This is a genomic window from Tenacibaculum profundicola, from assembly GCF_057220795.1.
This window is the reverse complement of record NZ_CM170137.1, coordinates 3,644,289-3,759,631: the sequence shown is the minus strand read 5'-3', so window position 1 is coordinate 3,759,631 and position 115,343 is coordinate 3,644,289. Positions and strand designations below refer to the sequence as shown.

General features: G+C 32.6%; 95 protein-coding genes (2 of these 95 cut by a window edge). 51 read left to right on the top strand and 44 right to left on the bottom strand.

Annotation, left to right across the window (positions count from 1 at the left end; genetic code table 11):
* Both AC2TDS_RS15395 and bglX read left to right on the top strand, forming a co-directional pair.
* On the top strand, nt 1–1,858 hold the 3' portion of the coding sequence (locus AC2TDS_RS15395) for a VCBS repeat-containing protein (protein ID WP_484736469.1). 1,463 nt of this gene lie to the left of the window's left edge; only the last 1,858 of its 3,321 coding nucleotides appear in the window; its start codon lies off the left edge, out of view; its stop codon occupies nt 1,856–1,858.
* Between the two features lie 457 nt (nt 1,859–2,315).
* A complete protein-coding gene (gene bglX / locus AC2TDS_RS15390) occupies nt 2,316–4,592 on the top strand; it encodes a beta-glucosidase BglX (protein ID WP_484736468.1) in 2,277 nt (758 codons plus the stop codon).
* 162 nt (nt 4,593–4,754) lie between these two features.
* Here the strand turns inward: bglX and AC2TDS_RS15385 are convergent, their stop codons facing one another.
* Together AC2TDS_RS15385 and AC2TDS_RS15380 are read right to left on the bottom strand one after the other, a co-directional pair.
* A complete protein-coding gene (locus AC2TDS_RS15385) occupies nt 4,755–5,714 on the bottom strand; it encodes an SMP-30/gluconolactonase/LRE family protein (protein ID WP_484736467.1) in 960 nt (319 codons plus the stop codon).
* Nucleotides 5,715–5,897: 183 nt separating this feature from the next.
* The gene (locus tag AC2TDS_RS15380) at nt 5,898–8,117 is read right to left on the bottom strand and encodes a beta-glucosidase (protein ID WP_484736466.1); all 2,220 of its coding nucleotides are present in this window, start codon (nt 8,115–8,117) and stop codon (nt 5,898–5,900) included.
* Nucleotides 8,118–8,589: 472 nt separating this feature from the next.
* Here AC2TDS_RS15380 and AC2TDS_RS15375 point away from each other — a divergent pair, with 472 nt between their 5' ends.
* The 5 genes from AC2TDS_RS15375 (at nt 8,590) to AC2TDS_RS15355 (ending at nt 15,018) form a co-directional block, all read left to right on the top strand.
* Nucleotides 8,590–10,647, top strand: coding sequence for a thioredoxin domain-containing protein (locus AC2TDS_RS15375; protein WP_484736465.1), 2,058 nt, complete (start codon nt 8,590–8,592; stop codon nt 10,645–10,647).
* A 450-nt stretch (nt 10,648–11,097) separates the two neighbouring features.
* Nucleotides 11,098–11,922, top strand: coding sequence for a prephenate dehydratase (locus AC2TDS_RS15370; RefSeq protein ID WP_484736464.1), 825 nt, complete (start codon nt 11,098–11,100; stop codon nt 11,920–11,922).
* Nucleotides 11,919–13,061, top strand: coding sequence for a pyridoxal phosphate-dependent aminotransferase (locus AC2TDS_RS15365; protein ID WP_484736463.1), 1,143 nt, complete (start codon nt 11,919–11,921; stop codon nt 13,059–13,061). Before AC2TDS_RS15370 ends, AC2TDS_RS15365 begins: the two co-directional genes overlap by 4 nt.
* Nucleotides 13,062–13,922, top strand: coding sequence for a prephenate dehydrogenase (locus tag AC2TDS_RS15360; RefSeq protein ID WP_484736462.1), 861 nt, complete (start codon nt 13,062–13,064; stop codon nt 13,920–13,922).
* A gap of 13 nt (nt 13,923–13,935) precedes the next feature.
* Nucleotides 13,936–15,018, top strand: coding sequence for a chorismate mutase (locus tag AC2TDS_RS15355; RefSeq protein ID WP_484736461.1), 1,083 nt, complete (start codon nt 13,936–13,938; stop codon nt 15,016–15,018).
* A gap of 136 nt (nt 15,019–15,154) precedes the next feature.
* On the opposite strand, the gene AC2TDS_RS15350 is transcribed toward AC2TDS_RS15355, so the two are convergent.
* The gene (locus AC2TDS_RS15350; RefSeq protein WP_484736460.1) at nt 15,155–15,610 is read right to left on the bottom strand and encodes a hypothetical protein; all 456 of its coding nucleotides are present in this window, start codon (nt 15,608–15,610) and stop codon (nt 15,155–15,157) included.
* A gap of 425 nt (nt 15,611–16,035) precedes the next feature.
* Here AC2TDS_RS15350 and rsgA point away from each other — a divergent pair, with 425 nt between their 5' ends.
* From rsgA to AC2TDS_RS15325, 5 genes are all read left to right on the top strand, one after another.
* Nucleotides 16,036–16,977, top strand: coding sequence for a ribosome small subunit-dependent GTPase A (gene rsgA / locus AC2TDS_RS15345; RefSeq protein WP_484736459.1), 942 nt, complete (start codon nt 16,036–16,038; stop codon nt 16,975–16,977).
* A gap of 26 nt (nt 16,978–17,003) precedes the next feature.
* Nucleotides 17,004–17,456: a D-aminoacyl-tRNA deacylase gene (gene dtd / locus AC2TDS_RS15340; RefSeq protein WP_484736458.1), complete on the top strand. Its 453-nt coding sequence runs from the start codon at nt 17,004–17,006 to the stop codon at nt 17,454–17,456.
* An 18-nt stretch (nt 17,457–17,474) separates the two neighbouring features.
* Entirely contained in the window at nt 17,475–18,119 is a 645-nt protein-coding gene (locus tag AC2TDS_RS15335; RefSeq protein WP_484736457.1) for a TatD family hydrolase, read from the top strand.
* Nucleotides 18,116–18,832, top strand: a complete 717-nt coding sequence (locus AC2TDS_RS15330) for a tRNA threonylcarbamoyladenosine dehydratase (RefSeq protein WP_484736456.1) — start codon at nt 18,116–18,118, stop codon at nt 18,830–18,832. The genes AC2TDS_RS15335 and AC2TDS_RS15330 overlap by 4 nt, the downstream gene beginning before the upstream one ends.
* Nucleotides 18,833–18,909: 77 nt before the next feature.
* Nucleotides 18,910–19,551, top strand: a complete 642-nt coding sequence (locus tag AC2TDS_RS15325; RefSeq protein ID WP_484736455.1) for a YceI family protein — start codon at nt 18,910–18,912, stop codon at nt 19,549–19,551.
* Nucleotides 19,552–19,602: 51 nt separating this feature from the next.
* Here the strand turns inward: AC2TDS_RS15325 and lipB are convergent, their stop codons facing one another.
* Nucleotides 19,603–20,304, bottom strand: a complete 702-nt coding sequence (lipB, locus tag AC2TDS_RS15320) for a lipoyl(octanoyl) transferase LipB (protein ID WP_484736454.1) — start codon at nt 20,302–20,304, stop codon at nt 19,603–19,605.
* A gap of 78 nt (nt 20,305–20,382) precedes the next feature.
* Between lipB and AC2TDS_RS15315 the strand changes: the two genes are divergently transcribed.
* Nucleotides 20,383–23,349, top strand: a complete 2,967-nt coding sequence (locus tag AC2TDS_RS15315; protein WP_484736453.1) for a reprolysin-like metallopeptidase — start codon at nt 20,383–20,385, stop codon at nt 23,347–23,349.
* Nucleotides 23,350–23,412: 63 nt separating this feature from the next.
* Here the strand turns inward: AC2TDS_RS15315 and AC2TDS_RS15310 are convergent, their stop codons facing one another.
* Entirely contained in the window at nt 23,413–26,163 is a 2,751-nt protein-coding gene (locus AC2TDS_RS15310) for a carboxypeptidase-like regulatory domain-containing protein (RefSeq protein ID WP_484736452.1), read from the bottom strand.
* Between the two features lie 368 nt (nt 26,164–26,531).
* Nucleotides 26,532–27,350 carry a GLPGLI family protein gene (locus tag AC2TDS_RS15305; RefSeq protein ID WP_484736451.1) on the bottom strand — a complete coding sequence of 273 codons (819 nt, stop codon included), beginning with the start codon at nt 27,348–27,350 and terminating at the stop codon, nt 26,532–26,534.
* 415 nt (nt 27,351–27,765) lie between these two features.
* Here AC2TDS_RS15305 and AC2TDS_RS15300 point away from each other — a divergent pair, with 415 nt between their 5' ends.
* The 9 genes from AC2TDS_RS15300 to AC2TDS_RS15260 all read left to right on the top strand — a co-directional run bounded on the left by AC2TDS_RS15300 (nt 27,766) and on the right by AC2TDS_RS15260 (nt 37,865).
* Nucleotides 27,766–29,370 carry a sensor histidine kinase gene (locus AC2TDS_RS15300; protein WP_484736450.1) on the top strand — a complete coding sequence of 535 codons (1,605 nt, stop codon included), beginning with the start codon at nt 27,766–27,768 and terminating at the stop codon, nt 29,368–29,370.
* Nucleotides 29,339–30,019, top strand: coding sequence for a response regulator transcription factor (locus tag AC2TDS_RS15295; protein ID WP_484736449.1), 681 nt, complete (start codon nt 29,339–29,341; stop codon nt 30,017–30,019). The genes AC2TDS_RS15300 and AC2TDS_RS15295 overlap by 32 nt, the downstream gene beginning before the upstream one ends.
* A gap of 53 nt (nt 30,020–30,072) precedes the next feature.
* Nucleotides 30,073–30,687 (top strand): deoxynucleoside kinase, encoded by a 615-nt coding sequence (locus tag AC2TDS_RS15290; RefSeq protein ID WP_484736448.1) that lies wholly within the window; start codon nt 30,073–30,075, stop codon nt 30,685–30,687.
* Nucleotides 30,688–31,758: 1,071 nt separating this feature from the next.
* Entirely contained in the window at nt 31,759–31,944 is a 186-nt protein-coding gene (locus AC2TDS_RS15285) for a hypothetical protein (protein ID WP_484736447.1), read from the top strand.
* A gap of 239 nt (nt 31,945–32,183) precedes the next feature.
* Nucleotides 32,184–33,152 (top strand): ATP-grasp domain-containing protein, encoded by a 969-nt coding sequence (locus AC2TDS_RS15280; protein WP_484736446.1) that lies wholly within the window; start codon nt 32,184–32,186, stop codon nt 33,150–33,152.
* Nucleotides 33,149–33,328 carry a hypothetical protein gene (locus AC2TDS_RS15275; RefSeq protein ID WP_484736445.1) on the top strand — a complete coding sequence of 60 codons (180 nt, stop codon included), beginning with the start codon at nt 33,149–33,151 and terminating at the stop codon, nt 33,326–33,328. The genes AC2TDS_RS15280 and AC2TDS_RS15275 overlap by 4 nt, the downstream gene beginning before the upstream one ends.
* 2 nt (nt 33,329–33,330) lie before the next feature.
* Nucleotides 33,331–34,263: a hypothetical protein gene (locus AC2TDS_RS15270; protein WP_484736444.1), complete on the top strand. Its 933-nt coding sequence runs from the start codon at nt 33,331–33,333 to the stop codon at nt 34,261–34,263.
* A 40-nt stretch (nt 34,264–34,303) separates the two neighbouring features.
* On the top strand, nt 34,304–36,508 hold the full coding sequence (locus AC2TDS_RS15265) for a peptidase domain-containing ABC transporter (protein ID WP_484736443.1): 2,205 nt from the start codon (nt 34,304–34,306) through the stop codon (nt 36,506–36,508).
* The gene (locus AC2TDS_RS15260) at nt 36,501–37,865 is read left to right on the top strand and encodes an HlyD family secretion protein (RefSeq protein WP_484736442.1); all 1,365 of its coding nucleotides are present in this window, start codon (nt 36,501–36,503) and stop codon (nt 37,863–37,865) included. Before AC2TDS_RS15265 ends, AC2TDS_RS15260 begins: the two co-directional genes overlap by 8 nt.
* Nucleotides 37,866–38,129: 264 nt before the next feature.
* Here the strand turns inward: AC2TDS_RS15260 and AC2TDS_RS15255 are convergent, their stop codons facing one another.
* Entirely contained in the window at nt 38,130–38,870 is a 741-nt protein-coding gene (locus AC2TDS_RS15255) for a TrmH family RNA methyltransferase (protein ID WP_484736441.1), read from the bottom strand.
* Nucleotides 38,871–38,941: 71 nt separating this feature from the next.
* Between AC2TDS_RS15255 and tamL the strand changes: the two genes are divergently transcribed.
* The 3 genes from tamL (at nt 38,942) to accD (ending at nt 43,535) form a co-directional block, all read left to right on the top strand.
* Nucleotides 38,942–41,422, top strand: coding sequence for a translocation and assembly module lipoprotein TamL (tamL, locus tag AC2TDS_RS15250; protein WP_484736440.1), 2,481 nt, complete (start codon nt 38,942–38,944; stop codon nt 41,420–41,422).
* Between the two features lie 89 nt (nt 41,423–41,511).
* Entirely contained in the window at nt 41,512–42,570 is a 1,059-nt protein-coding gene (gene fbaA / locus AC2TDS_RS15245) for a class II fructose-bisphosphate aldolase (protein ID WP_484736439.1), read from the top strand.
* A gap of 107 nt (nt 42,571–42,677) precedes the next feature.
* Complete coding sequence (gene accD, locus AC2TDS_RS15240; protein ID WP_484736438.1) at nt 42,678–43,535, top strand: acetyl-CoA carboxylase, carboxyltransferase subunit beta; 858 nt, start codon at nt 42,678–42,680, stop codon at nt 43,533–43,535.
* Nucleotides 43,536–43,637: 102 nt separating this feature from the next.
* Here accD and AC2TDS_RS15235 read toward each other — a convergent pair whose 3' ends face one another.
* From AC2TDS_RS15235 to AC2TDS_RS15160, 16 genes are all read right to left on the bottom strand, one after another.
* Nucleotides 43,638–44,186: a 3'-5' exonuclease gene (locus AC2TDS_RS15235; protein ID WP_484736437.1), complete on the bottom strand. Its 549-nt coding sequence runs from the start codon at nt 44,184–44,186 to the stop codon at nt 43,638–43,640.
* 117 nt (nt 44,187–44,303) lie between these two features.
* The gene (locus AC2TDS_RS15230) at nt 44,304–44,885 is read right to left on the bottom strand and encodes an REP-associated tyrosine transposase (RefSeq protein ID WP_484736436.1); all 582 of its coding nucleotides are present in this window, start codon (nt 44,883–44,885) and stop codon (nt 44,304–44,306) included.
* A 542-nt stretch (nt 44,886–45,427) separates the two neighbouring features.
* Entirely contained in the window at nt 45,428–45,862 is a 435-nt protein-coding gene (locus tag AC2TDS_RS15225) for an SMI1/KNR4 family protein (protein WP_484736435.1), read from the bottom strand.
* Between the two features lie 10 nt (nt 45,863–45,872).
* On the bottom strand, nt 45,873–46,007 hold the full coding sequence (locus AC2TDS_RS15220) for a hypothetical protein (protein ID WP_484736434.1): 135 nt from the start codon (nt 46,005–46,007) through the stop codon (nt 45,873–45,875).
* Between the two features lie 99 nt (nt 46,008–46,106).
* Nucleotides 46,107–46,391: a hypothetical protein gene (locus tag AC2TDS_RS15215; RefSeq protein ID WP_484736433.1), complete on the bottom strand. Its 285-nt coding sequence runs from the start codon at nt 46,389–46,391 to the stop codon at nt 46,107–46,109.
* A gap of 215 nt (nt 46,392–46,606) precedes the next feature.
* The gene (locus AC2TDS_RS15210) at nt 46,607–47,188 is read right to left on the bottom strand and encodes an REP-associated tyrosine transposase (RefSeq protein WP_484736432.1); all 582 of its coding nucleotides are present in this window, start codon (nt 47,186–47,188) and stop codon (nt 46,607–46,609) included.
* Nucleotides 47,189–47,286: 98 nt separating this feature from the next.
* Nucleotides 47,287–47,421, bottom strand: a complete 135-nt coding sequence (locus tag AC2TDS_RS15205) for a hypothetical protein (protein ID WP_484736431.1) — start codon at nt 47,419–47,421, stop codon at nt 47,287–47,289.
* Nucleotides 47,422–47,450: 29 nt separating this feature from the next.
* Complete coding sequence (locus tag AC2TDS_RS15200) at nt 47,451–48,188, bottom strand: hypothetical protein (RefSeq protein WP_484736430.1); 738 nt, start codon at nt 48,186–48,188, stop codon at nt 47,451–47,453.
* 127 nt (nt 48,189–48,315) lie between these two features.
* Nucleotides 48,316–48,678 carry a transposase gene (locus AC2TDS_RS15195; protein WP_484736429.1) on the bottom strand — a complete coding sequence of 121 codons (363 nt, stop codon included), beginning with the start codon at nt 48,676–48,678 and terminating at the stop codon, nt 48,316–48,318.
* A gap of 170 nt (nt 48,679–48,848) precedes the next feature.
* A complete protein-coding gene (locus AC2TDS_RS15190) occupies nt 48,849–49,631 on the bottom strand; it encodes a hypothetical protein (protein ID WP_484736428.1) in 783 nt (260 codons plus the stop codon).
* Nucleotides 49,632–49,652: 21 nt separating this feature from the next.
* Nucleotides 49,653–50,810: a hypothetical protein gene (locus AC2TDS_RS15185; RefSeq protein WP_484736427.1), complete on the bottom strand. Its 1,158-nt coding sequence runs from the start codon at nt 50,808–50,810 to the stop codon at nt 49,653–49,655.
* A gap of 41 nt (nt 50,811–50,851) precedes the next feature.
* Nucleotides 50,852–50,995, bottom strand: a complete 144-nt coding sequence (locus AC2TDS_RS15180; RefSeq protein WP_484736426.1) for a hypothetical protein — start codon at nt 50,993–50,995, stop codon at nt 50,852–50,854.
* A gap of 47 nt (nt 50,996–51,042) precedes the next feature.
* A complete protein-coding gene (locus tag AC2TDS_RS15175; RefSeq protein WP_484736425.1) occupies nt 51,043–51,624 on the bottom strand; it encodes an REP-associated tyrosine transposase in 582 nt (193 codons plus the stop codon).
* A gap of 235 nt (nt 51,625–51,859) precedes the next feature.
* The gene (locus AC2TDS_RS15170) at nt 51,860–52,015 is read right to left on the bottom strand and encodes a hypothetical protein (protein WP_484736424.1); all 156 of its coding nucleotides are present in this window, start codon (nt 52,013–52,015) and stop codon (nt 51,860–51,862) included.
* Between the two features lie 40 nt (nt 52,016–52,055).
* Complete coding sequence (locus AC2TDS_RS15165; protein WP_484736423.1) at nt 52,056–53,528, bottom strand: hypothetical protein; 1,473 nt, start codon at nt 53,526–53,528, stop codon at nt 52,056–52,058.
* Nucleotides 53,529–53,549: 21 nt separating this feature from the next.
* Nucleotides 53,550–54,104 carry a hypothetical protein gene (locus AC2TDS_RS15160; RefSeq protein WP_484736422.1) on the bottom strand — a complete coding sequence of 185 codons (555 nt, stop codon included), beginning with the start codon at nt 54,102–54,104 and terminating at the stop codon, nt 53,550–53,552.
* A 1,024-nt stretch (nt 54,105–55,128) separates the two neighbouring features.
* Between AC2TDS_RS15160 and AC2TDS_RS15155 the strand changes: the two genes are divergently transcribed.
* The 4 genes from AC2TDS_RS15155 (at nt 55,129) to folK (ending at nt 59,485) form a co-directional block, all read left to right on the top strand.
* Nucleotides 55,129–55,326: a hypothetical protein gene (locus AC2TDS_RS15155; protein WP_484736421.1), complete on the top strand. Its 198-nt coding sequence runs from the start codon at nt 55,129–55,131 to the stop codon at nt 55,324–55,326.
* A 119-nt stretch (nt 55,327–55,445) separates the two neighbouring features.
* Complete coding sequence (gene rpsO / locus AC2TDS_RS15150) at nt 55,446–55,715, top strand: 30S ribosomal protein S15 (RefSeq protein WP_484736420.1); 270 nt, start codon at nt 55,446–55,448, stop codon at nt 55,713–55,715.
* 181 nt (nt 55,716–55,896) lie between these two features.
* Nucleotides 55,897–58,122 (top strand): polyribonucleotide nucleotidyltransferase, encoded by a 2,226-nt coding sequence (locus AC2TDS_RS15145; protein ID WP_484736419.1) that lies wholly within the window; start codon nt 55,897–55,899, stop codon nt 58,120–58,122.
* A 235-nt stretch (nt 58,123–58,357) separates the two neighbouring features.
* The gene (gene folK / locus AC2TDS_RS15140) at nt 58,358–59,485 is read left to right on the top strand and encodes a 2-amino-4-hydroxy-6-hydroxymethyldihydropteridine diphosphokinase (RefSeq protein WP_484736418.1); all 1,128 of its coding nucleotides are present in this window, start codon (nt 58,358–58,360) and stop codon (nt 59,483–59,485) included.
* A 148-nt stretch (nt 59,486–59,633) separates the two neighbouring features.
* Here the strand turns inward: folK and gldC are convergent, their stop codons facing one another.
* Both gldC and gldB read right to left on the bottom strand, forming a co-directional pair.
* On the bottom strand, nt 59,634–59,972 hold the full coding sequence (gene gldC / locus AC2TDS_RS15135; protein ID WP_484736417.1) for a gliding motility protein GldC: 339 nt from the start codon (nt 59,970–59,972) through the stop codon (nt 59,634–59,636).
* Nucleotides 59,972–60,931, bottom strand: coding sequence for a gliding motility lipoprotein GldB (gene gldB, locus AC2TDS_RS15130; protein WP_484736416.1), 960 nt, complete (start codon nt 60,929–60,931; stop codon nt 59,972–59,974). Before gldB ends, gldC begins: the two co-directional genes overlap by 1 nt.
* A 211-nt stretch (nt 60,932–61,142) precedes the next feature.
* Here gldB and nadE point away from each other — a divergent pair, with 211 nt between their 5' ends.
* Complete coding sequence (nadE, locus tag AC2TDS_RS15125; protein WP_484736415.1) at nt 61,143–61,931, top strand: NAD(+) synthase; 789 nt, start codon at nt 61,143–61,145, stop codon at nt 61,929–61,931.
* Nucleotides 61,932–62,158: 227 nt separating this feature from the next.
* Here the strand turns inward: nadE and dnaG are convergent, their stop codons facing one another.
* Nucleotides 62,159–64,162: a DNA primase gene (dnaG, locus tag AC2TDS_RS15120; RefSeq protein ID WP_484736414.1), complete on the bottom strand. Its 2,004-nt coding sequence runs from the start codon at nt 64,160–64,162 to the stop codon at nt 62,159–62,161.
* 125 nt (nt 64,163–64,287) lie between these two features.
* Between dnaG and AC2TDS_RS15115 the strand changes: the two genes are divergently transcribed.
* Nucleotides 64,288–65,217 carry a leucine-rich repeat domain-containing protein gene (locus AC2TDS_RS15115; RefSeq protein WP_484736413.1) on the top strand — a complete coding sequence of 310 codons (930 nt, stop codon included), beginning with the start codon at nt 64,288–64,290 and terminating at the stop codon, nt 65,215–65,217.
* Nucleotides 65,218–65,535: 318 nt separating this feature from the next.
* Here the strand turns inward: AC2TDS_RS15115 and clpX are convergent, their stop codons facing one another.
* From clpX to AC2TDS_RS15090, 5 genes are all read right to left on the bottom strand, one after another.
* Nucleotides 65,536–66,774 carry an ATP-dependent Clp protease ATP-binding subunit ClpX gene (clpX, locus tag AC2TDS_RS15110; protein WP_484736412.1) on the bottom strand — a complete coding sequence of 413 codons (1,239 nt, stop codon included), beginning with the start codon at nt 66,772–66,774 and terminating at the stop codon, nt 65,536–65,538.
* Nucleotides 66,775–66,817: 43 nt separating this feature from the next.
* On the bottom strand, nt 66,818–67,477 hold the full coding sequence (gene clpP, locus AC2TDS_RS15105; RefSeq protein ID WP_484736411.1) for an ATP-dependent Clp endopeptidase proteolytic subunit ClpP: 660 nt from the start codon (nt 67,475–67,477) through the stop codon (nt 66,818–66,820).
* A gap of 119 nt (nt 67,478–67,596) precedes the next feature.
* A complete protein-coding gene (tig, locus tag AC2TDS_RS15100; protein ID WP_484736410.1) occupies nt 67,597–68,928 on the bottom strand; it encodes a trigger factor in 1,332 nt (443 codons plus the stop codon).
* Between the two features lie 145 nt (nt 68,929–69,073).
* The gene (locus tag AC2TDS_RS15095) at nt 69,074–69,421 is read right to left on the bottom strand and encodes a phage holin family protein (RefSeq protein ID WP_484736409.1); all 348 of its coding nucleotides are present in this window, start codon (nt 69,419–69,421) and stop codon (nt 69,074–69,076) included.
* Between the two features lie 452 nt (nt 69,422–69,873).
* Nucleotides 69,874–70,260 (bottom strand): hypothetical protein, encoded by a 387-nt coding sequence (locus AC2TDS_RS15090; RefSeq protein WP_484736408.1) that lies wholly within the window; start codon nt 70,258–70,260, stop codon nt 69,874–69,876.
* Between the two features lie 143 nt (nt 70,261–70,403).
* Between AC2TDS_RS15090 and AC2TDS_RS15085 the strand changes: the two genes are divergently transcribed.
* On the top strand, nt 70,404–70,664 hold the full coding sequence (locus tag AC2TDS_RS15085) for a hypothetical protein (RefSeq protein WP_484736407.1): 261 nt from the start codon (nt 70,404–70,406) through the stop codon (nt 70,662–70,664).
* Nucleotides 70,665–70,939: 275 nt separating this feature from the next.
* On the opposite strand, the gene AC2TDS_RS15080 is transcribed toward AC2TDS_RS15085, so the two are convergent.
* Both AC2TDS_RS15080 and AC2TDS_RS15075 read right to left on the bottom strand, forming a co-directional pair.
* Nucleotides 70,940–71,716, bottom strand: a complete 777-nt coding sequence (locus AC2TDS_RS15080; RefSeq protein WP_484736406.1) for an alpha/beta fold hydrolase — start codon at nt 71,714–71,716, stop codon at nt 70,940–70,942.
* Between the two features lie 46 nt (nt 71,717–71,762).
* On the bottom strand, nt 71,763–72,476 hold the full coding sequence (locus AC2TDS_RS15075) for a pyridoxine 5'-phosphate synthase (RefSeq protein ID WP_484736405.1): 714 nt from the start codon (nt 72,474–72,476) through the stop codon (nt 71,763–71,765).
* Between the two features lie 90 nt (nt 72,477–72,566).
* On the opposite strand from AC2TDS_RS15075, the gene AC2TDS_RS15070 reads away from it, so the two are divergent.
* The 8 genes from AC2TDS_RS15070 to murI all read left to right on the top strand — a co-directional run bounded on the left by AC2TDS_RS15070 (nt 72,567) and on the right by murI (nt 80,545).
* The gene (locus AC2TDS_RS15070; protein WP_484736404.1) at nt 72,567–73,226 is read left to right on the top strand and encodes a CBS domain-containing protein; all 660 of its coding nucleotides are present in this window, start codon (nt 72,567–72,569) and stop codon (nt 73,224–73,226) included.
* A gap of 39 nt (nt 73,227–73,265) precedes the next feature.
* Nucleotides 73,266–74,162: an NAD kinase gene (locus AC2TDS_RS15065; RefSeq protein WP_484736403.1), complete on the top strand. Its 897-nt coding sequence runs from the start codon at nt 73,266–73,268 to the stop codon at nt 74,160–74,162.
* A gap of 106 nt (nt 74,163–74,268) precedes the next feature.
* Nucleotides 74,269–74,949, top strand: a complete 681-nt coding sequence (gene porG, locus AC2TDS_RS15060; RefSeq protein ID WP_484736402.1) for a type IX secretion system protein PorG — start codon at nt 74,269–74,271, stop codon at nt 74,947–74,949.
* Nucleotides 74,950–74,953: 4 nt separating this feature from the next.
* The gene (gene uppS / locus AC2TDS_RS15055; protein WP_484736401.1) at nt 74,954–75,706 is read left to right on the top strand and encodes an undecaprenyl pyrophosphate synthase; all 753 of its coding nucleotides are present in this window, start codon (nt 74,954–74,956) and stop codon (nt 75,704–75,706) included.
* Nucleotides 75,699–78,272 (top strand): outer membrane protein assembly factor BamA, encoded by a 2,574-nt coding sequence (gene bamA, locus AC2TDS_RS15050; protein ID WP_484736400.1) that lies wholly within the window; start codon nt 75,699–75,701, stop codon nt 78,270–78,272. Before uppS ends, bamA begins: the two co-directional genes overlap by 8 nt.
* 62 nt (nt 78,273–78,334) lie before the next feature.
* Complete coding sequence (locus AC2TDS_RS15045) at nt 78,335–79,123, top strand: OmpH/Skp family outer membrane protein (RefSeq protein ID WP_484736399.1); 789 nt, start codon at nt 78,335–78,337, stop codon at nt 79,121–79,123.
* Between the two features lie 45 nt (nt 79,124–79,168).
* A complete protein-coding gene (locus AC2TDS_RS15040) occupies nt 79,169–79,678 on the top strand; it encodes an OmpH/Skp family outer membrane protein (RefSeq protein WP_484736398.1) in 510 nt (169 codons plus the stop codon).
* 69 nt (nt 79,679–79,747) lie between these two features.
* Nucleotides 79,748–80,545 (top strand): glutamate racemase, encoded by a 798-nt coding sequence (gene murI / locus AC2TDS_RS15035; RefSeq protein ID WP_484736397.1) that lies wholly within the window; start codon nt 79,748–79,750, stop codon nt 80,543–80,545.
* Here the strand turns inward: murI and AC2TDS_RS15030 are convergent.
* Both AC2TDS_RS15030 and AC2TDS_RS15025 read right to left on the bottom strand, forming a co-directional pair.
* Complete coding sequence (locus tag AC2TDS_RS15030; RefSeq protein ID WP_484736396.1) at nt 80,542–81,519, bottom strand: PorP/SprF family type IX secretion system membrane protein; 978 nt, start codon at nt 81,517–81,519, stop codon at nt 80,542–80,544. The genes murI and AC2TDS_RS15030 overlap by 4 nt on opposite strands.
* A 79-nt stretch (nt 81,520–81,598) precedes the next feature.
* Nucleotides 81,599–82,447, bottom strand: a complete 849-nt coding sequence (locus AC2TDS_RS15025) for an AraC family transcriptional regulator (RefSeq protein WP_484736395.1) — start codon at nt 82,445–82,447, stop codon at nt 81,599–81,601.
* A gap of 139 nt (nt 82,448–82,586) precedes the next feature.
* On the opposite strand from AC2TDS_RS15025, the gene AC2TDS_RS15020 reads away from it, so the two are divergent.
* The 11 genes from AC2TDS_RS15020 (at nt 82,587) to AC2TDS_RS14970 (ending at nt 95,638) form a co-directional block, all read left to right on the top strand.
* On the top strand, nt 82,587–83,516 hold the full coding sequence (locus AC2TDS_RS15020; RefSeq protein ID WP_484736394.1) for a dihydrodipicolinate synthase family protein: 930 nt from the start codon (nt 82,587–82,589) through the stop codon (nt 83,514–83,516).
* A gap of 78 nt (nt 83,517–83,594) precedes the next feature.
* Nucleotides 83,595–85,199: an aldehyde dehydrogenase (NADP(+)) gene (locus AC2TDS_RS15015; RefSeq protein WP_484736393.1), complete on the top strand. Its 1,605-nt coding sequence runs from the start codon at nt 83,595–83,597 to the stop codon at nt 85,197–85,199.
* 85 nt (nt 85,200–85,284) lie between these two features.
* Nucleotides 85,285–86,292 (top strand): 4-hydroxyproline epimerase, encoded by a 1,008-nt coding sequence (locus AC2TDS_RS15010; protein ID WP_484736392.1) that lies wholly within the window; start codon nt 85,285–85,287, stop codon nt 86,290–86,292.
* Nucleotides 86,293–86,295: 3 nt separating this feature from the next.
* Nucleotides 86,296–87,543, top strand: a complete 1,248-nt coding sequence (locus tag AC2TDS_RS15005) for an NAD(P)/FAD-dependent oxidoreductase (protein WP_484736391.1) — start codon at nt 86,296–86,298, stop codon at nt 87,541–87,543.
* 502 nt (nt 87,544–88,045) lie between these two features.
* Nucleotides 88,046–88,333 (top strand): hypothetical protein, encoded by a 288-nt coding sequence (locus tag AC2TDS_RS15000; protein ID WP_484736390.1) that lies wholly within the window; start codon nt 88,046–88,048, stop codon nt 88,331–88,333.
* Between the two features lie 131 nt (nt 88,334–88,464).
* Entirely contained in the window at nt 88,465–90,690 is a 2,226-nt protein-coding gene (locus AC2TDS_RS14995; RefSeq protein WP_484736389.1) for a peptidase domain-containing ABC transporter, read from the top strand.
* A gap of 1 nt (nt 90,691) precedes the next feature.
* Entirely contained in the window at nt 90,692–91,984 is a 1,293-nt protein-coding gene (locus tag AC2TDS_RS14990) for an HlyD family secretion protein (RefSeq protein ID WP_484736388.1), read from the top strand.
* A gap of 576 nt (nt 91,985–92,560) precedes the next feature.
* Nucleotides 92,561–93,148 (top strand): alpha-ketoglutarate-dependent dioxygenase AlkB, encoded by a 588-nt coding sequence (locus tag AC2TDS_RS14985; protein ID WP_484736387.1) that lies wholly within the window; start codon nt 92,561–92,563, stop codon nt 93,146–93,148.
* A 493-nt stretch (nt 93,149–93,641) separates the two neighbouring features.
* Nucleotides 93,642–94,109, top strand: coding sequence for a hypothetical protein (locus AC2TDS_RS14980; protein WP_484736386.1), 468 nt, complete (start codon nt 93,642–93,644; stop codon nt 94,107–94,109).
* A gap of 169 nt (nt 94,110–94,278) precedes the next feature.
* On the top strand, nt 94,279–94,812 hold the full coding sequence (locus AC2TDS_RS14975; protein ID WP_484736385.1) for a contractile injection system tape measure protein: 534 nt from the start codon (nt 94,279–94,281) through the stop codon (nt 94,810–94,812).
* Between the two features lie 565 nt (nt 94,813–95,377).
* On the top strand, nt 95,378–95,638 hold the full coding sequence (locus AC2TDS_RS14970) for a DinB family protein (protein ID WP_484736384.1): 261 nt from the start codon (nt 95,378–95,380) through the stop codon (nt 95,636–95,638).
* Between the two features lie 429 nt (nt 95,639–96,067).
* On the opposite strand, the gene AC2TDS_RS14965 is transcribed toward AC2TDS_RS14970, so the two are convergent.
* The 9 genes from AC2TDS_RS14965 to AC2TDS_RS14925 form a co-directional block, all read right to left on the bottom strand.
* Complete coding sequence (locus AC2TDS_RS14965; RefSeq protein WP_484736383.1) at nt 96,068–96,772, bottom strand: 4'-phosphopantetheinyl transferase family protein; 705 nt, start codon at nt 96,770–96,772, stop codon at nt 96,068–96,070.
* A gap of 10 nt (nt 96,773–96,782) precedes the next feature.
* The gene (locus tag AC2TDS_RS14960; protein ID WP_484736382.1) at nt 96,783–99,551 is read right to left on the bottom strand and encodes an ATP-grasp domain-containing protein; all 2,769 of its coding nucleotides are present in this window, start codon (nt 99,549–99,551) and stop codon (nt 96,783–96,785) included.
* Nucleotides 99,552–99,617: 66 nt separating this feature from the next.
* Nucleotides 99,618–101,555 (bottom strand): alpha/beta fold hydrolase, encoded by a 1,938-nt coding sequence (locus tag AC2TDS_RS14955; RefSeq protein WP_484736381.1) that lies wholly within the window; start codon nt 101,553–101,555, stop codon nt 99,618–99,620.
* 11 nt (nt 101,556–101,566) lie between these two features.
* Nucleotides 101,567–105,988, bottom strand: coding sequence for a non-ribosomal peptide synthetase (locus tag AC2TDS_RS14950; protein WP_484736380.1), 4,422 nt, complete (start codon nt 105,986–105,988; stop codon nt 101,567–101,569).
* 372 nt (nt 105,989–106,360) lie between these two features.
* Nucleotides 106,361–108,004: an ATP-binding cassette domain-containing protein gene (locus AC2TDS_RS14945; protein ID WP_484736379.1), complete on the bottom strand. Its 1,644-nt coding sequence runs from the start codon at nt 108,002–108,004 to the stop codon at nt 106,361–106,363.
* Between the two features lie 10 nt (nt 108,005–108,014).
* Nucleotides 108,015–108,734 (bottom strand): thioesterase II family protein, encoded by a 720-nt coding sequence (locus AC2TDS_RS14940; protein ID WP_484736378.1) that lies wholly within the window; start codon nt 108,732–108,734, stop codon nt 108,015–108,017.
* A 57-nt stretch (nt 108,735–108,791) separates the two neighbouring features.
* Entirely contained in the window at nt 108,792–112,478 is a 3,687-nt protein-coding gene (locus AC2TDS_RS14935) for a beta-ketoacyl synthase N-terminal-like domain-containing protein (protein WP_484736377.1), read from the bottom strand.
* Nucleotides 112,478–114,382, bottom strand: a complete 1,905-nt coding sequence (locus AC2TDS_RS14930; protein WP_484736376.1) for a CocE/NonD family hydrolase — start codon at nt 114,380–114,382, stop codon at nt 112,478–112,480. The genes AC2TDS_RS14935 and AC2TDS_RS14930 overlap by 1 nt, the downstream gene beginning before the upstream one ends.
* Before the next feature lie 21 nt (nt 114,383–114,403).
* Nucleotides 114,404–115,343, bottom strand: the end of a protein-coding gene (locus tag AC2TDS_RS14925; RefSeq protein ID WP_484736375.1) for an SDR family NAD(P)-dependent oxidoreductase. It continues 3,578 nt past the right edge of the window; the window shows 940 of its 4,518 coding nt (coding positions 3,579–4,518); its start codon lies beyond the right edge, outside the window; its stop codon occupies nt 114,404–114,406.

Genomic DNA, 115,343 nt, shown 5'->3' with positions numbered 1-115,343 from the left:
AAACAACATCAACGACCCTGCATTTATCTACAGGAACAATGCTGAAAAAAACAACAATAATTACCTTAAAATAAAACTCCACGGCCCTAAAAAAAACACGCTTGGCTTAGGAGCCAAAATAACACTATACCACAAAGATCATATCCAATATCATGAAATGAAAAATGTTAGAGGGTATTTATCTTCTGTTGACCCAGTTGCACATTTTGGTTTAAAAAACAAAATTAACTTAGATTCTATAAAAGTGATTTGGCCCGATGGGAAAAAGAATCTTCTGACAAAGGTAAAATCCAATACAACCATACAGATTAATTACACCAATGCTTTTAACTCAAACTCTAAAAGTACTAAAAAACATAAAGAATCTATTTTTACGGATATCACCAAAAAAGCCTTTCCAAAGCAGACGGCAAACCATATCGAAAATTCGTTTAATGATTATAAAGATCAAATACTACTCCCACATAAATTATCAGCAGAAGGCCCAACAATTGCTGTTGCAGATGTAAACAACGATGGTTTAGAAGATTTTTATTTAGGAGCTTCCACAAGTTTTTCAGGCAAACTATTTATTCAACAAGAAAACAACTCTTTTATCGAATCTCGTCAAGAAAGCTTTTTAAATGATACCGCATTCGAAGATACAGCATCTTTATTTTTTGATGCCAATAGTGACGGGTTTATAGACTTGTACGTAGTAAGTGGGAGTAACGAATATCCAGAAAATTCCGCAATGCATCAAGACAGACTCTATTTAAATAATGGAGAGGGTGAATTTAAAAAATCCAACAACTTACCTGTTATCCGTTCTAGTGGTGGTACTATTGTTCCTTTAGATTATGACAATGATGGTGATCTTGATTTATTTGTTGGAGGAAGAGTTGTTCCTGGAAAATATCTAAAATCTCCACGAAGTTTACTACTAAACAATTCCAATGGCATATTCTCTGATGTTACTTCAACAGTAGCTTCAGATATAGCGTATTTAGGAATGATTACGGATGCTACATGGAATGACATTGATGGAGACCATCAAAAAGAGTTACTTATTGTTGGTGATTGGATGCCAATTACGATGGCATCCTTTGAAAATGGTATTTTTAAAACAAGGGTTCCTCCGTCTCTAAAAAACACCAGTGGTTGGTGGAACACTATCACAGCAAAAGACATAGACAACGACGGGGATATAGATTTCTTAGCGGGAAATTTGGGAGAGAATTATAAATTTAAAGCCTCCGAAGAAAATCCATTCTACGCATATGTTTCTGACTATGATAATAACGGTACCAATGACGTATTTTTGGCTAAAACCTACAAAAATAAAATCGTCCCTATACGCGGTAAAGAGTGCTCTACCCAACAGCTTCCAGTGCTATCTGAAAAATTTAAAACCTATACAGCATTTGCTAAGGCAGACATCGGAACCATTTTAAGTAATTCAAATAACGATTCTCAAAAACATGAAGCACAAATGTTTCAAAGTGTCTTGTTAAAAAATAATAATGGCGTATTATCTGTTGAACCACTCCCCTACCAATCACAGTTTTCTACAATTCAAGACATTTTAGTTCAGGATTTTAATAAAGATGGAATTGAAGATATACTGCTAGCAGGAAATAAATTCAATGTAGAGATTGAAACGACAAGAGCAGACGCTTCTATCGGTTTACTGTTAAACGGACAACCTGATTTTAGTTATAAAGTTTGCCCAACCAATAAAAGTGGCGTCTTTTTACCTTGGAATGTAAAAGAATTAAAAACCATTCAACTAGGTAAAACTGGAAAAAATGAAACCAACGGAATTTTAGTCGGAATAAATAATGAGCATGTACGTCTTCTTTCAGAAATCCGAAAATAATGAACCCTTAAAACAATGACAAATATCATAACAGTAATAGAGAAATTCAACGTTAAACTAGTATAAGTTATATCGCTACCAGAATACTCGGAAACACAAGGTACAAATGTAATGTCTACCCCATAATTTTTATTAAAAAACGATCAAGTAGATACGATTTCACAAAATCAATTACGAGTACCAACAAATGATACCAGTTATTGTTTGAATTTACTGTAAAAGAAAATAAGTGTTTTTTTCTTTATATAAGATAGAAAAATCAATAACAGCAATAGCTATGATTTGTTTTTATATTGAAGCAGAAAGGGAAAAAGAACGTTTTATTACGGTAGATTCAAATGGTAAATGGTATGAGTATCTAAAAACCTCCCTGATTTATTAGGAATGGACATCTGTTGGTCGTTCTAATGACCAATACTAAAATAAACACTAACTACAATATAAATAATTCATTCAAATGAACATCAGTCTAAGTAAATTAAGTATCCTTATTACCGTCATTTCGTTAATAACTAATTGCACGTCACCTGTTAAAAACGATTCTAAATCGATTGTTGATAAAAAGGTAGATTCATTATTAACTATAATGACATTAGAAGAAAAAGTAGGGCAAATGAACCAATATAATGGATTTTGGGATGTTACTGGACCAATCCCAAAGACTGGAGATGCCGCAAAGAAATATGATCATCTTCGAAAAGGCTGGGTAGGCTCCATGCTTAATGTCAAAGGGGTAAAAAACGTAATTGAAGTTCAGAAAATAGCTACTGAAGAAACGCGTTTAGGCATTCCATTAATTATAGGTTTTGACGTCATCCACGGTTACAAAACTATCAGTCCAATTCCCTTAGCCGAATCTGCTAGTTGGGATTTAAAAGCGATACAAAAATCAGCGGCAGTAGCGGCAGATGAAGCTGCTGCTGCTGGTATTAACTGGACTTTTGCCCCTATGGTTGATATATCAAGAGATCCTCGTTGGGGTCGCGTTATGGAAGGCGCAGGTGAAGACCCTTTTTTAGCTGCTAAAATCGCAGAAGCCAGAGTTAATGGTTTTCAGGGAGAAGATCTTTCAGCGAATAACACTATTGCTGCTTGTGCAAAACATTTTGCGGCATACGGTTTCGCAGAAGCCGGCAGAGATTATAATACGGTTGATATTGGAACATCTACCCTATACAACCATGTATTACCACCATTTAAAGCAGCTTCTGATGCCGGTGTAAAAACATTTATGAATGCTTTCAATATTTTAAATGGGATTCCTGCTACAGGAAACACATTCTTACAACGTGCCATTTTAAAAGACAAATGGAACTTTAAAGGGTTTGTGGTTTCTGACTGGGGCTCTCTGAAAGAAATGATTCCTCATGGCTACGCAAAAAATTTAAAAGAGGCAGCAGCCATAGCCGTTAACGCAGGTTCTGATATGGATATGGAATCTTATGCGTATGTTAAAGAATTAGTGAAATTGGTGAAAGATGGAGTCGTTAAGGAATCAGTAGTAGATGATGCCGTAAAACGAATATTAAAAGTAAAATTTGAACTCGGGCTATTTGAAGACCCCTATAAATATTGCTCTTTAGAGCGTGAAAAAAGTATTGGAAAACCAGAACATCAACAAGCAGCATTAGATATAGCTAAAAAATCTATTGTTTTACTAAAAAACGAACAGCAATTACTTCCTCTAAAAAAAGAAGGTCTTAAAATTGCCTTGATAGGTAGCTTAGCCGCGGATAAAGATAGCCCGATAGGAAGTTGGCGAGGTGCGGCAGAAGCCAACTCTGCTATTTCTGTTTTAGAAGGGCTACAGGAATATTCGAATAATATAATCATGTATAAAAAAGGAACTCCGGTACTTAAACAAAACCCTGGATTTCTCAATGAAGCTGAAGTAAGCTATGATAAGCGTGAATTCAAAGAAGCTATTTCAACAGCTAAACATGCAGATGTTGTAGTGATTGTTCTTGGAGAACATGGGTTTCAAAGTGGAGAAGGGAGAAGCAGAACACAATTAGGACTGCCCGGAGTACAGCAGGAGTTACTAGAAGAAATTTATAAGGTTAATAAAAAAGTGGTGTTGGTTCTTAATAACGGTAGACCTTTGGCTATTCCATGGGCGGCGCAAAATATACCGTCAATAGTTGAAGCCTGGCAACTAGGAACACAAAGCGGTAACGCTATTGCAGAGGTGCTATTTGGAGATTATAACCCAAGCGGAAAATTAACCATGTCTTTTCCTAGATCAGTAGGTCAAATACCTATTATGTATAACAGATACAATACTGGAAGACCTGTTAATGTAGAAGGAAATGTATTTTGGTCACATTACTCCGACGAGAAAAATGAACCATTATTTCCTTTTGGTCATGGTCTTAGTTATTCAAAATTCAACTATGAAAACATAGAAGTATCCATAAATCCAAATCAAGAAATAGCTGTTTTGGTTGATGTTACAAACACCAGTAATACAAAAGGCAAAGAAATTGTACAGCTGTATATTCGTGACATGGTTGCCAGTGTTGTTCGACCAATAAAAGAACTGAAAGGATTTGAACTGATTGAATTAAAACCCAATGAAACTAAAAAAGTAACTTTCACTATTGGAGAAAAAGAACTCGGTTTTTATGATACTAAAGGGGAATGGCAATATGAATATGGGGACTTTAAAATATTTGTAGGAGGGAGTTCTAAAACAACGCTAGAAGCGAATTACTCATACACGAAACAACCGTAATAACAATTTAACTATCTACAATTACGGTATAAGAATCACAAAATATAAGTTCTATTTTACACCATAAAATCACTAAAAATATTACTATACAAAGCACCCCCTTTTCCGAACAAAAAAGTCTAAAAAGGGGGTGTAAAATACTCTTTGTAAAATTGGGTAAAATTACTCTTTCAATTTAAAGAAACTCGTATTTACTCCTTTTACACCTGGAGTAACTTTAAAAACAGACCCTGCTAAAGGGTATTTTTCCAGTTCTTTTTGAGTCATATCAATTCTTGCTGTGGTGATATAAAGAGTGTCTAAATTTTCACCCCCAAACGCACATGAAGTGACATTATGAGCAGGAACTGGTAGTTTTGTGATTATCTTCCCTGTTTTAGGGTTGAATCGTATAACAGCATTTCCATTCCACATACCTACCCAAACCATATCTTCACTATCAATTGCCATACCGTCAGGAAATCCAAGCTCTTTCGGAATCTGAACAGCAACAGTAGGGTTAGAAATAGCTCCAGTCATATTATCATAATCATATCTTAAAATACGTAAGGTTGGCGTATCTATATAATACATTGTTTTTTTATCAGATGTCCAAACAATTCCATTAGAAATAGTGACACCCTCAACTTTTTTGGTTAAATTTTCTTGATCGCTTAAGCAATATAAATTGGCCTTACCCTTTAATTGCTGCAAGTGCATAGACCCTACCCAAAAACGACCGGCAGGATCACATTTACCATCGTTTAACCTACTATCAACAAGGATATCTTTCATACCATAAAATAAAGAGCTATCCTCCGTATTAATATTTAGCCTATACACGCCATCTTCAAGAGCAACTAACACTTCAAAATTATTAATAGGTACAACGGTACCTATTCTAGACGTGGTACTAATTGTTTTATTTTGTTTGGTTCTTGGATTGTATACATGGAGTTCCTTCTTTTCAATGTCTATCCAGTATAACAAACCCAGCTTGTGATTCCATATTGCGCCTTCTCCAAGCATAGCATTAGCCTTATAGGCTAATGACACTTTTGAAATAGAATTCTTCTCAGGATGGAAACCACATTTTCCAAATAAAACAATAAGAAGCAAAAGACCTACGATTTTTTTAAACATATGTAAAAGTAAAACAAACAGTAAAGTAACTTTACTGTTTATTTATAAATTATTGATTTATAAAATTTTGATATTAATTTATCAATTATAATTATGTAGCATGAATGCCGATCTATAGGTAAAATAGAAGTATGAACCCAAGAAAATGATTGAATAATTTCACCTACGGATCGGTATTAGCACTTATTCTATTTCAATTTTTAATTCTTTTGAAATGTTGTTTGATGCATTTCCAACATAAATTATATAGGTTCCTTTTTCTACTGTCCAATCAGAAATCTCTTCATTATAGTACGCTAATCTTGAAACATCAATAGCTATGTTCGTTGTTTTTTTGTCTCCTTTATTAAGATGAATTTTAGAAAACCCTTTAAGTTCTTTTGTGGCTCTTTTTACTTTTGAATCCTCTTTGCCAATATACACCTGAACCACTTCCGCTCCTTCACGACTTCCTGTATTTACTACTTCACAGCTAACCTCTATTTTATCTTTTAAAGTGTATGTTTCTTTATTTGTTTCTATACCCGACAATTCAAAATTTGTATATGAAATCCCATAACCAAAAGCATATTGAGGCTGAATATTTTTAGTGTCATGCCAACGATAACCAACTAAAATGTCTTCTTTATACTCTTGTGAAAAATTTACCCCAGGATACGAAGTTTTCCCAAAAGAAATAGCTCCATTATCTTCTAGCTTCTTTGGAAAGGAGAAAGGCAATTTTCCGGAAGGATTAACATCTCCGCTAACGATATCAGCAATAGCAGCTCCTGCCATGCTACCCAAATACCAAGTTTGCAACAAACCTTTTACTTGTGGTAGCCAATTCATTTCAACCGCATTACCCGTAAGCAACAACATACCTAGGTTTGAATTTACTTTTTTAAGATCGTTAATAAGACGCTCTTGATGGTATGGCAGTTCATACGATTGTCTATCATCTCCTTCACAATCCTGTAAATGACTCTTATTTAAACCTCCAACATATAAAACTATATCTGCTCTTTTAGCTGTCTGAATTGCCGCGACTCTTAAAGAATCTTGATTCAATTTTGCAGGCATGATGACATCATATACAGAGGGTCCTGTTTCATATCCCATAGAATAAATAATAGTTGCATTTTTATATCTTTTTTTGATTCCTTCTAACGGCGAAATTTCAAATTTGGGTTTCAATTCTGATGATCCTCCTCCAGCAGTCATTGAACGTTTTGCATTTTCACCAATCACAGCAATCGTTATGCCTTTTTTATCTTTAATAGGGAAAAAATTATTCTCATTCTTAAGCAATACAATTCCTTCAGTAGCCACTTTTCTTGCTACGTTATGATGCGCTTTGGTATTTATATTACCTAAAGGTCTATTTTTTTTCATGTTTGTTCTAAACATTAATCGCAAAATTCTTCGCACTTTATCATCAAGTAAACCTTCACTAAGTTCCCCTTTCTTTATAGCTTCTAAAAACGGATTTGCTAAAAAATACTTATCATAATGATTCGACGTTGTCGTTCCAAGACCATCCGTACCAGTACCCATTTCTATATCTAATCCATATAAAGCCGCTTCTTTGGTACTATGAGCAGAACTCCAGTCACTAATAACAACACCGTCATAATTCCAATCTTGCTTTAGTATTTTTGTTGTTAGTAATTCATGATGGGTAGTGTATTGTCCACGAAATTTATTATAAGCTCCCATCATAGACCAAACACCTGCCTCTTCAACAGAAGCTTTAAAAGCTGGTAAATAAATCTCATGTAAAGCTCTATCACTAACTTCAACATTAATTTCACTTCTCCACTTTTCTTGATTATTTAAGGCATAATGCTTTACACAGGCTGCAACTCCATTTTCCTGAACTCCTTTTATATAAGGCACCACCATGGTAGACGCTAAAAACGGGTCTTCTCCTAGGTACTCAAAATTCCTTCCATTTAGTGGCATTCTATAGATATTTACACCGGGTCCTAATAGTACATCTTTCTTTCTATAGCGCGCTTCTTCACCAATGCTAAAACCCAATTCTCCTGCCAAGTTTGGACTAAAAGATGCCGCTAAACAAGTTAGCGCAGGAAAAGCGGTAATAGAATCATTTGTCCAGCCTGCATAATCCCACGAATCCCAACTAATCTCTGCTCTCACTCCATGAGGCCCATCAGCCATCCATATTTCTGGAATCCCCAATCTGCCAACACCTTTTGTGCTAAATTTAGACTGCGCATGTGTCATTGCAACTTTCTCTTCAAGTGTTAACATCCCTAATATGCTATCTATTTTATGCTCCATTTCAGATGAAGATAACGGATTTTCGTTTTGATGTTTTTTAGGTGAACATGAGCCAAACACGAACAATGTTAGGATAAATGCAAAAATTAATATACTATTGGTAAAACTTGTTTTCATGTATTACGTTTATTATAGATTTAATTGTTATAATTTTAGTTGAACATAAAAGTACTTTTTGGGGAGCTATCTTAATAAAACGATTGTGTCGAAGGCTAAAACAATTGTTGCAATACATACGAAAAGCCCAGAAACACTGTAAAAAAGTATCCTACGGCAGCATCTTTCAAGACAAAAACCATAACAATAAGTAACTAATACCAGTTATTGTTTGAATTTACTATAAAAGAAAATGAGTATTTTTTTCTTTATAAAAGATAGAAAAATCAATAATAACAGTAGCTATGATTTCTTTTTAAATTAAAATAGAAAGGGAAAAAGGACGTTTTATTACGGTAAATTCTAATGGTAAATGGTATAATGATCTTTCACTAATAATTGCTACTTTTACAAACATCATATACTTTAATTAAAGCCTAATACGTTGAATTCATTTTTCAAAATAATAGTTTTCATTTTTTTTCTTTCTTTTTTGTTTAGCTGTAGCGTAACAAATTCAAAAAAATCCAACGACTTAATCAAGGAAACAAGTCCGTATTTATTACAACATGCATACAACCCAGTGAACTGGAGAGCTTGGAATGATAACACCCTAGAGTTGGCAAAAAAACAAAACAAACTAATGATTATCTCCATCGGATATTCTGCCTGTCATTGGTGTCATGTCATGGAAGAAGAGAGTTTTGAAAATGATTCCATAGCGCAAATCATGAATGATCATTTTATCAATATTAAAGTCGATCGAGAAGAACGCCCTGATGTTGACAAGACCTATATGACTGCAGTTCAATTAATGACTGGACGCGGAGGATGGCCATTGAACTGCATTACACTTCCAGATGGTAGACCCATTTTTGGAGGCACTTATTTTCCTAAAAAACAATGGAAAAAAATCCTGTTAGATATCGTAAAACTCTATAAAGATGATCCAGAAAAAGTTATTGGTTTTGCCGAACGACTCACGAAAGGAATGAAAGATACCGATTTGATTACGGTAAACAGAGAAACTACTAATTTTAAGGAAAACATGGTAAAAGCAGCTGTAGACTCGTTAAAAATGCAACTAGACTTTAAAAATGGTGGTTTTTTACGAACACAAAAATTCCCACTTCCCAATGTATTAGATCTTTTACTACGCTATGACTATCAATTTAAAAATGACACTATCAATACCTATGTGAACACTACGCTTACTAAAATGGCTTATGGAGGTATTTACGATCATATCGGTGGTGGCTTTTCACGATATTCCGTTGATCCACAATGGCACGTTCCTCATTTCGAAAAAATGTTGTACGACAATGGTCAACTCGTTAGTTTATATTCCAAAGCCTATCAAAAAGAGAAAAACGAGCTTTATAAAAAAGTGGTGGTTGAAACCTTAAACTTTATAAGTCAAGAAATGACTACAGAAAACGGTGCTTTCTACTCTTCGTTAGACGCCGATAGTAAAAACATTCATGGCGAGATGGAAGAAGGTGCTTTTTACGGCTGGCAACAAAAAGAATTAAAAACCTTGTTAGGAAAAGATTTTAATCTTTTCCAAAAATATTACAACATTAACGAGAAGGGATTATGGGAAAACAACACCTATGTTCTAATTCGAAACGAATCAGATACCCAATTTGCTAAAAAACATGGATTGACCATCGAAACATTAACGTCCAAAGTTGCTGATTGGAAATCGATACTACATAAAGCTAGATCACAACGAGTTCCACCTAATACAGATGATAAAATACTTACTTCTTGGAATGCATTAATGTTACAAGGTTATGCAGACGCCTACCGTGCTTTTGGAGATGAGGCTTACCTAAAAATCGCCATCAAAAATGCAAGGTTTTTACTCAAACATCAAGTACAAAAAGACGGGCGTTTGTTCCGAAATCACAAGAATGGAAAGAGCTCCATTAATGGTTATGCCCAAGATTACGCCACCGTAATAGAAGCCTTTATCTCTTTGTATGAAGTAAGTCTTGATGAAAAATGGTTACTCAAAGCCAAGGAGATTTTAGACTATGCCCTAGATCATTTCTTTGACAAACAAACAGGGATGTTCTTTTTTACTTCCGACGAAGACACTAGTTTAATTTCTAGAAAGAGGGAAGTAACTGATGGCGTGATATCTTCATCAAACTCTATCTTGGCAAAAAGCCTTTTTAAACTAGGGCACTATTTTTCAGACTCTACCATGAACCAACTAGCAGAGCAAATGCTGAAAAACATGCAGCATAATATGTCGAAAACACCCTCCAGTTTTTCCAATTGGTTTCATCTACTAACAAACTATACCAGACCCTATTATGAAGTGGCAATTGCTGGAGAAAATGCCAACGCTGTAAACAAAGAGCTTTTACAACAATATATTCCGAACATCATCATTGCTGGAACAACACAAAACACGAGTCAACTACCTTTATTGGCAAATAAGTTCGTTGAGAAAGTAACCTTTGTTTATGTTTGCACCAATGGTACCTGTAAAATGCCACAAACAGAAATAACCAAGGCTCTTAAATTGATTGAGAAGTAATTTTTATTGGAGAGGCAATATGGATTGTTTCAAAAAAAATAATATTACACATACGTTATTTTACAAGTTGTCGATAGCTTTTTATCACTGCTATCATAATTGCATACAATTCAGTTATAATTTTGATATTGTTTAATTAATGATTATACAACCCTATTTAAAATCAACACTTTAACATAAACTCAACATCTTCAAGAGCTCAAAAAAAACATCGGGTTTTAAAGATTTATTTTTTTTTCACAAAAGTTTGGTTATATCAAATTAATTTCTAAGATTTGTCAGGAATAAACAAAACAAGATAACGGATGTTACAAAACGTATGGCAAGGTTTCTATTTTTACTTTTACTTTTTTAGTAAGAGAAGAGACTTTATACCATATTGTTAACTAACGTAAAAAATAATATAAATGTAAAGTCTCGATAACATCGAGGCTTTTTTTTTACACTAAAATGAAGAAAATAGCCATCCAAGGAATTCAAGGAAGTAATCATCATATTGTTGCACAAAATTATTATGGTAAAAACATTACCATTAATGAGTGTTTATCTTTTGACATTTTAACCGATAGTTTATTAGCTAATAAATCTGATGAAGCTATCATGGCAATAGAAAACACTATTGCTGGGTCGATTATTCCTAATTACGCACTAATAGACAAGAACAACCTACATATAGCTGGAGAGTACTATTTGCCTATTCACCATCATTTAATGGCTTTGCCCAATCAAAGTATTGAAGATATCACAGAAGTTTGTTCGCACCCTATGGCACTATTGCAATGTAAAGATTTTTTAAAAAAGCATCCGTTCATTAAAGTAGTGGAAGACGTTGATACTTCAGCCGTTGCAAAAACAATTTCGGAACAAAAGATAAAAGGTGTGGCTGCTATAGCTCCTAAAATAGCCGCTGAAATTTTTGGTTTAGAAGTACTTGAAGATGAAATTCAAACGATAAAAAATAACGAAACTCGTTTTGTAATTCTTCAAACCGAAAAACCTGAAAATGGTATCGACAATATAAACAAAGCTTCGTTGCGATTTGAACTAGATCATAAAAGAGGTAGTTTAGCAACAATGCTCAATGTAATGAGCGACTGCAAGCTGAATCTTACTAAAATTCAATCATTACCTATCGTCGAAACTCCATGGAAGTATGCTTTTTTTGTCGATGTCACTTTCGATGCTTACAAAGACTATAAAAAAGTGAAATCTATTATAGAAATTATGGCCAATGACTTTAAAATACTTGGTGAATATAAAAACGGAAGATCATGATAACGTTTGCAAATCGTTTACAAACCATACAAGAATACTACTTCTCTAAAAAATTAAAGGAAGTACGGCAATTAGCTGCTTCAGGAAAGCCCATTATTAACATGGGTATCGGAAGTCCAGATTTGCCCCCGCCTAAATCAGTTATAGAAGCCATTCAAAATAGCTTAACAGATGTAGGCGCTCATAGATATCAAAGTTATCAAGGGTTACCTGAGTTCAGAAATGCCATAGCTAATTTTTACAACGAGAAATACAACGTCGTTATAGATCCTGATAACGAAATTCTCCCTTTAATGGGAAGTAAAGAAGGGATTATGCATATTTCTTTGGCTTTTTTAAATGAAGGTGATGAAGTTTTAATTCCAAATCCTGGATATCCAACCTATAGTTCGGTTACTAATTTAATAGGAGCTCAATCTGTTTTCTACAATCTCGATGCTAGTCACAATTGGCAACCAAATTTTGACGAGCTAGAAAAGCTCGACTTAACCAAAGTAAAGTTAATGTGGGTAAATTATCCGCATATGCCAACAGGAACAAGAGCTTTGAACGAAACATATGAACGATTGATTCAATTTGGAAAAAAACACCACATCGTTATCGTAAATGATAATCCGTATAGTTTTATATTGAATGATCAACCGAAAAGTATTTTGCAAATTGACGGAGCAAAAGAAGTAGCTCTAGAACTCAATTCTCTAAGCAAATCTTTCAACATGGCAGGATGGCGTGTTGGTAAATTAATAGGAAATCAATATTTTATAAAGGAGGTTTTAAAAGTAAAAACACAGATGGATTCAGGAATGTTTTATGCGATTCAAAAAGGAGCCATTAAAGCACTAGAAATGGGTAATGACTGGTTTGCTGAACAAAACAAAATATACCAATCTAGACAAAAATTACTATTTAAGTTAGCTGATATTTTAGATTGCTCATACAGCAAAGATGCCACTGGTATGTTTATTTGGGCAAAATTAGCAAAGGGGCTAGCGTCGGAAAAAGTAGTTGACGACTTGTTATACAACAAACACATATTTGTAGCACCAGGAACTATTTTTGGCAGTCAGGGTGAAGGTTATATCAGGTTTTCGTTATGTGTTCCAGAAGACAAAATTAAAGAAGCAATAACACGATTTTAAATGAATGTATTTGTAATAGGTTTAGGATTGATAGGCGGAAGTTTAGCGCTCGATATCCAACGAGAATTTGACAATAGTACCCTATACGGTATCGATTCGAATGAAGATCACTTGAAAGAAGGTCTATCGATGGGGATAATTCAACACAGCGCTACTTTTAACGATTTAATACATGCTGATGTAGTTATCATCTCAGTTCCGGTAGATACTTCTTTAAAACTAACCATCAAGGTATTAGATATCATTTCTGAAAACACCTTAGTATTTGATGTAGGATCGACAAAAGAAGATATTTGTAAAGCCATCGAAAGCCACCCCAACAGAAGAAATTTTTTAGCAACACATCCGATTGCTGGAACCGAATTTTCAGGACCAAAAGCAGCACTCGCAAATTTATACAGAGGCAAAACAAATATACTCTGTGAAGTAGAAAAAACGGCCTTTAAACTTCAAGAAAAAGCTTTAGAAATTTTTTCAAAAATTGGAATGCGCATTCGCTATATGGATCCTAAATCTCACGACAAACATATTGCATATGTTTCACATTTATCTCATATCAGTTCTTTTATGCTAGGAAAAACAGTTATTGAAAAAGAAAAAAATGAACGCGATATTTTTGATATGGCCGGCAGTGGCTTTGCTTCCACTGTTCGTTTAGCAAAGAGTTCACCAGCCATGTGGACTCCAATTTTCAAACAAAACAAAGAAAATGTAGTGGAAATTTTAGAAGAATACATTACTAATTTACAACGATTCAGAGAACTAATGCTTGACAATAATTTCGAGGAAATTTATCAAGAAATGGAAAACACAAACTATATAAAACAAATTTTAAACGGCATTCTTGTAGAAGAGGCCTAATTTCAGAAACAACATGGAGAATTCTAAAGAACTCAGAACGTGGTTAAATGATATGAACTTATCACACCCACTAGTAATCGCAGGGCCTTGCAGCGCAGAAACTGAAGATCAGGTTTTAAAAATAGCGCATGAATTAAAAGATTCGGATGTGAATTATTACCGTGCAGGCATATGGAAACCAAGAACTAGACCTGGTAATTTCGAAGGCGTTGGTGCACTAGGATTAAAATGGTTGCAAAAAGTCAAGGAAGAAACAGGTTTAAAAACCTGTACGGAAGTAGCCAATGCTACTCATGTAAAATTAGCAATAGAACATGATGTTGATCTGTTATGGATCGGAGCACGCTCAACCGTTAGTCCATTTATTATGCAAGAAATTGCAGATGCATTAGAAGGTACAGACAAAATTGTATTAGTTAAAAATCCTGTAAACCCAGATTTAGCTTTATGGCTAGGAGGTATTGAAAGATTATATTCAAAAGGCATCAAAAAACTGGGCGCAATTCATAGAGGTTTTTCTACCTATGAAAAATCAAAGTACAGAAACATTCCTGAATGGCAATTGGCTATTGAATTTCAAAACAAGTTTCCAGACCTACCATTAATCTGTGATCCCTCTCATATTACTGGTAAAAGAGATATGGTATTTGATGTTTCTCAAACTGCTTTAGATTTAAATTATGACGGACTTATGATTGAAACACATATAGACCCAGACAATGCATGGAGTGACGCTGCTCAGCAAGTAACTCCAAATGCGTTAAAACAAATGATGACTGACCTTAAAGTAAGAAAAGAGACAACATCGGATCAGAAATATAGAGAATCTCTTGATAACTTGAGAGCTCAGATTAACATTACCGATAACCTACTGATTGAAACATTAGGGAAAAGAATGAAAATAGCCGATAAAATTGGTGTGCTTAAAAAAGATAAAAATGTTGCTGTACTTCAATCTAAACGATGGAATGAAATTTTAGGAAATATGATTTTGGAAGGTGAACGAAAAGGCCTGAGTGAAGAATTTGTTCTAAAGATGTTTAAAGCTATTCACCAAGAAAGTATAAATCATCAAGAGAAAATTATCAATAATTAAAGTACCACCCATAGTTGTAAATTCGATTTACAAAACACTTTTGACCAAGAAAAAACCTCATTTTATAGTTATAAAATGAGGTTTTTTCTGGCTTAAAATAGGTGCAAAATTTCGTTTTTTACTTCCTGTTTTTAATTTATTGTTTTGCTCTTCTAAAAATAAATCGAGTAACAAAAATTCCATTCTTATCGCCTTTACCACCATAACTTTCAGTTCCACTATTAACAAAAGCTAAATCCCATCCTTCTTCAACCATAGTATTGATTTTCGAAGTAATAATGGCATCATTTGCAACAATGTTCTGAAACCTAATACCTCCTATATTAAAAAAGTTTAACAATTTTGTTTCATCAAAATTTTTAACTCTAATCTCTGATCTACTAGATTTATTTCTTTTATCTTTTTCTTCAGATCGAGTTGAGGTATAATCCTTGTAGTTTCTTGATTCATTCGTTGACATTAACCTTGATCTACCAAGTCCGTTAGGTACAATTGACTCTACGCTTGTTATAATCTTATACTCATACTTTTGAGCTTTTAAAGAAAACACCACAAATAAAACGAAAACTAAGGCTACTAGATTTTTTTTCATAATATAATTTTTTTAATATGAGAAGCGAATGTATAAAAATAATTTAAGTATAATTATTTTTTAACATTTTATGTTGTTATCACAGTAAACATAGCGTCATTCACTATCAAGTCAATAAATCTAGTGAAACCCTTGATCAATAACAATAATAGACAGGATCCCTTCATTATTCATATGATGTATCACTAAAAACAGCATTATACGATACAGTTGTAAAATGATTTATAACTTGAAATTTTAACCATTGAGAACCAATGATGTATTCTATGTCATTTTAGCACTCAACAATTCCATTCTATCAACAATAAACCATACTTATTGTTTTCATTTACAATACCACAAAAAAGGCTATCTCATCAATACAATTAGGGATTTACGTGAAAAATATGATCTTAACATTCAAATTTTATTCTCATCTTTGTTATATGATTGGAACGGTATATAAATCAACAGGAAGCTGGTATTGGGTAAAATCAGAAAACAATTTCTACAAGTGTAGAATCAAAGGAAAATTCAGAATGCAAGGTATTAAAAGTACCAACCCTATTACTGTAGGAGATATTGTTGAATTTGAAATAGAAACAAAAACTGATGATGAAACAGGAGTGATTACAGAAATTCAAGAACGTAAAAACTTTATCGTACGTAAGTCGGTTAACCTTTCAAAACAGACTCATATTATTGCTGCCAATATAGATCAAGTTTTTCTGCTAATTACCATTAATAACCCTCCTACGTTTACCACTTTTATAGATCGTTTTTTGGTAACCGCAAAAGCTTATTCTGTTGATGTTGTATTAGTTTTTAATAAAATTGACTCTTACGAAATTGATCAAAAGGCTGAAATTTTATACCTTAAAGACATTTACGAAGCAATAGGTTATTCATGCATAGAAGTATCTGCTATTGAAAACAAAAATATTAACATTATCAAAGAATTAATGGTTAATAAAGTAAGTATGTTTGCTGGTCATTCAGGAGTAGGAAAAACAACTTTAGTGAATGCGATTGAACCACACTTAAACTTAAAAACAAAAGAAATTTCTGAGCAACATAAACAAGGCCAACATACCACAACTTTTGCAGAAATGTTTGATCTTAGTTTTAATGCAAAAATCATCGACACTCCAGGAATCAAAGGTTTTGGTGTTGTTGATATGGACAAAGACGAGCTAGGAGATTATTTTCCTGAGTTTTTTGCCCTTAAACAACACTGTAAATTTAACAACTGTATCCATATAAATGAACCCAACTGCGCTGTAAAAGAAGCTCTAGAAAATGATGAGGTTTCTTGGTCACGATATAAAAGTTATCTGCAGATTTTAGAAGGAGAAGAAGAAAATTACAGAACGGATATTTGGAAGTAATTAATCTAAACATTCACTATTAAACTATGAAAGCTGTAATACAAAGAGTCAGTGAAGCTAGCGTAACAATTAATCATCAAAAAGTAGCACACATAAAAAAGGGGTTACTTATTTTACTGGGTATTGTCGATGAAGATACCACTGAAGATATTAGTTGGCTATCTAAGAAAATCACAAATCTTAGAATATTTAACGATGAAAACGGAATAATGAACAAATCTGTTCTTGATATTCAAGGAGAGATAATAGTAGTTAGTCAGTTTACATTACATGCGTCAACCAAAAAAGGGAATCGCCCTAGTTATATAAAAGCTGCTAAACCAGAAATAGCTATTCCTATCTACGAGCAATTCATACAGCAAATCGAAACTGATTTGAATACAAAAATACAAACTGGTGAGTTTGGTGCCGACATGAAGATAGCACTGCTAAATGATGGCCCTGTAACTATCATCATTGATTCTAAAAACAAAGAGTAAAAACGCATATGTTATACCATGATGTTTACTGATGCTCATACCCATTACAAGCAAGAACGTCCGAATATTATTGCTATAACCAATACATTTCCTGATTCAGAAGAAATCAATACCCCGTTCTCCATTGGAATCCATCCTTGGTATATTTTAGAAGAAAAAATAACTGTAGCCATTGAAAAATTAGAACAAAAATTAAATTTAAAAAATTGTGTTGCGGTTGGAGAATGTGGTTTAGATAAACTTTCAAACGTCAATTATAACGTACAAATTGACGTATTTAAAAAACAGATACAGCTATCAGAAAACTATAAGAAACCCTTAATTATACATTGTGTAAAAGGCTTTAATGACCTTATTAATTTAAAGAAAGAATTAAATCCAACACAATCATGGGTATTGCATGGTTTTACTAAAAACCTTCAGATTGCAAAAGATTTAATCAAGCATAATATTACACTATCTATAGGAGCTAATATACTAACAAACGATAAACTTCAAAATCTTATTAAAGAAATACCCTTAGAGAATTTTTTATTGGAAACTGATAATTCTAATGAAGGTATTAAAGACATTTACAATAAATTTGCTACAATTAAACAAACAGACATTACATTAATCCAAGAAAAAATAAATCAAAACTTTAATAGAATATTTACGTTATGAGTTGGTTAGAACGCACCGAACTACTAGTGCAAAAAGAAGGTATTGAAAAAATTAAAAACGCAAACATTTTAATTGTTGGTTTAGGAGGTGTTGGTTCCTATGCTGCAGAATTTATTGCCAGAGCAGGCATACAAAAGATGACCATCGTTGATGGAGACGCTTTTGATATAACCAATAAAAATCGTCAATTACCTGCACTAGACAGTACTATAGGTAAATCAAAAGCTCAGGTGATGGCAGATAGAATACGGGATATTAATTCAGAAATAGAGCTCACCGTCTTTGAAGAGTTCCTTTCCCCTGAACGCGCTTTTGAAATCATAAACCCTAAATTTGATTATATATTAGATTGTATTGATAGTATTACACCTAAACTAAATTTAATCGTAGCGGCTAGACGAAAAAAAGTTAAAATAGTAAGCTCAATGGGCGCTGGAGGAAAACTCGATGCCTCAAAGGTGAAAGTAAAAGATATCAGTAAAACCAAAAACTGTAAAATGGCTAGAACCCTTCGCAAGCGTCTGAAAGAATTAAAAGTTGATAAAGGTGTTCGAGCAGTATATTCTGAAGAAATTCAAAGATCTAATAGTTTAAAACTAACAGATGGAACCAACTATAAAAAATCATATTACGGAACCATTAGTTATATGCCAGCTGCTTTTGGATTGCAAGCAGCTTCCTATGTTATCAATCAGTTATTAAAAAGAAAATAATTTCCAAGGAAACTATTTTTTATTTACATTTGTTGAAACTAGAAATACGTATTCAATTATTAAAAATCATACATATTATGAAAAAATCAATTATAGCAATTGCCTTTATAGCATTAACTGCTGTTTCTTGTAAAAATGATAAAAACAAGGTTGCAGTAAAAGAGGAAGTTAAAGACGTAAAAAAGGTAGAGAATGTAATTAATTCTTATAAAGCAAACGTAGCTGAATCTTCACTTACTTGGAAAGGTTCAAAACCAACTGGATCACATAACGGAATTATGACCCTAGAAAATGGTGCACTAGAAATAGAAAATGGAATCATTACAGCTGGTGAATTTACCGTAAACATGAATTCTATCGTTTGTACTGACTTAGAAGGTAAAGGCAAAGATAATTTAGAGAAACACTTAAAATCTGCTGACTTTTTTGATGTTGAAAAATTTCCAACCACCAAGTTTATGGTTGCGAGTTCTGAAATTAAGGAAGGAAAGCTATACGTTACAGGGAACTTAACTATTAGAGATATCACTAAAAGTGTTACCATTCCAGCAACCGTTACTGAAGATAATGAAGCTGTTACTTTCAAAAGTGATAACTTTAGTATTGATCGTACCGAATTCGGTGTTGAATACAAATCAAAGAAAATTTTTGAGAATTTAAAAGATAAATTTATCAATGATTTAGTTGAATTGTCTTTTGAAGTAAAAGCAAAGAGATAATAACCAGTATAGCTAATCACATAAAAAGAGGTTGATTGTCAACCTCTTTTTTTATACAATAAATTCTTTTACTTCGAATAAGATTTTAAAATGCTTTAAAATTTTCTCTTTTACTTCTTCTTCAGAAATCTTTTTACCTAATTCAACTTCCATCGAGGTAACTGCTTTTCCTCTAATTCCACAAGGAATAATATGATCAAAATAACCAAGATCAGCGTTTACATTTAAAGCAAATCCATGCATGGTAACCCATCTACTCGCTCTTATGCCCATAGCGCAAATTTTTCTAGCAAACGGAGTTCCTGCATCTAACCAAACTCCTGTTTCACCTTCACTCCTTCCTGCCTTTATGCCATAATCACTTAAGGTTAAAATAATGGTTTCTTCTAACAATCTCAAATATTTATGAATATCCGTGAAGAAATTCTCTAAGTCTAAAATTGGGTATCCTACTATTTGCCCAGGCCCGTGATACGTTATATCACCACCTCTATTAATTTTATAAAAAGAAGCTCCTTTTTCTTTTAATTGTTCCTCATTAATTAGAAGATTACTTAGATCACCCGATTTCCCCAAGGTATATACATGTGGGTGTTCGACAAATAAAAAATAATTAGGAGTCTGTTTATCAACACCTTCCAGCCTATTCGCTCTTTTTAATTTCACGATTTTTTCCAACAATTCAGTTTGCAAGTCCCATGTCTCTTTGAAATCTTTTTGAGACAAATTTTTAAGTTTTATATTTTTATTCATACTTTTATACCCTAGAATCCCCAACTTCTATTGAGAATTCAGTTTTTAAAATACTATTAACTATTATACATTTTACAAATGAAGAAAACAACCCTTCTCCTATTTTTGGTATTTACCACCTTGGTTAATGCACAAAATTACTGGAAAAAATTAGAATCAGCCAACCAAAAAATTAAAACTGTAACTTATCAAAGAAATAACGTTCCTGCTAAGTATGAACTTTTTTCTTTAGACATCCAAAGTTTCTCGTCTCATCTAATTTCTCAATCAAAAACAGCTTCGAGCATTATTGAACTTCCAACTATCGATGGTAAATTGGCCAAATTTAACGTACAGGAAACCTCTGTATTTGAAGAACAATTAGCTCAAAAATTTCAGAGTATCAAATCTTTCTCTGCACAAGGCATAGAAGACCCTTCTGCCGTAGCTAAAATAAGTATTGGTGGTGATGGAGTTCATGTTATGATAACCTCTGGACACCATAAAACATTATATCTAGATCCATATACGAAAGATAATAAAACGTATATGTTGTACAAAAAATCTGATTTATCTAAAAAGGAAAATGATTTTGAATGCAAAGTAGATGAGCTAAAAAACAATCTTTCTTTTTCAAATAAAGTATCGGCAAGAAATGCTAATGATGGAAAATTAAGAACTTTTAGAATTGCTATTGCTTGTACTGGTGAGTATTCTCAGTTTCAGATTCAAAATCAAGGTGTGGCTTCTACAGCTACTGATGAAACCAAAAAAGCAGCAATTTTGTCGGCAATGAACACTACTATGACTCGAGTAAATGGTGTTTATGAAAGAGATCTAGCGGCAACCATGGTTATTGTAAATGACAATGATCAAATTATTTTCTTAGACCCTACCACTGATAACCTTTCAAATAGTAATGCAGGTTCTTTGATTAACGAAAGTCAAACTGTTTGTGATAACATCATTAGAACAGAGAACTATGATATTGGACATACCTTCAGTACTGGTGGAGGTGGTTTAGCTGGATTAGGCGTTGTTTGCGTTAATGGTTCAAAAGCAAGAGGAATTACAGGTAGATCACAACCTATTGGAGATGCTTATGATATCGATTACGTTGCTCATGAAATCGGTCATCAATTTGGAGCAACACATACATTTAATAATTCTTGTAGTGGTAATAGAACCAACAGTACTGCAGTAGAACCAGGAAGTGGATCTACAATTATGGCATACGCTGGTATTTGCTCACCAAACGTTCAAAGTAACAGTGATGATCATTTTCACGCTGTGAGTATAGCGCAAATGTGGGACAAAATACAATCAACCGCGAACTGTGCGGCTGAAACCAATACAAATAATAACGCACCTACTGCCAATGCTGGTGACCAGGTGAGTATTCCTAAATCTACGCCTTTTGTTCTGCGAGGAGAAGCTACTGATGCAGATGGTACGTCATCATTAACCTATAACTGGGAGCAAATAGATAACGAAATAGCAGCTAATCCACCGGTTAGTACGAACACAGGAGGTCCTTTATTTAGATCTTTAGCTTCTAAAACTTCTCCTAATAGATATTTTCCTGATTTTAATACTATTCTTGCAGGTAATACCTCAACTACTTGGGAAGTTTTACCATCAGTTGCCAGAGAGATGAACTTTTCATTTACGGTTAGAGATAATCATGCTGGAGGTGGCTCTAGCGCGCGAGACGATATAAAAGTAACCGTTACTGACAGCCCTGCTTTTACTGTTAATAATCAAGCTACTTGGGCTCAGGACACAACTAGAGACATTACATGGAATGTAGCACAAACCAATGTAGCTCCGATCAATTGTCAAAAAGTTACTATTACATTATCTACTGACGGTGGTGCTACTTTTGCATATACTTTAGCTACCGATACGGATAATGATGGATCAGAATCTATCACCCTACCAGCCAGTATTGCAGATACGGAGAATGCGATACTAATGATTGAAGCTACCGATAATATTTTTTATAATATAACTGAAAAATTCACCATTAGCTCTTCTCCTGATTTTGCCATCGTAAATGAAACTGGTGATGCTTCTGTGTGTAGTTCTAAAGCTGATGAGTATTCTTTTGATCTTAAGTATATAACTTCTAATGGATTTTCTGAAAATGTAACATTTTCTGTTAGTGGTGTTCCAAGTGGAGCTTCTAGTTCATTTGATCCAAGCACAATCAGTTCAGACGGAAATACTACCTTAAAAATAAGCAACTTAAACACAGTTGCTATAGGAGAATATACATTAACAGTAACCGCTGAAAGCAACTCTCTTACTAAAACCCTAACTCTGAAGTTGAACATAACTACTCATTGTGAATCATCAGGAAACACCCAATATCAAACAAGTACTACCTTCGTTAGTTTTAATACTATAAACAAATCAACACCTAGTAAAATAGAAGGTTACAGCGATTATAGATCAATCTCAACCACGGTAGATAGAGGTGAAACGTACCCATTAACCGTTAATACCAACACTGATGGCAATTATATGACTAAAACCTTTGGATGGATAGACTGGAATCAAAATTGTCAGTTTGATAGTAACGAAAAATTTGATTTGGGTACCGTGAGTAACAATTCTAACGGACAAACGAGTCTTAGTCCATTAGATATCACTATCCCTTCAGATGCTGAATTAGGTTCTACAATTATGCGAATTTCAACAAAATATGCAGACGATGGTGATCCTTTAAATTGTGAAACTGATTTTGATGGAGAGGTTGAAGATTACACCATTGTTATAAACGACACAACTGCATCTACGGAAGATTTTACATTTGATAACTTTAACTTGCATCCTAATCCTTCAAACGGAACATTTAGACTGACTTTTGAAACAAAAAACACTAGCAATATTTCATTAATGTTATTTGATATCAGAGGTCGATTAATTGACTCTAAAAAGTTTTCTGGAGCCTCATCAATGTTTTCAGAAGACATAACCTTCGATCGTGTAAAAACGGGTCTGTATTTATTACAAATTAGAAATGGTGGCTTACAAACAACTAAGAAGTTAATGATCCATTAAAGAGTATACAATAATACTAGTAAAAAGGTGAGCAAATATGCTCACCTTTTTTTATTCAAATAATTATAAATTATACTTAATACTTAGTACTGCTATTCTTGGTTGAATTACATAAGTGCTAGTGCTCACATAAATATCGTTACTGCTATTTCGATTGAGTCCAGCTGAGTTTAATATATTGGTTACACGAAGTATATACTCCCATTGACTATCTTTTTTTTGATATGATAAATCCGCTCTTAAAAACCCATAACTATCAATTGTTTCTCCATCATTAACAACCTGATTATATGTATATTTAGACGTAAAACTAAATTGTTTTAAGAAAAAAATATCCAAATCTATATATGGGCTATGTGTAGTGAATGTGTTCTTTACTCCAGCAATATTAGAGGCGTTTATATTTACGTTATACCCCACATCAAAATTTGGTGCATCTCTGAAGTTAGAACTGAATTTAGATCGATAGTTTTGAGAAAAGCTCTTAGCTAAACGATTTGTAACCTCATTGGCAAGCCCATCCAAGATTAAAGTATTAGATTTGGTATAAGTTACCTCTCCTCCCAAGCTTACTTTAAACTTCCTATACTTCTTCTCAAAATTAAGCCTTGCAAATGCAGTCTCATCTGGGAATAATGAATTAATCGAACTTCTTAGCTGATTTATTCCTAAAAACTGAGTACTTGAATTAATATCTTTAATCGTTTTACTATAATTCAAAACACCAAAAACATTGGTATAGTCAAACATATTAAAACTATGGTAATTCAGATTAATATTGTGAGACAATGAATTTTCTAATTCTCTATTCCCTGAATACAAGCTATTGTAATTGTTAAATACATACCCCTTAGCTAACTGATTAACGTCTGTAAAATTAGTTTCCATACTATATCGAATATCCAATGCTTCTGACTCCTTTAACTTAACCTTTATGGAGACATCTGGTAAAAATTTTGTAAAACTATTTTTAATTTCGGATCCCAACTGAGTATTCTCAGCAATATACTTATGTAAGGTAAACCCCTGGTTGAATGTAAAAACACCGGTAATAAACTTGTAATGTATCCCTCCATATACGTCGCTAAATAAAAAACCAACATCATTAATTGTGCTGCTATCGGTTATCTGGTGTCTATCTCCATTTAGGATTTCAAAAATCCCCGAATTAAATTGTTGTGTGCTGAAAATCGTTCCGAAACTAACCTTTATATTACGTTTAGGATTTAGCAAATAATAGTAATCTAAATTTGCATTAAATTTATTCGTTTTAATTCTTTTATCCTGTTCTACGTTAAAAGGGCTAGCCGATGGATTTAACCCTATTACATTTGAAAAGGCCAATTTTTCTAATTCCGCATTGTAAAAAGGATCTTCATCTTGCCACAAGTGCCTTGCGTCAAGTGATATAATATTTTTATCATTTAACGTATGATAATAACTCAGATTTTGATTGATAGAATATGGACTCTGTTTTGATAATTGATTAATAGGCACAATTTCTTCATCCGCATTAAGATAAGTTCTTTTCGATATCGTAAAATCCCTTTGTTCTTGGCTTGAAACTTTGGCAAAAATATCATAATCTAATTGATGGTCACTATCTGGTTTGTAACGAGAACTCAACTTAAACAACCCTAAATCACTATATTGATTTGTGCTATTTTCCGTAGTTTCTGCATCAATTATCTCCAGAGAAGAAGGTGACAAATTATTTCTATCAACATCGAGGTTAGCGTATATTCTTTCAGTAAACTGTTCCATTTCTATATCATTTCCTGAATAAATGGCAAAACCACTAATATTCCAGGTTTTTTTTACAGAATAACTAAAATTTATCGCTCCGAATCTTGCCTCTATCTCTTTGGCTCTATTATTTCTTAGTGTTAAAAATGACATATCATTCGAACCAACATTAAAATTTGTACCATAATTACCTCCTGTACTTCTGAATCCTCCAGTAAATTTGAAATAATCTCTCCATGTAAAAGGCACACTTCCTATGTTATTGGCATCCGTAATAATGTTTATACTATATTTTGGACTGTAATAAAATAATTTTGGATGCACTATATAACGTTCTTGATTCGCAGCAACACCAGCGCCTGCCCCTACTTCACCAAACCAAAAACTCTTTTTCCCTTCTTTAAGCTTTAAATTAATCACGACATTATCTTCATTATCTGTAACTCCACTAAGCTGATCTACTTCACTATGATTCTTTAATACCTCAACCTTATCAATAGCATCCGCAGGTATGTTTTTTGTAGCTAATTTACTATCTCCATCAAAAAAATCTTTTCCTTCAACCATGACCTTTCTAACATCTTTTCCTTGAACTTTTATTTCGCCATCCTCATTCACTTCTATTCCCGGTAGTTTTTTAAGGATATCCCCCAGTTTTTTTTCTCTTCCGGTAGTAAAACTATCCGCATCATACACAATGGTATCTCCTTTTATTGAAACTGGCATTTTATAAGTTATATTAACCTCATCTAAGCTATCATCCGTTAACAATCGTATCTCTTTAACGACATCTCTATCTTTGGTTGTCAAGGCTATATCTGAGCTTTTCTTTCCGATATAACTAGCTTTAATACTATACACACTATTCTTTTTTAGATACAATTTATAATTCCCGTTACTATCGGTAAAACCATAAGAATCTAGTTTCTTTGTTTCTTTGTTAATAGCTATAATATTTGCCATTTCTAGTGGACTCCCAATACTATCTTTAACAACTCCTTTAAGTGTAATTTGGGCCATAGATGCCCAGGCAGTCAAAAAAATGACCACCATTAATATTTTTCTCATCTTAGTTTATTGTATTTGCGAACTTAAAAAGACGCTGTTTTTTAGCTCTTAACTCTTTGTTTAGTTATTTAAAATAACATCATCTGTCTGAAATGAAAAGCTAAGAATACTCAATCATTACCTTACACTCATTCTTGTGTTTTATACCGATTGAAATTTGAAGTTAGCTTTTGACTTTGCTTCACTTATTAAATAGTTTCAAATAATCACTGGTATGACACCAGTGAAATAATAGAAAAAATTCAGGGTTAAAGTTGTAACACCTATTGATAGCCATTTACTATAAACAATTATGATCGGTAAATTAACGTCAACCATGTTATAAACTGTACCATTTTAGAGGTAGTACACAATTCATGCTTCTAAAATCACTTAGAACGAAAATCATTCGAACCTTTTCTTTGATTCTTAAAGCGTTCGTTACTTTCCTTCACGTGCTCTTTCATAATATTTTGAAACTTTTCTTGTGTCACTTTTTTGCCCTTAGTCGGTTCTTTAATTTCAATCTTCTCTGATGGGTTTAACACTATTTCCGAGCAAACAACAGTATAATCGTCCTTTTGAATTTCAAGAATTAGCCCTGGTAATCCCCAGTAAAGATCTGGGCCAATACTTACAGGAATCTGTGGTGTATACCAAGCTACTATTTCCACCTCAACTGTTTCCGTTTTTGTTTCCAATTTACCATCTGTCATATTAGTGGTAGTTCGTGTTTCTTCTTTCGTTCTAGTTGCTTTATAACAGGTGTAATTACCTATTTTTTTTGTCTCTCCTGACATTTCCCAATCAAACTTCTCTAGTTCATCTTTAATTAAAAACCGTTTACCACTAATTTCAGTTTTTTTAACGAATCTCTCCTCTGCGATATTTTTGTATAAAATATCTGTTCCACTGCCACCCCCACCTATAAGCATTATTTGAACTCCTTCATTATTTTGTTCAGGACCTGATAATTCTTCATTTTGTGTATATACAGATTCCTTTTTAGTGAAATTTAACGTATATGTTTTTTGAAACTTCTTTTTCATCTGTGCATATACCGCATCTTTAATGGCTGAATTTTCAATTTGACTCAAAATCTTTTTGTCTACCTTCCTATGCGTTTTATAGGTTGCTTTTCCTTGAAATTCTTGAGCTTTTAAAAAAAAATTACTTAATAATAACGCGATAAATAATATTGTTTTCATTGTTTTATACATTTATGTTTTATATTTTTATTTTGAGCCAATTTGACATAACTATTTTAGTATGTAAATACTGTTTTCAATAGTCTTCTCTTTGTCTTAGTTTCTTTTGGTTGAAACGAAGAATTCTTATATCCCTATTCTATCTCAATAAATTTCCAACCTATCCAATCTGTGCATTATAGTCATCGATCTTTTAAAAAAATATTCGTTGTTTACTCGTGGTTAACCTACCACCTCTAACATGGTAGTTCTTGTATTCCTAGCTGCTTTATTATGACACATTAATAATAGATTATGATTGGTATTTATACTTTGATTTTACAAATATGATTGATTTGCACATTGAAATCAGTTAACTTGTGTTAACTTGTGTTAACGGAAAAGATTTGTTCTATTTACTCATTATCTTTGGAGTATGAACAATAAAAAACAGCGTTGGATACTCTATTTAATTACGATAACGATTGTAACTACAATTGCTGTCCAACTATACTGGAATTATCAAAATTACGAACGCAACAAACAATATGTAATTAATGAAATTCAAGAAAGTTTAGATAGTTCAATTGAAGAATACTTTTTCAAACTTACGAAAGAAAATGTATTTACTATTATTGACCCAAACAACCCTGACAAAAGTGGGCACAGGACAAAAGAGAAGATTTTGGACTCTATACTATATCCTTATCGAAAGGCGCAATCTAACAATAAAGATGGTTCTGCACCAGCAGCATTAAAAATGGCAATTAAGAGCATAACAAAAACAACAGATTCCATTTTTTCTGATTTTATTACTAAAAGCTATTCTCATTCTAAGGATAATAAAACATCAAAAACTCAAAATTTAACACAGGTTTCTATCAATAGAAATCATCACTATAAATCCAAAGACCACTCTAAAGATTGTACGACACCTAAATTTTCAGGTAAAAAAATAACCGATAGTTTAAATTTAGCCAAATCTTTACAAACTATTTTTGTTTCTATAATACAAGATACCATTAATCATCACGATGTTGATTCTATTATGGCTAATACCCTACATAACAAAGGTATTAATAGCTCATTTTATTTACGCCATACTAAAAATGATTCGTTAATATTCACTAATAAACAGAGTTCACAATCATCTTATCACCTTTCTGCACAGGCAAAATCAACTTATTTAGGCTTGGGTGAAAAACTAACACTCTTTTATAACAGCCCTACATACGAAGCTTTAAAAAGAAGTTTTACAGGAATTTTATTATCTTTTATCTTATCCATGGCGGTCATTGCTAGCCTTTTTCTTCTTTTAAGAATTATCAATAAACAAAAAGAATTGGCAGCAATAAAAAATGATTTGATCAGTAATATTACACACGAATTCAAAACTCCGATTACCACCGTTTCTGCTGCCATAGAAGCCATTCGTGATTTTAATATCATTGATGACAAGCAAAAAACGAAAAACTACCTTTCAATTTCATCTATCCAAATAAAAAAACTACATCTAATGGTTGAAAAGCTATTGGAAACAGCGACACTAGATAGCGAGAATTTATTATTAAAAAAAGAAGGTGTTAATATTATCGAATTAATTGCGAAAACAACCGACAAACATCAAGAAATAGCAAGTAAGAAAACTATTTCTTTTTCTTCGAGTATCCCTAAACACACCCTTGAACTTGATATTTTTCATTTTGAAAATGCTATTTCAAACCTTATAGACAACGCCATTAAATATGGTGGAGATCTTATTGAGGTTACTATCCACAATGTTTTAAATACTTTTGAAATTTCTGTAACTGACAACGGAAAAGGAATCGATAAAGACCAACAGGAACGCATTTTTGAGAAATTTTATAGAGTTCCGAAAGGAAACACTCATGATGTAAAAGGGTTTGGCATAGGGTTGTATTACACCAAAGAAATTATCGAAAAACACGGTGGAAACATGCTGTTAATTTCTAATGCAAAACACACCATATTTAAAATTAGTTTGCCTTATGACAACACCAATAAAACTTCTATTAGCTGAAGACGAACCTAGTTTAGGACAAATAATTAAAGAGAGCTTAGAAACCCGAAACTTCGAAGTTCATCATGTTCATAATGGGCAGGAAGCTCTTACTCTCTATTACGAGATACAACCCGATGTTTTAGTTTTAGATGTTATGATGCCCCTAAAAGATGGTTTTACAGTAGCGAAAGAAATACGACAGCAAAATAAACAAGTACCCATTATCTTTTTAACCGCAAAATCACAGACTAAAGATGTAATAGAAGGCTTTAATCACGGAGGTAATGATTACCTTAAAAAACCCTTTTCTATGGAAGAGCTAATCGTAAGGGTTAACGGTTTACTTGATAGAATCGTTTTAAAAATCGATCATGAAAACATCAATATCGGCAATTATAAATTCAACTATATTAAACAAACTCTAGATTTACAGAATACTTCAATCCAATTAACACATCGAGAGGCTGAATTACTCTTTCATTTATCTCAAAAAAGAAATGAAGTTCTTGATCGATCTTTTATCTTAAAAAAGCTTTGGGGCGGCGATGATTTTTTTAATGCAAGAAGTATGGATGTGTTTATTTCTAAACTCAGAAAAAAACTAGAGAAAGACACGGATATACAAATTATAAACATTAGAGGGTATGGTTATAAATTGATTTGTTAAATTGCTTTCAAAATCTTTTTTTTATGTAAGTTTACATATTGAAACTTTAAATTATGCATGTAGCTATTGCTGGCAACATTGGTGCTGGAAAAACAACTCTAACTAAATTATTAGCAAAACATTATAACTGGGATCCTCATTTTGAATCAGTAGACGAGAATCCGTATTTAGATGATTTTTATGCTGAAATGGAACGCTGGTCTTTCAATTTACAAGTATATTTCCTTAATAGTCGCTTTCGTCAGATTTTAGAATTACGTAAAACAGGAAAGAATATCATTCAAGATAGAACCATTTATGAAGATGCTCATATTTTTGCACCGAACCTTCATGCTATGGGATTAATGACTAATAGAGATTATAGCAATTACAGCTCTTTATTTGAGTTGATGGAAAATTTAGTAACACCTCCCGATTTACTCATTTATTTACGTGCAGATATTTCTACCCTAGTTGGACAAATTCATAAGAGAGGCCGAGAGTATGAAAACTCAATAAGTATAGACTATTTGAGTAGGTTAAATGAACGCTATGAAGCTTGGATAAGCACCTATAATAAAGGAAAACTTTTAGTGATTGATGTTGACAACCTAGACTTTGTTGAAAATCAGGAAGATTTAGGTTTTATTATTGACAAAATTGACGCACAAATAAACGGTTTATTTTAACTTATAACCGTAAAGCCTCACATTTTTAGTGTTTATTGCTCTTCTTCGAGCTTTTACTTCTGATAAAGAGACTTGTACACTCTTAATACGATTTACAGATACATATTTCGTATATAGGTATTGAATTATTTTAAGTTAGTTTAAGGCATATAACATTAGCATAGCCAAGCTATGGTTAAGTTTTATAACGCAAAAACAGCTACAAAAGAAATAATAGATATGCGAAATAGTTATTTGTAAATTGTATAAAACATCTTTATACCTGTTCTTAGGTAAAATTATACCGTTTTACCTAAGTGTTTTATTCTATTATACCTATTCTTAGATAAAGCTATACAACCATATACCTGTAACCTATGTACTAACTATAGGTCGACATGTACCATAACAACTATAGTTGGTAAATTAACATCCTGATGTTAATTTACCATAATAAAACGTCCTTTTTCCTTTCTATTTCAATATAAAGAAAAAAACACTCATTTTCTTTTACAGTAAATTCAAACAATAATTGGTATAAGGCCTACTTTCCTTAAGCTTTCTCCGATAACATTTGAAAATCAAAAGCGTCTAAGACAACATCATTGATAAAGTTTTATATGCCAGTAGGTATAATTCTATGATTTCTTCAAAAAAAGATATACTGATGGGTAACAAAAATAGCTAGTAGACACTTCACTATAACATCGATAACATAGAAAAATTTAAAATCATGATAAAAGTAACCTTATTTGAAACCCTAAACAACCATGTGATGGAACTCATAAAATGAGGTACAGCTACCTCTAACGTAAAAAAAAGGAATGCCTGATGTTATTAATCTTGACGATAAAGATAATGAGAATATTACTCTCCCTAAAGGAACAACCATTTCAAATAGTAATATAGCAAGTACTATGAGACCATAACCGTTAAAATTATGTGCTGGTACACATAAACTACAAATCGTAGGATGACTAATTACCAGATTAGCTATACTACGTTATCATAGATCTGTAGGTAACCGAAAATGCAGATAATATCGATACAATAAGACTATAAAAGAGTAGGTAACGAATAAATCAAATATTCATGAAATCTTTTAAAAAATTTACAAACGAAAAAACAACCTTAAACAATGTTCAAGGAGGGATACCAAATTATGAAGTAACTCAAGGCCAAAATCCAGATGGTACTATTACATCAGATTTAGCTGGTAGATGTTTTGGAAACAACCCCAATAATGGTACTTATTATGATGTATACAGAAGTAGATAACTGAACATCGTGATTAACTTGTTAACCACCGTTTTCAACAACGGTGGTTTTCCATCTATATAAAACTTATACCATTTACAGATTAAAATTACCGTAATAAAACGCCTTTTTTGCTTTTTTATTCAGTAGAAAAAGAAACCATAAACTACGGGTACATATAATTTTTATAAAGAAAAAAACATCATTGTCTTTTACCCTAATTTCAAACCATAAATGGTATTACTAACAATTATTACGTAATGAAAACACCAGAGATTCTTATCATTTCATCTGAAAAAGATAGTAATTATAAAGCTATTACTGAATGGCTTTCCTTTTTTAATGCGAACTTTTTTTGTATCAATAATTACAGAGATGTTATAAGTATCGATGATTATGATATGCAATCAAAAAAACTTGTGCTGACCGTTAGCAGTAATATTGAACAACATACAATATCTCTTGAAAATTTAAAAACAGTTTTTATCAGAAATGGAGCCTTAAAATTTAAAGTTAACCCCATCTCCAAATACGCACAACATCAAGAAGCTATACAAGATTACGTGTATCATTACGAAAAAACATTAGATGGTTTTCTAGAATATTTTCTCCTACAGAACTTCAATGTTATTGGTTTATGGCGTCATGCTTTTATAAACAAACTCATTGTTTTAGAAGAAGCCATTAAAGTGGGATTTAAAATTCCTGACACTTATTTAAAAACAACTGTAAATACGCTAGACACAGACAACTCTTACATCTCTAAAACGCTTGGAGCGCCTTTAATCATTGAATCTGAAACACAAAAATTCATGACTTATACAGATAGAGTGAACGCTACCCTGTACGAAAACAATATAATGACATCACTTGTTCAAAAAGAAATCAAAAAATTATTTGAAGTACGTGTATTTGTGTTTTTAAAAAAAGTGTATGCAATGGCTATTTTTTCTCAGATGAATAAAGAGTCTGCTGTTGATTATCGTGTTTATAACAATGAAAATCCATATTTAGACGAACCTTATAACATCCCAGAATTTTTAAAGACTAAAATTTTTGAATTAATGAATGTTTTAAAACTAAACACAGGATCTTTTGACTTTATGTATACAAACGAGGGAGAATATTATTTTCTAGAAGTCAATCCTATTGGTCAATTTGGATATTTAGGAAGCGTTTGTGGTGTTAATCTGGATAAAGTCATCGCCAAAGAAATCATCAACTTATGAAAAACATTGAAGACTATAAAAAAACGATGCGTGAAAGCGAATTTCCTGCTGACGTTCTTAATGTAAAATCATTTCCAAAAAAGAATTTTAAAAAAAGAGAGAACAAGCTATTTTACTCAAAAATTAGCAGAGCTCATTGGAGTTATTTTATTGTTCCTAATAAAAAAATCATTTAATTATGTATGGAATCTCGAGCACTATTACATTCACTGAAGGACATCTAAAAAGTATTCTGGCTAATCTCAAAAGCGGAGATATATTTCACATTGACAATTCAGAAACGCACGAAATCAATCAACTGATTAGACAACGATTTTTCCATAAAAACGAGGTGTCTACATCGCTATTTCAATTTTTGTTTGAACATCGGATGATCTATAAAATTCATTCGAATATTACTGAGTTTTTCCCTCCTCAAAAACGACGCTATGAATCTAGGCACCGTATAGAGTATTTAATTTTAGACTATTCTACCTCTTCCAGTTTACAAAAAGCACTCGAAATTTGTTCGTACTTTAAAATCCCGAACCTAGTACTGCTATTACAAGTAGATATCATCAATCACTTAAACACCCAATTAGAAAGCACTTCATATCCAGAATCTGTTACCATAATAACAGACAACGAAGCACTTCTTAAAAAAAAGAATAACTTCCGTGTTCTGGTATCTAAAAAAGACCATAGACCCTTTGTAAATAGAGATGCCATGGAACTAAACCATCATTTATTTATTGAATCGCACTTTTATCACAACTACTTTCACAAAAAACTATGTATCACAATAAATGGTAATATTAAAAATACGCCCGAATCACAAGAATCGTTTGGTAACATCAATGATTCCCATTTAATAAAAACGGTTGAAAAAGCAATTACTAATCCAAAATTTCAAAAATACTGGAATATACATAAAGACGTATGTGAAGTTTGTAAAAGCTGTGAATTTAGATATATGTGTGTGGACAATCGAATTCCTTATAAACGAACGAATGATGAATGGTATCATAAAGCCACATGTGATTACAATCCTTTCATTGCGAAATGGAAAGACGAAAAAGGGTATGCTGCTTATGAAAGATTACTAAAACCAGAAAAAACACCTCTTTTATAATCTCATTTTACCAAATAACCCAAAAACCAATAGCCAATCAATGAGTAAATTCCCATTTTATAAACAACCTGATCAAATGGACTGCGGTCCAACTTGTTTACGTATGCTAGCCAAGTTTTACGGAAGAAATATCTCTTTAACCAAACTTCGCACGCTATCAGAAACAACCAGACAAGGTAGTAGTTTGCGAAATATTGCTGATTCTGCTGAAAAAATTGGGTTTAGAACACTGGGTGTTAAAATTGACTTTCAAAAACTAGAAAAAGAAGCCCCTCTACCTTGTATTGTACATTGGGATCAAACGCATTTCGTAATTGTATATGCCATAAAGAAGGACATTGTTTTTGTGGCAGATCCGGGTCATGGGTTATTAAAGTTCAATTCTAAGGATTTTCTTGGGCATTGGATTGACCTCAGTGCAACTAAAACAACCAAAGAAGGAATTGCATTGCTTATAGAACCTACACCGAAGCTACGTCAAACTGAAGAGGATGATACTCTTGAGTCCAGTAAAGGCTTCGCTTTTTTGTACCGCTATTTATTTCGGTATAAAAGCTATTTATTTCAACTCATCATAGGTTTATTAGCTGGTAGTTTATTACAATTGATATTCCCTTTTTTAACCCAAAGCATTGTCGATGTCGGAATTCAAAATCAAGACATCAATTTTATTTACCTTGTTTTAATTGCACAATTATTCTTATTTATCGGTAAAATTGGCATCGAATTCATAAGAAGCTGGATATTGCTGCATCTCAGTACTCGTATCAATATTTCGCTAGTATCTGACTTTTTTATCAAACTTATGAATCTCCCGATTGCTTTCTTCGATTCGAAGATGACAGGTGATATTATGCAACGCATCAATGATCATCAACGTATTGAGAGGTTGCTCACCAGTACATCATTGAGCGTTTTATTTTCAATGTTTAACCTGATCATATTTGGTGGGGTGTTGGCTTGGTACAACATAAATATATTTATAATTTTCTTTATAGGAAGTATTGTTTACTTTACCTGGATACTACTTTTCTTAAAAAAACGAAAAGATCTAGATTATAAGCGTTTTTCACAAATGGGTGATGAACAAAGTAAAATTATGGAACTCATTAACGGGATGCAAGAAATAAAACTTTGCAATGCCGAACGTCAAAAAAGATGGAGCTGGGAATATTTACAAGCACGATTGTTTAAGATAGAAATAAAAAGTTTAACCCTTGAGCAAACTCAAAATATAGGGTCCAATTTTATTAATGAATTTAAAAATATTTTAATCACCATTTTTTCGGCTAAACTCGTTATTGACGGTCAACTTACCCTTGGAATGATGTTATCAATTTCATATATTATTGGTCAACTTAACAGTCCTATATTAAAAATTATAGGCTTTATACACTCAGCACAAGATGCCAAGATTGCACTAGAGAGGTTATCAGAAATTCATAATAAAGACAACGAAGAAGACCCAAATGAACCTAGAGTTTATGAAATACCCAACAACGGTGCCCTTACTTTAAAAAATGTTCACTTTAAATACAAAGGGAGCTTTGAAGAAGTACTAAAAGGAATAAACCTAGTTATCCCTGCCAATAAAGTCACCGCCATTGTTGGTGCTAGTGGAAGTGGTAAAACTACTTTGATGAAATTACTCTTAAAATTTTATCCTCCATGCCAAGGAGAACTGACTATTGGTCAACATCAACTCCATACACTTTCACACGAAACCTGGAGAGCTTGCAGTGGTGTTGTTATGCAAGATGGATATATATTTAATGACACTATTGCTAACAACATTGCCGTTGGAGAAGATTTTGTTGATCAACAAAAATTAAAAAAAGCAGTAGAAATAGCCAATATAAAAGATTATATAGACACGTTACCTTTAGGTTTCAATACTAAAATTGGTATGGAAGGACTTGGTTTAAGTGGTGGACAAAAACAACGGTTATTTATTGCTAGAGCGATTTACAAAAACCCTCAGTATATATTTTTCGATGAAGCTACTAGCGCATTAGATGCTAACAACGAAAAGATTATCATGGGTAACCTCAACAATTTTTTTAAAGAACGAACCGCTATTGTCATTGCACATCGATTAAGTACCGTTAAAAATGCTGATCAAATTGTGGTACTTAACGATGGGAAAATTATTGAAATAGGAAACCATTATCAGCTCATAGAAGCAAAAGGTAGTTATTACAATTTAGTGAAAAATCAACTAGAATTAGAACGATTACATGCATAACAACCATAAAACATCATCAGACATTAAACAACACGAATCTCCCATAAAAGAAACTTCTTCTCAAAAGAGTCACACAAAAAGACACGAAGTTCAAATTCGGAGTGAAGAAGTTCAAGAAATACTATCACGTACCCCTCAATGGATGGTACGCTGGGGAATAACTTTAATTTTTGGCATCATTTTGATGTTATTATTATTATCATGGTTCATAAAATACCCAGACATTATTTCTTCTGAAGCGCTTATTACTACGAAAATTCCACCCCAAAAAGAGTTCGCTAAAGTACACGGGAAGTTTGACACCATTTTTGTAAAAAACAATCAAAAAGTAACTAAAAACCAGCCTTTAGCTATCATAGAGAATACCGCCAATTATAGTGATATGTTCTTTTTAAAATCTATCATAGATACGATACACATAAGCAAAACTTCATTTCAATTTCCAATAAATACAATTCCTATGTTGTTTTTAGGTGATGTAGAATCAAGTTTTTCTTCATTTGAAACCCATTACCTTCAATATATTCTAAATAAAGAACTCCAACCTTTTTCAAACGAAACCCTCACCAACAAAATTTCTATTGCCGAAATGCATAGAAGACTAAACAACTTACAAACGCAAAAAGAATTAAATACCAAAGAATTAGAATTCAAACAAAAAGATCTAGAAAGAAGTAAAACACTTTTTAACAAAGGTGTGATTTCCGAAAAAAATTACGAAACCAAGCAGTTGGAATATTTACAATCAACAAGAAATTTTCAAAACATCAACGCATCCATCTCTCAACTGAGAGGAGCTATTCATACTAGTAACAAAACATTAAAAAGCACCGAAATTTCTCGAATACGAGAAGAAATGAAACTACTTAAAAATGTACTTCAATCATTCAATCAATTAAAAAAAAGTATTAAAAATTGGGAAATGAATTATGTTCTTTCGTCAAAAATAAATGGTACTGTATCATTCTTAAATTATTGGAATAAAAACCAAACAGTGAATCAAGGAGACCTATTGTTTACCATTATCCCCAGTAAAACCTCTTCTTTAATAGCTAAACTCAAAACTCCAGCTCAAAATTTAGGTAAAATTGAAATTGGTCAAAAAGTAAATATTCGATTACAAAATTACCCAAGTCATGAATTTGGTGTCATTAAAGGAAACGTAACCAATATTTCAGAAATATCAAATAAAGATGGATTTTATATTATCAATGCCTCACTGCCTAAAAAACTAATAACCTCCTATCAAAAGAAAATAGCCTTCAAACAAGAAATGCGTGGAACCGCTGATATCGTTACAGAAGATCTGCGTCTTATGCAACGCTTTTTTTATCAGTTTAATAAAATTCTAAATTAACTACTGCTACTGTTATAATGCTCCATTTTAACATAATACTACTCTATCCTTTCTTTTTCTAATCAAAAGGAAAGGTGTTTTATTACATAATTTTAAGTTGTCAATGGTTATGACCTTGAGTTCTATTTATATGACTTGTTCAAAAACTTTATCAATAGTGAGATTTCATTTAACCCCGAATTATAAATAGCCCTTCAACCCCAAGTCTAACCACAGAAAATCAAAATTAACCGAACGTATAAACACATAGGTATCAAGTTATAATTACTGCACCCCTCTTTTAAACTCACTCAATAAAATAGCGGTAGCCGTAGCAACGTTTAAACTTTCCGTTTCTTGAATTTTTCCAAAACGAGGAATCGCTAGTGTATTTTTAATACTATTTTTAATTTCTTCTGATATTCCGTTAGCTTCATTTCCCATAACAATTATGGCTTTTTCTGGCAACGAGCTTTTGTAAACATTTTCTCCATCCATATCGGCGGTAAACACGGGTAAATCAGTATCCTTTAAAAACTCAGGCAAATCCGTGTATGTTATTTGCACTCTTCCTAAGGACCCCATGGTCGCTTGAACTACCTTTTGGTTATAACAATCAACAGTGTTTTTCGAGCACACCAATTGCGCCACACCAAACCAATCGCATAAACGAATAATAGTACCGAGGTTTCCAGGATCGTTAACACCATCTAAGGCCACTATAAAATGGTTCATAGAAACAAGTGCGTCTTCCGCTATTTTAAAAAGCGCCAAAACCTTATTAGGTGCTTTTAGCGTACTTATTTTTTTTAATTCAAATTCAGAGACAACAACAACATCATCAGTCGACATGGTTTTAAAACGCAATGATTCATCGGAACAAAATATCCGATATACCTCTAAATTAGAAGCTAATAATTCATTTACCACTTTAATTCCTTCCGCAACAAATAATTTATGCTTCTGCCTATACTTTTTTTGTTGTAAACTAGTTATTAGTTTTATATTGTTTTTAGATAAGCTCATTAAATTATATTTAACGCTTTAAACCACCAAAAAAATAGTATTTTTGATAATTAATATGCGGCGTAAAGTTAATGAAAAAACTTTCTTTTTATTTCTTATTGTTGGTTCTATTCAATTCTTGTAGTACGATAAAATACGTTAAAGAAAACGAACTACTCCTCACAAAAAACACGCTCTATGTTGATAGTGTAAAAACATCGAATGAAAAATTAAATGAACTCTTAATACAACGTCCAAACGTTAAAACCTTAGGCTTGCCTTTGGCCCTATCTTTTTACAACATAGGAAATCCTGACGGCCCAAAAACGCCCAGTGAATGGGGAGAGAAGCACCCTAAAACCTATTCTTTTTTTAAAAAAACGTTTTCAGAAAAACAAAGTATCTCTGTTGCCAAGTCTGCTATTAAATTTAACAATTGGTTTCTCCAAAGCGGGCAAGCTCCCATTATTATCGATGATAAAAAAACAAAAAACACTTTAAAAAACTTAAAAACATACTATCAAAACCAAGGCTACTTTAAAACGAAAATCACTTCTCAAAAAGATACCATAGCCTTTAAAAAAGGAAAAATTACCTATCATATAAATAAAGGAGCTCCTTTATTTTTAGACACCATCTATCGAGAAATTAAATCTCCGGTTTTAGATTCTATTTACAAACTAAACAAGCACCAACGCTTTCTAGAAACCAAACAACGATATCAAGATCAGAATTTTATTAACGAAGCAAATAGACTTACTAAATTATTCAGGAATAGTGGTATTTTCCATTTTGTTAAAAATGAGAGTATTGCTTTTTATGTAGTGGATACGACACGTCTTAAAACCAATGTTGAGCTTGTCATTTCAGATCGCATCGTCGAGAAAAACGGAAAATATGTATCAAAACCATACAAAGTTCAAAAAATAAAAAAAATCAATATTCTTACTGATTACTCCTATAACTTAAAAGATACCCCATACAAAGATTCAACGACTTATAAAGGTGTTCAGTTTTTTGCTCATAAAAAATTAAGGTACAATCCAAAATTCCTGTCACAATCATTATTTATCAAACCGAACAGTATTTACAGTGACACCTTACGAAACTTAACAAGAACGCACCTTAGAGGTTTAAAAAACTTTAAATCAACTTCTATTCGTTTTCAAGAGCTAAACGATCACGAATTAGAGGCAAACATTTTTTTAACCCCCATTGAAAAATATACCTTAGGATTTGATACCGAACTATCACGCTCTAACATTCGAAATTTCGATATCTCTGGGAAATTTTCTCTTATCAATAGAAACACATTCAAAGGTGCTGAAATTTTTAAAATATCTGCCCTTGGTTCTTATTTTAACTCTAACAACGGCCCTGGTTGGGAAATTGGAGCAGATGTTTCGCTTGAAGTACCACGTTTTATGGCACCATTTGGTTTCCATAAACTGGTTCCCAAAAGAATGTTTCCTAAAACAAAATTCTACGCTGGAACCAATATTCAAAAAAACATAGGGTTAGACAAACAAAATATCACGGTAGGAATCGATTATAAATGGAAGTTTGATTCTCAAAAAACAATTCAATTAGAATTGTTAAACGCACAATATATACGTAACTTGAATGTACAGAATTATTTTTCTATTTACAATTCTGAGTACAACAAACTTAAAGGCATTTACAACCTATTCAACCCCAGCGGTGATTTTCCAGAAAACACAATTGACAATTTTTATTCCATAGCAAATAGCGTAGCAGAAATACTTGAAAGTGAATCATTTCCGAACTCAAACCCTTCGGCATATTTACAAACGTTTAACAGTTATAATAGATATTTAATTATCACCTCTGATTTCTTAATTCCTGAAATAGCCTATAGCTTCACTTTTAATAATCAACAAAACAGTAAAGATCAAAGTTTTTCTTATTTTAAAATTCGTATTGCTAACTCAGGCAATATCATGGGTGTTTTATCTAGGCAAACTAATAGTTTAGATCAAAAAACCGTTTTTAAAATTCCGGTCGCTCAATATTTTAAAACGGATATTGAATATAAAAAATATTGGAGTTTAGGAGGGAACTCTGTACTGGCTCATCGAACGTTTTTAGGAGCTATTATTACCTACAACGACTCAGGTATTCCTTTTTCTAGAAGTTATTTTGCTGGTGGGTCAAATGATATCAGAGCATGGAGAACCTATGATCTTGGACCAGGAACAAGATCTCCTGGATTAGAGTATAATATTGGAAGTTTAAAGTTTTTAACTAGTTTTGAGTACAGGTTTGATGTATTAGCTTCTTTAAAAGGAGCGTTGTTTGTTGATGCTGGAAATATTTGGGATATTAACAATACAAACTTTGCTGATTCTTCTGAAAAACTTAATAGTTTTGAGTCACTAAAAGATATGGCTGTGGGCGGTGGTTTTGGCCTAAGGTATGACCTCAAGTTTTTAGTCGCTCGCCTTGATTTAGGATTCAAAATGCGTGAGCCATACCGGGTAAACAATCCGTGGTTTAAGAACTTTAATTTCTCTAGTTCAGTACTAAACATAGGTATCAATTATCCTTTTTAACAAAAACGTTATCGTAAAAAAATTCATCATACTTGGTTAAAAAAGTGTAGATTTGTCAATCAAAACAACCAAAAATAAAAAACAAAACAATGATAAAAGCTGGAGTTGCCACTGGTAAAGAAGTTCAAGAAATTTTTAAATTAGCAAAAGAAAAAAGCTTTGCATTACCCGCAGTAAATGTTGTAGGATCTAACACTATCAACACTGTTTTAGAAGCTGCAAAAGAACTAAACTCACCTGTAATTATTCAATTTTCAAATGGGGGTGCGCAATTCAATGCTGGTAAAGGATTATCGAATGAAAACCAAAAAGCAGCAATAGCAGGGGCAGTTGCTGGGGCAAAACACATACATTTATTAGCGGAAGCTTATGGCATTCCTGTAATATTACACACTGATCATGCTGCTAAAAAATTATTGCCTTGGATTGATGGTTTATTAGATGCTAGTGAGCAATTTTTTGCAGAAACAGGAAAGTCTCTATACAGTTCTCATATGATTGATTTAAGTGAAGAACCCATAGAAGAAAATATTGAAATTTGTAAAAAATACCTCTCTCGTATGAGTAAGATGGGTATGACCTTAGAAATTGAATTAGGAATTACTGGTGGTGAAGAAGATGGTGTTGACAATACTGATATTGATAGTTCAAAATTATATACACAACCAGAAGAAGTTGCCTATGCCTATGAAGAGCTAATGAAAATAAGCGACCAGTTTACCATAGCTGCTGCTTTCGGTAACGTTCATGGGGTGTATAAACCTGGAAATGTAAAATTGACTCCAAAAATATTAAAAAACTCTCAAGAGTATATTTCTAAAAAATACGAGGTACCACATAACACTATTGACTTTGTATTTCACGGAGGATCAGGCTCTACGCTAGAAGAAATTCGTGAAGCTATAAGTTATGGAGTTATCAAAATGAATATAGATACTGACCTTCAATATGCATTTACTGAAGGTATTCGTGATTATATCACAGAAAAATCCGCATATTTGCAATCTCAAATAGGTAACCCTGAAGGAAATGATATTCCTAACAAAAAATATTATGATCCTAGAAAGTGGTTACGTGAAGGAGAACAAACATTTAAAGCAAGATTAAAAAAGGCTTTTGAAGATTTAAATAATGTAAACACATTATAATCAAGTGCCCTTTTTAATAGTGATTAAGAGAAACTATTTACCCGATTACAAAAAATTACTGAAGAAGAAAACCAAATACTAATAACAATTACAAAAGGCAAATTATTATGGCTTGGTTTAAACGTAAAGACAAAGGAATTCAAACTCCTACAGAAGAAAAAAAAGACACACCTAAAGGCTTGTGGTATAAAACCCCTAGCGGAAAGGTAATCGATACGGAAGAATTAAAAAAGAACCTGTATGTGAGTCCGGAAGATGGATATCACGTACGTATTGGTAGCAAGGAATACTTTGAGTTATTCTTTGACAACAATGAATTTGAAGAATTGAACCCGAAATTAACGGCTAAGGATCCTTTAAAATTTGAAGACACAAAAAAGTACCCTGAGCGTTTAAAAGAAGCTCAAAAGAAAACAGGCTTGAAAGATGCTGTTCGAACAGCTATCGGAAAGTCTATGGGTAAAGACCTGGTTGTGGCGTCAATGGATTTTGCCTTTATTGGTGGTTCTATGGGAAGTGTTGTTGGAGAAAAAATAGCACGAGCTATTGATTACTCTATCAGTAATAACATTCCTTTCTTAATGGTCTCAAAATCGGGAGGAGCCCGTATGATGGAAGCATCCTTATCATTAATGCAATTGGTTAAAACTTCGGCTAAACTAGCTCAACTAGCAGATGCAAAAATACCGTACATCTCATTATGTACGGATCCTACTACAGGAGGAACTACGGCTTCATTTGCTATGTTAGGTGACATTAATATTGCAGAACCAAATGCTTTAATTGCTTTTGCAGGCCCTCGTGTTGTAAAAGATACTACTGGTAAAGAATTGCCAGAAGGCTTCCAACGCTCTGAGTTTGTTTTAGAACACGGGTTCTTGGATGCGATTTACGAAAGAAAAAATTTAAAAAAACAGATTAATTTGTATATAGACTTGATACAAAACCAACCTATAAGAGCATAAATGAAAAGCCAGCCTATAACCGCTGGCTTTTTTTATTTTTATTTTGCAATTGGCAATACAACTGCTTTTACAATTTTTACTTTCTACCTTACTAATAGTAGTTTAGCTATTTAAAATCCATTGAAGAATTTTTGCAATATTTTTTGCGTCATCCACTCCTCGGTGGTGGGTTCCTTCTAATGTCAGGTTCAGTATTTCTAAAGCTCCTGCCATTCCTTGTTCACGTGCTAGTTTTTTTTTCAATGCAAATACCGATTTCACATTGATATGAGATGGTCCAAAAGGGTATCCTCTGTTCAGTGCCACACACTGACGCTGAAACATTTTTAAATCATAGGCTCCGTAACTGGCCCATACCCTGCTTTGGCTGTCATATTCCTTTTTTAATATGCGAAGGGCTTCCTGAAAGGGAATTCCTTCTTTTGCCACCATTTCTGGTGTTAGTGTGGTTAGTTCTGTACAAAAGTTACTTACTTCTGAACGTTCTGGACTTACAATTATACCTCGGTTATCTGTTATTTCACCTGTGTTTACATCTAATAAGCATACCCCTATTTCAATAATATCACTTTCCATACCTGCCGGAGGAGCACCCTCCCAACAAGTGGCTTCAATATCTACTACTACTATTTTATCTAGTTTCTTCGCCATTTTTTATACTTTTTACTTTTTCTTGTGTTTCTTTTTATAGCTCCGAAAAGCCTCCTGACTTAACGACAATTCCCCCTCTGTTACCCTCTGCTAGCCCCCGCTACCGCTAGTCTGTGACTAGTGGCGTACTTGATTAATAAGTCCATATAAAAGCCCATCATTATCTATTTCCAATACTGTTTGATCTTCCGCATAATTTCTAGCACTACTATATTTCCAATCTACGGGGTTGGTTACAAAACCACTCGATACTGGATTATTATGTATATAATCTATCTTTTGTTGTATTACTTCATTTGTCCATAATTCTATTGGTTTATTATGTTGTTGCCAAAATTGTCTATTGGTTACTGTTGCATTCTTCTTACCTGCTTTTTCAAACATCCAAAGCATCCATTCTTTTCTGCTTTCTTGAGGGTTTTCTTCTATAGCCTTTATTACTTTTTTTGCTGTAAACTTTTTAAAATCTCTTAGCAATCCCGACGGATTATCACTCCCTGATCGAAAAATAAAATGAATATGACTAGGCATAAAACAATAGGCATATACTTCCATTTGTTTGTTTGCTCTGCAATAAGAAACACTCTCTGAAAGAATGGTATAATACGCTTCCCTAACAAAAACATCTATCCAATATACTGTGGCAAAACTCACAAAATACAATCCCGAACTGTTATGAAATTTATAGTTTCTACTCATTTTCTGTTTTCTTAATCCATCTCTTTTTATTAATCTTTTCTTTTATTGTTTATACTTTATCTTATATCCTCTAAATGCTAAAACTAACTATCCCTGAGCTACGTTGATGCCACTAGTCACAGACTAGCGGGAGCGGGGGTGATCTTTTCTTTTATTGTTTATGCTTTATCTTACATCCTCTAAATGCTAAAACTAACTATCCCTGAGCTACGTTGATGCCACTAGTCGCAGACTAGCGGTAGCGGGGGCTTTTTATTCATCTTTTCTTTTCTTGTTTATGCTTTATTTTATATCCTCTAAATTCTAAACTTAACTATCCCTGAGCTACGTTGATGCCACTAGTCACAGACTAGCGGGAGCGGGGGCTTTTTATTCATCTTTTCTTTTATTGTTTATGCTTTATTTTATATCCTCTAAATTCTAAACTTAACTAACCCTGAGCTACGTTGATGCCACTAGTCACAGACTAGCGGGAGCGGGGGTATCGTCTGTGCTACCTTCATTACTAGCTCTAAGCTTAAATTCAAATACCATTGTTTTTATTAATCATCTACTTCGATAAAATCTTCTAAGAATTGACTAAAGTTAGGAGACATGTTTATAATGTCTCCTTCGGAAAACATTACTTCAATATTTCCATAAGTTTCATTATTTTCAAGAGACATTAATATTGTACCACCTCCTCTCGTTCTGCCTATTGGTATATAATTACTAGGCAAAGCAGAACTTAAAGCATTCATTTTGTTTAAAATCGTACTTTTACTATGACTAATAGGGTATAAACCTAGTAAGCCATAATCAGAATGTTCTGGAAAATTGACATGTTCCAAATTATATTGATGTACTCCTCCCCCATTCCAATTAAGCATGTGTTGCTTATAATCGTCTGGTAATACCTTTCCTATTTGTGTTTCAAAATCACTTATATCAGCTGGCGATGGTTTTTGATTTGTTTTTAAATAAAATTCAATAATCATGTTTTACTTTTTAATTATTAATAATATAATCTAAAAATTTATTATATAAATTATGATTCCCTGTATGTGTTTTCGTTACTAAATGGATATCGTCAGCTGCTAACTGCAATCTTCCTTCAATAAAACCATCAGGATTAAAAGTCATATCAGTTCTCCACTTTTTCTTATCTGTAATTCATTTAAATCTCTCATATTTTAAAAGTTCAAAAAAATTATTCTTCATCAGGTATTTCCTCCAAACCATCTATAAAAGCCTCAAAAGATGGAGCAAGATAAGTCGGTTCATCATCACTTTGATAAATGTAATAAATCTTAAAATCGTTTTTACCAATACAATAAAATCCCCCCCCCACTCAGCAAAAGGATATAAATTAGATGTAATATTATCTACAAGCTCAGGATGTTCCAATATTGAGCGAACACTTGGTACTTTACCATCTCTTACGCCTAGAGGTGTGATTTCTCCAATTCGATAAAAATCTTCAATGGAGTGTCCAAAGTTTAAAGCTCCACCGTCATAACTATCCACACGAGCCCCCCCCATTTTTAAATAGTATAAATTCTTTATAGGACTGTGGTAAAGTAAGATTATACTCTATTAAAAAGGCTTCATACTGCTCTTCAGTAAGCTGTTCCCCATTTCTCCTCAATTGTAATTCATTTAAATCTCTCATATCTTAACTATAATAATTAATTTATAACTTCAATAATTCGTTGAGTCCCCCCGCTACCGCTAGTCTGTGACTAGTGGCGTACTTGATTAATAAGTCCATATAAAAGTCCATCATTATCTATTTCCAATACTGTTTGATCTTCCGCATAATTTCTAGCACTACTATATTTCCAATCTACGGGGTTGGTTACAAAACCACTCGATACTGGATTATTATGTATATAATCTATCTTTTGTTGTATTACTTCATTTGTCCATAATTCTATTGGTTTATTATGTTGTTGCCAAAATTGTCTATTGGTTACTGTTGCATTCTTCTTACCTGCTTTTTCAAACATCCAAAGCATCCATTCTTTTCGGCTTTCTTGAGGGTTTTCTTCTATAGCCTCTATTACTTTTTTTGCTGTAAACTTTTTAAAATCTCTTAGCAGTCCCGACGGATTATCAATCCCTGATCGAAAAATAAAATGAATATGACTAGGCATAAAACAATAGGCATATACTTCCATTTGTTTGTTTGCTCTGCAATAAGAAACACTCTCTGAAAGAATGGTATAATACGCTTCCCTAACAAAAACATCTATCCAATATACTGTGGCAAAACTCACAAAATACAATCCCGAACTGTTATGAAATTTATAGTTTCTACTCATTTTCTGTTTTCTTAATCCATCTCTTTTTGTTAATCTTTTATTTTATTGTTTATACTTTATCTTATATTCTCTAAATGCTAAGCCTAACTTTCCCTGAGCTACTTTGATGCCACTAGTCGCAGACTAGCGGTAGCGGGGGTATTTGGTTGCAATTCCTTTTCATCACCTGAACTACATGATAATAAACTGGTTATAATAATAAAACTTGCTAGTATTCTTTTTACTTTTTTCATTCTTAATTAGTTTGATTTATTATTTATTTCTATAATTTTTTGTTCGTTTTTTTAACCAGTTTTGGTAAACGTTTGTTTAAATCTTTTAGTAAACGCTCCATAGCACTTTCGCACATAGGCAATAGTTTTTTTGGCTCTATCACTGGAATTCCTGCAACCATAGCTCCTGTTTTTTTAGATTGTGCACTTTCATTGATCGCTAAAATTTGTTTTCCTTCATTATTCAAAAGTGCTATTCTAGCATATACTCTCATTTTTACACTACCTGTTCCGCCAATTCCAAAACCTTTTACCAAATCAAAATGAATTCTAACGTACATAGTTCCGTTGGCTTTATCTTTGAAAATAGCTGTCATCGCTTTTTCACCATCAGTTTTAAACCAAGATTCACTGATATATTTATAACCATCGTAAATCTCATAATTGTCAAGCATTACAGCTCGTTCTTCAATCTTACTCAAGTCATAGTTTTTATAGGCTTCATTTTCTAAAACTTCTTGTTCTCTCAACAATTCGAATGGAAATTTTTTCGAGTATTCATTAAAAAATTTGTGATGAAATTTTTCTAAAATAGGTTTAAGATTAAAGTCTGGACTGTTTTTTAAATCGGCAATTTTGGTGGCTAGTATTTCGTTTCCTTTTCCTACAAGGTCACTAAATCCAATCATTTTATCAGAATAAAAGGTAACTACGGCTACTTTTTTTTCTTGTGCTATTAATATTACACTAAACAATAATGCAATTAGAAATGTTAGTTGTTTTTTCATAATTTTTAGTTGTCTTTTTGTTTTTTATAGTTGATTTAAATTTTTCTAATTAGTTGTTGCCCCCTCTGTTACAACACTCTGGTGCTCGTTTGTAACGAGTACCCCCTATTACTGCAGCCCAACAAGCCTACCATAAAGCATTTACATTAACATGACTCATTTCTTTGTTATCTTCTTCATAAACTGCATAACTACTATTTACCCAATCGCTTTCATGGTAGATAAATCCTGCTGTTTTTGGATTATTATGTATGTAGTTTACTCGCTGTTCTATTTTCGTAATAGTATCTAAAAGTACTGGATGGAAACCGTCTTGCCATACTTTATAATTCTTTGCTCTTTGGGTTCTTTTTGCCTCATATCTAAACTTGTTTAATAACCATTCTCTTCTGCTTTCACGGTGTTCTTTTATTATTTTTATTAATTCTTTTGCCGTAAATTTTTTAAAATCTCTTACTATATTTTGTAACTCTTCCGTTACTGAGGACACAATTTTAAGGTTATAAAAGTGGGCTTGGAACTATCTATTATTTTGTATTTCTCTGACATTGCTTTTCTTTTAATTTTTATTGGCGTTGCAAACGCTATCTAGGTTAGTCACTCGTTATAAACGAGCGCCAGTGGGGTATACTATTATCCCTTAATATTTCTGGTAATTTTTTACCCTATTTTTATTTTTATCAGGACTATTAACCCTATAATATTTAAAGGCAATAACCACCAAATCCATTTGGTATTATTGTTGCCAAATACGGTTTCGGTGATAAAACCATCCATTTTAGTATAAAGCTTAGTACTTGCCTCGGCTTTATTTCCTGTAACAATATCTTCTTTTAACTCTGTAAGCATTCCTACCAGCGGAATTTTATTAAGAATTAACACAATGCCCTTTCTTAAAAAACTAGGCAGTCCGCTATAAGTTTGGTGTACTGTTTTTCCTAAATCTATCGCTTTTGAAAATTGTTGGGAGTTTAGGTTTACTTTTCCATCAAAAACAGCTTCGGTTTTGTCTACTAGTAAATCCGTTAATTTTTTAAACAAGTTGGCTAGGTTTTCATAAATTACACGAATGGTATCTATAACAACGTACTGGTAGGTTTTATAACTTGCAAAAACAGTCAGTGCTACACCAATTATAAATACTAAAAACACAAATGCTAATTTTCCAAAAGCAAAACCCGAGCTAAAAAGTGTGGCTAAAGCATAAAAAAACAGTATTGTATTGCAAGCCCCAAATAAAAACAACACGGTAAAAAAGCGCTTTACACTGTTTACACCAAACTTACCGCCGTTTTTGATTAATTGCCATGGGCTATTGAGTAACTTTAAAAGCTGTGCTGTGTTTTCTTCTTTTTCAGGAGAATTGTTATATGTTATCTCAAAATCTTTTTCTGAGTTATCTCCTACTTGATAGGTACCTGAAAAGGTTTGTTTTTCTTTCATAATTTTTTATTAATTGGTGCCTTATTCTTTCTCTTCTTTATAATATTCAAGTATTCTTTTTCCTGTACCGAAAGGTTTTTTACTATCTTTTAAATACACGAAAAACCCCGTCCAATTATCGTATTCATCATATCCAAAGTATTCAAAACGATACCAAAGGTGTACCGTTTTGCCATCGTTTTCAAAGGTGGTTACTTTAGCTACTTCTCCTTTTTTATTGAATTCTAAATCATTAATCAATTTAAAATGATTTCCATATACAAAAGTTGCCCATTTTCTTTTCCATATTAAATTGTTTTGCTCGTTGTATTTATATTCTTCTTTTGCAACTATTCTTCTTTTACTTTTATCTTCATCGGTATATAAGCGAAATGACGTTAAATTACCTCTCTCATCATAAGTATATGCTTCAAAAGGAGTTTTATACCCTGTATCATAAAATTCAGCATCATGGTCAGGAAAATATGGCACATGAGCCAGCTCACTATAGTTTTTACTGATTAATTGGTTCTTTTCATTATAATTATAAGTTGCCTTAAAGTTTAGAGTTTCTTTTTCAGCAATACCATCTAAGTTTCTATCCCACAAAGTTACCCCAATCTCTTGCGTTATCACTCCTTCACTATTTAGATTATAGCTATACGCTCTAGCTTGCATTTTTGCCGTACTATCTTTTTTTACATAAAAATGATAGGGTTGGTATGAATAATTGTTTAAATACACTCTATAAGGGTTAAATACATGTTTTTTTAAAGGAAACTGTTGCCTGTATTCTACCTTTTTCGTTACATCTTCTCTAAAATATTTTTCTATATATACATATATATTTCCGTCTTTATGTTTTACTACAGCAGAATCATAAGGAATAGAAAGATTCAATTGTCCTCTTAAAGGATGAAATTTAGTTGTAATACCGTATTTATCATATTCACGATAACCAAAATCCCCCACGGGTAACACACTAAAACCTGCCTTAAACATTTGTAAGCTATCTTTTGGTATTGTTTCCCAAGGTTTATAAAAATTACATACTTGGCGTTGCATGTTAATAGGTCCATTTAAATATTGCTCTTGCCAAGTATTTTTAAGATAACTAGCATACTTGCCTTTTTGTTGCTGGGAAGTACAAGAAGAAAATATGAGTAATGATAATAAACTAAAGGCCACCGTATGTTTCATATGTTTAGTTTTATAATAATGATACGTTATTTATCTGTTCATTAGCTAGGTAGGGTAATCATAGATTGACGAATACCTCTCGGTTTCGTATCCTCTCCATCAAAATCAATTAATGTTCCTAATTGCTCAAATAGGCTCTTTTCAGGATCAAGATCCTCCAAAGCTATGATGTTGTTTTTCTCCATAATTATGGGTCTAAATACCACCGCCCCCCGCTACCGCTAGTCTGTGACTAGTGGCGTACTTGATTAATAAGTCCATATAAAAGTCCATCATTATCTATTTCCAATACTGTTTGATCTTCCGCATAATTTCTAGCACTACTATATTTCCAATCTACGGGGTTGGTTACAAAACCACTCGATACTGGATTATTATGTATATAATCTATCTTTTGTTGTATTACTTCATTTCTCCATAATTCTATTGGTTTATTATGTTGTTGCCAAAATTGTCTATTGGTTACTGTTGCATTCTTCTTACCTGCTTTTTCAAACATCCAAAGCATCCATTCTTTTCTGCTTTCTTGAGGGTTTTCTTCTATAGCCTCTATTACTTTTTTTGCTGTAAACTTTTTAAAATCTCTTAGCAATCCCGACGGATTATCAATCCCTGATCGAAAAATAAAATGAATATGACTAGGCATAAAACAATAGGCATATACTTCCATTTGTTTGTTTGCTCTGCAATAAGAAACACTCTCTGAAAGAATGGTATAATACGCTTCCCTAACAAAAACATCTATCCAATATACTGTGGCAAAACTCACAAAATACAATCCCGAACTGTTATGAAATTTATAGTTTCTACTCATTTCTGTTTTCTTAATCCATCTCTTTTTGTTAATCTTTTATTTTATTGTTTATACTTTATCTTATATCCTCTAAATGCTAAACCTAACTAACCCTGAGCTACTTTGATGCCACTAGTCGCAGACTAGCGGGAGCGGGGGCTCTTTTTGTGGTTGTACAAAAACGGTTTCTTTGCATATAGCGTATACTGTTTTTTCACCAGTGAACGATATGGTACTTGTGGTTCTAAACTCACTTTCAGAAATAACTCCAAAAACGCTGATTTTCTGTTTGAGTAAAATTGGCATCTTCCACGAAAAAATGTGATTTGGGTTGTAATAAAGGCATTACATTTTTGCCTTCTTGTGAACTCGTAAGTTCCTGGTATTGGTTGTTTTCAATTAATGTAGCCATAACTATTTTTTCTTTTTTACTTTCTTATTTTCTGCAATTTTTACTTACATGCAGCATATTCATCTACAATTTGAATTAAATTATTCTCTTTTTTCACGTCGAATGCGCCTTTTTGAATTTCTTTAGAAAGTTCAAGACATTCTTGTAAGTATACTGCCAATTTCTCCGCTAATTTTTCTTCCGATCGTTCGTCTAACATTTGACCTTTTTTGGCATGATCAATTTTTATAACATACTTTTCTTTCTCTACTGGGTCTTGTAACAACATGATGTTTTTCTTTTCTTTTACTAATTGATAATAGTAAGCGTTGTTAAACTTAAAAGAACCTATGTTTTGCATTTTTTTTCCCATTTCTCCTTTGGTTCTTATACCGTAGAAGCACTTTTCTTTTTTAGAGCTATCCACACAGAAATAATTATTGTTTTTTGCATCAAAGCTTTTTTGTCGCGGTCTTCCTTTTGCATTTTTGTAGTATACATATACTTTTTGTCCGTAACTATCTGGTCCGTATACTGGAAAATTATTACCTGTTTGATGAATATCTAATTTTTCAAATAGCACGGTAATGTCTCCTAGGTATTTTTGTCCCGATTTATCGATTACATAGCCTGATTGCTTGTATATATTTATACTATTTTCTTTTGCCAATGTCACCTTTGCCTTATACAGTTTGTTTTGTTTTATAGCTATTTGATGTTCTAATTTATATCCTTTGAGTAGTAGGCTAATAATGAGTTCTTGAAAAAAAGCATAATTGTCTTTGCTATAATAGCGTTTCGCTGAAAACTCAAAATTATTCCCATCCCATGTTTGTACTGGATAGTTTTTCGAGGCTATCTTTGCATGGGTCGTATTTAATAGAGCTACTTCATTACCATCTAAATCTACCACCTGTATTTTTGCTTCGAGTCTTGAAATAGGGTATACTCGAACCTGCCCTACGATACGCATTTTACCCCTTTGCGTAAACGTGATCGTTTTATTGCTTTGTACTTGTGGGTAATATTGATTTCGTATTTGTATTTCTCGTTGGGCATTCTCTGTGTCTTGTTGCTTGGATTTTACTACTATTGCTTGGTATTTTCCTTGCAAATCTTCTTGATTTTCTTTAAAAAGTTTGGCTATGGCTTCTTCTTTGATCCCTTTTTCTGTTAACACGTTATATTTTACAGCCAATAAATGAGAAATTATACGGCTTACCTTAAAGGAGGTTATCAACACTTCATATTCTAATTGTGCCTTTTGACTTCCGTCTGGCAACTTCACCTCTAAAAAGTGATATATTTCTTGCGTACCGTTAGAGGTACCTTTTAAACTAACTTCTAGCTTTCCTTCTCCTGCAAGTGTTGACAATAGATAATGATCTTGATAGGGTTCAGAAATTAAAGCTACTGGTTGTTTATTATACAGTACTTTTCCTTTTTTTACCTTAATGGTTTGTGCATAAACGGAGGACACCTCGCCTAGCCACAACCCTAAAAAAACAAGTGAACAAATGGTTTTACTTTTCATAATATGGTATCATAATCATTGTTAAAAATCGCATAATTCTAAGGTGAAATTCCCATTGATAGTGCTTCCTTTTTGCCCTGTTGCAATAATTCTGCCGCTAATTGTATCATTATTAAATTCTGTTATTTCCAATGTCCCGCAGGTAGCTAATTCTGCATCTGTATAATTGCTATTTGCGCTACTATCATAATGAATGGCATTAAAATTTAAGGTATTCTCTATAGTTCCTCCAGCGTCAGCGATGTCTGAAAAAGTAATGGTTTGTGGCTTTAGTTCCTTTAACCCAAACAAAATTTTAACTTCTCGAAGCTCTTCGCTAAAGGGATCAAGTTCAGGAAAAAGACAAGAGCCCCCAGTTGCTTGTTTTGTTCGAATAGCACAATGGTATTCTCCATTTGACAGTAAGGTATAGACACCTCCTTGGTTGGTAAAATCAAAGCCTTTTACGGTTCCTTTAGCTTCCTGATTTATAAAATCACCACAATTTTCTGAAGGGTTATTATCATCACCTGAACTACATGATAATAAACTGGTTATAATAATAAAACTTGCTAGTATTCTTTTTATCTTTTTCATTTTTAATTAGTTTATAGTGTTTCTACAATTTTTTCTATATTCCTTTTTATGTGATATTTCTCTTATTTTTTCGTTGTTATCATTCGTTTAGCTAGCCCCAACAGCCATGTACTATACCAACTGATAAACAACTCCTTAACCTCCGTAACCCCAAACCACCACCAAAAAACTATATTGATGATCCTACGTATTACTTTCACTAAACCCTACACCTATCTAGGCAGGAATTTAACACCTCTATACCAATACTGAAACCAAGTTAATCAACCACTAATTAGAACCTCTAAGGAGCCTTCGTGAAATCAACGTTGTTAGCCACTTTGCAAACACGTAAGTGTTATTATTCTATAAAAAATAAAATTTCATAATAGCAATATTTACTATACGCTTCGCAGACCAACATATATCTGGTAACCGTAACTATTCATAAACTTGTTTCGTAAAAAAAAGAAAAATTCCGATAGCAACATCAAAAGCATTCCTCCTTTTCCCTCTTAGCACCAGTAAGTTACAAATAAGTTTTATTTTTTTTGGGCTATTTTTATTTTTTTAAATAACTTTAACAGTATTCAACTAATTTTAACTATTTCCTGTTTTTTTTGTAAATATTAGGCTTAGAAAGCATGTACTACCATAAAATCTTGACTCCGCTGTATTGAAAATGGGTTTGATAATTTTTGTGATACACTATAAATATATAGCTAGGTTGTTTTACATACTGCTCTAGTAAAATCACATCATTTATGATGTTAATTTATAGATCGTACTTGTTAATGACAGATGCCGATCTACAAGTGATGCAATTTTAACGTTATATGGCCTCTACTACTTCGCTGTTATACTGCCGAGGATTATTTGAAACCTTTTAATCAGTGAAGCGAAATAAAAAAGTTACATCAAATTCCAATCCATATAAACAACAAGCATCACTGTAAGCAAATGGCTACGTCACTTTTTATACTACCATTTACCATTTGAAGATACGGCACCAATAGCATGATCATTGCATATATTCTCTATGGAAATGGGAAAAGAAGTAAAAGAAACAATGCCTAAAAATCAAAAGCCAGCGAATACGCTGGCTTTCTTTAGCCCCAAAAGACATCACCTCGATCGAAAAACCAAGGTAATTTTGTCAATATTGATAGTAGTAGTAGCTAGTATCTATAGTATTATCCTTTGGATCCTTTTAGTAAGACTGTTGTTTTTCAAAAAGGTTTAATCCGTTTCAAAAAAAATATTATTTTACAGTTCTAAGCTTCCTTAAAAAAAATCATTGTATATTTGCAGCTTCAATGTAAAAAACATTGAATACATAATAATCATTTAAATAATATTGGCATGTATTTAACAAAAGAAGTAAAACAAGAAATTTTTTCTAAACACGGAAAAGCGAACAATGACACTGGAACAGCAGAAGGACAGATCGCTTTATTCACATTTAGAATTAACCATCTAACTGGACACTTAAAAACAAATCGTAAAGATTATAACACCGAGCGTTCATTGGTTAAAATGGTAGGTAAACGTAGAAGTTTATTAGACTATTTAAAAAAGAAAGATATTAGCAGATATCGTGCAATTATCAAAGAATTAGGTATTAGAAAATAATCCTTTTAAGAGGCAGGAATTTCCTGCCTCTTTTTTATTGCTTTAAATTCAATAAATTTCACTACTTTTAACTACGTCTTAATTCAATAAGATATAAAAAGTATTTATTATACTTCCATTGAAACAACAAACACAACACAACAACACAAAAACGAATTAAAGAATTTTAGAAAAACATTTTATGATTCCAAAAGTATTTAACCAAGTAATAGAACTTGGAGATGGGAGAACCATTACATTAGAAACCGGAAAATTAGCAAAACAAGCAGACGGTTCCGTTGTTGTTAGAATGGGAGACACTATGTTGCTTGCTACAGTTGTATCAGCAAGAAGTGCAAGTCCTGGTATTGATTTTTTACCGTTAACAGTAGATTATAGAGAAAAATTTGCTGCCTCTGGTCGTTATCCAGGAGGGTTTATGAAACGAGAAGCAAGACCTAGCAATGATGAAATTTTAACAATGCGTTTAGTTGACCGTGTTCTACGTCCGCTATTCCCAAAAGATTATCATGCAGAAACCCAAATAATGATTCAATTAATGTCTCATGATGAGAATGTAATGCCTGATGCGTTAGCTGGTTTAGCTGCTTCAACAGCCTTACAATTATCAGACATTCCTTTTGAAACAGCCATTTCAGAAGTGCGTGTTGCGAGAATTAATGGCAGTTTTGTCATTAACCCAAGCTATGCACAATTAAAAGAAGCCGACATTGACATGATGATTGGAGCTTCTGCTGATTCGGTTGCTATGGTAGAAGGAGAAATGGACGAGGTTTCTGAAGAAGAAATGGCTGAAGCTATTAAATTTGCTCACGAAGCTATTAAAGTACAATGTGCTGCTCAGGTTGCCTTAGCAGAAGCTGTTGGTAAAAAAGAAGTACGTGACTATGACGGTGAAAGAGAAGATGAAGAAGTCGCTGTAAAAATACACGATGCTGCTTACCAGAAGTGTTACGATATTGCTAAACAAGGAACTTCAAAACAAGAAAGAGGCTTAGCTTTCTCTGAGGTAAAAGATGAAGTTATCGCTATGTTTAGTGAAGAAGAATTAGAAGAGTATGATGATCTAATAGGTAAATATTTTGCTAAAGCGCATAAAGCAGCCGTTAGAGATTTAGTTTTAAGTGAAGGATTACGTTTAGATGGACGTACTACTACTGATATCAGACCTATTTGGTGTGAGGTAGATTATTTACCAAGAACACATGGTTCATCAATCTTTACTCGTGGAGAAACACAAGCCTTAGCTACGGTAACTCTAGGAACGTCAAGAGATGCTAATATGATAGATTCTCCTACGGTTCAAGGTGAAGAGCGTTTTTATTTACATTATAACTTCCCTCCATTTTCAACAGGAGAAGCGCGCCCATTAAGAGGTACTTCTCGTCGTGAAATTGGTCATGGAAACTTAGCGCAACGTGCGTTAAAAGGAATGATTCCTGAAGATTGCCCATATACACTACGTGTGGTATCAGAAGTATTAGAATCAAATGGTTCTTCTTCTATGGCTACGGTTTGTTCTGGTACTATGGCGCTAATGGATGCTGGTGTTCAACTGAAAAAACCTGTTTCTGGTATTGCCATGGGATTGATTTCTGATGGAGACCGTTTCGCTGTATTATCTGATATTTTAGGAGATGAAGATCACTTAGGTGATATGGACTTCAAAGTAACGGGTACTGCTGATGGTATCACCGCTTGCCAAATGGATATTAAGATCAAAGGTTTATCATATGAAATATTAGTAAAAGCGTTGAAACAAGCACGTGATGGCCGCTTACATATATTAGAGAAGTTGACAGATACCATTGCAACGCCTAATATGGATGTTAAAACGCATGCACCTAAAATGGTGAATAGAGTAATTCCTAATGATTTAATCGGGGCATTTATTGGACCTGGTGGAAAACATATACAAGAACTTCAAAAAGAAACTGAAACTACTATTGTTATCAATGAAGATCCAGTTACCGAAGAAGGTATTGTTGAAATTTTAGGAACCAACCAAGAAGGTATTGACAAGGTTCTTGCTCGTATCGAATCTATGATGTTTAAACCTGAAAGAGGTTCTGTATACGAAGTTAAGGTTGTTAAATTACTAGATTTCGGTGCTGTTGTAGAGTATATTGAAGCACCTGGTAATGAAGTTTTACTGCATGTAAGTGAATTGGCTTGGGAACGTACCAACAATGTAACTGACGTAGTTAATTTAGGAGATGTTTTAGATATCAAATATTTTGGAATAGATCCAAAAACTCGTAAGGAAAAAGTTTCTAGAAAAGCATTGTTACCGAAACCTGAAGGTTATGTTTCAAAACCAAGAAACAACGATAATAAAGGTAGAGATAATCGCCGTGATAGTCGTCGTGATGATAGAAAACCTAGACAAGAGAAAAAAGAAGCTTAAAAACTTCTTTACCATATAAAAGTGAAAAGGCTACCAATTTGGTAGCCTTTTCTAGTTAAGAGATTTTGTGTGTAATTAAGATCATAATTCCCCAATTATGATCTTGCAAAAACCTTACTCTATTAAGAAATTCGATTATAGAACATTTCAAAAATAAAATACCCTACTTTTAAAATAAAAAAAATGACTTTTATGCTCAAAATGCCGCTGTTTTATTTTTCTTTGCATTCTATAAATGAAAATACAACGAATCACATACCTTTCACTAGGAACGAACCAAGGGAATAAGTTAAAAAACCTTCAAGATGCAATTAATTTAATTGCCTCTAAAGTAGGTTCCGTACTTAAAGTTGCTTCCGTTTATGAAACTTCTTCTTGGGGCTTTAACAGCCATAATTTTTTCAATACTTGTATAAAAGTATCTACCTATTTACCGCCTGAAACTCTTATTAGCTCCTTGCTATCGATTGAGAAGGAATTAGGGAGGGTTAGAAATGAATCAGCAAATTACGTGGATAGAATTATTGATATTGACATTATGCTGTTTGACGATGAAATTATCTTTTCAAAAGATTTAATCGTTCCACACCCAAGGATGTTAGCTCGTAAATTTACTTTAGTTCCCTTGGTAGAAATAGCCAGTGATATCATTCATCCTATTGAAAAAACTAAACTAGCAACTTGCTTAGAAAACTGTGATGATGATTCGACACTCAACGTTATCAACGACTCTTTATCTCGACCGATTCCTATTACTGAAAAGTATAATTATATTGCCATTGAAGGAAATATCGGTGCAGGAAAAACTTCGTTAACAAAAATGATGGAAGATGAGTTTAATGCAAAAATAGTGTTAGAGCGTTTTGCAGATAATCCGTTTTTACCTAAATTCTACCATGATAAAGAACGATATGCTTTTCCGTTAGAAATGAGTTTTCTCGCAGATAGATATCAACAACTTTCCGATGATTTAGCACAATTTGATCTGTTTAAAAACTTCTTAGTTTCTGATTACTACATTTTTAAATCACTCATTTTTGCTCAAATTACCTTGCAAAAAGATGAGTATATCATCTATAGAAAGATGTTCGATTTAATGTATAAAGAGATCACAAAACCTGATTTATATGTTTATTTGTACCAAAACACAGATCGTTTATTGCAAAATATAAAAAAGAGAGGCCGTGATTACGAACAAAATATTGAAGCTGGTTACTTACAACAAATACATGATGGTTATAGTAACTTTATAAAAACACAGCAACAGAATTTAAATGTGCTAATTATAGACATTTCTGATCTTGATTTTGTACATCGTACGGAAGATTATGATCATGTTATGAACTTGATTAAAACGCATTAAAAAAGCTATCATAAATGATAGCTTTTATTTTTTATACCAATTCTTAGATAAAATCATCCAATCATGGTTTGTGCTTATGTTTGTTTTACCTAAAAAATTGACATGATGCAATAGTCGTTATAATAGATATTTCAAAGTTATACATATATTACTTCTTAATTAGTTCTAATTTTTCTGCAAAATAATCACAAAAGTCACGCATTGTTGCACTCATTTTTTCATCATCAGTGGCTCTTTCAAAGGTATTCGCCATTGACACAAGTGTTTGATGAAAAAATTGTTTCATATCATCAACAGGCATATCTTTGGTCCACAAATCCATACGTAACGTATCTTTTTTCTTATGATCCCAAACAGATAGCATTATGGCTTTAGATGCTTCATTTTTGATGCCACCATCTTCAGCATTCCAATAAATTTCTTCTGGAATTCTGTTTTCATCCAACTCAACGGTAAATGTAATTTCCGATTTATGTGCTACACTCATTATCTTCTTGGTTTGTATTTAGATTTCTTGAAAATTGTTTCTTCGTTCGTTTTTATTAAGTCGTGCAAAGATACGTCATTATTTTTCATATATGATCTTACTATTTGCCAACCAACCCACTCTCCTATTCTTCCCGGAGTTAAATTATCTTCTCCTATATAAAATTTAGAAAAAGGAGCTATATCTAAAAATCTTCTGTCTAAACTCTTCTCAGTACTAAACAACAAATTCTTTTCAATGAAATACTTCCATATTGGTTCTTCATTGCTTAGTGCCCAATTGTATTTTTTTTCTGAATATCCAATTTTTTCACGATCCGCAACCGTTGGCAAATAGCAATCTAACAGGTATAATTTCTTACCTCTAACAATCATTTTATCAATAAAAGTTCTAGGCGTACCTACTTGTATTTGTTTGTTTATAATCGCATTTGCCACATCAACCACTATATGTTCCTTTTTGTTGTTTTGCTTAACATAAGCAGGATAATCTCCATAAAACGGATGTGTAGGCCCTAAATACGCATCTAACGAAATAAACAACAAACTATCAGCGTACATTACTCGACTATCATAATCTATATTGGTGAGCATTGTTATTACTCGAGGGCTTTTATAACGACTGTTATAGTGTTTTATGTGTTTAAACAAAGACGTGAGTTCTGATGTCAATTCATCTAAATTTGAGTACACCTTTTGGGTTTCTTCAAACAGCTCTAATTCATCTGGATCTTTCCTTTTCTGTATCCAAATACTATCAGGTTCATTTTTAGGAAATAACAGTGGGTACTGCCCCTTTAAGTGTTCTAAACTTTTAGTTTTAGAATCATAAAAATCAACATCAAATCTATCCAAATTTACATCAACCATGATATCAGATACATCTATCTGCGTTGCTTTTTGATTTTTACATGAAAAAAACAAGGTGACTACTAAAAAAAGGAGTGGAATTTTTTGCATTAACTTTAGTATATTTACATTCAAATTTTACAACGTCGAAATTACTAAAATAGTTTTATCATACCGACTGGAATTTGAAATTACCTTTAATTTCGTTTGACTCATTAAAAAATTTCAAATAACCATCGTATTATACCATAAAAGTACTAACGAAACTTCCACGTTAACATAGTATCAAATAAATAAGTTATACCTAATAAATAGTGACATAATGAATACACCTAAAGTAGCTGAACATATTATAAAATGGTTAAAAGATTACGCTGTTAATGCAAAAGTTAACGGTTTTGTTGTGGGAATTTCAGGGGGGATAGATAGTGCAGTAACCTCTACATTATGTGCTGAAACGGGTTTACCAACTTTATGTGTTGAACTGCCAATACATCAGGCAAAAAGCCAAGTTAACAGAGCTAATGAACATATAAAACAATTGAAGGAACGCTTTGATAATGTAAGTGAAGCTGAAGTAAACTTAACCAGTACTTTTGAGAATTTTAAGCAAGTCGTTCCTGAAACAGAAGTTTCGCCAAAATTAGATTTAGCCTTAGCAAACACACGTGCTCGCCTACGAATGACTACTTTGTATTATTTTGCTGGACTACGCGGTTTGTTGGTTGCTGGAACGGGTAATAAAGTTGAAGATTTTGGAGTAGGCTTTTTTACTAAATACGGTGATGGAGGTGTTGATTTAAGCCCTATTGCTGACTTGGTTAAATCTGAAGTATATATGCTAGCGAAATACTTAAGCGTTCCTGAATCTATACAACAGGCACAACCAACTGACGGTCTGTTCGGAGATAGTCGAACCGACGAAGATCAAATAGGTGCTTCTTATGATGAATTAGAATGGGCTATGGACATGCAACACCAAGGAAAAGTAATTACTGATTTTTCTGGAAGAGCGCTTGAGGTATATAAAATATACACCAGACTTAACGGTATTAATCAGCATAAAATGATAGCGATTCCTGTTTGCGAGATACCAAAAGAGCTAAAGTAAATTAACAGATATCATCTGTTGTTTAATTCTCTTATACGCCCTTTTCTTTTGGCCATTCGAAATTTTGAATGGTAGCAATATGATCAACCTAATTAGCTCAAAAATTTGGAGTAATTTTAACATCACAAATATTTTCTTGTTCTTTTACGTCGAGCAAAATACAAAAAAATAAAAACACTTTATTTTTTCAGTAAGGAGAAAATCACCCTTTTTTGATAGGTAAATAACTAAACCACTCTGTTGAGTTTCTCAAATAATAGCTTTTTTAACTCGGTATAATTACCAATTTCCTCTAAATCAGGTACAATTTGATTGGTTTGCATATCATGCATAATACCTTGTATTTTTTTCTCTATTAAAACACGTCGAAGATTTAAAATAGCATCCGTTACTAATTTGGGTAATATTTTCACCGTTTCGGTTACGAATACCTCTTTTCTCTCCCAGCTACTCAATGTATATTTCTCTTCATCCATTAAAATATTGGTCACTAAATTCGAAATCTCCGTATTTTCATGCATCACCAATTGATCTATGACTATTTTTTCTCTTTGATTTAATTGATTCACTAATTCATAATAGGTAAGACGAAATAATTCATTTGTAAACTCAATTTCATCTTCTTGAAGGTTTAAATACAATTCATTTGACACTGTATTTTGATACTCTTCTTTCTCTAAAATTGGCCGTCCGTGCTTATCAAAAACGTCTACCCAATTTACAAAATTGACGATCTCATTTCCATAGAGTAATAATATTCTTAAAATTTCTTTTTCAAGAATACTTAGCTGATCTATCTTAGGGCTAGTTTTTCCAGTAAGCTTTCCTTTTACCAACTCCATCGATCGTTGCTCTTTACCATGCAAATTATCAGATGAAGAATTCGTAGCCCCGGTATTTTGCCTATTCCTGGCAGTACCCTTATTTATAAGTTGTGCTAATTCACTGAACAGTACCCGTTCTGAGATATCCATAATTCTGGCACATTCTTGAACATATACTTCACGTTGAATTCCGTCAGGTATTTTGGAAATACTAGTTACAATATCACGAATTAATCCTGCTTTCTTTATAGGATCATTCTGAGCATCTTGCATCAACAATGACACTTTAAACTCAATAAAATCTTGTGCTTTTTCTTCTAAGTATTTCTTTAGCTCGGCATTAGAATGTGCTTTGGCAAAGCTATCTGGATCTTCTCCTTCCGGAAAAGAAACCACTTTTACGTTCAATCCTTGTTCAAGTATCAAATCTATACCACGAATAGATGCTCTTATACCTGCTGCATCTCCGTCAAAAAGAACAGTAATATTTTTCGTTAATCTATTGATCAATCGTATTTGATCAGGTGTTAACGCCGTACCAGATGAGGCTACTACATTTTCTATTCCAGATTGATGAAATGATATAACATCGGTATACCCTTCTACTAAAAAGCAATTATCTTGTTTGGCAATTTCCTTTTTAGCATGATAAAGACCGTAAAGAATTTTACTTTTATAATAAATTTCACTCTCTGGAGAGTTTAAATATTTAGCGGCTTTTTTGTCATTGGTTAAAATCCGTCCTCCGAATCCTAAAATCCTCCCAGACATACTGTGAATAGGAAACATGACACGCCCCTTAAAACGATCAAATTTCTTAGCTTCACCAGTTCCTTCTTTTACAATGGTTAACCCAGTGCCTTTCAGATACTTTAAATCGTATCCTTTTGCTAACGCCGCCTTTGTAAAATTATCCCATTCATCTTTACAATATCCTAAATCGAACTTTTCAATAGTATCTTCTCTAAAACCTCTTTCTTTAAAATAAGACAGACCAATAGCTCTTCCTTTTTGTGTATTCATCAATACATCATGAAAGTAATCTTTAGCAAACTTAGAGACCAAAAACATACTTTCTCTTTCGTTTATCTGTTCCTTTTGCTGATCAGTTTGCTCTGTTTCTTCAATTTCAATATTGTATTTTTTCGCTAGCCAGCGCAAGGCTTCTGGATAGGTATAATGTTCGTGTTCCATTAAAAATGAAATCGAATTCCCTCCTTTTCCAGTACTAAAATCTTTCCATATTTGTTTTACAGGTGATACTACAAATGATGGTGTTTTTTCATCTGTAAACGGACTCAATCCTTTAAAATTACTTCCTGCTTTTTTAAGCTGAACAAACTCACCTATTACCTCTTCTACGCGAGCTGCTTCAAAAACTTTGTCTATGGTTTGTTGGGTTATCATATGGTATAAAATACAGTTTGCAAAGATACGAGATTTAATTATCCTTCTATTTTAAAATACCTCTCCTTTGTTTTTAATTGGCTAAGTGCATATAAATATATAAATTTGGGATAAACTCCCCAATTATGAAACTAGCCAATACTCTTTATGTTATTCTACTATTTACAACGAATATTTTTTCTCAAGAAACAATTGCCATCCCTGATATTGGCCTTGAAGAGGCGCTAATTGATTTGAACATTGACTCCAATGGGCTTAATGGAAACATCCTTGTAAGTGATGCTAAATATGTGGTAAACCTTAACATTAACGACCCCTTGAACAACAAACTTTTACCTAATGTCTATTCCAAAATAAAAGACTTAACGGGTATAGAGCATTTCATCAACTTAAAAAGACTCGATTGTTACGGGAATGACATAACCAAAATAGACTTATCTTTAAATCGGAATATCACCTTTTTAAACTGTGCCTACAACAAAATAGAACAATTAGACTTGCGTAATAATGATCATTTAGTCTCTGTAAGCTGTGATAATAATAACATAAAAGAGTTACTTATTGGCAATAAACCTCAACTCAGAGATTTATATTGTAACAACAACAACATAACAGAGCTAACCATAAACAATTGCAATGTTTTAGAGAATTTTGATGCTAGTGAAAACACTATTAAACATATTTATATCAACCAAAAGCTGTACGACAAAAATGGTGAAGGTTGGTACAAAGATGATCATACAATCTACAAACATGGCATGATCAGTACTTCTTCTGAAGTAATTGATTCCCAAGGGAACTTGAGTAAAATTAAGAACAAACAAATCTTACATAAAGAAGACGCAGTTAAAAATTACAACGAAAACTTTAAACGATTGATAGTTGCTGAATACGAAAACATTGTTTTAAATGAAGCCTACCTTCAAACTAAAAAAGAAGAAGTTCAATACAAATATAACTTAAATGATACACTATTGACAAACTGGATTAAAACCTACAGTAAACTTAACACCATCAAAAATAACGATCATAACAAGGGCCTATCGAAAAAATAGTTTAACCCAAAATTATCATGTACCATTTGAATTTACCGTAAATTCAAACAATAACTGGTATTATACGATTTATAGATAAATATTTCGTGTATAGGTATTGAATTATTTTAAGTTAGTTTAAGGCATAAAACTTTAGCATAGCCAAGCTATGGTTAAGTTTTATAACGCAAAAATAGCTACAAAAGAAATAATAGATATGCGAAATATTTATTTGTAAATCGTATTATATACTATTAAGTAACTAGTAGTATTTATATAAAAAAGCCTCATTTAATCAAAAATGAGGCTTTTTTATAATTACTTAATATGTTATTTTCATTATGAAGCTGCTCTAAGTTTAGTCAACGCATTTTTAGTGAGCTTACTTTCCGCATAATCTCTATCCACCTCAAATTCCTTATCATCTCCACTTGGTAGCTCAAACATAGCATCCGTTAAAATCGCTTCACATAAAGAACGTAATCCACGCGCTCCTAACTTGTATTCTACGGCTTTTCCTACAATAAATTGCAAGGCCTCTTCTGTCATTGTAAACTCAACATCATCCATTGCAAACAATTTCACATATTGTTTAATAATAGAATTCTTAGGCTCCGTTAGAATAGCTCTTAATGTTTTGGCATCTAATGGATTCATATAACTTAGCACAGGTAAACGACCAATAATTTCAGGAATCAACCCAAAGTTTTTTAAATCTGAAGGGATGATATATTGTAACAAATTATTTTCGTCAATTTTATCTTCATCAATCGATGCACTGTAGCCTACTGCTTGCATATTCAAACGCCTGCTAATGATTCGATCAATACCTGAAAAAGCTCCTCCTGCGATAAACAGAATATCTTTTGTGTTTACCTCGATAAATTTTTGCTCTGGGTGCTTTCTACCACCTTTAGGAGCTACATTAACTACGGCTCCTTCTAGTAGTTTTAGCAAGGCTTGTTGAACACCTTCTCCTGATACATCTCTGGTAATTGATGGATTGTCTCCTTTACGGGCGATTTTATCTATTTCATCAATAAAAACGATCCCTCTTTCTGCTTTATCAACATCGTAATCAGCTGCCTGTAATAACCTACTTAGAATACTTTCAACATCTTCACCGACATAACCTGCCTGAGTTAATACCGTTGCATCAACTATAGAGAAAGGAACATTTAACATTTTTGCAATGGTACGCGCTACTAAGGTTTTACCTGTTCCTGTTTCTCCTACAAGAATTATGTTTGACTTTTCTATTTCTACTTCATTTTCATCATCTTTCGTTTGCAACAATCTTTTGTAATGATTGTACACTGCTACTGACATTGCCTTTTTAGTTTGATCTTGCCCAATAATATAATCATCTAAAAAACCTTTTATTTCTTTCGGCTTCTTTAATGTTAAATCACTCGATAAACTACTTGTTTTTGCCTCTGCAATTTCCTCCTCTACAATTCCGTAAGCTTGTTCAATACATTTGTCACAAATATGAGCATCTAAACCAGCAATTAATAAATCGGTTTCCGGTTTTTTTCGCCCACAAAATGAACATTGCAAATTTTCTTCTTTCGACATGTTATCCACTTTTAACTAATGATGTAAGTCATCAGTTGTTAATTTATTTTCTACTTAAAATTTCATCAACCATTCCGTAAGCTTTTGCTTCTTCTGCCTTCATCCAATAATCTCTATCAGAATCTTCATGTACCTTGTCGTAAGACTGGCCAGAATGATTTGCAATAATATTATATAATTCTGTTTTGAGCTTCCCTATCTCTTTTACCGTTATTTCCATATCAGAAGCTTGCCCTTGCGCACCTCCTAAAGGTTGGTGAATCATAATACGAGAATGTGGTAATGCCGATCTCTTTCCTTTTTCACCAGCACACATTAACACGGCTCCCATAGAGGCTGCCATACCAGTACATATAGTAGCTACATCAGGTTTTATAAACTGCATTGTATCATAAATTCCTAAGCCGGCATATACACCACCTCCTGGTGAATTTATATATATTGAGATATCTTTACTAGCGTCTACACTCTCTAAAAACAATAATTGCGCTTGAATTATATTCGCCACTTGATCATTGATTCCAGTACCTAAAAATATAATTCTATCCATCATTAAACGTGAAAAAACATCCATTTGCGTGATATTTAATTGACGTTCTTCCATTATGTATGGCGTTAGACTGCTGGTTATTTCCCCAAAATAAGTACTACTTATTCCATGATGTTTCGTTGCGTATTTTTCAAACTCTTTTCCGTAATCCATTGTTTAAGTTATTTCTTAATTATGATGTAAATATAAGAACAATTACATAAATATGATCGATGCCCTTGTAGCAAAAAAAACCTGAACTATAGTTCAGGTTCTTCTTAAAAATATTTTTATTACTTTCCGTCTACTTTGTAAACCTCTTTGATAAAGTCTTCGTACGAAACTTCTTTTACATCAAACTTCATGTTTTCCTTAAAGAAGCCTATCAGTTTTTGCGACATTAATTGATCTTGCAAACGACGAGCTTCCTCTTCGTTAGATAAGATTCTACCGGCAATTTCGTCTAACTCTTTTTCTTCAGGATTCAAATTTCCAAATTGAGCCATTTGAGATTTGATAAAGCCTTTAGCGTATTCCGTTAACTCTTTATAATCTAACTGAATATCGTTATCTTTCATGATTCTTCCCTCAATTAATTGATAACGCAATCCTTTTTCAGATTTTTCGTATTCTGCCGCTGCTTCTTCAGCTGTTAATTCTTTCTCTCCCGCAGTTTGCAACCATTTTTCTAAAAAATCTCTTGGTAAATCAAATTTCGTATTTTCAACCAATGATTCAGTAACTGCATTTAACAATTGTTGATCTGCTTGTTGTTGAAATTGTTTTTCTGCATCTTCTTTGATCTTATCTTTCAATTCAGTTACCGTTGTAACACTACCATCGGTAAATAATTTATCAAACAGTTCTTGATCTAAGGTTGCCTTTTCAGTTTTATTAACTTCTTCAATTGTTAAAGTAACTTTCACCTCTAAATCTTGTGCCTCATCATGCGAAAGACCTAAAAGATTTTGTAGCTTGTGATCGTCTTCAAAAAGTTTTTTTGTATCTAGTTCAACCACATCTCCTACTTTGGCTCCTAGTAACTTCTTTTCGTTTTTCTTTCCTTTCAATTCGTTTAAAGAAAAGGTTGATTTCTTATTGATTTCCTTTTCTTCGTTGCTAAAAGTTCCAGTAATACTGGCATCTTCTTCCGCTTCTTCTAAGGTAATTAATTTCCCATAACGGTTCTGAATATTCTCAAGTTCTTTGTCGATTAACTCATCAGTAGCAACAATATTATATTGCTTTACTTTGTTCGACTTTAAGTCTACATCAAATTCTGGAGCTAATCCTAATTCAAATTCGAAAGATAATTTTTCAGTATCCCAAGAAAAATTTTCACTTACTTTTGGTAATGGATTCCCAAGAATATCTAACTTCTCCTCTACTAAGAACTTATTTAACGACTCTTGTAAAAGCTTATTTACCTCATCAATCATTACTGCTTTACCATATTGCTTTTTCACCATTCCCATTGGTACGTGCCCTTTTCTAAATCCAGGAATATTGGCAGTTTTACGGTAATCATTTAATACTTTTGTTACTTTCTCTTTATAATCATCTGCAACAATATCGACTTTCACAATTGCATTTAATGCATCTACGTTTTCTTTTGTTATGTTCATCTTAAAATCTGTTTCTTTAAAACCGGGGGCAAAATTACTACTTTTCTTATTGAGAACCAAGACTTTTAGGTAGAAGTAGTAATATAGGCCTCTTTTGTTTTATCTTTTTAATTGTTAAACACTTATATAAGTGTTTTATTTATGTTTAATTTTTATCTTCTTTTAGTAGAGACAACAAAACCCCTCTAAATATTGACAACAACACACTAAAAACAAGTGCGGTAAAAAATCCACTAACAGCAAATCCTGCTACTAATTTCCCAGCAAGTAGTATTATTACGGCATTGATAACAAACAAAAATAACCCGAGTGTTACAATTGTGGCGGGTAACGTAAAAAAAATGAGTAACGGTCTTACAAATAGATTTAGTAAGGATATCGTCACCGCTACTATAATTGCTGTTACGTAATTTGTAACCGCGACTCCAGGTAATATGTTCGCCAGTATAATTACAGCCAAGGCTGTTAGTAATAATTTTAAAAATATTTTCATCTTCTTTGTTTTTAATTCTAAAAACACCTCTTACAAAGGATGCATTCATATAATCTACAACTGTACCAAATTAAAAAAACTGCTGTTTTGTCAGATAGTACATTTTTTATAGTGTGTATATATATGATACCAGAAATAATGCCTTAAGCCATTTTAGAAATTCGCCAGATGATTTACTTTATACCGATTCTTAGGTAAAATCTCACCATCAATTCCTTATGGTAGTGTTCGTGTTTTATATCCATGAAGTAATAGAGAAAATTCAGCACTAAAAATGCATCACCTATAGATCGGCATGTATCATAAACAGTTATGGTCGGTAAATTAACATTAGAAATGGCACCACCTATTTCCTCCTTATCTACAGGCGCTTACGATTTAAACAACTAAAAAAAGGTAGCAATGATTTAAAAGGATGAATGTATTGGTTAGCGATAGATGTTTTAAATCTTTTAACTTTTTATTATCCTATCTATTTGTAATGATAAAGCTGTTTTAACCTCATTGTCATCTAAAAGCAACTCTATAAGGTTTGCTTTTATTTGACTGCTTAATTTTATGGCTTGGTATTTTGAGTTAGGTTCGTTCAGGGTCTGTTTTATTTCATTAGCTTCGAACATTTCTCCCTTTCCTGTTAACAGCCATGTAGGATTTATTTCTGGGAAAGAATTTAGAATTTTGTTTAATACATTACTTTTAAATGATGCTTTTCTTCTAATTGCAGTACCAATGGAATTATTAGAAACAGCGATCCTTTCTTCAAAAGACCTAATATTAAGGTTGTTATATTTAATTATTTGGTCTACTCTTTTATATGTTTCGTCGATATAATCGCTCATTAAAAATAACTATTTTCTAAAATTATTTCAATTTTGTTTTCTTATTTATAAATTTGTTTGTATTTTTGTAGTGTCATAAGTACAAAACACGTACAAATATAAATTAAAAGTGCTATCTTTTACTAAAAACAAGTATAGTTTTTATGATAACAATAATGCAACGAAAAGAATTAGAAAAAATTAAGCCTCCTAAGTATAGAGAGAAAGTTCAGGAATATTTAACACAAAATGGTCATAGCTTCTCGTTAGAAACCATTCAAAAGGTATATTCTGGAAAAAGAAACAACATAACTGTTGCTCAAGCGATTATAACAGTTTTCAACGATTACTATCTGGAAAAAAAATTGATCAACTCAAAAATATCCAACATCATTAATAAAATTAGCAGAGACCCTCTTGAATAAAATGATAGTGATATTCCTTTTATTTTCACCGACGGCGAGGAGAGGGGGCCGTCAACGGGGTAGGGAAATTTTAATTTCCTGCCTCGTTTTTAGTTAAAACTAACAAAATCCTAAAAAAACATCGATATCTCTAATCGAATTGTATCTATAGACAATTATCACGACCTAAAAGCACCAGAAATAACTCCATACTAAACTAGTATTTCACTTGACTACTGTAGGGGTTAAAACCATATACCTCCTTCTTACAAAGGAAAATAATTAAGCAACGTTAATCACAAATCAACAGTAATAAAGCGTATTACTTTTTCATAAAATTCTTCTGGTTTTTCGGCATGCAACCAGTGCCCTGCTTTCTGCACTGTTCTTAGTATAGAATTTGGGAAGTGTTTTTGCATTAAAGGCCTGTCTTCTTCCGTAATATATCCAGATTTCCCACCTGACAGAAATATGGTTTCTCCTTTAAAAACAGCTAAAGAAGGTAGCGCTACTCCTACTTCTTTGTTATTCTGTGTCAAAGACTTTAAGTTAAACCTAAAATCTAAGATTCCCTTTTCTCTCCAATATACACTTTTTAACAAAAACTGCCTAACTCCAACTTCAGGTATCCATTCAGCTAACTTTTTATCTACTAGTTTCCTCGAGTTCTGTACCGTAAAATCAACCGCGTTCAATGCTGCCAAAATATCATGATGGTGTGGAGCGTACATTCTAGGTGAAATATCGGCTATCACCAACTTACGTATCCATCCAGGATACTTCGTTGCAAATAACATAGCTACCTTACCCCCCATAGAATGCCCTAAAAGATGTGCTTTTTCAATTGTATGATACTTCATATACTCATGTAAATCACCAACCATTAATTCATAATTAAAAGCATCAGCATGAAAACTTCTTCCATGATTTCGTAAATCTATCAAATGCACTTCAAAACCGTCATCAACAAATGAATTAGCATGACTCCTCCAATTATCACCCATGCCAAAATATCCGTGAAGAATTAACAAGGGCTCCCCTTCACCTACAATTCTAGAATGTAACACTTTCATATACTTATTTCTTTATTATTTTTTAATTATGCCGCACCCTTTATAATCACTTTAATCGATGAAGATACATATTAACAACGTTTTGAATACCCAAATAAATACTCTCTGAGATTAAGGCATGCCCTATTGATACCTCAGCTAAGTTTGGAATGTTTTGTTTAAAAAACTCAATATTTTCGAGATTTAAATCATGACCTGCATTGATACCTAAACCTAATTCATGCGCCAAAACTGCCGCTGCTGCATAGGGTTTAATTGCTTCTTTGTTACCTTTTTCAAACTCACTAGCAAAGTTCTCTGTATATAATTCAATTCTATCAGCTCCTGTTTTCGCTGCTGCCTCTATCAAGGCTAAATCAGTATCAATAAATATAGAGGTTCTAATTCCAGCATTTTTAAACTCTGTTATTACTTCCTGCAAATACGACTGATGAACAAGGGTATTCCAACCAGCGTTTGATGTAAGCACATCATCACCATCAGGCACTAAAGTTACTTGTGTTGGCTTAATAGCTAGCACCAAATCCATAAATTTTTTAATTGGATTTCCCTCGATATTATACTCAGTAGTTACAATGGGTTTTAAATCATAAGCATCTTGATAACGTATATGGCGTTCATCTGGTCTAGGATGAATAGTAACACCTTCTGCACCAAACTCTTGAATATCTTCCGCTACTTTCAATAAATTTGGAACATTTCCGCCTCTTGAGTTTCGTAGCGTTGCTATTTTATTTATATTTACACTTAACTTTGTCATCAATATATGTTTACTTTTTAGTGAGTTTTAAAGCTATTATAATAACGACAAAAGTAATTCATTAAATCATTTTAACCTATATTCGTACAAATGAATATTAACGATTTTATACTCAACGATATTGACGAACTAAGTTTAGAGCATAGCATTGCTTCAGCTCAAGAACTTTGTGAAAACTTACCAATTACCCATATACCCGTTGTTAAAAATAGAAAGCTTGTTGGCTGCTTACCTGAAAGAGATATTCAAACTATTGATGATAAAGATGGTGTCATAAAAGATTATGATTATTTATTAGATCATTTTTACACATCAGTAAAAGCTACTTTGCTGGATTTGGTAGCGCTATTTGCCGATAACGATTGTAATTTAATCCCTGTTTTAGATGAAGAGTTAAATTATATTGGGTATTATGAATTAGGAGATATTTTAGATGCATTTGCAGACAGCCCTTTTTTACATATCGAAAGTGAAACCTTAATTATTCAAAAAAACAAAAATGACCACTCAATGAGTCAAATTTCTCAGATAGTGGAGAGTAACAAAGCAAAGTTGTTAGGAATGTATATTTCACATGAAGGACAAGATGACATCCAAGTTACTTTAAAGGTATCAACAGAAACCATAAATGAAATAATTCAAACTTTTAGAAGATACGATTACACAGTTATAACGCAGCATCATGATGATGATTATTTAGAAGAACTTAAAGATAGAGCTAGGTATCTAAGAAAATACCTAGGTATGTAAAAAACTATTTTTCTTAACCTTTTAACAATACAATTTAAAGTGAAAAAAGTAGCCATATACGGACAAGCTTACACGATTTATGCTGAGAAAGAGATCAAAATATTACTCACTGTTCTAAAAAAGTACAACATCGTAGTTTTTTTTGAAAAAGAATTCTATGATTTACTAACTAACAAAGAGGTTCTTGACAAAAAGTACCCTACATTCTCTCACTTTAACGACTTGTCCAATTCATTTGATCTATTGTTTACAATGGGAGGAGATGGCACCATACTTCGAGCCATTACTTTCGTGCGTAATTTAGATATTCCGATAATGGGAATTAATACAGGTAGACTGGGGTTTCTTGCAACCGTTCAAAAAGACCAAATAGAAGAAGCCATTGAACTATTACTAAAAAAAGAATATGCTATTCAAGAAAGAACACTACTTCAAATTGAATCAGAACCCACCATTAAAGAGTTTTCGGAAGTAAATTTTGCACTTAACGAAATAACCATTGCTCGTCGCAACACAACCTCTATGATTGGTATTAAAACTTTTTTAAACAATGAATATTTGACCAACTATTGGGCGGATGGACTCATTATTGCCACTCCTACTGGTTCTACGGGCTATTCCTTAAGCTGCGATGGCCCTGTTATTTTACCCAACTCAAAAAGCTTCGTGATAACTCCTATCGCACCCCATAACCTGAGTGCTCGTCCGATGGTAATACCTGATGATACCTCAATACAATTAGAAGTGAGCGCGCGAGAAAAAAAATTCTTAATCACCTTAGATTCTCGAATTGCTACTGTAAATAAGCAAACAAAAATACGTATTCGTAAAGCTCCTTTTACCATTAAAAGTATTTTACCCAAAAACCAATCTTACTTAAAAACACTTAGAAGTAAACTACTGTGGGGAGAAGACACAAGGAATGAATCATTATAAAAGGTATCAACTACAATAAATTAGTAAAAATAAAGTTAATCAAAAAAGACAGATTATTAACTTTTTAAAGCAAATCCAAATCGCTATATTTGCACGCTATTTTATAATGGGAAAATATTTTATATTCATATTGTTTTTAATTACTTCAATCCTTTCAAAGGCTCAAAGCCACGAAATCGGTTTAATGTTAGGTGGCTCAAACTATATAGGAGATATCGGCAGAACAAATTATATTTACCCAAATAAAGTAGCTGGTGGATTAATTTACAAATTCAATATAAACCCGAGAATTGCCTTAAGAGGATCTTATTTGTACATCCCTGTGTCAGGAAGTGATTCTGATTCGGGTAATGAATTTAGACAATTACAAGGTAGAACCTTTAATAATACAATACATGAATTTGCCGCTGGGGTTGAATTCAATTTTTATGATTACAATATAAGTAGTTACAAAACTACTTACACTCCCTACATATTTTCAGAATTAGCAGTTTTTAATTATAAAAGCCCATCTGATTTAATTTCAAACAATCTAATTCGACTAGAAAGCAAATTCTCCCTATCTCTTCCAGTAGGAATTGGTATAAAAGGATTATTATTTGATAATTTAGCTATTGCTTTTGAAGTTGGTGCTAGATACACTTTAGTTGATGACATCGATTATAGTACTCCAAAAATAAACACTCTTGACTTTGGCGGAAACGGGAATGATTGGTATACCTTTACAGGTTTATCAATTGTTTACACCTTTGGCAGACCACAGTGTTTTAGCGGATTAACAAACTAAAAATATGGAAGAAAAACTACGAAGCATTAATTTATACAAAAAGCCAAATCATATTGCCATAATAATGGATGGTAACGGTAGATGGGCAAAAGGTAAAGGAATGCAACGAGTTTATGGGCATAGAAACGCCTTAAAAGCGATTAGAGAAACTACCGATGCTGCAGGTAAATTGGATATAAAATTCTTAACTCTTTACGCGTTTTCTACAGAAAATTGGAATAGGCCCAAACTAGAAGTAGATGCATTAATGAGTTTATTAGTAACTACCTTAAAAAAAGAGCTTCCTGAATTTCTTAAAAAGGGTGTTAAAATAAATGCTATTGGTAATTTAAATAGTTTACCTAAAAATGCTCAGAAAGTTTTAGCCCATGTAATTGAAAAAACTAAAAACAACGAAAAAATCACCCTGACTTTTGCCTTAAGTTATGGTTCAAGAGAGGAAATTGTTAACGCTATTAGAAACATATCTAAAAAAGTTGTTAATAATGAAATCGAAATTGAAAAAATTAACGATAAAATTATAAATAGTCATTTATATACATTTAATTTGCCTGACGTTGATTTGATGATACGTACAAGTGGAGAACAAAGAATTAGTAATTTTTTACTATGGCAAATGGCGTATGCAGAACTTTATTTCACCAAAGTTCTCTGGCCAGATTTCAGAAAAGAGCATCTTTTTGATGCCATATTAGATTATCAAAACAGGGAAAGACGATTTGGAAAAACAAGTGAACAGATTGATACCAATGAATAAATATTCATATTTAGCAGTACTACTTATTACGGCTCTTATTACAGTTAATACGCAAGCTCAGGATGTAGTTAAAGACAGTATTAAAACCAATAACAGCAAAATCATTCCTTATGAAAAAGGTAAAGAATATGTTCTAGGAGGCATCACCGTAACAGGGCTTCAAAAATTTAGCGAAGAAACGGTTAAGGTTTACACAGGTTTAATTAGCGGGCAACCCATCAAATTACCAGGAGATAAGCTCACGAGTGCGATAAAAAAATTATATGAGAGTAAGCAATTTAGTGAGGTTGATGTATATCTGTCTAAACTAGATGGCAATACAGCCTATCTTCGGTTTAATGTAACTGAGCTACCCCGATTACTAAACATTACCATTACTGGGGTAAGTAAATCAAAGGCAAAAGACTTACAAAAAGAGACCGAATTAAAGAAAGGTTCAATGGTTACCGACAACCTCATTGTAACCACTCGTAATTATATTAAGAAAAAATATACCGATAAAGGATTCTTAAAAACAAAGGTTTCTCTTGACACTAAAAAGGATTCATCAGATATCAATGCAGTTAGTATGAGCATTTTTATTGACAAAGGAAATCGTATAAAGATCAAAGAAATAAACTTTGTTGGAAACAAAGCTATGTCTGATGGTGCTCTAAGAGGTGCTATGAAAAACACGAAACGTAAATTTTTCGGACGTTTTTGGAAATCGTCTAAATACATCTTAGAAGACTATAAAGAGGATCTTGAAAATATTCTTGAAAAATACAGTGAAAAAGGATATCGAGATGCAAGAATACTTTCTGATAAAGTTACTTGGAACGATGACGATACTATAAACCTTGAAATCGAATTAGAAGAAGGTCGTCAATATCGTTTTGGTGATATTTTATTTGTAGGAAATAAAAATTACACTGACGCACAACTCCAGATTTTACTAGGAATTGGCAAAGGAGATATCTACAACGGTAAAATTTTAAAAGAACGTATTTCTGGAGATGGAACTCCAAATTCTCAAGATATTCAAACCCTTTATCACAATAATGGGTATTTATTTTCACAAGTTAATGCCGTCGAAACTAGAGTAAAAAATGATTCTATTACTGTAGAAGTTCGTATTCGAGAAGATGAGCAGGCAACGATAAAAAAAGTTACCGTTGTCGGGAATGATAAAACAAATGATCATGTTATTTTTAGAGAACTTCGCGTAAAGCCAGGTGATTTATTTAGTCGTCAAAATATTATACGATCTATACGTGAAATAGGTCAATTAGGATTTTTCGATGCCAACGTAACACCAGATGTTAGACCAAATTACCAAGATAAAACCGCTGATATTGAATTTTCAGTCGTAGAAAAAGGTGGTAGCCAAATAGAATTGCAAGGTGGTTATGGTGGAGGTTCTTTCATTGGTACACTGGGTTTATCTTTTAATAATTTTTCTATTGGAAATATTTTTAATAAAGAAGCCTATAGACCATTGCCAATGGGTGATGGCCAGGCATTATCATTGCGTTTACAAGCGAGTAGAACCTATAATACCTATAGCTTCTCTTTTACAGAACCTTGGTTAGGAGGTAAAACACCGCAATCATTATCGTTTTCAGTATACTATTCAAATCAATATCGTTTCGACTTTTTAACGAATACAGTTAACAAAGATCAAAACTTAGGCATTATTGGTGCTCAAATTGGTTTAGGAAAACGCTTGAGATGGCCAGATGATTATTTTACACTTTCTCAATCTATCAGTTACCAACGTATAGAGTTAGAAAACTATGGTTATAATGTTGGATCGTCTAGAGATGTTTTAAGTCAAGGAGATTTAAATAACCTATCGTATTCTATAGCATTAAAACGAAATTCAGCAGGGCCAAGTTTAATATTTCCAACCTATGGGTCGGAGTTTACCATAAATGCGAAGGCTACTTTCCCGTACTCTTTATTTAATGGTAGAGATTATAAAAGACCTTCTGATTTACTCCCTGGTTCTCCGGAAGAACAAGAGTATTTTGCCGAAAAATACAAATGGTTAGAATATTATAAAATTTCCGCTAAAGGAAAATGGTATACAGAATTAGCCAAAAAACTTGTGTTAATGTCTAATTTTGAACTAGGATATTTAGGATTTTATAATGACGATTTAGGCTTAACACCCGTTGAACGTTATTTCGTTGGTGGAGATGGTATTGCTCAGGGTCAATTAGATGGACGAGAAACCATTGGTCTTAGAGGTTATGAAAACAATCGAATCTCTTCCATTGATGGTGGTTCTATATATAATAAATTTCAGTTAGAATTACGTTATTCTATAACCGATAAACCTTCAGCATCTATATATACTTTAGGATTTTTAGAAGCGGGAAATTCTTATAACAATTTTAACAGTTTTAATCCGTTTAGGTTAAAGCGTTCAGCTGGTTTGGGTGTGCGTATATTTATGCCTGCCTTCGGTTTATTAGGAATAGATTTCGCTCATGGTTTTGATCCATTACCAGGATTAGAAGACTCTATTAACCCAGAAAAATCTGGCTGGCAAACACATTTTATCATTGGAAGACAGTTCTAAAACCTTACATTTGTAATGTGTCTGGTTTTTTGGCACGGTTTTTTCTAAACACATTATACAAAATGAAAAAAAGCATTCTATCAGTCGTTCTTTTATTTACAGTAACCGCATTCTTTTCGCAAAAAAGTCAACGTATTGGTTATATTGATATGGAGTACATTCTTCAAAGCATTCCAGAGTATATTGAAGCTCAAAACTCTTTGGGAGCAAAAGTTGAAAAATGGAAAGCCAATTTAGATAAAGAGGCTCGTAACATTGAAGTTTTAAAAACTGATTTAGTTAATGAAAAGGCCATTTTAACCAAAGATTTGATTGAAGAACGCGAAGAAGATATCAAGATAAAGCAAGAATCGTTACGACGTTTGGAATCGTTGTATTTTGGACCTAGAGGTGACATGTTTAATCTACGAATGCAATTAGTGAAACCTGTGCAAGATCAAGTTTACAATGCAGTTCAGACTATCGCTTCAAGAAAGAAATATGATTTTGTTTTTGACAAATCGTCTGATTTAGTAATGTTATATTCTAACAAAAAACACGATATTAGCGATCTCGTTGTAAAAATGATTAATATTGATCAAAAGCAACAAGCGAAAAAAGACAAAATAGCCGCCAAGAAGGCATTACTTAAAAACGGTGATTTAAGTGATAAGCAAAAAGAAACCTTAGCTAAAAAAGAAGCGCTGAGACTAAAAAAATTAGCAGAAAGAGAAGCTAAATTAAAAAAACTTGAAGAGAAAAGACAAGCACGTCTAAAAGCACAAGCTGATAGAAAAAAGCTCTTACAGGAAAAAAGAGACGCTTTAAAAAAGACTAAAGAAGAAAAAAAGAAAGTAGAAGATAAAGAATAATAAGAATCAAGAATAAAGACTATAATTAAAATCAAAACAACAAAGATGAAACATTTAAAAACGTTATTATTAGTTGCACTTTTTACAGTTGGATTAGGAGGGGTTGCTAACGCTCAAAAAACTGCACATATTAATACTGATAAATTGTTAGCTGAAATGCCTGATACTAAAACAATGAGGGCTGAACTAGATAAGTTAAAGAAAACTTATTTTGATGATATTGAGGCTATGTACAAGCAATTAGAAGCAAAAATTAAAAAGTACGAAGCTGAAGGAAAAACCCAAACGCAAGAGATTAACCAAAAAAGAGCGGTAGAAGTTCAGCAAGATCGTTTAAAAATTAGTCAAGCAGAACAAGCTGCTTCACAAGATATGCAAAAGAAATATCAAGAAAAAACACTTCCTATTCTTAAGAAAGCTGAAGAAGCTATTAAGGCTGTAGCTTCAGAGAAAGGAATTACTTACGTTTTTGACGCTGCACCAGGTAAAGGTTTAATCGTTTACGATAAAGGAGTAGATATTTACAACGAGGTAAAAACTAAATTAGGCTTCTAAACTAAATTTAAGAAAAGATAAACTCATAAAAACCTGCTTTACTAAAGCGGGTTTTTTACTTTTGTCCATATGATAGCAAAAACTACAAAACCTATCGGTATTTTTGACTCTGGAATTGGCGGTACTTCTATTTGGAAAGAAATTCAACAATTATTACCTAATGAGAATACCTTATATCTATCTGATAGTAAAAATGCTCCATACGGACGCAAATCACGAGAACAAATAATTCAGTTATCAATTAAAAATACTGAATTTCTACTAGAGCAAGGCTGTAAAATCATCGTTGTTGCGTGTAATACCGCTACTGCCAATGCTATAAAAACATTAAGAAAGTTGTATCCTAATGTCCCGTTAGTTGGTATTGAACCAGCCATAAAACCCGCATCCATACAAACCAAAACAAATGTTATAGGTGTATTGGCAACCAAGGGTACTTTAAACAGTGAATTATTTGAAAAGACATCGTCCAATTTAGAGAACAATCCTGCTATTATTGAACAAATAGGCGAGGGTTTAGTTGACCTTATAGAAAGGGGTGATATACATTCTTTAAAAATGAAAGAGTTGTTAAAACAATATTTAACGCCAATGATTAAAGCTAATGCGGACTGTATTGTGTTGGGATGCACTCACTACCCATACTTAAAAGATCAAATAATAGATATTGTTGGTGATTCGGTAAAAATTATTGATTCGGGACATGCCGTAGCCATTCAAACCAAGTATGTTCTAAACCAACACCATCTATTATCTACAGACCATAGTACTCCTATACATACGTTCTTATCAAACAAAGATAAAACAGTTTTAACAGATATACTAAAAGAGTATCCCGCTTGTATTATCAAAGAAATTAACTTTTAGAAGAAACTACCATTTATATTTGGACAAGCCGCCGCTCTTCTCTTTCTACACAACACATTAATTCCAAGAGAAATTTGATGAAAATTACCATTTGAAAAAACAAGATCTCCTGTTTGTTTGGTAAAAGTATAGGCTATCATGTACTGTTTATAGTTAATTCCTAGTATAGGCGATACATATGCAGCGTCTCCAAAAGTACGACCATCAAAACTTCTTCTATATGAAATAGCAGCCCATAACTGTGTATTAGACATCTTCTTATACGCTTTCAAATTTATATCTGAAATTTTTTCACCTGTCTGCTCCTTATATTGAAACATGACAGAAGGTTCAAACTGGAATTTGTCTTCATCACCAAAGAAATAACTTCCTCCAAAGACGTAATTTCTGAGGTTTAGCGATTCAAAAGATGAGTTTAAGCTATTCTTTGCTGATAATAATATGTTTTTTATGGTGAAATATGACGCAAATCCTTTATAATGGTAGGCCATTCCAAAATCTGCATTAAAATAAAGTGTACTTTCAATAACTTGACTCACTTGAGGATCGTTAAAAAAACCCGTTTGATCTACTTGATTCTGTACCGCAGACATTGACAGCCCGAAAGACAATTGATTAAAAAGATTTTCATTTCCTAAATCCAAATGATACGCATAGCTTCCTTGTAACGCCTTTTGTGAGTGGTAACCATTTTTATCATTGAACAACACGATACCATAACCAGCTTTAGACTCCTCACTTGTTTTTGAATGGAAACTTAAAGTTTGCAATTCTGGTGCGTTCTGAATTCCGACCCATTGTTGACGTGCAGTTAATCTAACTTTTGCGCACTCTCCTATACCAGCTGCCGCTGGATGGATTAAAAATATGTTATCAGACAAGTAGTCAAAATATATAGGTAATGTCTCTTGTGCCGTAGCTTTATTATCTATTAAAAGTATAGATAATAAGATAAATATAGTATATTTTTTCATAAAATCTGCAATAGAAACCCCAAATATAAACAACAGTGAGTTAATTTGTGTTAATTTTTGTTAAAATCGATTACTCTTTCTATGTATCTTCATGTGTTGACCTATATTCAGAAGGTGTCATACCTTTGATTTCCTTAAACTTTCGATTAAAATTAGAAATATTTTTAAATCCTGATTTTTCAGATATCTCCGTTATTAAACTTTCTTCTTTTAGCAACAATTTACATGCTCTTTCAATCCTAATCTCACTTAAAAATGTAAAGTAGGTTTTATTGGTTCTTTGTTTAAAGTATCTACAAAAAGCATTCGGTGTCATGTTTGCAGCTTCTGACACCTCTTCCAAGCCAATTTTTCGATCAAAATTAGTCAAGGTATAATCCATTATTTTCCCCATTCTTCTTCCTTCATTATCGGTATACCTTTTAGTATATAAAAAGGTAGATAACCTCTTAATATCCGACTGTATAAGAAGTCTTAATATGTTAAAAAAACTAATAAACCTTTCCAAATCACTTTGTTCTGATAATCCATTTAAATACGTTATTAACCTCTCCTTATTATTTACTACTTTAAAACTTGTTTTTGCGTTTTGAAAAAATAAACTCAATCCTTTAACATCATCCAACTTAAAAAACTCCTCTCCAAATGATTCTTTGGTAAAAAATAACGAAATCATAAACGAGTCTTTAATTCTTGTTGCATTACTTTTAAAAACATGGGGCTGGTTACCTCCGATAACTAAAATATCATCCGATGTGTACTCATTCACTAAATCTCCCACAATAACCGTCCCTTCACCTCTTACTATATACGATATTTGAATTTCATCATGTTGATGTAATTTATCGTAAAAAAAAGCACCTCTGTCTTCTTGGTAGATCAAACCTAAGTTTTTAGATTTTGGTATTTTGAAGGGTAATACTCTCATGTTTTTTTATCAAAGCTATCAAATATACACCAAAAATAAGCATAATTAATATTTATAAGGTAATATAGTATCAATATAAGGTAATAGGGCAGATAATCAATCTTGTATTTAAACCTAACTTTGTAAAAAAACAATTATCATGAACATCCAATGGAAAGGCGTTATGCCAGCAGTTACCACAAAATTCACTCATGAAGATGCATTAGACCTAGCAATGTTTGAAGTCAATATCAAAGCCCAATTAGAGGCCGGGGTACATGGAATAATTTTAGGTGGAACTTTAGGAGAAGCTTCTACTTTGTCAGAGAACGAAAAAAGTATCTTGTTAAAAGAAACTGTCCGGATTGTTAATGGAGCTGTTCCCGTTATAATGAATGTTGCAGAACAAACTACTAAAAACGCAATAAAAGCTGCTAATAACGCCCAAGATGATGGCGCATCCGCTTTAATGATGTTACCTCCCATGCGTTACAAAGCCGATGCAAGAGAAACGATGGAATATTTTAAACAAACAGCCAGTTCTACGGATTTACCTATCATGGTTTATAATAACCCTATAGACTATGGTATTGAGGTAACCTTAGCTATGTTTGAAGAACTTTTAGACTGTTGTCCAAATATTCAAGCGGTTAAAGAATCAACAAGGGATATTTCAAATGTTACCAGACTAAAAAATCGTTTTGGAGATAGATTGGCCATTTTAAGTGGTGTAGATACACTAGCATTGGAAAGCTTAGTACTTGGCGCAGAAGGTTGGGTAGCTGGACTCGTTTGTGCATTTCCCGCTGAAACAGTAGCAATATACACGTTAATAAAAGCCGGTAGAATTACTGAAGCCTTAGCAATATATCGTTGGTTTTTACCTTTGCTAGAATTAGATATTAATACTAAATTAGTACAAAACATTAAATTAGCAGAAGTAGCTACCGGAATAGGCACTGAAAACGTAAGAGCTCCTAGACTTTCGTTAATAGGAGAAGAACGTGAGTTAGTTTTACAAATCATCGAAACAGGGGTGAAAAACCGCCCTGCCCTACCCGATTATAAAAAACTACAACTCGCTCTATAAATTATAAAGGCATTACAAAACCAAGGTCGGTAATACCTTCATTTCTTAACAAATAGTATTACTAAAAACAACTGAATTATGATTGCTACCAACACCCATGAAATAACAGGAAAAAATTATATAGGTACAAACACCTCAGCAAGCGGGACTATAACCTATAAAACATTCAATCCTGAAACAAACAAAGATAATCTACCTGTTTTTTTTGAAGCATCAGATGAAGAAATACAGGCAGCCGTTTCATTGGCTTCCAATGCTTTTGAGGCATACAAAACAATTTCAGGTAAAAGAAAAGCCGAGTTTTTACATTGTATAGCAGATGAAATAGAAAACCTAGGTGATGTTCTCATTAAAACATATTGTTCTGAAACCGGGCTGCCAGAAGGCCGTGCTAATGGTGAAAAAGGTAGAACCGTATTTCAGCTTAGGTCTTTTGCCGATTTGGTAAAGGAAGGAAATTGGGTAGAAGCTAGTATTGATACAGCCATTCCTGATAGGATCCCCGTTGCTAAACCTGATGTAAGGAAAATGAACATTCCTATCGGACCCGTTGTTGTATTTGGTGCCAGTAATTTTCCATTGGCATACTCAACTGCAGGTGGAGATACGGCATCTGCTTTAGCGGCTGGATGCCCTGTTATTGTAAAATCTCATCCTATGCATTCAGGAACAGGAGAACTAGTTGCTTCGGCTATTATAAAAGCAGCTAAAAAAACAAACATGCCAAATGGAGTATTCTCTAATTTGAATTCAAGTGGCATCACAGTTGGGCAACAATTGGTAAAACATCCTAAAGTAAAGGCCGTAGGTTTTACAGGAAGTATTCAGGGTGGACGAGCTCTTTTGGATCTCGCTTCAAAAAGAGAGGTTCCTATACCAATTTTTGCAGAGATGGGAAGTATTAACCCTGTGATTATTTTACCGGATGCTATAAAGACTAGAGGAAAAGAACTTGCCAAAACTTACGCAAATTCAATTACCGTAGGTACAGGTCAATTTTGTACGAATCCAGGATTATTATTAGGTATAGAAAACGAAGATTTCACCAAATTTATAGACCATTTATCCACAGAAATCATCGCTATTGATCCTACTTGTATGTTGCATCCAAAAATAATGGAGGCTTATCAAAAAAATAAAGAAACCATTCTCAATCAAAGCAGCGTTCATGTTACTGCTACTTACACAAAGAATATTCCACAAAATTATGGTAACCAAACTATAACCACGGTAAGTGGAGAAGAATTTATAAATAACCTTTCGTTGCATCAAGAAGTTTTTGGTCCTTTCTCATTAATCGTTAAATGTAAAGACAAAAACGAGCTTGAAAAGGTAGTTTCCAGCCTCGAAGGACAACTAACCGGCACAGTCATAGGAAATTTTTCTGAAATAACAGAGTATAAAAATTTAATTTCAGTCTTATCTTCTATAGTAGGGCGAATTATTTTCAACGGAGTTCCAACAGGTGTTGAAGTATGTGCTTCAATGGTTCATGGTGGTCCGTATCCCGCATCAACAGATTCTAGGTTTTCTGCTGTTGGTACAAGTTCTATAAAAAGATGGGTCAGACCATTTAGCTATCAAAATTGGCCGAATGAGTTGTTACCAGACGAATTAAAAAATGAAAATTCATTAGGTATATTACGTTTAGTTAACCACAAATTAACTAGTAATAAACTATAATACACTAATCTACTCCTCTCCTATAAGGGTAAGCTTAGAAGGGTGCTTCCCCTTAAGGAGTGGATAGGTTATCAGTTCATATCCTATGAAGAAAACATTTTTTTGTATAGACGCCCACACCTGCGGTAATCCCGTAAGAGTTGTCGCTTCTGGAGGCCCTAATTTAAATGGCGCAACCATGAGTGAAAAACGCCAACATTTTCTTAATAAATACGATTGGATTCGAAAAGGATTAATGTTCGAGCCAAGAGGGCATGATATGATGAGTGGTTCGATATTATTTCCTCCTCACCATCCGGATAATGATTTTGCTATTCTATTTATTGAAACATCAGGATGCCTTCCTATGTGTGGTCATGGAACTATAGGCACCATCACTATCGCTATTGAAGAAGGCTTAGTAACTCCCAAAATTCCGGGAAAAATAAGAATGGAAGCTCCTGCTGGGTTAGTAGAAATTGAATATCAACAAACAGGAAAAAAAGTAGACTGGGTTCGTCTGACCAATGTTAAAAGCTTTTTAGCTGCAGAAAACCTAACGGTCGATTGTCCTCAGTTAGGAGAAATAACTTTTGATGTGGCTTACGGAGGCAATTATTATGCTATCGTTGATCCGCAACAAAACTTTAGTGGAATTCATAATTTTACAGCCACTAATATTATTCAATTTTCTCAAATAACTCGTTCTAAAATTAATGAAAAATATCCTAATATGTTTGTTCATCCAGAGGATGAAACCATAAAAGACGTTACTCATATGCTATGGACAGGAGATCCACTTGACCAAAATTCTTCAGGAAGAAATGCTGTTTTTTATGGAAATAAAGCCATTGACAGAAGTCCTTGTGGTACGGGAACCTCTGCAAGAATGGCACAACTTCACGCCAAAGGTAAACTAAAAGCCAATGAAGATTTTATTCATGAAAGTTTTATTGGCAGTAAATTTATTGGACGTATTGTTGAAGAAACAACGCTACACGGTACGAAAGCAATCATTCCTAGCATACAAGGATGGGCAAAAATATACGGATATAATCATATTATTATTGATGAGCAAGATGATCCTTATGCTCATGGTTTTCAAGTTATTTAGTATATGGAAAAAAATGTACTCGTTATAGGAGGTGGTATCATAGGGCTATGTTCTGCTTATTATTTACTAAAGGAAGGACACCAAGTTACCGTGATTGACAAATCTGACATGAAAAGCGGAGCTTCTCATGTAAATGCCGGAATAATTACGCCAAGTCATATTATTTCATTAGCTGCTCCTGGTATGATTAACAAAGGAATTAAATGGATGTTTAACGCTAAAAGTCCTTTATCTATTAAACCTCGATTAGATATGGATTTTTTACACTGGTCTTGGCTATTTAAAAAAGCATCAACACAGTTCAACGTTGAAAAATCAATACCGATCATTAAAAATATTAATCTTTTCAGTAAAGATTTATATGAAGACATAAAAGCATCTGGTGATTTCAACTTCTACTACCAAGATAAAGGATTGATGATGTATTATCAAACGGACAAAATGGGAGAAGAAGAATGGGAAGTTGGTAAAAAAGCTATTAAAGAAGGCCTAAAAGTCGAAAACTTAACATCAGCACAAGTTAAAGAACTGGAGCCTAAGGTTAATTTAAACATAAAAGGAGCTATATATTATCATTCTGATGCTCACATGACACCTTCAGAATTCATGCTACAAATGAAAAATTATTTGATTCAAAACAATGTATCTATTATTCAAAATGAAGAGGTCATTAGTTTTATATCGCAATCAAATAAAATTACAGGTATACAAACACCTTCGAGAGAAATTTTAGCCGATGAACTCGTGCTAGCTTCAGGCTCTTGGACCCAAAAGTTAGCCAAACAACTAAACACTAAAATCCCCATCCAAGCAGGTAAAGGATATCGAATAAATGCTACGGAAGAAACAGGTATTACTATACCTTCAATTCTTACAGAAGCCAAAGTCGCGGTAACCCCAATGAACGGGTTTACCCGATTTGCAGGAACTATGGAAATCGCAGGTATAAATACTAAAATCAATCGCAGCAGAGTTACTACCATTGCTAGAAATGCTGAGAACTATTATAAGGGACTTCACATTTCACCCGAAGAAATTGAAAATGCTAGTTATGGCCTCCGCCCTTGTTCTCCTGATGGGCTACCTTATATTGGTAAGTTAGCTAAACATAAGAACATTACCATTGCTACTGGTCACGCAATGATGGGATGGAGTTTAGGCCCTGCCACAGGAAAATTAGTTTCTGAATTGATTTCTGAAAAGAAAACAAGCGTAAATCTATCTCCTTTTCACGTAGAAAGATATCACTAATCATTTTTGTTCCACAACAATATTGGGACCTAACAACATAACACCATGCGCAAGCTTTTTAAATGACTAATACGATTTAGAAATAACTATTTCGTATATAGGTATTGAATTATTTTAAGTTAGTTTAAGGCATAAAACGTTAGCGTAGCCAAGCTATGGTTAAGTTTTATAACGCAAAAATAGCTACAAAAGAAATAATAGATATGCGAAATATTTATTTGTAAATCGTATTACATAAAAAAACAACCATCGACATTAACAGAAACATTAAAAATTGTGGATCTAAAAAAAGAAAATTTTGGATATGTCAAAAAAAATAGTTTATTGGATGCAGTTAATGATCGTGAACTTCAAAAAAAATGTGACATCTAAAAAAAGAGGTTATTAAAGTATGATAGGACTGTGAATTTAGCTATATATGTACTGATTGAAGAATTTTTACAAAAGATAAAGATAAATGTTTATTCGAAACCTGAAAAGTGTAGTTACACCCCATCTACAAATGCTTGGAATCAGTAGTATTCCAATAGACTTAATTGCAAATTGCACTTCTGATAGGATAGCTGTTTTAGGTGATCTGATCGAAAAAAAAGAAAAATTAGATCGTTTTTTTGCTTTTAGAAGTGAAAACTATACGTCTAATATTTTGTTTTCCTTAATTTATATTGATGGAAGACCTCATTGGATGCATCGTAAGTCAAAAAAAGCATATCCGCTTCCAAAAAAGCTTATAGAAAAATATAAAAATCATTTAGTAATTGTTAGCCCCTTTCAAGAACCATTTAATTGAAAACCCAATATAACAGTTCGTTATTAATGAAAAGAGAACGCTAATTTTACCTTAAAGAGAATTTATAATTAATATCATTGATTGTAATCAGTTTATAAAGGCAACACTAACCATTACTGCTACTTAAAATTATGCCAAAATTCCCCCATTACAAACAGTATGACAATAAAGACTGTGGACCAACATGTCTTAAAATAATTTCTAAACACTATAAAAGGATCATCCCTTTAGAACATCTTCGTGGATTAAGCGAAACGACAAGAGAAGGAAGCAGGTTACACAATTTAAGCGACGCCGCAGAAAAAATAGGCTTTCGAAGTTTAGGGGTTAAAATACCACTAGAGCAATTATACGAAGTCCCCCTACCTTCTATTTTACATTGGAATAAAAATCATTTTGTTGTTTTATACAAAATAACAACTCCCTCTTTCCAAAAAGGGAAAAAACAGGTGAGTTTTCACATTTCTGATCCAGCACACGGATTGCTCAAATACACGAAAGAGGAACTTTTAAAATATTGGATTGGTAACAATGTGAACGATCAAACAAATGAAGGTATTGCCCTATTACTAGAAACAACTCCTCAGTTTTATGGCACTGATATTGAGAACGAAAAAGAAGAAGAGCAAAAATTAGGTCTGTCATTTATCTCTAAATATGTTTATCGATATAAGAATTTTTTATGGCAACTAATCATCGGGTTAATTGTTTCCAGTTTATTACAACTTATTTTTCCTTTTCTTACCCAAAGTGTTGTTGATATTGGGATCAAAAATCAAGATATCAATTTTATTTACCTTATCCTCTTTGCGCAATTGGCTTTGTTTATAGGAAGAACAGCCGTTGAAGTTATACGTAGTTGGATCCTATTGCATTTGAGTACCCGGATCAATATCTCATTGATATCAGATTTCTTTATCAAACTGATGAATCTTCCGATTTCTTATTTTGACACTCGAATAACGGGTGATATTCTTCAGCGTATTAATGACCATAGACGTATTGAACATGTGTTAACGTCATCTTCTTTAAATGTTTTGTTTTCCATCGTTAATCTACTGGTATTCAGTATAGTACTAATATACTACAACCTATCTATTTTTGGAATATTTGCCTTAGGAAGCTTTCTGTATTTTGTATGGATCGCTATTTTCCTAAAAAAACGTGCAGATTTGGATTATAAACTTTTTTCTCAAGTAAGCCAGGAACAAAGTAAAGTTATTGAGCTCATAAGTGGCATGCAAGAAATTAAATTGCATAACGCAGAAAAGAAAAAACGCTGGGGCTGGGAGTTTTTACAGGCTAGGTTATTCAAAATATCCATTGAAGGCTTAGCTTTAGAACAATATCAAAGTGTTGGTTCTGGTTTTATAAATGAGTTTAAAAATATTTTGATTACCATTTTATCTGCGATTTTAGTCATAGATGGAGAAATTACCTTAGGTATGATGTTGTCTATTAGCTATATCGTAGGACAGTTAAACTCTCCGATATCTCAATTAATTAATTTTGTTAGAGAACTTCAGGACGCGAGAATTTCTTTAGATCGACTGTCAGAAATACATAATAAGGAAGATGAAGAAAAGCTAAATGACCAAAAAATTGTTGACGTTTCAAAAGATTCAGATTTCAAACTTGATAAGGTATCCTTTAAATATCTTGGAACAGACCAGCTAGTTTTAAAAGATTTAGATTTAAACATTCCTCCTAATAAAATTACAGCCATTGTTGGCACAAGTGGTAGTGGTAAAACAACTCTAATGAAGCTATTACTCAAGTTTTACGAACCTAATACCGGTGAAATAAAATTTGGACATCACCAATTACAAAATATTTCACAAAAAACATGGAGAGAAGAATGTGGTGTGGTAATGCAGGAAGGTTATATTTTTAGTGATACCATTGCAAATAATATTGCTGTAGGTGTCGATTATATCGATAAAAAGAAATTGGCGCATGCCGTGGACATTGCCAATATTACAGAATTTATTGAAAGCTTACCATTATCCTATAACACCAAAATCGGTGCTGAGGGTATCGGATTAAGCACAGGACAAAAACAACGACTCCTTATAGCAAGAGCCGTATATAAAAATCCTAACTTTTTGTTTTTTGATGAAGCTACCTCTGCCCTAGATGCCAATAACGAACGGGTAATTATAGAAAAACTAAATACCTTTTTTAAAAATAAAACCGTGGTTATCATTGCGCACAGGTTAAGTACCGTGAAAAATGCAGATCAAATTGTAGTACTAGAGCAAGGAAAAATTATCGAAGTAGGTAATCATAATGCCTTAGTAAAGAAAAAAGGTGATTATTATAATTTAGTAAAAAACCAATTAGAACTAGGAAATTAATATGTCAGAAAAATTAGAAGATATAGAATTAAGAAGCGAAGAGGTACAAGAAATACTTACTAAAGTACCTCACTGGATGATACGTAGGGGAAACTCTTTGTTTCTACTGTTAGTTTTAATGTTACTATTACTATCATGGTTTATAAAATATCCAGACGTCATTGTTTCAGAAACTACCGTAACTACCAAAATACCGCCTCAAAAAGAGTATGCGAGAGTTACAGGGAAAATAGACACCATTTTGGTAAAAGACAATGAGAGGGTAACAGTAAACAGCCCTATAGCTCTCATTGAAAATACCGCAAAATATGAAGATATCCTCTTCCTTAAATCTGTTATCGACACCATTACAGCAAATAAAAAAACATTTTCTTTTCCTCTTGAAGAAATGCCTGTATTGTTTCTAGGAGAGATCGAAAATGCCTATGCTGATTTTGAGAACAACTATCTTCAATACATCTTAAACAAACAATTACAACCCTATGCTAACGAAAAAATTGCAAACACCATAACCGCTTCTGAGTTAAAAAGGCGATTACAAAATTTACAGTCACAAAAAAGCATCAATAAAACAGAATTAACCTTTAAAAAGAGCGACCTAAACAGAAATAAAATATTATTTGACAAAGGTGTTATCTCGGAAAGAGAGCATGAAACAAAGCAGTTAGAGTATTTACAATCCGAACGTAACTACCAAAGTATGAGTGCTTCCATTTCTCAACTTCGAGAGGCCATTGCCAATAGCACAAAAACGATAAAAGGATCTGAAATCGCTCAAATACGTGAAGAAGTCACCTTGTTAAAAAATACCATTCAGTCGTTTAACCTACTAAAAAAAGCTATTAAAGATTGGGAATTACAATATGCTTTTATTTCAAAAATAAATGGAACTGTTTCTTATTTAAATTATTGGAATGAAAACCAAACCGTAACTCATGGAGATTTAGTTTTTACCATTATTCCTTCTGAGTATTCTTCTTATATTGCTAAATTACAAACACCGCCACAAAACTCAGGGAAAATTAAAATTGGACAACGAGTTCATATTAAATTACAAAACTTTCCTGATTATGAGTTTGGTGTATTAAAAGGAATTGTAGAAAGTATCTCTGTCATTCCAGATAAAAAAGGATTTTATACAGTTAGTGTGCTTTTACCTGAGGAGCTTATTACTTCGTATAACAAAAAAATAGACTTTAAACATGAAATGCGTGGAACAGCGGAAATTATTACAGAAGATTTGCGCTTAATTGAACGTTTCTTTTATCAATTTAAAAAAGCGCTAGATCGGTAATGAGTTTGTAGGATAGAATTTATTAGGATCCCTATAAATTCAATGCACTATTTTTATACCATCTTGATGTTAATTTACCAACCATAATTATTATCGTAAATGCCGATCTATAGATGGTACTATTGTATGTTGAATTTTCGCTATTACTTCAATAATATAACACTAGCATGATTGTAAGAAAATGGTTGTGTAACTTTACCTCAGTGCGGTAGTAAGCGTAGAAACAAAACTTCCTAATATCGTAAGATATATCAAGGCAAACCTCTCATTTGGTATTTCATATCTCAACTATATTGGTTTGAAATTAAAAAAAAAAATTCGAACTTGTTGGGGGCTAAACTAGTAAAAACGTTAAAAACGAGATTGAAAGACCTTGTTTTGGAATTAAGAGCGATGATGTAGTCATTTTAAACCAATTTTATCTATAAAATAGAAAATCACAAATAACCAGAAACCATTTTTCAATTGCCTAAAATCTCGTATATTTAAGCCTTATGCGCTATCGTTATGAAAAAAATAGAGTTTTTGCGCAGACTCACCTTAAGCATAAATTCTAAATTGAATGTACCACTATATATGAAATTACCTTTAAATTGTGAAGCCAATTATTTCGCTAACTTTTTAAGCCAAGAAGAATCAAACAAACTATATAATACCTTAATTGAGACGTATAAATTAGATCAAGCAAGAATCATTATAAATGCTGGGGGCGAACTAATTAAAACAGATAGCTTTAAAGTTATATTTACAAGTGAGAGACTTATTAACGAAAATAGATATCCAGAAGAAGTTCATGGAAAATCATTTTTATGGACTGGGGTATTGAAGCAATTAAAAGAAAAAGTTGAAGCCTTTCTGGATAAGGAGTTTGAAGTTGCCATGTGTCTTTACTATCCCGACGGAAATTATTTTGCTCCTTATCATAGTGATCAAGAAACCTCAGGGTTTAATACGATTTTGCCTTCTATTAGTTTGGGTGAAGTACGCGAGTTTAGTTTTAGTGAAAAAACCAGTAATGAATTATATAACTTAGATTTAGCCAATGGAAGCTTATTGGTGATGAGAGCTCATTGTCAATCAAGATATACTCACAGTTTATTACAAAACTCAGCATATAAAAAAGGAAGAATAAATATAACCTTTAGGGAACCAAACTTCCAATAAATAAAACATTGACTACTCACTAAGTATACGGTGTACCAATAATCAAACACTATATGATTGTTGTATATGAAAGAACACACTTACCACAACGCACCTTTTACGAGGTGTTTTTTATGTCCAAAATTTATGTAAACGAATTACAAAAAGTGTAAGTTATCGGATACCTAAAAACCGGAAAAGTTCTTTGATATAATTGTGGTAAGTGAATTACAATAAACGTTTATAAAATGGTTATTCGTGAACATATTATTATCTTTTAGCATGATAAATTACTTGGGATTCTACTCATGTTCCTTTCAAATAGAAGTATAAACACAGGGGAAATCAATGAAATTTCAGTAATTAGATGTTATACTTAAAACTAGATATACAACCAACCCTAAAAATACTTTTAATCTCAGCTCTATTTACTTATATTTGAAAGGTAAATATGCGCAATTGCGTATATACACTAGTTGTGTTTCATTCAATAGAACTTCAATAAATAAATTAATTGAATTGTAGTCAAGATATTTTAGATACGATAATTAGCTTTCTTAATTCAATCAACATAGAGGTTGTTGAGAATAAATTAAATGGTGATACTTTTCTACCTGGCTTAGAAATTCAAAAAGGAGTTCTTAATTATGATAGACAAAAATTAAAATATCCTGGGGATATGTTACATGAAGCTGGACATATTGCTGTCACAGAACAACCGATTAGACATCTTATCGGAACAAAACAAATGTACCAAAATTGGCCATCTGATAGTGAAGAGATTGCTGCAATTTTGTGGTTCTATGCTGCTGCTTATCATTTAAAAATTGATTTAGATGTGGTATTTCATCCAAATGGATATAAAAATGAATCGGAATGGTTAATTAAACAATTCACGCAAAAGAATTATATTGGGTTACCTCTTTTAATGTCATTGTGTGAAAAGAATGAATTCCCTAAAATGTCTAAGTGGTTAAGGTGATTAAATGAAAACACACCAACGTTTATAATACAAAATATAAAAATTCGGCTCTGTGTTAATCCGAAAAATTAGCGTCTTTTTACACGCTACGTCTCATACACAAGACCGTTGTGGTACATTCAACCGAATAATCACAATAATTCAACATAAAACACTAAAAAAACAACCTATGAATAAAAAATTAATAGCATTACCTGCCGAAGGCGTTATGGTTCCAAATGCTGGTTTGGTATTACTGAACTCTTATTTTTTAATGCTACTCGAACGTTTGGGAATTGTTGCTGATAAAGCTTTTGTCTCTGAAGATGGACAATTGGACGCTGTACATTATTTACAATACATCGTTACAGGATTGACACAAACAGACGAATTTTTATTAGTTTTAAACAAAGTACTTTGTGGCCTTTCGCCAGATACGCCTGTGAGAGATTCCATAGAAATGACACAAGACCAAAAACAACTAATCGATGGATTGGTTCAGCTTGCTATTGGCTATTGGAGTGCTATTGGAAAAACATCTATCAATGGGTTTCGAGGAAATTGGTTGGTACGAGACGGAATTTTAAGAGAAACCGAAGAACGCTGGGAATTGACTGTTGAAAAAAGAGCGTATGATATATTATTGATGAAATCACCTTTTTCATTCTCAATCATAAAACTACCATGGATGGAAAAACCATTACACGTAACCTGGCCATATTAAAATGACACCACAACAAAATGTATAATCAATTGCTTAGTTCAGGTTATTTTAGAATAGTATTTGCTGAAAATTAAAACAGGAAAATTTAGTTACTTTTGGTAAAAAACAACGCAACGATTCTTAGCCGAGACGTTATCCCCATACCCAATTAGAAAAATTATGAGTAAAGTTAAGTTTATTAAGAACGAAATTAATTCAGTAAAAACTCAAACGGACAATTTAATAGCTGATATAGCATCGAATTTATGGACTTATACGATTTACAAATAAATATTTCGCATATCTATTATTTCTTTTGTAGCTATTTTTGCGTTATAAAACTTAACCATAGCTTGGCTATGCTAAAGTTTTATGCCTTAAACTAACTTAAAATAATTCAATACCTACAAAGGAAATATTTATCTGTAAATCGTATTATAATCCAACAGTTATTAATACAAATTTAAACTGGCAAATAGGACACGTTTTTTTAGCAAACTATCTACACGGCATAACTTCAATACATGGTATTAATGAGGATATTAGAAATATGATTAATGTTCAAGATTATATTAAACTCTACGGAATGAAATCTAATCCATTAGAACATAGAAAAGATAAACCATCAAAAGAGGAATTACTCAAAATGTACGAATTCGGATTTGAGCTAATAAATGAAGGGCTTGACACACTAAATGAATCAGATTTAGATAAACCAACTAAAATTCCAAATCCTGCGGTCAAAACAAAATATCAAGCTTTAATGTGGCTATTTAAACACCAATCTTGGCATAATGGACAAATAGCAATGATAAAAAGGATATTGAACGAAAACAGCGTATCATAACATCATATATAAGTGCCTACTCTTCAGAATAGGCACCATATACTAAACGTCAGGCTTTGTGCATTAACCTGATCATTTTTAAAAACTTAACTTAAAAAACATATTCTTTTGTGTTGTACTAATTAAATTGAAGTGTAAAAACAACAATTTCATGGAACACATTCAAGGTAGTTTAGCCCCCAATAAGCTCCGGAGTGTTCTTTTAAGTTTCAAACTAATATCTTCCAGGTATGAAATATAAAAAATGAAGTTTATACCATTTGCTATTTGAATTTACTGTAAAAGAAAATGAGTGTCTTTTTCTTTATATAGGATAGAAAAAGAAAAAGGACGTTTTATTACGGTAAATTCAAATGGTAAATATATTAGATCAGAATCGGTATAAGATACTTTCAGAGAATAATGACCTACATGTATCTCTCTTCTAACTCAGGAAATTTTAGGGTGACAAAAATCAGTTAATTTTCTTGAGATATGAAAAAATGGTAACTCAATTAATTTTATTTGAGAAGACTTTAATTTTCGCTCGCCTTTATGCTTCTTATAGGCGAGCGCTATTTTATATTGCGTATTTAATTCAATTTTTTCTACAAAAAAGGTGTCGTTGTGAACTTTTGTACTGTTATTGTATATTTCAAACGATTTTAAAGGAATAAGCAAACCATTTCCGTGCGCTTTTAAAATGGCTTCTTTTTGTGTCCAATATTCATAAAAAGCAGTTTTTTGACAAGCAACTTGCTGAAGTTTTCCCCACTCATACACAGTCATCTGGTTTTTAAGACTTTCGATTTCGATATCTTTCATAAACTCAACATCAATACCAATATCAAAGTTTTCAGAAATGGCACATATAACCATATCTGCCGAATGTGAAATGTTGAACTTTAAGTCTGAGTTAAGAAAAATCGGTTTACCATAATCTAAATATTCTAACTGAAAGCCTTCAATTTTCTTGTTTAAATCTCTCATTCCGCAAAAAAGCAATAACCTTCCTAATAGCGATAGTTGTGCATCTTGCCACCGACGATATCGTAAGATTTTTCGCTGATATTCTTTTGGGAATTTTGGCAAAAATTCTTGAATTAAATTATTATGATTTTCATCATTGATATGTGTGTAATAAATGTAAATCACTATAATATTCCTATTTAAGAGGGTCGCTTTCATATACAATTGCTTCTACAGCTCCTGTTGCAGAATTAATGACGCCTATATCATTTACTACTTCTGACATTCGAACCCAAACACCACCATATTTTTTACCAAATCCAAATGCACCCCAAATTAATTTATGTGGAGTCCATTCATTGTTTTTGTTAGGTGCATTGTATATGACAGAATCGCTAAATTCTTGAGCAATAAAGTTTTTATTGCTCATCGCTAATTGTAGTGCTTCCTTCCATTCTGCATCTGTTGAAAATTTCCCGATAAAAACATCTTTTCCTTGAAATCCTTGAGCAGCTTTTACAACCATCTCATCTTTATGTTGTGTCAGAATTTCTGTGATATGCCTATCTTTCCCTTTATATATACAAGTCGTATCTTTAATTTCTTTTGTCCAAGGAATTCCGTTTAGCACCAATTCATTTTCTTCTGGTGTAAATTTTTGATGTTCTGCTAGTTCTCGTAACAAGCCTAAATTCCGTTTATCTCCATATATATCTGTTGCTAAATAGTCTGGAAAGTAAACCTTCCCCATCATAAATGCTCTAAACACATCTGGAGGTATTCCTTCTTTATCTAAACTAATAGCCAGTACAGTATGCATCTCTTCATTTTTATAGGTCAATGCATTTTCGTGTAAAATCAACTCGGAAAATTCACCAACAAAAGATTTCCCTCTATATCTTTTTTCTTTTAGTGCATCTTCTAACAATGCATCAAAAAAGTCAGTTATGTTTTCTGTTATTATATCTTCTGGAAGATTCCCAAACCCAATAAATACATTAATATCTGTATCTATTGAAGGGACATATTCAATTATTTTATCTATTAAGAAATTAATATAATTTGATTGTGTGTTTTGTGTTTGAAAATTTTGATCAAGTTCTGGATGATTCTTTCTAATGAGACACTCAAAACTCTGCACTTGCCAGCCACCAATTGAAGATCCTACATTTACTTCTAATATTTTGAATCCATCTGAAGATAACGATAAATCCAAACGGCAGCCAATTTCTATTTGTTTATTGTGACAAAGTAAGGCAAATTGAGTGATCATTTCGTTACCTTGAAAATAGAAGTTTGCTATTTTTTTCGGATCGTTTCCAAAGTACATAGCTGGTATTTTTGTCAGTAACTGAGGGATTTTGACAGAAAGCTCCTCTAATTTTCTTGCGTTATTCTTATCTATAATAACTGGCCAAGAAGATATTGGATATTCGTAACCGTATAACAGATTTGGCACGCCCTCTGAGGTTGGGTCAATTAACGGTGGGATGTTTTTAGTAGCATCATCAGTAAAATTCACATATTCTTTATCTAAAATTGTACGCAATATTTCTTTTTTATTTTTTTGCTTTTGCTTTTGCTTTGGTTTTGCAATTACATCTGTAGTACCTTCATAAACAATTGCTTCTATTGCTCCTGTTGCAGAATTAATTACACCAACGCTGTTTTCTAGAGTAGACATTCTTACCCAAGCACCACCATACGTGTCTCCAAATCCAAAAGCGCCCCAAACTAATGTGTGAGGCGTCCATAAATTAGCTTTATTGGGTGCTAATACATTCTCGGAAACAATAAATTCTTGTACTAAATAGTTCTTTGCTTCTAATGCCTTTTTTATTGCAGCAGACCATGCTTCTTCAGATAAAAACTTCCCTACAAAGACATCATTTCCTTGTAATCCATCGGCAACTTTAATTACAAAATTGTCTTTTTTGTTAGTTAATAACGTAATTAAATTGCTTGTTTGACCTTGATACGAAACTGTTGTTTCTTCCATCAACACAGACCAAGGAATGAATTTTAGCAGTTGTTCATTTTCTTCAGTACTAAATTTTCCGGCAGTTGCCAATTCTCTAAGTAATGCTAAGTTTCGCTTGTCTCGCAACATTCCAACGGCTAAATGGTCTGGAAAATAAATTGCATTCATTACAAACGCTCTAAACACATCTGGAGAGACATCTTTTAGACCAAAATTTGATACTAATACTGCATGTATACGTTTATCATTATAAGTAAGTATATTATTTTCTAATTTTACAGCAGACATGTTATCTATAGTAACACTTCCCTTTTTTCCATATTTAACAATTTCAACATTCAGTACTTCATTGTAAAAGTCTTCTATCTCTTTAAATTTGCCTTTATCTTGATCATTCGAAATCATTTCTGCCATAAAAATATTGATCTCTTCTGTATCCTTAGAAACATATTCTATCACTTTTTGGATAATAAAATCAATATAAATTTTCTGGGTTCTACGGATTTCTACACCGGATGCTTTATCAACCAATTCTGGATGTATCTCGTTGATAATTGGTTCAAAATTTTGAAATTCCATTCCACCAATAGATGAACCTGCATTTACTTCTAAAACTTTAAACCCAGAAGCTTCCTGAATTAAATCTAAACGACAACTTACATCTACTTTTTTATTAGCACAAATACTGGTAAATTGTGCCAGCATCTGATCCCCTTCAAAATAAAAGTCGGCTATTTTCTTGAGATCATTTTGAAAGAATAATTCTGGGATTTTTTGTAGTAGTTTTGGAATCAGTGCGCAACAACTAGCCAATTCTTTCGCCATATCTTCTGGTAAAATTATTGGCCAAGAAGATATGGGGTAATTAAAATCTCTCAGTATTTCCGGAACCTTAGGTGAATTTGTATTAATTAATGCCGGAATCGAGGCTTTTGTGTCTATATTAATAAGGTCGTGATGATTGAATAGAATGGTTTTCTTCATGTTTCTCTGAAAATTTTTTGATTCATAGAAGTATTATTTATTGAATTACGGCTTTTATACTTTTTGTTAAAATTGAATGATTTCCCAAAACAAAAAGTAAACCGCTATTAGTAGATTCGAAAATACGATTGAAAATAAAATACTTCGTTCCGTTATTTTTTTAATTCGTATAAAGTAATAACATATTGTTATTAGTAATACTAGTAAAAACACCCACATAAACATATATAAATAGTTATATGCATTAGGTAAACCGAATGCTAATATGTAATAGTTTTGATCTGCTATTGTTCGTAATGCATTTACAAATCCAATTAAGCTAATAATGCCAAGTATAGAGGTAACTAAACATAAGATTCGAATGATCTTGTCCGATTGTTTTTGATATTTTCTCCTAATTAATTTAATTCCGTGTGCAATTATAAAGGCAATTGCCACTCCTAATGCAATAAGTAATGGAATCAAAAACATTGGATCTTGTTCATTGAGACTATTTCCCATTTTTGATACGCCCCCATTTATGGTTATCGAGTTTACAATTTGTAATTTTGGCACTTTTCTGAACACTTCGTTTTCTGGCAATTCGTTTTTGCTTACGAATGCAGTTACAATTTCTTCACCTACCGCTGTAAAACTTGGTACGTGCCCATAAGTATATGCAGTTATAGCAGTTGCATTTTTAAATAAACCAGCCGTTTTCTCTGCATTTTTTTCAGGTGTAATCGGGTCAAATTCTCCTCCTAAAACTAATACTGGCATGTTACTTTCTTTTAGCGTATTTAAGTTTTGGTGAATCAAAGAATCTTTTTGAATATTCCAGTCATTACATATCGTAAAGTCCGATTTATAAAATGAAAGTGGTCCTTTTAATCCTTTATAACGAGTTGATGTTTCCTGAAGTTCATTCAAATCGTTTAATGGCAAGGCTTCATTGCAACTCACACAATAGTATACACCATAATCCATATTCAATAAACTTGAAAACGCCGGAACCAAACTCCCTAGAGCTTTTTTGTTTCGGGCTCGAAATTCATATATAAGTAATGGAATAACCTCTACCAATTGTTTGTTATACAATGCTTGCTGCACTGCCACTTTGAAATCTTCCGCATTAAACGTAAACGACTCTGATTCAATTAAAGATTTATCAACCTCAACAGTTATTGGATTGTCTTGTAAATCAGCTATAACTTCATAATAAACGCTTTCAATGTTTGGATAACTGTTAGTACTATTTTCGTCAGCTTCACATGCTTTAAATACTTTTTGTAAACTGGTTATATAGTTTGTTGTATTCTCCGTATAATATTTTGAAATATTTGCAATAGAAGAATCTAGAATAAGTTTACTAATATCTTCTGGAAACAAATTTGCATATACTTGCGCCATATATGTTCCGTAAGAAGCTCCATAAACATTCCATTTTTCATATCCCAAACTATTTTTAAGTGCATGTAAATCTTTTGCTACAGAAGTACTCTGATATGCTTCCACATTTATTCCTTTTTTTATTAAATCAGATTTACATGCCAAAGTTGCATTTGCTTTTTGCTCTTCATCTTTGGATGGAGATTGATTTTTTGCTAGGATTTTTAAAAATTCTTTCCCTAAATCAGGACATAATCGAGGTTCTGAATATCCAGTACCTCTGGTATCAAACAATACGATATCATAGTTATTTCTTAACGTATGATTTTGCCAAGACCAGATAGCATCAATACTAGGAGCTCCAGGGCCACCTTGGATAAACACTAATGCTTCTGCACTTGGGTTTTCTTGTTTGCTTTTTAATACAGATACTGCTATTTTAATGGAATCTCCTTTTGTTTCATTCCAATCTTCTGGAATCGATAAATAACCCCAAGTAATTTCATCATTTTTTAGATACTCGGCATATCTATGAAATGAATCAACTTTTTCAAAAACACCTTCTTGTGCATGCAACACTGAGAATGTCATGAAAAAAATAAGTGCTTTAAAAATATTTTGTGTGTTTACTATCATAATTGTAAAGTCTAAAAATTAAAATCTATGTCTATTACAGACGATGTTTCTTGATATAATTGGATGTTTAAATCTTCCAACTTGGTTGATTCAGTTGCTCGTACAGCGCTTTTTAACAGTTTCTCAAAACGCATGCATAGTAGTGATATACTATCGGCATCAAACAATTCTGTATTATAATTTAGGTTAAGTGATAATGATTCCGAAATTGTAAAATTTAATAGCAATGGCAGTCTACTATAACGTGATACAACCTCATGAGAAGTGAATAAAAGAGTGTCAGTTACGTTAATTTTCTCATAATTAAACGACTGGTTTTGTATCACCAGTAATACATCCCAAAGGAATTCTTTTCTAACTTCTAAAGGAATATCTTGATGTTTATCAAAGTCCAATATAGTTATATGTGTTTCCTTTAATAATGAAAATAATGTTTGCGTATTATCATATTTGGTGCGTAATGGTAGCGTTTTCACAAACATTCCTATTTGTGATAGTAAGCTTGGATGACTTCTACCTGAATTGATCGTTCCTATACAAACCTCATCATGTTTGTAATTCTTTAATAGCAAAACACTAAAAATAGTCGTTAAAAATGTATGTAACGTAATGTTTTGTTGGAGTATAAAATTAGTTATTTGACTCCACAACTCCTTATCATAATGTAGTTGCATAGATGCTCCTAGATGCGTATTATTTTGTGTATCTCTATCGGGATTTAAAATTTTCTTCCACGTATATCCATCCATATATGAAGTCCAAAACTCATTATGTTTTACCTTTGTTTTTTGAGATTGCCATACCGCATAATCTTTAAATTGAAGTTGTGTGTTATTTACATTATTTGGAATTACTTCTAATTTATATAAACGAACAATTTCTTGAATTAATAGCTCTAAAGACCAACCATCCATAATAATGTGATGTGTTTTGAATACTAAAAATGTTTCTAAATTACTTTTATAAACAATGACTTTACACAGTGTGTTATTTACTAAATCAAAAGCTTTATGCACTTCCTCCTGAATTTTAGTTTCAATATTATCATCTTCACATATAATTTCTTCTATTTGAAAGTTGGTAACATCTTTATTTATTTTTTGCTGAGCTATTCCTTCATTTTCAATAAAATTAGTTCTTAAAATTTCATGTTTTAAAATTAAATGTTCAAATATAGACTGCAACTTTTCTATGCATATTGTTCCTGCTACTTTATAAACAGCAAACATATTGTAGGAAATAGAATGATTATGATTTTGTGATGCCACCCATATTTCTTCCTGAGGCTCTGTGATTGGATAATGCTTTTGTATTGTTACCTTTGGTATTGTTTCGTTTTGAACAATAGTTGGGTTATTCTGTATATAATTAACTAACTCAGCAACCGTAGGGTGATCAAATAATATTCGTAGACTTAATGAATAGTATAACTTTGTTTCTACAGTGCTAACCAATTTTACAGCATTCAATGAATGCCCTCCATGTTCAAAGAAATTATCGGAGAGCCCTATTTGGTATTCAGAATTTAGCACCTCTTGAAATAGCTTACACATTTCTTTTTCTAAAAGAGTTGTTGCCTTATGAAAGGTGTTTTCTGTTGTTGGTGTATTTTTCAATTGATACGCTACCAATGCTTTCCTATCTACTTTTTTATTAGGAGTCAATGGCAAAGCATCTATAACCACTATTTGACTCGGAATCATATACTTAGGTAACTGTTGCTTTATTGTATTTCTGATTTCATCTACTTCAATACGAGAATCATCTACTACAAGAAAAGCGACCAAGTATGCTTCTTGATTTTTTTGCTTCTTGGCCACAACAACTGCCTCCTTTATAGTTGGAATTTTATGAAATTTGGTTTCAATATCTGCCAGTTCAATACGGTAGCCACGTATTTTCACTTGAAAGTCTTCTCTTCCTAAAAACTCTACCTCTCCTTTATCATTCCATTTTGCTATATCACCTGTATTATATATACGTTTTTGTAACTGTTTGTGTGTTATAAAACGTTCTTCTGTCAAAATAGTGTTTTTATAATACCCTTTTGCCAAACCATCACCACCTATATAAACTGTACCAATACTGTGTTTTGGCAACACTTGTAAGGTTTCATCTAATATATATATTTGTGTGTTATGAATAGGAGTTCCAATATTAGCTGCTTCTGATGGCTTTGTAATATGCTTACACGTAGACCAAATTGTAGTTTCTGTTGGGCCATACATATTCCACAAATCTTTACCACCACTCAACAGCCTCTCAGCCAGTGCTTTACTCAATAAATCTCCTCCACATAAAATTTTAAGTTCAGAATTTCCTTCCCAACCAGCATTGAATAGTAATTGATAAAAACTTGGAGTTGCTTGAATAATAGTTGGTTTTACTTCCTTTATTTCGTCCATCAATACGAAAGGATTCGCTAATGTAGTAGGATCTGCAATATAAATTGAGCCCCCTGCCAATAAAGGAGTTAAAAATTCCAAGATGGAGATATCAAATGATTGCGTTGTTACAGAATATAATAAATCATTTTGTTCAACTCCTGGGCGTTTTTCCATACTTAAAAGAAAGTTTAACAACCCTTGATGCCCTATTTCTACGCCTTTGGGGCTTCCTGTTGTTCCAGAAGTATATATGATATATGCTGAGCTTTCTGCCATTACTTGTGGTAATTCAATAGAGAAGTCTAGTGATTTAGATATGGAATCAATGTCTATAACATGATCATGTTTTATAGTATTTAACTCAGTTGATGATGTTATAATTAGCGTAGTTTCACTATGTGATATTATGTATTCCAAACGATCATTTGGAAAGTCAGGATCTAAAGGAATAAATGGTCTCCCAGCCTTCATAACGCCTAAAATCCCCACAACAAGTTTTGCCGAACGGGGCATTAAAATCGCTATAGGCGTATTTGATGGTACTTTTAAATTTGCTATTACTTGCTTGGCTATATTATCTGATAGCCTATCTAATTCTTGATAAGTATATGAATTATTTTTGTCTGTTATAACGGTTTTCTCAGGTTGAATTTTAGCTTTCTCTCTAAAGTAATTCAACACTGTTAATTGTTTGTGATATTCATACTGTGTTTGATTGTAAGTATGAAATACATCTTTTTTCTCACTTGATGTGAGGTACGAGTAGGTATGTATCTTTTTTTCAGGATTTTGTATGACTTCCGTCAATAACTCTTCAAAATGTGCTGTTATTTGTGTAATTGATGCCTCATCAAAATATGATGTATTATAGTCAAAATCAATAATTACATCTTCCATTGGATCAAACTCTCGAATATATAAAGCTAAAGGTGTACGTTCCGCTTGATGTGTTAATGGAATAACTGTTGTTTTGGTTTTTAAAAAATGGTCTGCATAATTTTGTTTTTCATAAGACAATGTTATATCAAATAAGCGGCTATTCTTACTAAATACATCTAACTCCTGAATTAATTTCCCTAATGGGAAACGTTGATAGCGATAATCTAGTCTAAGTTGCTGACGTATTCTCGCTAAAAAAGATAAAAATGTATCTTCTTTTTCCAGTTGTATACGTAATGCAGAAATCCCCATAAATAGTCCTACTGTTTTTTTAAATGAGGCCTTTCTTCTATTTAATACTGGTAAGCCTATAGCAAAATCATCATTCCTTTGTTTTCTACCAAAATATAAATAGATCAATCCTAAAATAGCATGAAAGGTTGTGCTTTTACTAGCTTTTGCTAGGGCTTCCAATTCATTGTATATCTTACGTTTTATAGTAATTGTCTGACGTTGACTTTTATGGTGTACTAATTCTCCTCTAATTGGCTGAAAAAGTGGCTCAGGTAAACTATTGAATCTGGATTTCCAATAAATTTTATCTTTTTCATAAGATTGTGATTGTTGGTATTGTAAATCATCTTTAACAAAGGCATCATAATGATATGGATATTCTGAAACCACGCTTCCTTCAGCTGAAATTTCATTATAATTGGTTACCAAACGTTGAAACATTAACGATGTTCCCCATCCATCAGTGATTATATGATGATATACTGAAAATAAATAATGATAATCTGCTTGGACTTTTATTAAAATAAATTTATGCAATAATGAAGCTGTATTGAGATCAAAAGGTTTTATAAAGCGTTTATACATAAATACATTTGCTTTTGCATTTGCATTAACTTCATTTGAAAAATCCACTACTTCTAGACGATCGTCATAGTTTTCTAATTCAATAAACGAAATCGCATCGTTCTTATGTGCAATAGTACTTCGGTAAGTCTTATGCTGCCGCAATAAAGTTTTATAAGCATTTTGCATTATTTTGACATCTATAGTTCCTTCAATTTTAATCTTTGCTCCTATATTATAGATAGGAGCATTTGGGAACAATAGTTGTTCAAAGTATACATCTTGCTGTGGTAATGTTAATTGTATCATTTCTAACATAACACTTTAGTTATAAAAGTATAGGTAATACCAGTTATTGTTTGAATTTATTGTAAAAGAAAATGAGTGTTTTCTTCTTTCTATTTCAATAGAAAGGGAAAAAGGACGTTTTATTACGGTAAATTCAAATGGTAAATGGTATCAGTAAAAAACGATGATGAAAATCGTTTTCATTAAATTATTAAATTTCTATAGATTAGGTTGCCTAGATGCCCTTTAAGGCGTCGCTGTATTGCAACATGTCTAACATTCTTTTCCGTTAGGGTCTAAATCATTTTTACTAGTTTCCCCCTTCAGCTTTTCCTTCTCTTATCTTGTGAGAACTTAATCACTCATACATTTTTGATAATTGTATGAATTATTTTATACCCAAAAATCTCTCATACTGCTTTCGTATGAACGTATATCAACATCTTTTATGATTTTACCATAATCAAATTTTATCACACGATCTGCTTGGTTAAAATAGGCATCGTCATGGGTTACCGCAATTATAGTTTTACCTTCAGCTTTTAATTTAGGTATTAATACTTCATAAAAATATTTACGGAAGTGCGGATCTTGGTCAGCTGCCCATTCATCTAATACGAGTAATGGTTTCTCTTCTAATAAGGCTAGTATTAAAGAAACACGTTTACTTTGCCCTTTAGAAAATTGTCTTCGAATTGATTTTTCATCATCATCTTTTATGATGTGATCTAATTCCATTGTTTCAATTAATTCTTTATAACGCTTATTATTTTTTAATTCAAAATTATCATAGTTATTAGAAAAGATATGATTGTCCGTAAATACTGCCGCGGTCATATCTTGCAAACTTCTATTTGATTTTTCTTTTATAGAATTATTAACGACAATCGCTCCTGCTGATATTGAATATAATCCTGTTAATGCTTTTATAAATGTACTCTTCCCCGAGCCATTTCCTCCGACAACAAATATGACTTCTCCTTTGTTTACATTAAGATTTAAGGGGCCTAGTGCAAAAGGTTTAGACTTTTCATCCAATTCATCTGTAGGGTATGTAAATGCTACATTATCAAGCTGAAGTGTATCAAATGCATTTACGGTTTGTTTCTTTTCTGTTTTTTCATCATTTACAATTTCAAAGTCTGCAATAAAATTTTTGATTCTCGTATTTGCGACCATAAACCTTGTGTACATCTGTTGTAAATTGATAAGGTTGTTTATTGGTCCTGAAATGAACAAGATAATTACCACATACGCTATGACATCTTCATGAGATAACAATCCAAATTCAGGTAATACAAATAGAATTACTGCTACAACAAAATACAATCCGTATTGACTGATTAAATTAATAGATAGAAAAACATAATTAATTTCGAAATCCAAGGCCATAGCCTTGTCTCTATTCGGAGTTAAGAAATCATTCATTAGGCTACCTCTTCGGAAGAAACTTAATTTCAACTCCTTAAACCCTTTCATTACATCATCTACATACTTATAATAATATTCATTGTATTCTCTTAGTATAGCCACTTGTTTAGACATTGTATTGACTACAGCAAAGTAACATACTGCTACGAGAGCAATCAGAATGATTACAATTATTGCCGATGTCATAGAAAGTGTAAACATATAAACCAAACAAAGAACTAGCATCAATACTGAATTTACTGTATGTGTAACTGTATATGGCAAAAAGGAAAATGTTCTTAAGTCTTCTACAGCAGTAAAGAAGCGCTGTGAACCTAATTTTTCTAACTTAATTAATGGTGCTTTTAAAATCTGACCAAAGATTTTCTTTTCATTTTCGTAGAGTAAATTGAAAGCATATTTGTTGAGGCGTTTTTGGAAAATAATATTAAGTAAATAGGTATATACCACGATTGTAGCAAACACAATTCCCATATATTTTTTGGTAAACATTTCATTTCCCGCCATTACATTGTTAATTATGTATATGATAGCAAAACTTAAAATAGTGTTTGGTAATGCATACAAAACGAGATAAATAATATTCTTGGACTGTAGTTTTAACATTTGTTTTTTTTTAATTGATTACTTTGTCAAAAGACTTTTCTACTATTGTTACTAAAGCTTCTGGGTGATCATATATGAAAAAATGATTTCCTTCCCATACTTCGTAATTACAATAACTTGCCGTAAATTTTTTCCAGTTATCTAGACGACCATTGAATTTTTCTTCAGATCCCATAAAAGCATTAATAGGGGTTTTTATAACGATCTTTTCATTATCAAAACCTTGTTCTATAACTTGAAAGTCTGCACGAATGAGTGGGCTAAAAAAATCGTAAAGCTCTTCGTTTTCCAGAACTTCATCTGGCACACCTCCTAGTCTACGCAATTCATTTTTAAAATCTTCGTCATTCATCATGTAACGTTTTCCTTTTTTAATTTCTTCTTCATCTGTAACTCCTAACCCAGGAGTTCCAGTTGTAATTAAGCGTTCAGGAAAATCAGCAAAACTCTCTAATTTTTCAGTCACAAACAGCCCCAAAGTAGCCCCCATACTATGCCCATAAATAATAAATGGTTCGTTATTTCTTTTGGCCCGAATTTGATCAACATAATAATCAACGGCTTCCGTACTGCTTGTTATTAAATCTTCTTTATAACGTTTTCCCCTACCTGGAAGTTCCAACGAATGAACTTCAAAGGTATTGGGTATTTTATCCTTCAAAAATGCAAACGAACGCGAACTTCCCCCTGCAAAATGTAACATAAATATTTGCGGTTTTTGATGTATCATTAATTTTGTTTATTTTAATTAGAATATCAATTCTTCTATTAAGAAATTTCTTTGATTTTATGCATCCATTAAATTTAATTGTTCTTCAGGCTTGAAAAAATTCATTTTCAAACAGTACTCAATAATTTTTGAATAGTACATAGCGTCAGGCTGAAACTTAAAGCCTATACGATTTAAAAATTTAGTTGTCTTTTTGGTCTGAATGTGATAATGCGTATATGCATCCAAATTTTGTTCTCTTTGTTGTGCTATACCAAAGAATGGTATCTTATTGGAATGTGTATCTGAAATCACACTTGCTATGCGTTCTTCGAAAATGGCGTGATCTACTGGATGTACCGTAATATTATTATGCTGAAAAGCTTCAATTACATTTGCCAAAGTGAGATTTTCAAATTTATACAAATGAAATGTTTGCAATATATTTTTGGTATGTGTTGAAATTAAATGTATCGATTTAGCAATTTGGTCTACAGGTGAAATCTCTATATTCCTTTCATAATCAACAGGGTAAATACCTGAGTTATACAACGATTTAAAAAGCAAGTATACTATATTGTTTTCTATATTTTTCTGGAAATTTCCCCGAATGCTATCACCTCCTAAATTACCTAATCTCAAAATATTAATAGACATCAAGTCATTTTTGTTTTCATGTAAAAACACTTCTGCTTTAAATTTGGAAGAACTGTATATATATGTTCCAAATTCCTGTCCTAAATCAAGGTCAGTTTCATTATAATTTATTTCATCTATTTTGTCAATGTATGAGCCAGATACTGCTACCGACGAAATGTGATTGAAATTAGGAATATTATTAGCTTTAGCCCATTCAAAAACATGTTTAGTACCGTGATAGTTAATCAATTCAGACCTTTCCTTTTTTCCATAATGATTTACAGCCGCTGCCGTATGGTATACTACATCTATTTGTTCTACTATGGATGGTATCGATGTTTTAATTCCTAAACCTGAAATAGTAATATCTCCTTCTAAGACATTGATTCTACTTTTATATATTTCAGTAAGTGAATTGTTCCCAAAGTAAGATTCATAACATTGAAAGCATCTTTCAGTAACAGTAATATCATCCTTTGATTTTCTTACCATGCAAATAATAGTAGCTTCTGTATTTTCTAACAATTCCTTTAGTAAGTATACTCCTAAAAAACCAGTTGCTCCTGTTATGAAAATCTTCTTAAAAGTCTTTCTTACCAGTAACTCTGTTTCTACTTCTTGAATTGCCTCTTCATATTTATCTTCCTTATCAACTTCAGGTACGTTTTTTATTGGCTCTGCTATTCTAATTTCTGTAGTCTCCGATTGTAACTTACTTTCTATAAATAAGGATAACTTTTGAATAGTATCTTGTTCAAAGATATTCTGATACTCCATATGAATACCAAAAGTTTTTTCTATTTCCATCATGATATCTAACCCTAGAAGTGAACCTCCTCCAATTTCAAAAAAACTATCCTGAGTGTCTATCTTTTCAATTTGCAAAGTTTTTCGCCAAATAGTATCGATATGATTGACAATTTGTGATTTACTAAATTTATATTCTTTTTGTGTATTAGTATTGTTTTGAATTACTTGCTCTAACTCAGGTGTGTCAAGAAGTATTCCATGTACCCAATGACGTTTTGATAAAAATACAGGGAGTTTTAGCGTTTGAATAAACTGTCTGTTTTCAAAAGATGCATTTATATTAAAACCTTGCTCAAAAAGATGCTTCTGCATTTCTATATAACCCGAAATGTTTTTATTCATGTAAAACTTATGTAAATACTGCTCTTTACTTTTGCTTTGAAACGCTTCAAGCATTTTTCCATTATCTCCAATTACATAAAAAATAGTTTCAGAAAGCTTATCAAGGTTATTGAGGTAATTTAAAAAGGAAGTTGTTTTAAAATCTTTCGAACTATTTTCTGTTATGGTATTTAAATACACTTCCTTTTCATCTGGATTGTTTATTGATAGTAATTGTTGAACTATTTTTCCTTGTCCTCCAAATAAAACTTGAGCTGAAAAATCCTTGGTTGCCAAAAAACTTCTCAAAATTCCATATTGTACCAATATGTTTTTCGCAAAATCGTTTTTCACTAAATATCTTTCGAGTACTATACTTTTTTGAATTTCATCCCATACTTCAGGATATTCCGTTAAAAAAGCAGTTCTTTCATTTTCACTCCAATTATAAATACCTGGCAATAAAACTATCACATTCTTTTGCGTCTCCTCTTTTTTATGCCCCTCTTTATGCCTTTGCAATCCTTTTATAAGCTCTTCTCTATTTTTAAACAATAACGAGTATTTTACAGCTTTTTCAGCATCGTATATTTTATTCAGAGAGTACCCAAAATCATTCAAATTTAGCGTTGGGTTATTTTCTATAAATGATACTAAATAATTTTGAGTTTCTTGCATCGATTCATCACTGATAGCAGATAATCGTATGAAGTGAAGTGTTTTTTCGCTAGTTTTTTCTTGATTATTTGGAGATCTATATTCTTTCAGAATCATATGTACGTTTGTACCTGTAAGACCAAAAGAGCTTACTCCTAACATTCTTTCCTTATCTGATTTCCAATCCTCTGTCCGATCTTGGATATAAACATTTGATAATTCTTTACGTATGTGTGAATTTAAACGTTGAAATCCTTGTTGTTTTGGTTTTATGTGATATTTTAAACTAACAAGCCCCCTTATAATCCCTGCCAACCCAGACATTGCATCAAGATGTCCAACTTGCCCTTTAGCCGAGCTTATTCCACAATTATTAGTTTTATTTTTTTCTTTAAATGCTAGCTGAATCCCTTCAAATTCTATAGGATCACCTAACTCGGTTCCTGTTCCATGGGCTTCAATAAAGCCAATATCTTCAGCAGAGACATTACTTTTTTCCCATGCTCTAATTAGTACTTCTTTTTGAGCCAAAGGACTAGGAGCTGTTATATTTTGAATACGTTCACCCCCATGATTGATGGCACCGCCTTTAATAACACCATAAATAGTATCATTATCTTTCTCAGCCTTATCTAGTGTTTTTATTAATAAACAAATAGCTCCTTCACCAGGTACAGTTCCATCTGCCGCTTCGTCAAAAGGTAAGCATTTTCCAGAATTTGAATATATGGGCGCTGCAACTTTTTGTGCATGTGCTACCCCCAGATTTACTCCTCCAACAAAGGCATATTCACAATCTTCGGTATATAAACTTTGACATGCATAATATAAAGCCACTAATGAAGAAGAACAAGTAGTATCATATCCTACTACCGGACCTTTTAGCCCAAGGTGCTTTGCTACTTTAGTTCCGATCATTCCAGACATGTGTGATGTTAATGACAGATTAGAAATGTCATCAAAAAAATAGCGGTATGAAGAATGGTAATAGGTATGAAAAAATCCTGTTCGATCATTTGCTACTTCTTTTCTTGTATATCCTGCATTATATAATGCTTTTACCGAATGTTCAAGCATTAAACGTTGTTCAGGATCCATACGAATTGCTTCCCCTTTGGTAATTCCAAAATATTTTTCATCAAATAAATCTATACGATCTAAATATCCCGCATGTCCAATATCTTGTGGACCAAATCTAGCCTCAACATCTTCTTTTCTGATATTGGGGATCTCTTTAATTTTTTGTGTTTCATTTATAATATCATCGTAATATTCCTGCAAATTATTTATCCCAGATATAGAAAAAGAAACACCAATTATAGCAACATCTAAACTCATTAATTTTTATTTTTTTCTTTATTATTTTTACGGGTAGCTACATTGAATTTAATAGCACTGTCAAAAAATATTGTATGGTTTGCTTTTGTGAAATCCAAATCATCTGCTTTATAGATATTTGGTATATACTTTTGAGGGTTTCTATCTAGATAAGGAAAATAACTATTCTGAATTTGAATCATAATTTTATGTCCTTTTTTGAAGGTATGCATTACGTCTAGCATATCTAATTTTACCATAGTTTTTTTATTTGGTGTAAAAGGTTTTGGCTTCTCAAAACTCTCCCTGAATCGTCCTCTTATAACATCCCATCGAACGATACGCTCATACCCTTCCATGAGTATCTCTTTGTTAAATTTCAAACTATCTGGAATTTGCTGCGGATATACATCTATTACTTTAACAATCCAGTCAGCATCTGTTTGGTCTGTAGCTACTTGAAGTGTTGCTTCTATTTCTCCATAAATTTGCACATCACTTTGTAACGTTTCACTAGAGAATGTTATAACATCTGGCCTTGAGCTTGAGAACCTCTGATCTTCTGAGATAAATAATTTTGGAGAATATTTCTGTAATTTTCGATCTGCAGAATATGGAATAGGTGCGTTTGGATCACTCACATAGCTAATCCCTTTAGCACCCGATTCAGTATTATTGCCATTTCGACTCAATTTTCCTTTTTCACTAGTGTAATAGGTGAATGTGTTTTCGGGAGTTGCTTTTGGGTATGTATCAAAATGTTTCCATTGTAAAGACCCTGTATCAAATAAAGTAACTCTTGGAATTTTTGTTTTTACTCCTTCATTTTTTAAATAATGTTTAAAGAAAGGAGCTTCTATTTTTTCTTGAAAGTAAGTGCTTAAATTTTCTCCAAAATATATATTTCCTATTGAATATTTTCCTTTTTCATATCTGTAATCACCGTGTACCCAAGGCCCTATGACTAGATATGGTTGTATATTTGTGTTTTGTTTACTTATAGCCTCATAGAACCCTAAAGTTCCATATAAATCTTCAGAGTCATTCCATCCTCCTACAACCAGTACTTCACAGTTTATATTTTTCATGTGAGGTAACGGATTCCTACGTTGCCAAAAAGAATCATAATTAGGGTGCTCTACAATTTGTTTCCAAAGGAAATTTTCGGGGTTCATATACTGTTCAGCGTTTTTTAAGCTTCCTAAGTCATTTAGGTAAAAGTCGTAGCCATCTTTATTAGTTACCTTCGAAAGATTATACATCTTCCACCACTTATCTGTTTCATTGGGCGTTTGAATTCCTATTGCGTCTAATGAAGGCCAGAAGTAAATTCCGAATGCTCCATTTCGATGTATGTCATCAAAAAACAAATCACAAACAGGCGCTTGAGGAGAAACTGCTTTAATTGCTGGATGCCCTGATATAGCGCTTAACGCGGCATAAAAACCAGGATAAGAAGTACCAATAACTCCCACATTACCATTGTTGTTGTTCACATTTTTAATCAACCAATCAACAGAATCATAAGTATCTGTTAATTCATCTACCGCATTCGAATTCAGATTAGAAACTATTGGACGTGTATTGTCAAAATCTCCTTCACTCATAAATCTTCCTCTAACATCCTGATGAACGAACACGTATCCTTCAGCTAATAAGGTCTTATTATAGGAAATAAATCTATGTTTTTTATCTTTTCCATATGGTCTATTTCCCCATGTTGTTCTTGATAAAATAATTGGGTATTGTTTTGTGTTGTCTTTAGGTGTATAAATTGCGGTATACAGCTTGACTCCATCTCTCATTGTTATGTATACTTCCTTTTTTGTATAATCATCTTTGGTGAGGTTTTGAGCTATACAGTTTTGAATTATGCTACATCCAATTAGTATAAGAAGTTTGAATCTAATATTGTTATTTTTCATGATAATTTACTTTGTATATTTTTAAAATCCAATCAATGTATCGTCATTGGATACTGTTATTTCTTCTTTTACAAGATGTTTTTCAATTTCCTTAACAAGGTCATTGAGTGTTTGTAACATAAATAATTGAGCTACAGATATGTCAACATTCCATATTTCCTTTATTTTTTGATGCATTACTATGATATTCAAAGAGTTTCCTCCTAGCTCAAAATAGTTACTATCTAAATCTATTTGATCTTTATCAAAGAAATCCATCCATAATCTACTTAATTCATGTACTACATTTTTTTTACTCAAACTGTCAAATGTTATATTCTCTGAATGGGATGTAGCTGGAGTCAATTGAATTTTTTCAACTATTCTTTTTGCCAACGTATCGCGTTCAAAAATGTCACTTATAGAAACAATCCATTGATATTCATCTTTATTGTTGAGTGTAATTTCAAATACATCTACTAACTGTTCTTCTTTTATATATTTATCATCTTCTCCAAATGACAAACCATCAAGATTCACGGAAACCCATTTTTGAGTTGTTTCTGAACGTGATGCCAGTACAAAATGATCCATAAAGCTATTAGCTGAGGCATAAGAACCATAAGTAAGGCCCCCTAAAACTGATGATAAACTGGAAGTGGTCCAAACGAAATCTATTTTCAAGTTTTTGGTAACCTCATAGAGATTAATAATTCCATTTACCTTAGGAGCAAATTGTGCTTTTACATTTACAGGCTGTATATTTTCTACTAATTCATAAGTTCTTTTATCAATATTCCCAGCCGTGTGTATTATCCCATTTAATTGACCATACTCATTTTCGATATGAGAAACCACTACTTTTATATCTTGTAATTGTGCGATATCAGCTCTAAGATAGTGTAAGGATTTCCTGTATTTTTTTGCCAATTTTACATACCGTACTTTTTTTTCAAGTTTCTGTGCTGTAATTTCATGATAA

Bases quoted from the DNA above. Each gene is read 5' to 3' on its own strand.
- bglX (WP_484736468.1), top strand. From the start codon at position 2,316: ATGAACATCAGTCTAAGTAAATTAAGTATCCTTATTACCGTCATTTCG.
- AC2TDS_RS15385 (WP_484736467.1), bottom strand. From the start codon at position 5,714: ATGTTTAAAAAAATCGTAGGTCTTTTGCTTCTTATTGTTTTATTTGGA.
- AC2TDS_RS15380 (WP_484736466.1), bottom strand. From the start codon at position 8,117: ATGAAAACAAGTTTTACCAATAGTATATTAATTTTTGCATTTATCCTA.
- AC2TDS_RS15370 (WP_484736464.1), top strand. From the start codon at position 11,098: ATGAAGAAAATAGCCATCCAAGGAATTCAAGGAAGTAATCATCATATT.
- AC2TDS_RS15365 (WP_484736463.1), top strand. From the start codon at position 11,919: ATGATAACGTTTGCAAATCGTTTACAAACCATACAAGAATACTACTTC.
- AC2TDS_RS15360 (WP_484736462.1), top strand. From the start codon at position 13,062: ATGAATGTATTTGTAATAGGTTTAGGATTGATAGGCGGAAGTTTAGCG.
- AC2TDS_RS15355 (WP_484736461.1), top strand. From the start codon at position 13,936: ATGGAGAATTCTAAAGAACTCAGAACGTGGTTAAATGATATGAACTTA.
- AC2TDS_RS15350 (WP_484736460.1), bottom strand. From the start codon at position 15,610: ATGAAAAAAAATCTAGTAGCCTTAGTTTTCGTTTTATTTGTGGTGTTT.
- rsgA (WP_484736459.1), top strand. From the start codon at position 16,036: ATGATTGGAACGGTATATAAATCAACAGGAAGCTGGTATTGGGTAAAA.
- dtd (WP_484736458.1), top strand. From the start codon at position 17,004: ATGAAAGCTGTAATACAAAGAGTCAGTGAAGCTAGCGTAACAATTAAT.
- AC2TDS_RS15335 (WP_484736457.1), top strand. From the start codon at position 17,475: ATGATGTTTACTGATGCTCATACCCATTACAAGCAAGAACGTCCGAAT.
- AC2TDS_RS15330 (WP_484736456.1), top strand. From the start codon at position 18,116: ATGAGTTGGTTAGAACGCACCGAACTACTAGTGCAAAAAGAAGGTATT.
- AC2TDS_RS15325 (WP_484736455.1), top strand. From the start codon at position 18,910: ATGAAAAAATCAATTATAGCAATTGCCTTTATAGCATTAACTGCTGTT.
- lipB (WP_484736454.1), bottom strand. From the start codon at position 20,304: ATGAATAAAAATATAAAACTTAAAAATTTGTCTCAAAAAGATTTCAAA.
- AC2TDS_RS15315 (WP_484736453.1), top strand. From the start codon at position 20,383: ATGAAGAAAACAACCCTTCTCCTATTTTTGGTATTTACCACCTTGGTT.
- AC2TDS_RS15310 (WP_484736452.1), bottom strand. From the start codon at position 26,163: ATGAGAAAAATATTAATGGTGGTCATTTTTTTGACTGCCTGGGCATCT.
- AC2TDS_RS15305 (WP_484736451.1), bottom strand. From the start codon at position 27,350: ATGAAAACAATATTATTTATCGCGTTATTATTAAGTAATTTTTTTTTA.
- AC2TDS_RS15300 (WP_484736450.1), top strand. From the start codon at position 27,766: ATGAACAATAAAAAACAGCGTTGGATACTCTATTTAATTACGATAACG.
- AC2TDS_RS15295 (WP_484736449.1), top strand. From the start codon at position 29,339: ATGACAACACCAATAAAACTTCTATTAGCTGAAGACGAACCTAGTTTA.
- AC2TDS_RS15290 (WP_484736448.1), top strand. From the start codon at position 30,073: ATGCATGTAGCTATTGCTGGCAACATTGGTGCTGGAAAAACAACTCTA.
- AC2TDS_RS15285 (WP_484736447.1), top strand. From the start codon at position 31,759: ATGAAATCTTTTAAAAAATTTACAAACGAAAAAACAACCTTAAACAAT.
- AC2TDS_RS15280 (WP_484736446.1), top strand. From the start codon at position 32,184: ATGAAAACACCAGAGATTCTTATCATTTCATCTGAAAAAGATAGTAAT.
- AC2TDS_RS15275 (WP_484736445.1), top strand. From the start codon at position 33,149: ATGAAAAACATTGAAGACTATAAAAAAACGATGCGTGAAAGCGAATTT.
- AC2TDS_RS15270 (WP_484736444.1), top strand. From the start codon at position 33,331: ATGTATGGAATCTCGAGCACTATTACATTCACTGAAGGACATCTAAAA.
- AC2TDS_RS15265 (WP_484736443.1), top strand. From the start codon at position 34,304: ATGAGTAAATTCCCATTTTATAAACAACCTGATCAAATGGACTGCGGT.
- AC2TDS_RS15260 (WP_484736442.1), top strand. From the start codon at position 36,501: ATGCATAACAACCATAAAACATCATCAGACATTAAACAACACGAATCT.
- AC2TDS_RS15255 (WP_484736441.1), bottom strand. From the start codon at position 38,870: ATGAGCTTATCTAAAAACAATATAAAACTAATAACTAGTTTACAACAA.
- tamL (WP_484736440.1), top strand. From the start codon at position 38,942: ATGAAAAAACTTTCTTTTTATTTCTTATTGTTGGTTCTATTCAATTCT.
- fbaA (WP_484736439.1), top strand. From the start codon at position 41,512: ATGATAAAAGCTGGAGTTGCCACTGGTAAAGAAGTTCAAGAAATTTTT.
- accD (WP_484736438.1), top strand. From the start codon at position 42,678: ATGGCTTGGTTTAAACGTAAAGACAAAGGAATTCAAACTCCTACAGAA.
- AC2TDS_RS15235 (WP_484736437.1), bottom strand. From the start codon at position 44,186: ATGGCGAAGAAACTAGATAAAATAGTAGTAGTAGATATTGAAGCCACT.
- AC2TDS_RS15230 (WP_484736436.1), bottom strand. From the start codon at position 44,885: ATGAGTAGAAACTATAAATTTCATAACAGTTCGGGATTGTATTTTGTG.
- AC2TDS_RS15225 (WP_484736435.1), bottom strand. From the start codon at position 45,862: ATGATTATTGAATTTTATTTAAAAACAAATCAAAAACCATCGCCAGCT.
- AC2TDS_RS15220 (WP_484736434.1), bottom strand. From the start codon at position 46,007: ATGACTTTTAATCCTGATGGTTTTATTGAAGGAAGATTGCAGTTAGCA.
- AC2TDS_RS15210 (WP_484736432.1), bottom strand. From the start codon at position 47,188: ATGAGTAGAAACTATAAATTTCATAACAGTTCGGGATTGTATTTTGTG.
- AC2TDS_RS15205 (WP_484736431.1), bottom strand. From the start codon at position 47,421: ATGAAAAAAGTAAAAAGAATACTAGCAAGTTTTATTATTATAACCAGT.
- AC2TDS_RS15200 (WP_484736430.1), bottom strand. From the start codon at position 48,188: ATGAAAAAACAACTAACATTTCTAATTGCATTATTGTTTAGTGTAATA.
- AC2TDS_RS15190 (WP_484736428.1), bottom strand. From the start codon at position 49,631: ATGAAAGAAAAACAAACCTTTTCAGGTACCTATCAAGTAGGAGATAAC.
- AC2TDS_RS15185 (WP_484736427.1), bottom strand. From the start codon at position 50,810: ATGAAACATACGGTGGCCTTTAGTTTATTATCATTACTCATATTTTCT.
- AC2TDS_RS15180 (WP_484736426.1), bottom strand. From the start codon at position 50,995: ATGGAGAAAAACAACATCATAGCTTTGGAGGATCTTGATCCTGAAAAG.
- AC2TDS_RS15175 (WP_484736425.1), bottom strand. From the start codon at position 51,624: ATGAGTAGAAACTATAAATTTCATAACAGTTCGGGATTGTATTTTGTG.
- AC2TDS_RS15170 (WP_484736424.1), bottom strand. From the start codon at position 52,015: ATGGCTACATTAATTGAAAACAACCAATACCAGGAACTTACGAGTTCA.
- AC2TDS_RS15165 (WP_484736423.1), bottom strand. From the start codon at position 53,528: ATGAAAAGTAAAACCATTTGTTCACTTGTTTTTTTAGGGTTGTGGCTA.
- AC2TDS_RS15160 (WP_484736422.1), bottom strand. From the start codon at position 54,104: ATGAAAAAGATAAAAAGAATACTAGCAAGTTTTATTATTATAACCAGT.
- AC2TDS_RS15155 (WP_484736421.1), top strand. From the start codon at position 55,129: ATGGGAAAAGAAGTAAAAGAAACAATGCCTAAAAATCAAAAGCCAGCG.
- rpsO (WP_484736420.1), top strand. From the start codon at position 55,446: ATGTATTTAACAAAAGAAGTAAAACAAGAAATTTTTTCTAAACACGGA.
- AC2TDS_RS15145 (WP_484736419.1), top strand. From the start codon at position 55,897: ATGATTCCAAAAGTATTTAACCAAGTAATAGAACTTGGAGATGGGAGA.
- folK (WP_484736418.1), top strand. From the start codon at position 58,358: ATGAAAATACAACGAATCACATACCTTTCACTAGGAACGAACCAAGGG.
- gldC (WP_484736417.1), bottom strand. From the start codon at position 59,972: ATGAGTGTAGCACATAAATCGGAAATTACATTTACCGTTGAGTTGGAT.
- gldB (WP_484736416.1), bottom strand. From the start codon at position 60,931: ATGCAAAAAATTCCACTCCTTTTTTTAGTAGTCACCTTGTTTTTTTCA.
- nadE (WP_484736415.1), top strand. From the start codon at position 61,143: ATGAATACACCTAAAGTAGCTGAACATATTATAAAATGGTTAAAAGAT.
- dnaG (WP_484736414.1), bottom strand. From the start codon at position 64,162: ATGATAACCCAACAAACCATAGACAAAGTTTTTGAAGCAGCTCGCGTA.
- AC2TDS_RS15115 (WP_484736413.1), top strand. From the start codon at position 64,288: ATGAAACTAGCCAATACTCTTTATGTTATTCTACTATTTACAACGAAT.
- clpX (WP_484736412.1), bottom strand. From the start codon at position 66,774: ATGTCGAAAGAAGAAAATTTGCAATGTTCATTTTGTGGGCGAAAAAAA.
- clpP (WP_484736411.1), bottom strand. From the start codon at position 67,477: ATGGATTACGGAAAAGAGTTTGAAAAATACGCAACGAAACATCATGGA.
- tig (WP_484736410.1), bottom strand. From the start codon at position 68,928: ATGAACATAACAAAAGAAAACGTAGATGCATTAAATGCAATTGTGAAA.
- AC2TDS_RS15095 (WP_484736409.1), bottom strand. From the start codon at position 69,421: ATGAAAATATTTTTAAAATTATTACTAACAGCCTTGGCTGTAATTATA.
- AC2TDS_RS15090 (WP_484736408.1), bottom strand. From the start codon at position 70,260: ATGAGCGATTATATCGACGAAACATATAAAAGAGTAGACCAAATAATT.
- AC2TDS_RS15085 (WP_484736407.1), top strand. From the start codon at position 70,404: ATGATAACAATAATGCAACGAAAAGAATTAGAAAAAATTAAGCCTCCT.
- AC2TDS_RS15080 (WP_484736406.1), bottom strand. From the start codon at position 71,716: ATGAAAGTGTTACATTCTAGAATTGTAGGTGAAGGGGAGCCCTTGTTA.
- AC2TDS_RS15075 (WP_484736405.1), bottom strand. From the start codon at position 72,476: ATGACAAAGTTAAGTGTAAATATAAATAAAATAGCAACGCTACGAAAC.
- AC2TDS_RS15070 (WP_484736404.1), top strand. From the start codon at position 72,567: ATGAATATTAACGATTTTATACTCAACGATATTGACGAACTAAGTTTA.
- porG (WP_484736402.1), top strand. From the start codon at position 74,269: ATGGGAAAATATTTTATATTCATATTGTTTTTAATTACTTCAATCCTT.
- uppS (WP_484736401.1), top strand. From the start codon at position 74,954: ATGGAAGAAAAACTACGAAGCATTAATTTATACAAAAAGCCAAATCAT.
- bamA (WP_484736400.1), top strand. From the start codon at position 75,699: ATGAATAAATATTCATATTTAGCAGTACTACTTATTACGGCTCTTATT.
- AC2TDS_RS15045 (WP_484736399.1), top strand. From the start codon at position 78,335: ATGAAAAAAAGCATTCTATCAGTCGTTCTTTTATTTACAGTAACCGCA.
- AC2TDS_RS15040 (WP_484736398.1), top strand. From the start codon at position 79,169: ATGAAACATTTAAAAACGTTATTATTAGTTGCACTTTTTACAGTTGGA.
- murI (WP_484736397.1), top strand. From the start codon at position 79,748: ATGATAGCAAAAACTACAAAACCTATCGGTATTTTTGACTCTGGAATT.
- AC2TDS_RS15030 (WP_484736396.1), bottom strand. From the start codon at position 81,519: ATGAAAAAATATACTATATTTATCTTATTATCTATACTTTTAATAGAT.
- AC2TDS_RS15025 (WP_484736395.1), bottom strand. From the start codon at position 82,447: ATGAGAGTATTACCCTTCAAAATACCAAAATCTAAAAACTTAGGTTTG.
- AC2TDS_RS15020 (WP_484736394.1), top strand. From the start codon at position 82,587: ATGAACATCCAATGGAAAGGCGTTATGCCAGCAGTTACCACAAAATTC.
- AC2TDS_RS15015 (WP_484736393.1), top strand. From the start codon at position 83,595: ATGATTGCTACCAACACCCATGAAATAACAGGAAAAAATTATATAGGT.
- AC2TDS_RS15010 (WP_484736392.1), top strand. From the start codon at position 85,285: ATGAAGAAAACATTTTTTTGTATAGACGCCCACACCTGCGGTAATCCC.
- AC2TDS_RS15005 (WP_484736391.1), top strand. From the start codon at position 86,296: ATGGAAAAAAATGTACTCGTTATAGGAGGTGGTATCATAGGGCTATGT.
- AC2TDS_RS15000 (WP_484736390.1), top strand. From the start codon at position 88,046: ATGCTTGGAATCAGTAGTATTCCAATAGACTTAATTGCAAATTGCACT.
- AC2TDS_RS14995 (WP_484736389.1), top strand. From the start codon at position 88,465: ATGCCAAAATTCCCCCATTACAAACAGTATGACAATAAAGACTGTGGA.
- AC2TDS_RS14990 (WP_484736388.1), top strand. From the start codon at position 90,692: ATGTCAGAAAAATTAGAAGATATAGAATTAAGAAGCGAAGAGGTACAA.
- AC2TDS_RS14985 (WP_484736387.1), top strand. From the start codon at position 92,561: ATGAAATTACCTTTAAATTGTGAAGCCAATTATTTCGCTAACTTTTTA.
- AC2TDS_RS14975 (WP_484736385.1), top strand. From the start codon at position 94,279: ATGAATAAAAAATTAATAGCATTACCTGCCGAAGGCGTTATGGTTCCA.
- AC2TDS_RS14970 (WP_484736384.1), top strand. From the start codon at position 95,378: ATGAAATCTAATCCATTAGAACATAGAAAAGATAAACCATCAAAAGAG.
- AC2TDS_RS14960 (WP_484736382.1), bottom strand. From the start codon at position 99,551: ATGAAGAAAACCATTCTATTCAATCATCACGACCTTATTAATATAGAC.
- AC2TDS_RS14955 (WP_484736381.1), bottom strand. From the start codon at position 101,555: ATGATAGTAAACACACAAAATATTTTTAAAGCACTTATTTTTTTCATG.
- AC2TDS_RS14950 (WP_484736380.1), bottom strand. From the start codon at position 105,988: ATGATACAATTAACATTACCACAGCAAGATGTATACTTTGAACAACTA.
- AC2TDS_RS14945 (WP_484736379.1), bottom strand. From the start codon at position 108,004: ATGTTAAAACTACAGTCCAAGAATATTATTTATCTCGTTTTGTATGCA.
- AC2TDS_RS14940 (WP_484736378.1), bottom strand. From the start codon at position 108,734: ATGATACATCAAAAACCGCAAATATTTATGTTACATTTTGCAGGGGGA.
- AC2TDS_RS14935 (WP_484736377.1), bottom strand. From the start codon at position 112,478: ATGAGTTTAGATGTTGCTATAATTGGTGTTTCTTTTTCTATATCTGGG.
- AC2TDS_RS14930 (WP_484736376.1), bottom strand. From the start codon at position 114,382: ATGAAAAATAACAATATTAGATTCAAACTTCTTATACTAATTGGATGT.